The sequence below is a fragment of the Buchnera aphidicola (Thelaxes californica) genome (assembly GCF_005080825.1).
Classification (GTDB): domain Bacteria; phylum Pseudomonadota; class Gammaproteobacteria; order Enterobacterales; family Enterobacteriaceae; genus Buchnera_I; species Buchnera_I aphidicola_V.
The window spans coordinates 392,791-508,133 of sequence record NZ_CP034852.1 but is presented as its reverse complement, the minus strand read 5'-3'; the positions used below and the strand labels follow the sequence as shown (position 1 = coordinate 508,133).

The window sequence follows — 115,343 nt, the reverse complement described above, 5'->3', positions numbered from 1 at the left end:
GAATAATTTCTTTGATTCTTTTTTGTAATTTTAATCTTTTCATCCCTTCAGTTGATAAAATAATTGCATCATATTTTCCTTCATCTAATTTTTTTAGTCTCGTTTCTATATTTCCATAAATAGGTTTAATGATAAAATCATTACGGTAATTTAATAATTGACTTTTTCTTCTTAAACTTGAAGTACCTATTAAGGCATTTTTTGGAAGTTCACTTAATTTATTATAGACATTTGAAATTAAAGCGTCTAAAGGATTACCTCTTTTTAAAATAGCAGAAAGTTGCAAATTTTTAGACATATTGATAATAGGAATATCTTTTACTGAATGAATAGCTATATCTGCTTTATATTCTAATAAAGCAATTTCTAATGCTTTTATAAAAATTCCCTTACTAGAATAATGTTTCCATTTGTTGATTATTGTAGATGTTTCATGAGTTTGAATCGGTATTAGTTCAGTTCGTAGAAAGGGATATATAGAATAAAGTTTTTGTTGAACATATCTAGCTTGAATTAATGCTAAAGGACTGTTTCTTGTTGCAATTTTTAAAATTTGTTTAAACATTCTGTTTAAATACCATGGATAGTAAAAAATGTTCATGTAACAATATATTGTACATATTTTTTATTATATAAAAAAACATTTTGTATATAAAAAAAATTTTACTGAAGTAGTAAAATATATAAAAAATTATTTAATAAAACTTTTATATATCTATATCCCCTTTTAGGGCAATTCTTAATTCTTTATTTAAAATGTACCAAAATTCTACTTTATTACGTATGCATATCCAGATTCCTTTTATAAATGAAAAATGGTAACCTGTTTTAGTAGTTGCCATCCAAATTTGTTTTAAATTTTCTCTTTTATTAAGTACGATTATTTTTTTGTTTTCAATAAAAATTGAAAAAGTATCATAGTTATTGTCATAATCAAGATTTTTTTTTCCTATATAATTATCAAGTTGTAATTCTATTTTCAAAATTATTTTTGAATAGAGATTTAAAAAATCTTTTTGTTTAAATAATATTTTATAGCTCATTTTTTTAATTTATTTATTTTTTATTATATTTTTAGTATAATGGTGAATTTTTATTATTATAAAATTTTTTATTATTTTAATGTGAAATTAATTGTTATGAAATAAAATTATATATAAATAATAAAACTTTTTTTATAAAAAAGATATAAAAATATAAGGATGAATATGTTTAATACTAATAAAAAAAAAATATTTTTTACAAAAATGCATGGATTAAAAAATGATTTTGTGATAATTAATAATTATAACAAAAAATATTGTTTTTCTAAAAATTTAATTAAAAAAATATCTAATCGATATACTGGTATTGGTTGTGATCAAGTTTTAATTTTAGAACCACCTCTTAATACATTTTCTTCAGATTTTCATTATCGTATTTTTAATTCAAATGGAATAGAAGTATTTCAATGTGGAAATGGAGTAAGATGTTTATCACAATTTATTAAAAAAGAAAAATTAATTTCTAAAAAAAAAATAACTGTAAGTACAAACACTACAATCATGAAAGTAGAAAATATTGATGATAAAGTTGTTAAAGTTTGGATGCAGGAACCAGATTTTCATCCTAATGCTTCGCATTTTAATATACAATTGATTTCTGAGAAATACAGTATTTTAGTGAATCAAAACTTAATAGTAGATTTTGGAGTGGTTTTTTTAGGTAATCCGCATTGTGTAATAATTGTTCAAGATATTAACAATATTAATGTTAATTATATTGGAAAATTTTTAAATAATAAATCTTTTTTTTTAGAAGGAGTAAATGTAGAATTTATGGAAATTATTAATAAAAATATGATAAAAGTTAGAGTGTATGAACGAGGAGTAGGAGAAACACAAGCATGTGGTAGTGGAGCGTGTGCTGCAGCTTCGATAGGTATTTTAAATAATTTATTAAATGAAAAAGTAGTTGTTAAATTAAATGGAGGTAAAATTACTATTTTTTGGAATAGAAAAAAAAAAATATTTAATATGATAGGAGAAACAGAATATGTATATGAAGGTTATTTTTATATATAATTTTTTTTAAAAAATATTTAATCTTTAATTAAAGTAATAAATGTTATCATTTTTATTACAAATATTAATTTTTTTTCCTTATTATTATTTAACAATTTTTTATTTATTTAATTTTTATAAACGGATTGTAAAAAGGAGTATATTTTGATTGTTTTTACAAGAAATCAAGAAAAAATAAATATGCATACAGAAATACATAATAGAGATAATTTTTCTAAAAATAAATGTATGGATATTAAAAAAAAAAAAAAATTTATTAAACAGACTAGTAAAGATTTTTATAAAGTTATGGTGGCTTTATTTTTAGCTGGTTTTGCTACTTTTTCAATGTTATATTGTGTACAACCAATACTGCCTATTTTTTCTAAAAAATTTAATATTAGTCCAACAGTAAGTAGTTTATCTTTATCTTCTGCTACTTTAATGATGGCTGTAGGAATGTTGATAAGTGGTGCATTATCGGATACTATTGGAAGAAAATCAATTATGGGAACATCTTTATTATTATCTTCTTTATTAACTATGGGTTCAGCCTATACTGATAGTTGGTATGGTGTAATTTTAATACGTTCATTAATAGGTTTATCTTTAAGTGGTGTTGTAGGTGTTGCTATGTCTTATTTAAATGAGGAAATTCATCCAAAAATTTTAGGTTTATCAATGGGTTTATATATTAGTGGTAATACAGTAGGTGGTTTAGTTGGTCGTATAGTGTCTAGTAGTGTTACTCATTATCTATCTTGGAATGCAGCATTTTTTTCTGTTGGATTATGTGCTTTATGTTCATCAATTGTATTTATGTTATTATTACCTGTTTCTAAAAATTTTTCTGCAAGTAAAGTAACTCCTGTTTTTATTTTAAATAATATTATATGTCAATGTAAAAATAAGTATTTATCTACATTGTTTATTATTGGTTTTATTTTAATGGGTAGTTTTATTACTGTATTTAATTATATTACTTATAGACTTATGGTTTCCCCTTTTTACTTAAGTCAAGTAATGATTAGTTATATCTCTTTGGTATATTTAATAGGAGTATATACTTCTCCAAAAGCTGGAATATTAATTACTCAATATCATAGTAAAATAATTTTAATGTCATCATTATTTATGATGCTTATTGGTTTATTATTAACACAATTAGATATTATATATTTCATTATCATCGGTTTATTATTTTTTTCTGGTGGTTTTTTTGCTGCTCATTCAGTTTCTAGTAGTTGGATAGGTTTTCTTGCAACAAAATCAAAAGGACAAGCATCTTCTTTATATTTATTTTTTTATTATTTAGGTTCTAGTATATGTAGTATTTTCGGAGGTTGTTTTTGGTTTATAGGTCATTGGATAGGTATTTCTTTATTTGTTATGTTTATGTTAGTATTAGGAATACAATTAATTAATCAATTAAATGATGAATTTTAGATTTTATAGAATAAAAAAATTATATTTAATATTACATATATTGTATAAAATTTTTTTTTATATAATTAAATACTTTTGAATAAAAAATATTTTTTTTAATAAATTAATTAATTATATTAATATAATTATTAGTTAATTATATTTTATTTTGTTATATTTTTTTATAAAAAAATATATTAATATAAAAAATATGATATTATATATATAATATTTTTTTTTTAAAAAACAATCCAATTATTATAAATAATATGAAAAATATTTTGTTTTTGAAAAATATATATTTTTTATAAATATAGAAGTTTTTAAAAAATATTTAAAAAACAATTTTTTTCATTTTTTTATTTATTTTTATCGAAAATTAATTATTCATGAATAATTTTTTGATGTTGATTTTTAATTTAAAAATATAATGTTTTTGATTACAAAAATTAATATATTTTAAGACTATTTTTTTAAAATTATTAAATATTTTTTTTTTAAAAAAAATACTTTTACACAAAGTAAATATCAAATCTATTTTTTTTTGTTTTAATAAAATTTTTTGTTTTTATATTATTTAAAAATGTGCAATTTAATGGTCTTTTTACCACCACTCTTTTAGTAGCAAATTGTATTGCAATTGAAAATATTTTATAAGCATCTTGATCAGCATTTTTTATCAGTTTTTTTAAAAAATGTATCTCTCTTTTAGGTGAAGACTTAATTTTTAATGTATATAACATAGGATCTAAATATATAACTTCAGGTTTGGTTATTTCAGGAATATCTATCATTTGTAAACTAGATTGTTTAAATAATTTAATATTATCAGATATAAATTGTCCGATAATTGTGTTTTTTTTTGCTTTTTTTAAAGCTTCTTGCAAACAAAAAGCAATTATAGGATTTCTTTCAAACATAGTTACTTGACAACCTAATGCAGCAAGTAAAACACTATCTTTTCCTAATCCTGCTGTAGTATCGATAATATTAGGAAAATATGTATTTTTTATACCTACTGCTTTTGGTAAAGCTTCTTTTGTATGAATATTTTTAATGCGATTTAAAAATTTTTTTGTTGTAAAATCAATAGAAAAAGAATTAATTCGATTATTGGTATAATCACATAATTCTATTTTTTTAGATTTTATAATTATGTACATATATAATTTTTTTTCCTATTAAAACAAAAGAGAGAAAAATAATGATATTTTTTATTTATTTTTATTTATATTCACAATATTTAATATTAAAAATATATTTTTTATAAAAATGTATTTTGTGATTATTTCTTTTTTTAAAATAAATAAAGAGTATACAATAAAAATATAATTTATGCATATATAACTTCTTTTTAAGAAGAATTATTATAATATTAATAATAATTTATATATAATAAATATATCAATTTTTTTAAAATGTAAAAAAATTTTTTAACTTTTATCAAAAATATGATAAAAAGAATGGAAAAAAAATGAGGATTTAATATGACATCATTCACTTCATTACCAAATGATATTTCAAAATTAGATTTTAGTAATATTGAAAAAACATATTACGATTTTGAAATAATTAAAAATGAATTTAAAGATTCTCTAATTCCTCCAGATAATGCTGTATCAAATAATATTCATGATACTGCTAAAAATAGCACAGTAATAGCATTATTTCCGAAAGAAAAATCTGTTGTGTATTCTAAAAGAATACCTAAAATTAATCATAATATAGATTTAAATAAAATAGAAATTCAATCTAACAATCAATATTGTGAAAAAGAAAATGATAAATTAAAAAATATAGTTCCAATAAATTCTGTAGATCCTTCTTATCCTCTTAAAATTAGAGCTTTAGAACATTCTAGACATAATGCATGGACATTATCAGATATCGTAGAATCTTATCATAAAAATAAAAATCCAAGAAAAAAATATGATACTACTCCATTAGTAAATTCTTTACAAAGTAAATCTTTTCTTTCTTTTGATATTATCCATTTAAAGAAAAATAATGTTTTTCCAAATTTGCATAAGAGAAAAGATTCTTCTATTACTAATTCCAATAATTTGAAAAGAATAAAAGTTGTTCAAAAAAATGTTAATAAAAATACAGTAGACACAAATATATTTACTAATATTACAAATTCAATTAATAATCTTTTTATAGATTTTATACAGAAAAATACTAATGCTGATAGTTTTTTTTCATCAATGTCTTTAATAAATAACAATTCTGCTCCTATAAAAGCTTTATCTTTATTACAACATTCCTTTGATGATCTTGGTAAAGAGTATCATAATAGTGATTATTCACATCTTCAAGTTCCTCAAAAAAAATATTCAAATGTTCAATTTGATTCTAGAAGAGATTTTATTAAAAATATAATTTCTAATTTGAATAAGTACAATGATAATGAAATTGCATCGGATCATCCTCATAATGTAATTATATGGCATTCTTTAAATCATCTGCAATCTGATCATAGTGTTCATGATTTAAAACGAGCATATCAAGATACTTATGAAATTTTGAATAAAACTATGCAAGTACATGATACTTTTTTAAGTAATTTTGAAAATGAATATTTTCAAATTAATGGAAAAGATATGAATTCTTCTAAAATTCAAAATTTTACTAAAGATTTTATGCAAACAGTTCCAGATTTAGAATTACAACAATTGATTTCTGTATATGCTAATCAAAATTTATTTAATCATGCTTATTTAAGTATTTTCTTAGATAATCCTGAGTTGTTAGACTTTTTACCCAAGCATCCTGTTTTTCATTATAAAATTGATATAATAGATCCTCAAACAATAAAAATTGTGGGTGTAAACACAGGAATTTTAGAAAAAAAATATTCTAATAATCAATTAAAGACAGTATTATTTGGTGTGAAAACAAATGTTATCGTTTCTAAAAATGATGCACCAAAAATAGAATATTCATATTTTATTAAATAAATTATATAATATTACAATCTATTAATTAATAATTGAAAATATTTATTTAATCATTTTTACCAAATGATTAAATAAAATAATATGTATAATTTTTTAAAAAAAGATTTTTTTTCAAAAAAGTGTTGACAACACTTTTTTGACACAATTTTTTTAAATAATATTATTAAAATATAGTTGTTATAGTTATTTATAGATATTCATTTCATTATATATATATTTAATATATAAACAATTTTTTTACCAATAGTGTTCTATTGTAATTTGACCAGCATTTCTTTGAGTGTGTATATTAAGATTATATATTGAATTTAAGATTTTTGTTGTTTCTTTAACCATGTTAGGATTTCCACATAACATTATATGAGAATCTTTTTTATTAATTTTTAAATCTACTTTTTTTTCTATTTTTTTTTCTGTTAATAATTTTGGTATTCTTCCAAATAATGATCCGTCTTTTTTTTCTCTACTTAGAATGGTAATAATTTGTAATTTGTTGTTATATTTTTTTTGTAATTTCAACATAAGTTTTAAATAATTTAAATCTTTTTCAAATTTGACTGCATGAATTAATATTATTTTATTAAATTGATTAATTTTTTTTTCACCTTGTAAAATAGATAAATAAGGGCCTATCGCTGTTCCTGTAGCAAACATCCAAAGATGTTTACAAATTGGAATATTTTTTAATGTAAAAAAACCAAAAGATTGTTGATATATATTTATTTTTTGTTGAGGTAATAAAGAAAATAAATGTGGTGTTATAATTCCATTTGGAATTAAAGCTACATAAAATTCAATAATTTTTTCTTTTGGTGAATTAACATAAGAATAAGCTCTTTGTATTTTTTCTGAATTTTGATTTATAAAAATAATTCTATTATATTGTCCAGGAATAAAATTTTCAATTTTAGCTGAAAAAAAAACACTAAATAAATTATTGGAAAAAAATTTTTTTTTAATTAATGTAGCTTCAATTAAATTATTCATTATATTAATTTTCAAATTTGTGTATTAAACAAGTATAGTAAGATTTGATAAGTACCCTATCTCAGATACAATCCTGAGAAGGAGACTTATTGTGTGTATATAATTATGTTTTTTATAGAATGAAACGACTGAGATCTTCATTTGATATCAGTTCATCTAAATGTTGAGCTACATAACATGCATTTACTTCAACAACAGCGCCGTTTTGATCGCTTGCATTAAATGATATTTCTTCCATTAGTTTTTCTAATACTGTATATAGTCTTCTTGCGCCAATATTTTCCATAGATTGATTAACTTTCCATGCGACTTCTGCAATACGTCGAATTCCTTCATTTGTAAAATGAATTTTTACTCCTTCAGTTTGCATTAAAGCTTGATATTGAACTGTAATAGATGATTTTGGTTCTGTTAAAATACGTTCAAAATCGTTTACGGTCAATGCATTCAATTCTACTCTGATTGGTAGTCTTCCTTGTAGTTCTGGTATTAAATCAGATGGTTTAGATAATTGAAATGCTCCAGATGCAATGAATAATATATGGTCAGTTTTTACCATTCCATGTTTTGTAGAAACTGTACATCCTTCAACCAAAGGTAATAAGTCTCGTTGTACACCTTCACGAGAAATTTCTGACCCGGAAGAAGTTTGTCCACTTCTTTTACATATTTTATCAATTTCATCAATAAATACTATTCCATTTTGTTCTACAGCATGTATAGCTTCTTTTTTTATTGATTCTGGATTTAGTATTTTTGCAGACTCTTCCTCTATGAGGATTTTTAAAGCATCTTTTATTTTTAATTTTCTACTATTTTTTTTTCCTCCTCTTAAATTTTGAAATAATGATTGTAGTTGATTAGTTAATTCCTCCATACCTGGAGGGGCCATGATTTCCACACCCATAGGAGTAGAAGCTATATTAATTTCTATTTCTTTATCATCTAGTTGTCCTTCTCTGAGTTTTTTTCGAAATATTTGAATAGTAGATGATGGTCTATTGAGATTATTTTCTTGTTTTTTCCAATCTTTTTCAGAAATAGGAATCAATACTTGCAAAATTCTTTCTTCTGCCATTTCTTCTGCTCGTGTTTGATTTTTTTTTATTGCTTGCATACGAACTATTTTTACAGCTGCATCAGTTAAATCTCTAATTATAGAATCAACTTCTTTTCCTACATATCCTACTTCAGTAAATTTTGTCGCTTCTATTTTAATAAATGGAGCATTGGCTAATTTTGCTAATCTTTTTGCAATTTCAGTTTTACCTACTCCTGTAGGTCCTATCATTAATATATTTTTAGGTGTTACTTCACTACGCAATTCTTTTTCTAATTGCATTCTTCTCCATCTATTTCTTAAAGCAATGGCTACTGCTTTTTTTGCTTTTTCTTGGCCAATAATAAATCTGTTAAGCTCTCTCACAATCTCTCGAGGAGTCATATTAGACATCAGATTAATCCTTAACTGTTGGAAGAAATTTCTTTAATAGTAAAATTATGATTTGTATAAATACAAATATTTGCAGCGATTTTTAAAGATTTTTTAACAATTTCAGTAGCACTTAAAACAGTATTATCTATTAAAGCTTTTGCTGCTGCTTGAGCAAATGATCCACCAGATCCAATTGCAATTAAATCGTTTTCTGGTTGTATTACATCACCAGTTCCTGTAATAATTAATGAGTTGTGAATATCAGCTACGGCTAATAAAGCCTCTAATTTTCTTAATATTCGATCTGACCTCCAATCTTTAGCTAATTCAATAGCTGAACGTTGTAATTGACCTTGATGTAATTCTAATTTTCTTTCGAAAAGTTCAAATAAAGTAAATGCATCTGCTGTACCACCTGCAAATCCAGCTATTACTTTATTATTATAAATAGATCTTACTTTTTTTACATTACTTTTGATTACAGTATTACCTAATGTAGCTTGTCCATCACCACCGATTACTACAGTATTATTTAACCTCACGCTTAATATTGTTGTCACTACATGATTCTCTTTTTAAAATAAAATGTTATTTTGGAAGTATAGCAATAAAATTGCTATGTTAAGTGGTTTAACAATATATATTTATGTATTTTTTTTGAATTCAAGTGATTAATGTATAATATAAACCATTTGTATATTATTTTGATAAGTTATATTTTTGTTTTCGAGAAGGGTAGAGTGATTTCATATATATTTATAATTAAATTTATTAAATAATAATTGAAATTTAAATTTAATAATTATATTAACTGTAAATATAATAAAAAATTATAATTTTTTTATCTGATCATTATTTTTAATTTATATTATATAATTATTTTTTTTTAAATAAGTTTTTTATTTTATTTCTTATTATTAATAATATTTTATTTTTAATTGTTATTGAACTTAATTTTATTTTTATATAGTATTAATAGCACAATTTATTTTTATTTAATAAATATTTTTAAATTTAATTAAATTTTTTAAATTTACTATTAAATGATAACATATTAGGAATTATTATGAAAAAAAATATTCATCCACAATATAATAAAGTGCAAGCTATATGTTCTTGCGGTAACATAATTAATTTTTTTTCTACAATAGAAAAAAACATTCATTTAGATGTATGTTCTCAATGTCATCCTTTTTATACAGGAAAACAAAGAAGCACTGATGTAGGAGGTAGAATAGAAAAATTTAATAAAAAATTTAATCATAATTTTAATATAAAAAATTCTCAATAATATTTTTTTTATAAAATGTGTATTTCTTTATTATTTTAATAAATAAAAAATATTTTTTAATTGAATAATGTATTGATGAATATTTTTTTGAGCGGGAAACGAGATTCGAACTCGCGACCTCAACCTTGGCAAGGTTGTGCTCTACCAACTGAGCTATTCCCGCAATATAAAAATATTTCTTAATTAGAATAACTTTAACATATTATTTTATTAATTTAAATTAAAAAAAAATTTTTTTTTTAATTTTTTATAAAAAATTTTTTATAAAATAATAATTCTTCTATTGAATCATATATATCTGATAAAGCAGAGTGTGTTTTTTTTTTTTTTATATTATGAGTTATTTCGAGTTTCCATCTTTTTGCTAATTCTTTTAATGTACTGACATCGATATTACGATAATGAAAGTATGATTCTAATTTAGGCATATATTTTTTTAAAAAGTTTCTGTCTTGATTTATAGTATTTCCACATAAAGGAGAACATTGTGGTTTTACCCATTTTGTTAAAAACTCAATCGTTTTTTTTTCGGCTTGATATTCATTAATAGTACTATTTTTTACTTTTTTTATTAATCCTGTTTGAGTATGTGTAGTAATATTCCATGGATCCATTTTATTTAATATAGTATGGTTTTGATAAATAGCCATGATTGGACCTATATCTAGAATGTTTAGTTGATGATCAGTAATGACTGTTGCAATTTCTATTATTTTATTTATGTTCGGATCTAATCCGGTCATTTCTAAATCTAGCCAAATCAAATTTTTTTGATTCATTTTAAGTTATCTTATTTATAATGTTGTGAAGTGTTTATTTCATTTTTTGAAAAAGATTTAATGTTTTTTAATTAAATAAAATTAACATACTTTTTTTATAAAAATAGTAGTAAGTTATATGTATAATCAATAATTTTTATTATTTTTATTTCATAATTTTAACATTATTTTTAAAAAAAATTTAACAAACTATAACGAGTTTACTAAAAAATATGAAAAATATTAACCCAATTAATACAGATGCGTGGAAAAAACTTCAACAACATTTTATTGAAATCAAAAACATACATATAAAAAATTTTTTTGATAAATTTCCAAATAGATACAAGACGATGTTTCGAAACTTTCAAGATGCGATTTTTATTGATTTTTCTAAGAATCGATTAAATGAAGAAACTTTGAATCTTTTATTTCAATTATGTGAAGAAACTCATTTAAGAAGTGCCATTAATGCAATGTTTGAAGGAAAAAAAATCAATGTTACTGAAAATCGATCTGTATTACATACTGCATTACGTAATCGAACAATTCATCCTATATTTTCTGGTAATTTAAATGTTATGCCTTTAATTCATGATGAACTGAATCGCATTAAAAATTTTTCTGATACAGTCATTCAAGGAATATGGAAAGGATATACTGAAAAAAATATAACTGATATTGTTAATATAGGTATTGGAGGTTCAGATTTAGGACCTAAGATGGTAGTAGAATCTTTAAAAGATTATCAAAATCATTTAAAAATACATTTTGTTTCTAATATTGACGGATCTCATATAAAAAGTGTACTTGATCAAGTGAACCCCGAAACAACTTTATTTATAGTTGTATCTAAAACTTTTAATACAGAAGAAACATTATTTAATGCTCATTATGCAAAGGAATGGTTTTTTAAAAGAACAAAATTAAAAAATATAAAAATTCTTGCTAAACATTTTATTGCTGTTTCAGAAAATATAACTAAAACTATAAGTTTTGGAATTCCACGAGAAAATATTTTTCAATTTTGGGATTGGGTAGGGGGAAGATATTCTTTATGGTCTGCAGTTGGTTTATCTATTGTTTTATCTTTAGGATTTGACAATTTTTTAAGTTTATTAGATGGTGCTTATAATATGGATCAACATTTTTTTCATAATGAATTTTATAATAATATTCCAGTAATTTTAGCTTTAATTAGTATTTGGTACATGAATTTTTTTAATACTGAAACAGAAGCTATTTTTCCATATGATCAAAATATGATAAATTTCCCCTTTTATTTACAACAAGCAGTTATGGAATCGAATGGTAAATCAATCAATAGATTAGGTAAACGAGTACAATGGAAGACATGTCCGGTCATTTGGGGTTCTCCTGGAACAAATGGACAACATGCATTTTATCAAATGTTGCATCAAGGAACTACATTAATTCCGTGTGATTTTATTATTTCTATAACACCTAATCATACATTATTAGAACATCATAATCGATTAACTGCACACTTTATTGCACAAACTCGAGCATTAGCTTTTGGAAGTAATGATAATTTTTTGAAATGTAAATATCATAATCAAGATAAAGATTTTTTACATATTTTTCAGTCATTACAAGGAAATCATCCTAGTAATTCAATTTTATTAAATCATTTAAATCCATTTTCTTTGGGATCATTAATTGCTCTATATGAACATAAAATTTTTGTGCAAGGTGTAATTTTAAATATTTTTAGTTTTGATCAATGGGGAGTAGAATTAGGTAAACAACTTGCAAGTGAAATTTATGCTGATATAACAAGTAGTTGTTCGACAATTAAATACGATACTTCAACTAATAATATAATAAATTTATGTAAAAAAAGAAAAAAAAATTAAAATTAGTTAATAATTTTTATTAACTTTTTTGTTTATTTTAACGAAGATATTAAATATTTAAGGAATATTCGATGCTTAAAAAAATAGTATATTTTTTAAGTAGCATAATTATGCCAAATATGACAGTTTTTATAATATATGGTTTTTTACATTCTTTTTTTTCTACTTTAGGCTGGTTTCCCAATGAAAATATAGAAAAAATTAGTAATTTTATTATTTTGTATTTAATACCTATTTTACTTGCATATACCGGAGGGGCATCAATTGCAAAACACAAAGGTGGAGTTATTGCAAGTATTGTTGTTTTAGGAGTGGTATTATTTTCTTTTTCAAACATGTTTTTACCTGCAATATTAATTGGTCCTTTGGTAGGATGGTTAATTAAAAAAAATGATATTTATTTTAAAAATAATGTAAAAAGTGGTTTTGAAATGATAATAATTAGTTTTTCTAATAGTATTATAACTATTTTATTGTTATTTGTTTCTTTATATATTATAACTCCATTGTTTGAATATGTATCTTATATGATATTTTTTGTTACTCAAACAATAATAGATTTTCATTATTTTCCATTAATTTCAATATTTGTTGAACCGTCTAAAGTATATTTTTTAAATAATTTTATAAATTATACTTTTTGTATTCCATTGGGAATGCAAGAAATACATGATTCGAATAGATCTATTTTTTTTTTAATAGAGTCTAATCCTGGTCCTGGTGCTGGAATACTATTTGCATTTTCTGTTTTAGGAAAAAATAGAAATGTTAAAAAATTTGCTTTAAATGGAGCATTAATTCATTTATTTGGAGGAGTACACGAAATATATTTTCCGTATGTTCTTAAAAATTTAAAATTATTTGTTCCGTTAATATGTGGAGGTATAGCTGGTACATTTCTTTTAGTAACTTTTAAAGGAGGTATATATTCTATAGTATCTCCAGGTTCTATTTTATCTATATTAGCTATGACTCCTCCTGGATCATATGTTGTGAATATATTAGTAATGTTTATTTCTTTTTTGGTATCATTTTTTATATCTTTATTTTTGATATACATAGATAATCTTACATTAAATAAATATAATAAAAAAAAATATGCAACTAATGTTATTAAAAGTACACTATATGATAGTGAAGAATTAAAAAATAATCATTTAGATTTTAATGTTAAAAAAAAATCTACTGTACAAAATAATATAATAAAACAAGTTATTGTTGCTTGTGATGCAGGTTTAGGATCGAGTGCTTTAGCATCTAATATATTTAGTCGAGAATTAAAAAAAATGAATGTTGCGAATATTTTAGTTTCAAATTCTGCCATTAATTTATTACCAAATGATCCTAATATTTTAGTAATTACTCATAAATTTTTAACTGAAAGAGCAAAGAAAAAAGCTCCCAGTTCTCTTCATTATTCTATTACTAATTTTCTTGATGTAGAGATGTATAAAAAAATTATTAATGAAGTATTTGTATATCAAAAAAATAATATACAAACAACTATATCTGAAAATAAAAATAATATAAAATTGCAAACAGAAAAAATGTTTATTTTATCAAAAGAAAATATTTTTTTAAATTGCACAATGAAAAATAAAGAAACAGTAATTCAATTTGTAGGAGAACATTTATATAAATTGGGTTATGTGCAAAAAGAATATATTGATTCGATGTTGGAAAGAGAAAAATTATCTACCACTTATTTAGGGGAATGTATTGCAATTCCACATGGAACATTAGAAGGAAAAAAATTTGTAAAAAAAACAGGTATAGTATTTGTACAAATTCCTGAAGGTGTGATGTTTGGTGATCATAAAGATGATATTGCTAAATTAGTGATTGGTATTGCTGCAAATAATAATGAACATTTACATGTTGTAAGTAAAATTACTAATGCATTAGATGATCCTATAATTTTAAATAATTTAATGACTACTAATGATAAAAAAAAAATTATAAAAGTTTTTTTATAAATATTTTTTCCAACTTTTTTATACAATTTCATAAATTTTTTATCAAATTATATTAAATTTTCTTCAAAAATGTTGATAAAGACATGAGGTTTTTTATGAAAGCTTTACATTTTGGTTCAGGAAATATTGGAAGAGGTTTAGTTGTTCCTATATTACAAAAATCAGATTATGAAGTATATTTAGCTGATGTTGATACAAACTTAATTCAATTAATTAATAAATTTAATAAATATAGAATTAATATAATTGGAAATAAAAATCGTTATTTTCAAGATATTTTTAATGTAAAATGTATTGATGTTAATTCTCATTATTTCAGTGATTATTTGTTTTGTGTAGATTTAGTGACTATTTCTGTAGGAGTAAATAATTTATATACAGTTGCTATTAAAATTGTTAATAACATTATCATAAGATTTAAAAAAAACCATAAAAAAGTATTAAATATAATTGTATGTGAAAATATAGTTTTAGGAGGGACTAAATTTAAAAAAATCGTATTAAAAATGCTTCCATTACATATACATCAATATTGTCATAATTATATTGGTTTTATTGATTCTTGTGTAGATAGAATAATTCCTTTAACTAATCATAATAATGATTATAATCATCCCTCTTGTTTAGATGTATCAGTTGAACCATTTTATGAATGGGTGATTGATCAAAAACAATATAAAGGATGTTATAAGCATATTGTTGGTATAGTTAAAACTAAGAATTTATCTTTTTTTTTAGATAGAAAATTTTTTATTCTGAATACTGGACATGCAATTTTAGCATATTTTGGTTTACTTCATGGATATGAAACGACATATCAGGCTATTAATGATATGAATGTTAAAAATATTGTTCAGCAATCAATGAAAGAAAGTATGAATGTATTAAATAGTAAATATAATCAAATCATTGATAAAAATGATATATATATTTCTAGTGTATTTGATCGTTTTAATAATAAAAATATTACAGATTATTTATTAAGGATTGGAAGAAATCCAATAAATAAATTAAAAAAACAAGATCGATTAATAAAACCCATTATTCAAGCAATACAATTTAATTTATCTTATAAATATTTATTATACGGAGTTGCAAGTGCATTAATGTATAAAAATATACATGATAATGAAGCAATAAAGTTACAAAATTTAATAAAAGAGTATGGTATATCATTAGTATTATATAAAGTTTCTGAAATTGATGTACATCATTATTTAAATAATGAAATAGTATATTTATATAATAAAATAAAAAAAAATATATAAATTAATATAATATTCATAATCATTGTAAAAATATTATTTTATTTTTAATAAATAAAATTATTTATTAAAAAATATTTATTTATTAACATATAATAAATACGTATTTCTATAAAATGAAATATAATTTATATAGTTTAATATAATCATATTTAATTTAATTTTTTTTTCAAGAAAAATACATTATTAATATAAATCAATTTTATTTTTTATTAAATTTTTATTTAATATTTAATAAGTTTTATTTATGTAATCAAAATATATACTGGTTATTAAAATATATTTTATATTAATAATAATTTTTTTATTTAACTTATTTAATAATGGTTTATTATGATATGTATACAAAAACCTATTGTTATATTTTTAATGGGACCGACAACTTCTGGAAAAACTGATTTTGCAATTTTATTGAATAATTATTTACCAATTAATATTATTAGTGTTGATTCAGGGTTGATATATAAATATATGAATATTGGTACTGCTAAACCTAGTGTTGAACAATTAAAAATGGTACCTCATTATTTAGTTAATATTGTTGATCCTGTGGAAATTTATTCAATTTTTAGATTTAAAAAAGATGTGTTGCAAGCTATTAAAGATAGTATCAATTCTCATAGAATTCCGGTATTAGTTGGAGGAACTATGTTATATTATCATGTTTTATTACATGGTTGGCATCCTACTCCTCCAAAAAATATTTATTTTCAAAATAAAATGTTGAGTTGTATTCACAAACCAGAAAAATTAAAATATTTATATACATACTTAAAAAAAATAGATCCTCTTTCTGCAAAATTGATTCATAAAAATGATTCAAGAAGAATTATTAGAGCGTTAAATATATATTTTTCTACTGGTTTAACAACAAGTTTTTTTAAAAAACAAGATGGTGTACGTTTTCCTTATAAAGTTATACAGTTTTCTATGGTTGTTTCCAATCGATTTATTGCACATGAAAGAATTAAAACACGTTTTTTTCATATGTTAGAATTAGGTTTTCAAAAAGAAGTTGAAGAATTATTTAATCGAGGTGATTTAAATGCTAATTTACCTTCTATAAGATGTGTAGGTTATCGTCAAATGTGGAGTTATTTAAATAATGAAATTAGTTATCAGGATATGCAAAAAAAATCAATTTATGCTACATGTCAGTTATATAAAAAACAGATTACTTGGTTAAAAAAATGGAAAAATATTTATTTTTTAAATATTGAAAATAAACAATTATCATTAGATATGATGTTAATAATTTTAAAAAAAAATATGAATTTGAATTTATAGTTATAAATAAAATTTTTTTTAAAAATAAGTATTTTGAATGAAATGTTTTAAAATCGTATGTAAAAATTATCTAATAATAATTATAAAAATAATTTCATCATTATTTTTTACATTTTTAAAAATGTAGTATTATATTTTTTTAAAAATATTATTTTGTAAATAGATGTAAATATAATTGATGTATAATATTAACATTTAAAGAATAATCACTATATATTAAGGTTTATTTTTTAATTAAATTTTCATTAATAAATATAATTTGATTTATTTTTATCACATTTTTTTAAATGTAATATCACTAATTTTAATATAAATTATTAAAAATATATATTTTTGTTAAAAATTTTTTTTATTTATTTTGTAATATTTTTAAAAATATAAAATTATTTATTTTAAAATAAATATTATATGTTTTCTTAAATATTTTTTATATATATCTATATATTTATTTTTCCTTTTTTGTTTTTTTCAAACATGTTTTTATTTATATTATCATATATAATAATTATAATTACTTGATGTAAAAATATGAAATAAATGTTTATAAATTGACATCATTTAATATTAATATTAATTAAGTTTTTTAATTTTTATTTGTTGATATATAATATTATTTTTATATTAATTTTATTAACAACTTTTTATTGATATTAAATAAAAATTTATTAACTTATCATTTTTTATTTAAATTTTATAATATTATTATATTGTTTCTTAATTTAAATTATATTCATAAGTACTTTTTTCTTTAAAAGAATTTAAAATTTTTTTTAAAAACAATATTATGTAAAATTATATATATGTAATTTTTAAAAAAATTGTAGTGTTGTTTTTGAATTATTTTGTAAAAATTGCATTATTTTAAAAAATAATATGTTAAGAACATAATAATATAATTATATAAGATAGCTTATATAAGATATATTTTTTATTTTTTTTATTTTTTATTAAAATATATTTTATACAATATAGAAATTTACTTTCAATATATTTATAAATCAAATTATGAAAATAATTTAATTATATAAATAAATAAAACATTTTTTTTTATGCAAAGAATTATATGTTTCTATATAACATAAAATGTTTAAACGGTTTATAAAAATTATAATATATAATTTTTTTTCATTTTATCAATCAGTTATTATTAATATATATTGAATATTTTTACATATAAAAATGATAAAAAAGTATTTCATATACTTTTTTATGAATAAAATGGAATTAATGTTATGAAATCGCAAATTGTAATTGTAGGTACTCAATGGGGTGATGAAGGAAAAGGAAAAATAGTAGATTATTTAACTCAATATGCTGAAATAGTTGTAAGATATCAAGGAGGAAATAATGCTGGTCATACCATTTTTTTAAATAATAAAAAAACGGTATTACATTTAATTCCTTCTGGTATTTTATATCAAAACAAAATTTGTGTTATTGGAAATGGTGTTGTTATTTCTCCTATTGCATTATTTCAAGAAATTAGTCATTTAGAACAATCTGGATTAATAGTAAAAAATAGATTGTTTATTTCAAAAAATTGTTCATTAATTTTACCTTATCATATTGCTATAGATATTGCTCGAGATAAAAAAAGAGGTTCCAATGCTATTGGAACTACTGGAAAAGGTATTGGTCCTACATATGAAGATAAAGTAGCTAGACGTAGTTTAAGAATCTCAGATTTAGAAGATGAACATAGATTAGAAATGATTTTGAAAGATATTTCAGAATATTACAATTATCAATTAACTTATTTTTCTGAAAAGTCTATTTCATATGAAAAAGTGTTAAAAGAAATTAACACATATAAAACTAAACTGTTAAAATTAACTAAAGATGTTACTTTATTATTAAATCAATCAATATTATTAAACAAAAAAATAATTTTTGAAGGAGCACAAGGAAGTTTATTAGATATTGATCATGGAATGTATCCTTATGTGACTTCTTCTAATACTACTTCTTCAGGAATATTTTCAGGTACTGGAATTGGTCCTCGTAATTTAGGTTATGTATTAGGAGTATGTAAAGCTTATGCAACTCGTGTAGGTTTTGGTCCTTTTCCAACTGAATTATCAGAAGATATAAATGATTATTTGTTTTATAAAGGTAAAGAACGTGGTGCTACTACTGGGCGTAGAAGACGTACTGGTTGGTTAGATTTAGTATTGTTAAAACAATCTATATCTGTAAATTCAATAACAGGATTATGTTTAACAAAATTAGATGTTCTAGATGGTTTATCTGAAATTAAAATATGTATTGGATATAAAAATCAACATGAAGAAATAATTGCAAATATTCCATATTCTATGCAAGGTTGGGAAAATATTATTCCGGTTTATAAAGTTTTTAATGGTTGGAAAAAAAATACTTCAGGTATACGATGTTTTGATAATTTTCCGACAGAATTAAAAGAATATATTAATTTTATTGAAACTTTTTTAGATATTCCAATACATATAATTTCTAATGGACCTGATAGAAATAATACTATTATGTTAAAAAATCCGTTTTGTTTATAAACAATATTTATTGTAAATAAATTGTAATGTTTTATTTATTATATAAATATATTTATTCAATATTTTTTATGATTATTATAGAAATAATTATGTAAATTTTTTATTTTAAAAAAATATTTTTTGAAAAAAAATACAAATATTTATATATAGAAAAAAATTTTTATTTATGTTGTATTTTTATATAAAATTTTTTTAAGATTACTATTTTATGCAATTATATAATTTTTTTATATACTATAATATTGCAACATATTTTATAAATAGCATTTATTATATTATTTTCAATTAGTTATATTATAATAAATTAATATATCTATATTAGATAATTTTCTATAATAATTTGTATATTGTTATTAATAAAAATATAATAAAATAAAGAAATGTATATTATATTTTAAATATATTTTTAATAATTTAATTATTTCACATAAAGATTATATAACAAGGACTATTTTAATGAGACATTATGAAATTGTACTCATGATTCATCCTGATCATAGTGATCAAGTAACAACATTAACTAAATTATATATTGATTTAATACAACAAAATCAAGGTATTGTACATCGAATGGAAGATTGGGGAAAAAGACAATTGGCATATTCGATAAATAATTTACATAAATCTCATTATATTTTATTAAATATTGAAATACCTATAAAAATTATTAATGAGTTAGAACAAAAATTTCGTTTTAATGATATTATTATTCGTAGTATTATTATTTCTAAAAAAGAAGCAATAACTGTTCCATCTCCTATGTTACAAAATAAAGAAGATAATAAAAATATTTCAATTAATTAAATATATTAAATTAAGTATTTTGATACTTATTTTTTCATATTTTTCATATATATAATTTTTATAAGGTCATTATTAATATGGTTCGATATTTTAGAAGAAGAAAATTTTGTCGATTTACTGCAGAGGGTATACGAGAAATTGATTATAAAGATATAAATATTTTAAAAAATTATATTACTGAAAGTGGTAAAATTGTTCCTAGTCGTATTACAGGTACTAAATCCAAATATCAAAGACAATTGTCTACAGCTATTAAAAGATCACGTTATTTAGCTTTATTACCTTATACTGATCATCATAAATAGTTTTTTTGTTTGTAAAAAATAACAGGGGTATGTTATATATGAAAGTAATTCTTATATCCAAAGTTTATAATATTGGATTAATAGGAGATGAAGTAGAAGTTAATGCAGGCTATGCGCGAAATTTTTTAATTCCATCAGGAAAAGCGGTTATTGCAAATAAAAAAAATTTAGATATTTTACATGAACAAAGAAAGCAAAAAGCACAAGAATCATACAACAAATTTGTATTATCCAAAGCAAAGGCAGAAAAAATTAAATCTTTACAACCAATTATAATTTTTTCTAAGTCTGGAGAAGGTGGAAAATTATTTGGTTCGATAGGTATTAGGGATATTATAAAATCTATAAGAATATTAGGAATAAAATTAAATAAAAGCGATTTTAAACTTCCTAGTGGAACTTTACGAACAATTGGGGAACATGTAGTATTATTTAATCCTCATAAAGATGTATGTGAAAATATTACACTTAAAATTGTTTCTGAAAGATAAATTTTTTTAATATAACAATAAAAAGAGATATATTTTAATTCTTTAACAAACAAAAAAACAAAAACAATAGAATTTGTTACATTAATCTATGAAAAAAGGTATATATGATTAATGAAATATTAGCAATATCAAAAGAAGCTGGAAATATTATTATGGATGTCTATAATAAAATTAGTTTTTTTGATGATAATGTTATTACTTTTAAAGAAAAAGATCATTCTCCTTTAACTATTGCTGATAAAGATTCTCATGAAATAATAGTAAAAGGATTATGTAAATTAGATAAAAATATTCCAGTATTATCAGAAGAATCACATTTTTTTTTTGATAGTAATTGGAAAAATCAAAAATTATATTGGTTAATTGATCCTTTAGATGGAACTAAAGAATTTATTAAGAAAATTCCTGAATTTACTGTAAATATTGCTTTAATATATAATAATAATCCAATATTAGGCGTTATATACGTTCCTTTTTTAGATACATTTTATTATTTTTTTTTAGAAAAGTCTTGGAAAAAAGTCAGTAATTTTAAACCTAAACAAATTTTTGTCAAAAAAAAAAAAACACACACTGTATTATTAAGTCGTTCTCATGTTGATCAAAATACTTATGAGTATGTTGATAAAAATATAAACAAAAAATATAAAATAAAAAAAATGGGTTCATCCTTAAAATTTTGTTTAATTGCAGAAGGAAAAGCTCAACTTTATCCTCGATGTAATCCAGTTTATAAATGGGATATAGCTGCTGGTCATGCTATTATTATAGGAGCTGGTGGACATATACAAACATTTTCTGGGAGTGTAATTAATTATCAGTTAAAAAATCATAATTCAATTTTATTAAATTCTGGTTTTATAGTTTCTTCATATGTTTTATGATTTTAAATATAAAAAATTAGATTAATTATTTTTTATTAAAAATATTATTAAAATATAATAATTTGTATATATACATATCTTTTACAATATATAATTTTACTATGAAAAAAAATGAATTTAAATATTGATATAAAAATTGTTGATTCTAGAATTGGAACTATTTTTTCTTTACCTGATTATAGTACTCCATTTTCTTCTGGAATTGATTTAAGAGCATGTTGTAATAAAAAGATTTTATTGTATCCAAACAAAACAATTTTAATATCTTCTGGTATTGCTATTAATATTAATAATAGTATGGTGACTGGAATGATTTTTCCTCGATCTGGATTAGGGCATAAATGTGGAATAGTTTTGGGAAATTTAGTGGGAATTATTGATTCTGATTTTCAAGGAGAAATTATGTTATCTATTTGGAATAGACAGACTGAATGTTCTTTTTGTATTGAACCCGGAATGCGTATAGCTCAACTAGTATTTGTTCCCATAATAAAACCAAAGTTTCATTTTGTTGAAAAATTTAACAATGTTACTAAAAGAGGAAAATTAGGTTTTGGTCATACTGGAAAATTTTAAAAATGTTGTAATTTTTTTATGGCCCCTGCTGGATTTGAACCAGCGACCTAGCGATTATGAGTCGCGTGCTCTAACCACTGAGCTAAGGGGCCTTATAAAATTATTATTATAATAAATTATAAAACAATTTTATTATATAATCTACTAATTATTTTATTTTTTATAATTTTAATTTTATTTTTTGTAAATATTATTTATTTAATTTTTTAAAATAATTTTTGACAATTTTTATTTTTATAGGTATAATTAATTTAACTTTCCTCTGTAGTTCAGTTGGTAGAACGGCGGACTGTTAATCCGTATGTCACTGGTTCGAGCCCAGTCGGAGGAGTAAATATATAATTTACATTATTTTACCTCATTTTTTAAAAAAAATAATATTGTGAAAAAAAAATTTTCTTTTTTATTTTATGATTATGAAACTTTTGGTTTACATACTAGATTAGATAAGATTGCTCAATTTGCTTGTATCAGAACTGATGTTAATTTTAATATTATTTCCAAACCTATTTTAATATATTGTACTCCTCCTTTAGATTATCTTCCTGACCCTCTTTCCATATTTATTACTAAAATTATTCCTCAATGTACCCTGAAAAAGGGTATGAATGAGTTTTTTTTTTCTAAAAAAATATATGAAGAATTTATTAAACATAATACTTGTATTTTAGGTTTTAATAATATTAATTTTGATGATGAATTTACTAGGAATATTTTTTATAGAAATTTATTAGATCCATATGGATGGAGTTATAAAAACAATAATTCTAGATGGGATTTGATTAATGTTTTAAGGGCATGTTATGTATTTCGTCCAAATGGTATTATTTGGCCTAAAAAAAAATCTGGATTAATTAGTTTTAAATTGGAAGATATAGCAAAATGTAATAAGATACAACATCTTCATGCACATAATGCATTATCAGACGTTTATGCAACTATTGAAATAGCAAAATTAATTAAAAATGCTCAACCGAATTTATTTAATTTTTTTTTTAATCATCGTACAAAAAAACAATTAATAAATTTATTTTATAAATATAAATATGATCCTATTTTTTATGTTTCTAATATTTTTGGTAGTTGTAATCATAATGTCAGTATGATTAAAATGATTTTATGTAGTACAAAAAATGCAACATTTTTAATTTGTTTTGATTTAAAATATGATTTTTCAATTTTTTTAAAGGTTTTTCTTAGAGTTAAAAATTTTAAATTGGAAATCAAAAAATTGTTTGAAACAGGTTTAATAGTTATTTATTTAAATAAGTGTCCAATTTTTGCTCCTTTAAACGTTTTAGATAATACATCGATTAAAAAATTAAATATAAATTTACAGAAATGTATTAAAAATTTTGTATTGATTGATCAATATATTTATGTTTTTAAAGAAATTAATAATTTTTTAATTCAAAAAAAAAATTGGAATTTTATCAATAATGTTGATTTAAAATTGTATGAAAATTTTTTTAATGTATCAGATCAAAAAAAAATGGAAAAAATACATAACATATATTCTCAAAAATGTTTTATAAAAAATGTGTATTTTCAAGATTATCGATTAAATGATTTATTTTTTCGAATGAAAGCAAGAAATTTTTTTACACATTTAACATATAGTGAAAAGAAAAAGTGGTATGTTTATTGTAAACATGTATTTAGTATAAAATATATACGTATATATAAAAAAAAATTGAATGATATTTTTTGTAAAAATATTATGAATAATATTGATAAAAAGATATATTATAAAATATATGATTATTTTTTAAATTTAATTAAAAAATTTTATTAATAAAAATTTATTGTTTAAATAAAAAATATTGCATTTCTTTTTCTATAATTTTTCTATCTTGTTTATTAAACATATTTAATTTTTTTTCATTTATTAAAATGGTTTGTTTTTTTATCCATTGATTCCAAGCTTTTTCAGATATTTCATTATATATACGTTTTCCTATTTTTCCTTGATATGGATTATGATTTAATCCTTTTTCATTTTTTTTAAAAAATGAACAAAATATAATTCTATTATTCATTTATTTTCCTTATTTTTTTTATTATTTTTAAAACAAGTTGCGGTAATCCTATTTCTTGTTTTGAATTACAATTGAACCATATAGCATTATTTTCTGGTTCGAAAATAGATTTCATATGGATGATAAATGGAAAAATTTCAATATTAAAATTAGTATATTTATATTTAATCTTATTTAATTTTTCAGAACGTTTTTTTTTAATATTTTTACTTTTTATCCAATTATATACAAGTGTTTTTTTTTTAAAAAATGGAAAACAAAATAAGTTGTTCCATATTTTTGTTTGATTTCTTTTTTCCAAAAAAATATAATTTTTAAATATTAAAATAACACAAAAATATTTTTTTAAAATATTTTTTTTTTTCTTTTTTTTTAATAGTAAATATACATCTTTTTGATGATTTTTTTTATATTGAAGACAATATAAATTTAAAGGACATATTATACATTTTGGATATTTGGGTGTGCATATAAGTGATGCAATATCCATAATACTTTGATTAAATTGTTTTGTATTATGAAATGGTGTAATTATATTAATGATATTCCATAAAATAGTTTCAAATTTTTTACTTGAATTTGCATTAATTAAATAGTAATATCTGACTAATATTCTTTTGACATTACTATCTAATATAGAAAAACTAAAATTTCTTGAAAAAGATAGTATTGCTCCTGCAGTTGTTTTGCCTATTCCTGGTAATTGTATTATTTCAAAAAAATTTTCTGGAAAAATACCTTTTTTGTTTTTAAAAATAATTTGAATAGTACGATAGATATTTTTTGCACGAGTATAGTATCCTAAACCACTCCAGTAATGTAAGATTTCATCTAATGAAGCTTGATATAAACTTTTCATAGAAGGAAATCTTGTAATAAATTTTTTATAAAATGGTATTACTGTGTTCACTTGTGTTTGTTGTAACATAATTTCAGAAATCCAAATATAATAAATATTTTGATTTTTTTTCCATGGTAAATATTTTCTTCCGTAAAAATGAAACCAATTAATAATTAATTGAGTAATAGGAGTTTTGATTATCACTTGATTAATACTCTTATTTTTAATAAAAAATGTAATTAAAATAAAAAAATTTTTATATGAAAAATATAATTGTTCCTAAATATACTGATTCTGGTATGTTTATAAAAGAAATTAGAAGTTTTGTTATTAGAAAAAAAAAAATTAAAAATTTAAATATTGTTAAATTTAATCAATATTGGAATCTTTATGGAATTGATTTTACTACAAATAAATATTTAAAAAATATTTTTTTTAAAAAAAATAATCCAATTATATTAGAAATTGGATTTGGAAATGGTATTGATTTAATTAAAGAATCTATAATGCATGAAAATATTAATTATTTAGGAATTGAAGTATATTTTTCTGGTTTATTTAGTTGTTTAAAAAACATTTTTCAAAAAAAAATTCAAAATTTAAAAGTTATTTATCATGATGCTAAAGAAGTATTAGAGTATATGGTTGTTAAAAGAACTTTAAATAAAGTACGAATTTTTTTTCCTGATCCATGGAATAAAAAAAAACATCGAAAAAGACGTTTAATTAATAAAAGTTTTTTATTATTACTTTATATTAAATTAGTGGATAAAGGAAAAATACATATTCTTACAGATAGTGAAAATTATATACAAGAAATAATTAATAATATTATATTAATTAATAAAGTGAATTGTATATTTTTTTTTAAATTAAAAAAATTATTTTTTTCTAAAAATATAGAAACTACATTTTTAAAAAAATGTGTTTCTAAGAAAAACAGTTTTTTTAGTTTAAAAATATTTAAAATATAATTTTTCATTTTTATACTACAAAAATTTCTAATAATGAATTTAAAAATTGATATCCTTTTTTTGTAATTTCCCAATATTTATAATCATTTTTTATATAGCCTTCTTGTATACATTTTTTAATTTGATTATTAATCTCTTGTTGTTTTAATCCTGTTTTTTTATATAAATCTTTTTTATTAATTTTTTTTTTTAATCTACATATGTTCATAAAAAATTCTAATGCTATATCTTTATGTGATATTTGATATTTTTTTTTTAAAAAATTATATTTAATATAATCATGAATATTTTTAAATTTTACTGTTCTTATAATTTTTTTATTTTTTTGTGTTATTTTTCCGTGAGCTCCACATCCTATACCTATATAATCACCAAATTTCCAATAATTTAAATTATGTTTACATTGATATCCTGCTTTACAATATGAAGAAATTTCATATTGTATATAACCATATTTTTCTAATATTTTGTTTCCTTGTTTAATAATTTTTTCTGTTTCTAAATCTTTTGTTAAATTTAGTTTTTGATAGAAAAATAATGTATTAGGTTCAATAGTTAGTTGATACCATGAAATATGATTAGGATTATATGAAATAGCTTTATTTAAATCTTCTATTGCTTCAAAATATGATTGATTATGAAGACTATGCATAATATCGATATTAAAGTTAATATTTTTTTGATTTGATTTCATATTATGTATGACATTCTTTATATCTTGTTCTGTATATAATCTTCCTAAATTTTTTAAATGAACATTATTAAAAGTTTGTACACCTAAAGAAATGCGATTAATGCCAATTTTGTTATATTCTATAATTTTTTTATATTCAATATTAGTTGGATTAGCTTCTATAGTAATTTCAGTTGATTTTGATAAGTGCACTTTTTTTTTAATTTTTTGTATTAAATAATGAATTGATTCAATATTAAATAAACTTGGAGTACCTCCTCCTATAAATATATTTTGAATTTTTCTATGATTAATAAGATGTAAATCTTGTTCTAAATCTTGTATTAAAAAATTTATATATTCTATTTCATCTATTTTTGTTTTAGTAGTATAAGAATTAAAATCACAATAAGGACATTTTTTAATGCACCAAGGAATATGAATGTATAAGCTAATTGGAATCATATAAATTACAAACTCATTTTTTTTTAAATAGAATATAATTTTTTAAAAATATTTTTATTTAAATTAGTATTTTTATTTTTATTATGTTTAATAATAAAAAATTAATTTTCAAATAATCCCTTTCCAATTCTTAACAATGTACTTCCTGATGCAATGGAAGCCTCCATATCTTGAGTTGTTCCTAAAGACAAAGTATTTATGGACGGAAAGTTTTTTTTCAGTTTATTAAAAATTAAATTGATTTTTTTATATATAACAATTTGATCTTTTATGTTGTTTCTAATGTAAGGAAATACCATAATACCTCTTAATTTTATTTTTTTAAATTTTGTAAGACAATGAGCTATATTAAATATGTTTTTTATTAATATTCCATTTTTGTTAACTTCTGCATCCATATTAATTTGTATTAATATATTTAATGGTTTTTCTAAATTTGAACGATATTTATTTAGTAAATAAGCATGTCGTTCTGTTGTTACAGAATGGCACCATGAAAATTTTTTTGAAATAATATGTATTTTATTACTTTGAATTTTACCAATAAAATGCCACTGTATATTTAATGAAATATTATGTATTTTTTTTATTGCTTCTTGTATATAATTTTCTCCAAAACATGTTTGTCCTAAATAAAAAGCTTTTTCTATCTCTTGTATATTTCTGTTTTTAGAAACTGCTAATATTTTAATATTTTGAATATTTCTATTGTATTTTTGAGTATATTTTATAATTTTTTTTTTGATTTTAATTATATTTTTTTCAATTATATTCATATTTTATTAACTGGATATAGTAATATTTGTTTTAAATGTATAAATTTGTTTGATAAAACCAACTTTCTAGTATTAAAACAGCGCATAATGAATCAACATTATTTTTTTTTAGTTTTTTAAAACCTCCTTCTTGAAATAAATTACATTTAATTGATGTTGTAGTAAATCGTTCATCATGTAAATAAATAGGAATATGAAATTTTTTTTTCATAATTATAGAGAACATTTGTGTTTTTTTGGTAATTTTTTGTATTTCACCTTGATTATCTAAAGGTAATCCAATGACTATACATTTTGGTTTCCATTGTATTAATATTTTTTGAATAAATTCCCAATTGGGAAAACCTTGTATAGCTGGAATGGAAGGTAATATTCTAGCAGTTTTTGTAATATTTTGTCCTACTGCTACACCAATTTTTTTAGTTCCAAAATCAAAAGCAATAACAAGACTCATTAATATATTTTTCCATTTGATATAAAAAATCTAAATTTCATTATTTTTTATTTTTAACTGATTTATTTTTTTTTCAATACAATCTACGATAATTTTAGGTATTGAAATATGGTATTCTTTTTGAATTTCTTGTATGCATGTCGGGCTAGTTATATTAATTTCAGTAAGATATTTTCCAATAATATCTATTCCAACGAATAATAAACCATTTTTTTTTAATATTGGAGATATTTTTTTTATAATTTTTTGATCATGTTCATTTAATTTTTCTATTTTTCCTTTTCCTCCTCTTGCGAGATTGCCTCTAATTTCATTATTTTTTGGTATTCTAGCTAAGCAAATAGGAATTGGTATACCATCAATTACTAATATTCTTTTGTCTCCATCTTTGATTTCTGGTATAAATTTTTGAATCATACAACTTTTACTTTCATTGTGTGTCATGTTTTCTAATATTGCTATTGTATTTACATCTTTTTCACAAATTTTAAATACTGACGCACCTCCCATTTCATTTAATGGTTTGATAATAATATTTTTATGTTCTTGTAGAAAATTTAAAATATTTTTTATTTTTTTTGTAATCATTGTTTCTGGAATAAGATTTTTAAAATTACAAGTAAAGATTTTTTCATTACAATTACGTAAACTACTAGGTTTATTAAAAATAAATACACCTTTTTTTTCTGCAAATTCTAGCAAATAAGTTGCATATATAAATTCTAAATTTATCGGTGGATCTTTTCTCATGAAGATTACATTTAAATCGGATAATTTAATTTCTTTTTTTTCTATAAATTTAAACCATTTGTTTTTGTTATTATATACATGTAAAATTTTTGATTCAGAATATGTTTCTCCTTTTTTCCAGTATAAATCTTTTATTTCCATATAAAAAATTATATATTTTCTTTTTTGCATTTCCAATAATATTGGAAAAGTGGAATCTTTTTTTATATTAATAGACTGAATAGGATCCATGATTACGCCGATTTTTATATGCATATTATTTTTTTTTATTTAAGTAATGGAAAGATATTTTTATGGCATTTTTTTTTGAAAAATAAATGTTTTATTTTTCAAAAAAAAATATTTTAATTGTTTTGAAATATTTTTATTGATTAAAGTATGAATTGTATATATTTTTTGAAAAAATATTATTTTTGTATTTTTATGAATAATGAGGTTCTGCATAATTGTCAAATCTTGACCATGTTCCATTAAAAGTTAGTTTAATTGTTCCTATTGGACCATTTCTTTGTTTACCGATAATAATTTCTGCTATTCCTTTTACTTCTGTATTTTCATTATAAACTTCATCTCGATAAATAAACATAATCAGATCAGCATCTTGTTCTAAAGATCCAGATTCTCTTAAATCAGAATTTAAAGGTCTTTTATCTGATCTTTGTTCTAATGAACGATTTAATTGCGATAAAGCTACTACAGGGACTTTTAATTCCTTTGCTAAAGATTTTAAAGTACGAGATATTTCTGCAATTTCTAAAGTTCTATTTTCAGTAAAAGAAGGTGCTCTCATAAGTTGTAAATAATCAATCATAATTAAACTTAATCCATTATGCTCTCGATAAACGCGTCTCGCTCTAGATCGTACTTCACTTGGAGTTAAAGCAGAAGAATCATCTATATATACATTTTTCTTTTTTAATAAAATATTAATTGTACTAGATATTCTAGACCAATCTTCATCATTAAGTTGTCCTGTTCTAATATTTGATTGATTGACTCTAGATAATGATGCTAACATTCTTATCATAATTTGTTCTACAGGCATTTCTAAACTAAATATTAAAACAGGTTTTTCATAAGTCATTGCTGCATTTTCACATAAATTCATAGCAAAAGTGGTTTTACCCATAGAGGGTCTTGCTGCAATAATAATTAATTCAGATGGTTGAAGTCCTGATGTTTTTCTATTTAAATCGTGATATCCTGTATTTATTCCTGTTACTTCATTTATTGGAGTATCAAATAATTTTTCAATTTTAGTAATAGTATTATCTAAAATTTGAACGATATTTTTTGGTCCAGAATTTTGTTTAAATCTTTTTTCAGCAATTTTAAAAACACTAGATTCTGCAAAATCGAGTAGTTCTGCACTTTTTCTACCTTTAGGATCATATCCTGCATTTGCTATTTTATTAGCTACTAAAATCATTTCTCTTACTATCGCACGTTCTCTTACAATATCAGCGTAAGCAGATATATTTTCAGTACTAGGAGTATTTTTTGATAACTCTGCTAAATAAGAAAATCTTCCTACAAGTTCTAATTCACCTTTTTGTTCGAGAGATTCAGCTAAAGTAATAAGATCAATAGGATTACCTAATTCTAAGAGATGTTGCATTTCTTTAAATATTAACTGGTGAGGTTTGCTAAAAAAATCATCTATAACTACACGTTCTGATACAATATCCCATTGTTCATTATCTAACATTAATCCTCCCAAAATAGATTGTTCGGCTTCTATAGAATGTGGAGGTATTTTTAACTTATGTATAAGATGATTATTATATATTTTTTTAAATTTTTTTTTTTTTTCCATTTTTGATATAGAGCCAAAATTTAGATATAACATTAAAAAGATAAGATAAATACATTATATTTTGTATATATATTTGATATCTTTTTATATTTATTAGTGTAATATTATAAAAAGATAGGTAAATGTGTTGTAATAAAATATTGATAATTGATGTAAATAAACATTTTTAAAATATAAATTCATTGTATAAGATTTTAAACTTAATTCATACTGTTTGCTGTATCTAAAATTTCGTTTACTTGATGCATATTTATTTTTTTTTTGATAATAAAATTATGTAATGTTTTTTTCCAAATATTAGCATTTTTAGAAGAATAAAATACATTAAATAAAGGACGAACAATTTTTTTAATTGTATATTTTTGATTGATATAATAATGGATATATTGATTTATTATTTTTTGTATATTATTTTTTTTTTCATTATATTGGAAGATTTTTTTATCGATTTGTAATAAAATTAAAGGATTTTGATAAATTTTTCTACCTAACATAACTCCGTCTATTTTTTTTAAATGTTCTAGAGATTCTTTAATAGAATGAATACCTCCATTGATAATAATGTTTAATTGTGGAAAATCTTTTTTTAATTGATATACATATTCATATTTCAGTGGTGGAATATTTTGATTTTGTTTAGGAGAAAAATTTTTTAAAATAGCTGTTCTTGCATGAATAAAAAAAGTTTTACAATGTGTATTCTTCGAAATTAAATTAGTAAAATTTTGTAAAAATTGATATGTATTATTATTATCAATTCCGGTTCTGATTTTTATACTGATTGGATTTTGAATAACATCTTCAATTGATTTAATGGAGTCAATTACTTTTATTGGATCATTCATCAAGCAAGCTCCAAATTGTCCTTTTTGAGCTGATATGGAAGGACAACCTAAGTTTAAATTAATATTTTTATAGTTGTTTAAAATTATTATTTTACTAGATTGAGCGAGTTTTTGTGTATTAGAACCTGCAATTTGTACAACAATTTTATCATTTTTTGGATTGTTTATTTTTAATATTGGGTATGGAGAATAAATAATTTTATTAGCTGGAATCATTTCAGTAAATAGTATTGTTTTTTTAGTTAATAATCGAAAAAAATATCTACAACATTCATCAGTATAATGTAACATTGGAGCAACACAAAATCGATAATTTAAATCTTTTTTGAGAATATTAATTTTATTATTTGTTTTCATTTTTTATTTTTCATAATATTGGATTTATAGCATTGATAAAAAATTTAATTTTAATATTAAATTGGTATCATTATCTATATTAAAATAATGAAATTATTAATAATAATGTTAATATATAAAATTTTTTTATATATATTTTGCATTATATTTTTACAATTTATGTTTAATTTATATATTATACATATAAAATTAATATATTTTTAAAAAATTATTATTTTCAACATTAATCAAAATAAATATGAATATGTAAATATTACAAATTAAGGAAAAACTTATGGCTAGTAGGGGTATTAATAAAGTTCTTTTAATAGGTCATTTAGGTCAAGATCCTGAAATTAGATATATGCCAAATGGAAGCGCAGTCACAAATATTAATGTAGCTACTTCAGATGTTTGGAAAGATAAAAATACAGGAGAAATGAAAGAAAAAACAGAATGGCATCGAGTAGTATTATTTGGAAAATTAGCGGAAGTAGCAGGAGAATATTTAAAAAAAGGTTCACAAGTATATATTGAAGGATCTTTACAAACTAGAAAATGGCAAGATCAAAATGGTGTGGATCGTTATACAACTGAAGTAATAGTAAACATTGGTGGAACTATGCAAATGTTAGGTAATCGTAATACAAATACTAATCATAATGCTTCTAATGTTTATCAAAAAAGTAATAATGTTACCAATCAAAAAGTTAGAAAAGATATAGAAAAAAATATTACAAAGAATAAAAATAATTATTTTGAAAAAAATAATAGTAATGTAAATGATCATGTAGAAGATATTGATTTTGATGAAGATATTCCTTTTTAGTGTTAAAAAAATGAAAAGTTTTCTGTAAAGCCCAGGTTAGGGTTTTACAATTTATTAAAGTAATAATTCATGTAATATATATTATATTGAATGTTTATTTATTTTTTAAAATTTTTATCGTTAAATATTTTTGTTAAATTTTTTTGTAACAATTTTATTAGTTTATAAGATTTATTATGGTGTATATATTTAATATTTTTTTATATGATTTCATAATTTTTTTTATGGTATTAAAAATCATTTTTTAATTTTTTTTAATTATATTAACTTTATTTTATTTTATTTTGAAAATTTAATAAAAATAAAAATATTGTATATATCATTTTATATATATATATTATTGACAATATATTTGTACTTATATATTGGTAATTTCATAATAGATTTTTTTTTTAAAAATCAAATGTAATATTTTTTTTAATTAATATTAAATATATTTTAATGTTAATATAGTATTAAAATAGAATATTTATTCCCAAGATAATTTTTTTAATATTATGTTTTGTTTATTTAATTTTTTTAAGATTTGAAATAATAACATTATTTTATATTTAAAAAATGTATGTATTAAATATACAATAATATTTATTAATTAAAAAATAATATATTATATTTTGATTCCATTTATGTATATAAATTTATATTTTATATATAAATTAATTAGATTCTTGTACTTATTATAATAATGTCGTACTATTAATTTAAAAAAAATTCACATAAAAAATGATTTCATAATGATAACAATATCAGAAAAAGCAAAAAAATATTTTGTCAAGTTACTTTTAAATCAAAAAAAAAATACACATTTAAGAATTTTTATTATGTATCCTGGAACTGTTCATGCTGAATGTGGAATTGCATATTGTGACATAAAAGAGATAAATGATAAAGAAGATGAAATTTTTGATTATAAAAATTTTTTTTGTGTTATCAAAAAAGAAGAAACACCTTTTTTTCGGGACGCAAAAATTGATATTTCTCATTGTAATAATAATTTAGATATAAAATTAATATTAAATGCTCCTTATGCAAAAAACAAACAAACAAATTTTATAAAAAATTCTTTAGAAAAAAAAATAGAAGATTATTTAAATTGTTTTATTAATCCAGAATTAATGATGCATAAAGGAAAAATAGAATTAATAAAAATCACAAAAGAAAAATATGCTTTAGTAAAATTTAGCGGTGGATGCAATGGATGTTCTATGATAAATACTACATTAAAACAAGGAGTAGAAAAAAAAATTATTAAACAATATCCTCAAATAAAAGGTTTAATTGATGTTACACAACATGAACGAGGAGATCATTCTTATTCTTGATAATATTATATTAAACTAAATTATCAACTATTTTAAAAAAATATTTTTTATTTTTTTTTAAAATTTTTTAATGAAAAGTGATATATGAATTTTTTAATTAATGTGAATGAAATAACTTCAGAAATAAAAAAAAGGTGTACTTTTGCTATCATTTCACATCCTGACGCTGGAAAAACAACAATTACTGAAAAGTTATTATATTTAGGAGATGTTATTCGTACTGTTGGTGTAGTTAAACCGAAAAAAAATAAAAAACATACACAATCAGATTGGATGGACATTGAAAAAAAAAGAGGAATATCTGTTTCTACTTCAGTTTTAAGTTTTTCTTATAAAAATAAATTAATTAATTTATTAGATACTCCTGGACATTCTGATTTTTCTGAAGATACTTATAGAATTCTTTCTGCTGTTGATTTTTGTTTAATGGTTATTGATGCTAGTAAAGGTGTTGAATCATGTACACAAAAACTGTTACAAGTTGCTAAAAAAAAAGGTATTCCTATAATTACATTTATTAATAAAATAGATAAAGATTTTAAAAATGTATTTTTGTTATTAGATGAACTGGAAAAAGAGTTAAATATGCTTCTTAGTCCTATTACATATCCTATAGAATATGATAATAATATAATAGGATTATATCATTTTCAAAATCAAAAGGCATATTGGTATCACAATACCAAATCTTTAATTTACAAAAAAAAACAGTTTTTGTTGAATACATTTGAAAAAAATAATTTAATATTTACACAAGAAGACAATATTAAAACACAATTTTTTTGGAAAAAAAAAATTAATCATATTCAAAAAAGTTATATTAATTTTCAATACAAAGATTTTCTATTATTAGATGTTAATCCAGTTTTTTTTGGTTCTGCATTAGATAATTTTGGAATTGTTTTTTTATTAAATTTTTTAGTAAAATTTGGTCCGATTCCTCAACCAAAAATGGCTTACACGAGAAAAATTTTTCCTAATGAGTTAAAATTTTCAGGTTTTGTTTTTAAAATTCAAGCAAATATGAATTTAAAACATCGTGATAGAATTGCTTTTATTAGAGTAGTTTCAGGTAAATATTTTAAAGGAATTAAATTATTTCATGTACGTACAAAAAAAAAATTTAGCATTAATAATGCTATTTCTTTATTAGCAAATAATAGAACTGTATTAGAAACAGCATATCCTGGAGATATTATTGGTATTTATAATCATGGAAATATTCGTATTGGTGATTCTTTTACGGAAAGTGAAGATATACAATTTTCAGGAATAAATAATATTATCCCTGAAATATTTAAAAGTGTGCATTTAATAAATCCTTTACATCAAAAAAGATTACTAAAAGGAATTTTCCAACTGGAAGAAGAAGGTGCAATTCAAGTTTTTAAAAAATTAAATACTAATGAAGTGATTATTGGTGCTTTAGGTATTTTACAATTTGATGTTGTATCAGAAAGATTAAAAGTTGAATATCAAATAGAATTAATATATAAAAATGTTGAAATTCATACTATTAGATGGATTTTTTCAAAGAATAAAATTCGTTATAATGATTTTATTAATGATAATAAAGATTTTATTGGAATAGATAATGAAAAAAATGCAGTTTATTTTGTTCCTAATATAATACATTTAAATATTATATCTGAACAAAATTTAGATATTTTTTTCTTAAAAAAAAAGAAGATTTAACACATTTATAAATAATTTTTATATTTTTATTAATTATTTAAAATAGTATTTTAAAAATAATAGATATATATTGTTTATATCAAAATTAGATTAGTGATAATTACATGAAACGAGTATTTATTTTGGTATTAGATTCTCTTGGAATAGGATCTACGAAAGACGCTATTTTTTTCGATGATGTTGGATCTAATACATTGGGTCACATTGCTTCTTTTTGTTATTTTAATAGAAAAATTGGTTTAAAAAAACAAAAACTATATATTCCAAATTTACTTTCCTTAGGATTAGGTCATGCATATCAAAAATTACATCATGTTTTTCCATTGGGTTTAGAATATAATTCAAAAAATTTAATTGGAAGTTATGGTTATGCAGAAGAACAATCTTCTGGAAAAGATACAACTTCTGGTCATTGGGAAATTGCTGGTGTTCCGGTATTATTTAAATGGGATTATTTTAAAAATAAAAAAGAAAGTTTTCCAAAAAATTTATTAAAAACTATACTGCTAAAAACAGATATTAAAGGATTTTTAGGGAATTGTCATGCTTCAGGAACTGATATATTAAACGATTTTGGTATTCAACATATACAATCACTTTATCCTATTTTTTATACTTCCGGGGATTCTGTGTTTCAAGTTGCTTGTCATGAAAAAGTGTTTGGTTTAAATAAATTGTATACTTTATGTAAAATAATTCGAGATATTTTAAATAAATCACAATATATGGTTGCAAGAGTAATAGCACGTCCATTTTCTGGATTTCAGAAAAATAATTTTTTTCGTACTAATTATAGAAAAGATTTTTCTATACCACCTATACAATCTACAGTTATGAATAAGCTCATAGAGGAAAAAAAAGGTATAGTAACAGCTATAGGGAAAACTTTTGATATTTTTTCAGGTTGTGGAATTACCAACAAGATTGAAGCATATGGGTTATTAAATTTAATTAATGCAACTATTACAGAAATACATAATGCAAAAAATAATTCAATTATTTTTACTAATTTTGTTGATTTCGATTCAGTATGGGGGCATAGAAGAGATATTTTAGGATATGCTGATGGTTTAGAATATTTTGATAGACATCTTACTAGAATTTTAAAAATTTTAAAGAAAAATGATTTGTTAATTATAACAGCAGATCATGGTTGTGATCCCTCTTGGAAAGGTACAGATCATACTCGAGAACATATTCCTATATTATTATATCAAAAAAATATGAATGTTAATTTTTTAGGTTTTCGAAGAACTTTTTCAGATATTGCTCAAACTATTTCCAATTATTTTGTTTTAAGCAAAATGACTTTTGGACAATCAATGTTATAAAAAATAATAATGTATTTATATTATATTCATTTTTACTATTTATATTTGAGAACAATATATGTCAACACTTCATATTAGTGCAAAAAAAAATGATATTGCTGAAACTGTGATTATGTCTGGAGATCCAATTAGAGTAAAATTTATTACTGAAAATTATTTAGTTAAGTATAAATTAATTAATAATATACGTGGTATGTTAGGATATACAGGTTTTTTTAAAGAGAAAAAAATATCTATCATGAGTCATGGAATGGGTATTCCATCTGCATCTATTTATATTCAGGAATTAATTTCTAATTATAACGTAAAAAAAATTATTAGATTAGGAACGTGTGGGACTGTATTAAATACTATTAATCTAAAAGATATTATTGTTAGTGTTTCAGCTTGCACAGATTCTTTTGCAAACCGGTTACGTTTTAATAATTTTGACTTTTCTGCAACCGCAAATTTTGATTTATTATTGAAAACTTATAAAGTTGCTAACAAATTAGGTATTAAAGTTCATTTTGGATCATTATTCACAACAGATCTTTTTTATTCTAATTTTAAAAAAATTAATAGTATAATGAAGATTCATAATATTTTAGGTATAGATATGGAAACTGCTGGAATATATTTTTTAGCGTCTAAGTTTGGTATACAAGCTATTTCTCTTTGTATAGTTTCTGATAATATAAATACAGGCGAAAAATTGCTTTCAGAAGAAAGAGTTTCTTATTTTAATAATATTATTAATATTGCATTAGAATTATAAATATGTAAATTATTTGAATAATTTTTTTTGTTGTATATTTTGAACAAATTATATATGCGTATGGTGAGAAAGGGATTCGAACCCTTGATACGATATTTTCGTATACACGCTTTCCAAGCGTGCTCTTTCATCCTCTCAGACACCTCACCCTATTTATTATATTGCAAACGTTTTTTTATTCATATTTATTATTAATCAATTATTAATTATAAATTAATGATTAATAATTGATAGTTAAGATTATCATTTTTTTATATAGTATGCAAATTAAGAAATAAAATTTTATAAAAAAATTTTATAAATTTGTATTTTTTAAAATTACTTTTTTTTAAAAAAATATGACATTTTATAATTTATTTAATAATTTTTTTTTAAAAAAAATACTTTAAACTAATATTAAAGTACATAATATGGCAAAAAAAAATATTTTTTTAATAGGACCTATGGGGGCAGGAAAAAGTACTGTGGGTCGTTATTTATCTAGTCAATTAGATATGGATTTTTATGATTCTGATATAGAAATTGAAAAACAAACTGGAGCAGATATTAATTGGGTTTTTGATATTGAAGGAGAAGATAAATTTCGTAAAAGAGAAGAGCTAATTATTAGTCAATTAACAACAAGAAAAGGAATTATTTTATCTACAGGAGGGGGGGTAATTTTATCAAAACAAAATAGAAATCAATTATCTGCTCGAGGATTAGTGATTTATTTAACTATTAATATTGAAAATCAAATTATTCGTACTAAAAAAGAAAAAAATAGACCTTTGTTAAATTCTCATATTGAGTTAGAAAAAGTTTTACAGTCTTTATCAACAATAAGAACTCCTTTATATGAAGAAATTGCTGATATAACAGTTAGCACGGACTTTGTAAATCCAAAAATTATAGTACAAAATATTATTAATATGATAAAAAAATATATTTAAATGTAAAGTTAAACCATTTTTATCATAAAAAAAGGAAATGAAAATATTATGCATAAATTAAAAATGAATTTAACTAATTGTAGTTATCCTATTTTGGTTGGTTCTTCTATTTTTAAAAAAAATCATATTTTAAATATTATTAAAAATAAAAGTACAATTGTATTAATTACCAATGTTACTATTGCAACTTTATGGAAAAAATATATATTTAATTTTTCAAAAAAAATTAATATTCAATATTATGAATTTATAATATCCGATGGTGAAGAATATAAAAGTATGTTAACTGTAGAAAAATGTATTACTTTTTTATTAAAAAAACAATGCAACAGGGATACAATTTTGATTGCATTAGGAGGTGGGGTTATAGGAGACTTAACAGGTTTTATTGCTGGTATTTATCAACGAGGAATTGAATATATTCAAGTACCTACCACTTTGTTAGCTCAAGTAGATGCATCTATTGGAGGAAAAACAGGAGTTAATCATGTATTAGGAAAAAATATGTTAGGTGTATTTTGGCATCCTTCTTCTGTAATTATTGATACCAACTTTTTAAATACTTTGTCTAAACAAGAGTTTTTATCTGGTATGGCTGAAGTTATTAAATATGCGATTATTTTTGATAAAGATTTTTTTCATTGGTTAGAAAAAAAATATATTGATTTAATAAATTTAAATACAGAATCTATTTTATATTGTGTGAAAAAATGTTGTGAACTAAAAATTAGTATCGTTGAAAAAGATGAACGTGAAAAGAATATTCGAGCTTTTTTAAATTTAGGACATACTTTTGGACATGCTATTGAGGCATATTTTAAATATGAAAAATGGTTACATGGAGAAGCAGTATCTATGGGGATAGTAATTGCTACAAAAATAGCATATTTATTAAAATTAATTAGTCAGACAGAATTATTACAAATTATAGATTTATTAAAAAATTTAGGGTTACCTATAACAGCTCCAAAAAATATGAAAAGTAGTGAATATATATCTTATATGCATAATGATAAAAAATCTTTTAGTAATGGAAAAATTAGATTAATTCTTCCAAAAAAAATTGGAGAAGTTTTCATTTGCGAAAATATAGATAACAATATAATATTGCAAGCTATTGATGCATCAAAATAATTTTATGTATAATATAGATCATTAATTTTTCTATATTTTTTTATAATATTTTATGGTATAAGCTTATTAAAAATATAATTATTTTTTACTATTTGTATAGTAATTAAATTTTTATAATTAATTACTATACATTTTTATTTAAAATATACTAAATTCTTCATTTTAATGGTTATATATGAAAAAATTTTTAATTGCTCCATCAATTTTATCTGCCAATTTTGCATGTTTAGGAGAAGATGTACAAAATGTAATAAAATCTGGGGGTGATATGATTCACTTTGATGTTATGGATAATTATTATGTTCCGAATCTTACAATTGGTCCTAAAGTATTAGAATCTTTACGTAATTATAATATTACAGTTCCTATTGATGTACATTTAATGGCTAAATCTACAGATCGTTTAATATTAGATTTTATTCGTTCCGGTGCTGATTATATTACTATTCATCCAGAATCTACTGAACATTTAGATCATACTATAAATTTGATAAAAGATAATGATTGTCAAGTAGGAGTTGCTTTTAACCCAGCTACCCCATTATGTTATTTGGATTATATTATAGACAAAATAGATTTAATTTTATTAATGTCGGTTAATCCTGGATTTAGTGGTCAAAATTTTATCAAAAATTCATTAAAAAAAATTCGTAAAGTACGAAAATTGTTAGAAAGAAAAAACATTAATATTCCATTACAAGTTGATGGAGGTATTAAAGTAAAAAATATATTAGATATTGCAAGATCTGGAGCAGATATTTTTGTTATAGGTTCTGCTATTTTTAATAGTTCGAATTATGCTCAAACAATTATGAATTTTAGAAAAGAATTAATAAAGTTTCATAATATCAAATAATTTTTATTACAACTTTTAATTAAAAATACTATTTTTTGTAGTATAAAATATTGGAAAAAAAATGTGTTATAAAAAAAATATAGTTTTTAGTGCTGTACAACCATCTGGTCAATTAACTTTAGCTAATTATATTGGTACAATGCGTTATTGGGAATCCATGCAACAAAAAAATCAATGTATTTATTGTATTGCAGATTTACATTCAATTACTGGTTTTAAACATTCATCTTTTTCTATAATAGAAAATGTATTAAATACTATAGCACTATATTTAGCAGTAGGAGTTGATCCAAATCAAAGTATTATTTTTGTACAATCACATGTGTATGAGCATTGTCAGTTTTATTGGTTATTAAATTGTCATACTTATTATGGTGAATTATTACGCATGACTCAATTTAAGCAAAAGTATCAAAGTTCTTGTAATAATCAAATTAATACTGGTTTATTAAATTATCCAATATTAATGGCATCAGACATTTTATTATATCAATCTAATATAGTTTTAATTGGGAATGATCAAAAACAACATTTAGAATTAGCTCAAAAAATAGCTAAAAGAATTAATTTTTTTTACTCCACCGACGTTGTAACTTCTCCGAAACCATATATACCTGAATATGGATCAAAGATAATGTCGTTATCTAATCCTATAATAAAAATGTCGAAATCAGATTCAAATAAAGATAGTACAATTTTTTTATTTGATTCATATAAAGATATTATTAGAAAAGTGAATAAAGCAATTACAGATTCAGAAAATCCTCCTAGAATTTATTATGATATAGAGAAAAAACCAGGAATTTCTAATTTATTGGAAATTTTTTCATCAATAAATGATATTTCTATTAATTCTTTAATTAATTATTTTTATGGAAAAACATACCAAGATTTCAAACATTGTGTATCTGAATCTATTTTTCAAAAATTGTGTGTTTTACAAAAAAAATATTGGAAATGGAGACAAGATGAAAAATTTTTAATCAAAATTGCACAAATAGGTGCAAAAAAAGCTCAACATATTGCCAATACAACTTTAACAAAAATGTATAAAATTTTAACTTTATGCAAATAAAGTTTTTAATATATACTATTGATTTTTAATAATTCATTTTATGTTTGCTAGTATAACCTATAATAATATTAATTATAAATACCATAGTATACAGAATATTTCCTGTAATTAATGCTCCTTTTATTCCATATATAAAAATAATAGGTTGAGTGAATATAAAAGTACATACAGTACCACATGTTCCAGATATCAATATAATATTTATTAATTTTAAAGAGGGGAGTTTTGTTTGCAGAGAAGCTAGAGTAATCAATATAGTGTATATTGCACTAGAAAAAAATCCTAATAATGATATGTTTATATATAATGAATAAATATTTTTAAATTGTATAAAAGTAAATATTAAAATTGATGATATGCCACTTAATGTAACTAAAATTTTTTGTAAATCAAAAAATTTTAGTATAAAACTAAAAAACCACATTCCAATCATATAAAACATCCAAAATATACTAATAATTTTTCCGGTTTGTACTATATTTATGTTTAATGTTTGCATTAAATATTCTGGAATCCATGAAATTAAAGTTAGTTGTCCTAAAATATATAAAAATGCAGAAATAGAGATTAAAAATATATTAATCCATACTTTACAAGTTATTAACTTTTGTTTTTTTTTTTCATTTTGATTAATTATTTTTTTTATTTCAAAATTTGTATTTAATGCAATAATTATAATACAACAGTCAATGATTCCGATAATTATGTAAATCCATTGCCATTGATATTGATGAGATATAATCTTAGTAGTAATTATTGGTATGATCATGCCAGCTAAACTAAAACAAGAATCTGTTAATAAAAGTTTTTTTCCTCTTTGAGTTCCTTGATATAAATTAGTAATTATATAAGTTCCAATTGACATTGTAACGCCACTAACAATTCCAAATATAAACATACTAACAGAAAATAATTGTATTTTTGTGCAAAAAAATAAATTCATGATAGAGAATATTGTTAATAAAAAACTAATAATTAGTTGTGTTTTTATAGATATTTTTTCTATAGTTAATATACTCATAAGCATTGAAATTAATATTCCGATATTTAAAAAAGTAAAAGTAGTACTGATTTTTGCAATAGGAACATTAAAATATTTAGATAAATTGCCTAATATTGTTCCTGTTATTGTTATTAGTGATCCAGTTAAAAAATATGAGATTAAGCTAATTAATGTAAGATTTCGTTTATTTTTTTTTTTCATGGAAGTTTATGCCTCATTTTTTTAAAACAATATTTATATCTATAATAAATTTCATTAAATTTTAAATTGTTTATGTTTATATTTAAATATACATTTAATTTATTAAATTTATGTATATTTAAATATTTATAAAATCTTAATATAAAATGTGATATGGAGTTTTATATGTCTTTGCAATCTATTTTATGTAATATTAACACTTTCAATAAAGTAATGATTCCATTTTATCAACCTAGGTCTTTTATTCCAGTTAAAGGTAAAGGTTGTTATCTTTGGGATCAACAGGGAAAAAAATATATTGATTTTTCAGGAGGTATTGCTGTATTACCTTTTGGACATGCTCATCCTAAATTAAATAAAATATTACATATTCAAAGTAAAAAATTATGGCATATAAGTAATATTTTTACTAATGAACCTGCTTTAATGTTAGCAAAGAAGTTAGTAGATCATAGTTTTGCTGATTGTGTTTTTTTTTCAAATTCTGGAGCAGAAGCAAATGAAGCTGCGTTAAAAATTGCTTTATATTATGCTTCTCATTATTATGATAATACTAAAAATAATATTGTTTCTTTTAACAATTCTTTTCATGGAAGGACTATTTTTACTGTTTCAGTAGGTGGACAATCAAAATATTCTTCTGTATTTAATTCCAATATATATAATAAAAATATTAAACATATTTCTTTTAATAATATTCAACATATTGAAAAAATGATTAATATTAAAACATGTGCTGTAATTATTGAATTGATACAAGGAGAAGGAGGAGTTATTTCAGCGGATAAATCTTTTATTAAAAAGTTACGTGAATTATGTAATATATATGATGTTTTATTAATTTTTGATGAAGTACAAACTGGAATAGGGCGTACAGGAACTTTATTTGCTTATGAGCAATATGAAGTTATACCAGATATTTTGACTACAGCAAAATCTTTAGGAGGTGGTTTTCCAATTAGTGCAGTATTAACTACAAACAAAATTTCTAAAATTTTATATCCAGGATTACATGGATCTACTTATGGAGGTAATCCATTAGCATGTTCTATTGCAATTGTTATTTTAGATATGATTAATAATCGAAAATTATTAAATTTAATTAAAAAAAAATTTTTATTTTTTTCTAAAAAAATTAATAAAATTAATAAATTGTATAATTTTTGTGAAGAAATAAGAGGTAAAGGATTGTTATTAGGTATTTTATTAAAAAAAAATTGTTATTTTAGTATTACAGAAATTATGTATTATGCTGAAAAAGAAGGCTTAATTTTATTAAGTGCTGGTTCTAATGTAATTCGTTTAGCTCCTCCTTTAAATATTAGTTATAAAGATATAAATTTTGGTTTATATCTTTTTGAAAAGTCATTACAAAAATTATTTTTCAAAAAATTGTTACAAAATATTTATTTGTATACATTAATAATGTTGTTATATTAAATTATATTTTGGTTACATATATCAATTATGTACATAAAATTTGTGTTTTTATACAAATAATAAATATTAATAATGTAATATTATTATAAATAGTATTGTAATGGTATAATTTAATGATTTTTGTAAAAAATAATTTTTTATATATAAAATAGTCAATATGTTACAATATATTGAATTATAGTTTTTTATTATTTAAATGTACATAACAAACAGTTTTTAAATGAAGGTATACATGAATTATGTTATTTTAGTCAGTGATTTTTCTAATCATTCTGAAAATTCGATTAGTGCTTTTTTATTTTCTCAAGCATTATTATCTGCAGGACATATTTTAAAAAATGTTTTTTTTTTTTATAATGGAGTTTTTGATGCTAATAAAATGTTGATTCTTCCTTCTGATCGATTTAATGCAAGTTTAGAATGGGAAAACTTATCAAATATTCATAATATTCCGTTATATGTATGTAGTAGTGCTAGTTTAGAGAGAGGTATTTTTTCACACAACGAGTTAAAAAATATAGATCATGTGAAATTTGTAAATTTAAGTTCTTCTTTTAAGTTTATTGGTTATACTGAATGGTTACTTGATGTTGTACAATGTGATCGATTAATACAATTTTAATTTTTTATAAAGTGATATGTATGAATACATACTGTAATAATGTTTCTTTTTCTATTCTTTTTTCAAGCGCTCCTTATGGAAATAATTTTTCTCGTGAAGGTTTATATACATCTTTAATTTTAACTTCTTTAGATAAATTTATTAATTTGTTTTTTGTTGGAGATGGAATTTTTCAATTATTAAAAAATCAACAACCTCAAACTATTCGAATTTATAATCATACTTCTTCATTTAAAATATTTAAAATGTATAAAAATATACATTTTTATATTTGTTCACAATCTTTACAAGAACGAGGAAATTTTTCTTTATCTAATTTTATAGTTACTCCTAAATTATGTACTCCTTCTATTCTTGCAAATAAAATAAAAAAATGTAATTTTATTTTAAAATTTTAAGGTATGTTTAAGTTATGTTACATATATTAATGAGTTCTCCTTTTAAAACTAATATAGATTATATTGTAAAATTTTTAAATGATTTTGATGATTTTTTAGCTTTGCAAAATGGGGTATTAATTGCTTTAAAAAATAATGTTTTTTTGAGACATTTTAAAAAAAAAAAAGTGACTTTATTTGTTCTTCAAGAAGATATTATTGCTCGAGGATTAGAATATCAAGTTTCTAAAATCTTTCATATTATTAATTATACACAATTTGTTACTTTAACAGTAAAAAATAAACATCAAATGAAATGGTAATGATAAAAAAGTTTTTAATTTTTAATTAAATTTTAAAATGTTATAATCAATCTTATTTTTATTTTTTAAGGTGTCATTATGTCTACGGTAAATCAATTAGTTCGAAAATCTAGAATACGTAAAATTTTAAAAAGTAATGTTCCCGCTTTAGGAAAATCTCCTCAAAAAAGAGGAGTATGTACAAGAGTATATACAACAACTCCAAAAAAACCTAATTCCGCATTGAGAAAAGTGTGTCGAGTACGTTTAACTAATGGTTTTGAAGTCACTGCTTATATTGGTGGAGAAGGTCATAATTTACAAGAACACTCTGTAATTTTAATAAGAGGAGGAAGAGTTAAAGATTTACCTGGTGTAAGATATCATGTTGTAAGAGGTTCTTTAGATTGTTCTGGAGTAAAAAATAGAAAAAAATCTCGATCAAAATATGGAGTGAAAAAAGTTAAAACATAAATTTTTTAATATATTAATATTATACATATTTTTTTTGGAGATTAATTATGCCAAGACGTCATGTGATTGGAGAAAGAAAAATTTTACCTGATCCTAAATTTGTGTCAATAGTACTTGCAAAATTTATCAATATTTTAATGGTTGATGGTAAAAAGTCTCTTGCTGAACATATTGTATATTCAGCATTAGAATTATTATCAAAAAAAATTGGTAAAAAAGAATTAGATGTGTTGGAGGCTGCATTAGAAAATGTACGTCCAATAGTAGAAGTTAAATCTAGAAGAGTAGGAGGATCTACTTATCAAGTTCCTGTAGAAGTACGTGCTATTCGGAGAAATGCATTAGCTATGCGTTGGATTATAGATGCAGCTAGAAAAAGACATGATAAATCAATGTCTTTACGTTTATTTAATGAATTAAAAGATGCTATAGAAAATAAAGGATCTGCAGTAAAAAAAAAAGAAGAAGTTCATAAAATGGCAGAAGCAAATAAAGCATTTGCGCATTATCGTTGGTAATATGATTTATTTAAAATAATTTATTTAAAATATGATGTATGCAATATTGACAAAAACAAATAAAAAATTTTACTTTACTGAAAGTATATAAAAATAGAGAAAATTATGGTTCGTACAACACCTATTATACAATATAGAAATATTGGAATTAGTGCACATATTGATGCTGGAAAAACTACTACAACAGAACGTATTTTATTTTATACTGGTGTTAATCATAAAATTGGGGAAGTCCATGATGGTGCAGCTACAATGGATTGGATGGAGCAGGAACAAGAAAGAGGTATTACAATAACATCTGCTGCTACTACTACTTTTTGGTCTGGTATGGCAAAACAATTTGCTCCACATCGAATTAATATCATTGATACTCCAGGTCATGTTGATTTTACTATAGAAGTGGAACGTTCTATGCGGGTGTTAGATGGTGTTGTTATGGTATATTGTGCAGTAGGAGGTGTACAACCGCAATCGGAAACAGTATGGAGACAAGCACAAAAATATCGTATTCCTAGAATTGCATTTGTTAACAAAATGGATAGAATGGGGGCAGATTTTTTAAAGATTGTACAACAAATACATGATCGTTTAGGAATACAATGTATACCTATTCAAATACCTATAGGTTGCGAAGAAAATTTTCAAGGGGTTGTTGATCTTGTAAAAATGAAGGCAATATATTGGAATGATGAACAAGGTTTAACTTTTAGTTATCAAGATATTCCTGACAATTTAATAGATCTTGCTCAACTTTGGAGAAATAAACTTATAGAATGTATTGCAGATGAAAATGATGAATTAATGGAAAAATATCTTCTAGAAGAAGTTATTTCAGAAAAAGAAATTAAATATGTTTTAAGAAAAAAAGTGTTAAAAAATGATGTATTATTAATGACATGTGGTACAGCATTTAAAAATAAAGGAGTTCAAACACTATTAGATGCTATTATTGATTATTTACCAGCTCCAAATGATGTACCACCTATTAGTGGAATTAAAAACAGTATCGAAAATACACCTGATCAAATCAGAAAAGCATGTGATAAAGCCCCTTTTTCAGCTTTAGCATTTAAAATTGCTAATGATTCTTTTGTCGGTAATTTAACTTTTTTTCGCGTATATTCCGGAATTGTTCGTTCTGGTGATATTATAATGAATTCAGTAAAAGGACATAAAGAACGTTTAGGAAGAATTGTGCAAATGCATGCTAATAAACGTGAAGAAGTAAAAGAAGTGGTTTCAGGAGATATAGCGGCGGCTATTGGTTTAAAAGATGTAACTACTGGTGATACTTTATGTGATCCACATTATCCGATTATTTTAGAAAAGATGGAATTTCCAGAACCAGTTATTGCTATTGCAGTAGAACCAAAAACAAAATCTGATCAAGAAAAAATGGGTTTATCTTTAGCTCGATTAGCAAAAGAAGATCCTTCATTTAAAGTACGAGTAGATGAAGAATCTAATCAAACAATTATTTCTGGTATGGGAGAATTACATTTAGAAATTATTGTAGATCGTATGAAACGAGAATTTAATATTGATGCTAATATTGGACAACCTCAAGTTGCATATAGAGAAACTATTAAAGAAAGAATTAATGATATTGAAGGAAAATATATTAAGCAATCTGGAGGAAGAGGACAATATGGTCATGTGGTTATTGATTTATTTCCATTAAAAGATAATAGTGATAATACATATACTTTTTTAAATGAAATAAAAGGAGGAGTAATTCCTAATGAATATATTTCTGCAATTGATAAAGGTATTCAAGAACAATTAAAATCTGGCCCCTTAGCTGGATATCCTGTAGTAAATATTGGTGTACGTTTGCATTTTGGTTCTTATCATGATGTAGATTCTTCTGAAATTGCATTTAAATTAGCTGCATCTTCTGCGTTTAAAATAGCTTTTAAAAAAGCTAAACCTATTTTACTTGAACCTATTATGAAAGTAGAAGTAGAGACTCCAGAAGAATATATGGGAGAAGTAATAGGTGATTTAAATCGAAGAAGAGGAGTTATTGAAGGAATGAATGAGATATTACATGTTCGAACTATAAATGCTCAAGTACCTCTATCAGAGATGTTTGGATATTCAACAGATCTACGTTCTCAAACTCAAGGTAGAGCATCTTATTCAATGGAATTTTTAAAATATCAAGATGCTCCAAAACATGTTTCTGATTTAGTGATAGAAAAAAAAATATAAACATTATTTTTTTTTTAAATTTACTATTTTTTAAAAATAAAAATATAAATAAGGAGTATAAATTGTGTCTAAGAAAATTTTTGAACGATCTAAACCACATATTAATGTTGGAACAATTGGACATGTAGATCATGGAAAAACTACTTTAACAGCAGCGATTACAACTGTTCTTGCAAAGAAATATGGTGGTTCTGCTCGTGCTTTTGAACAAATTGATAATGCCCCAGAAGAAAAAGCAAGGGGTATTACTATAAATACTTCACATGTAGAATATGATACAAAAAATAGACATTATGCTCATGTTGATTGTCCTGGTCATGCAGATTATATAAAAAATATGATTACTGGTGCAGCACAAATGGATGGAGCTATACTAGTAGTAGCAGCGACTGATGGACCAATGCCTCAAACTCGCGAACATATATTGTTAGGACGTCAAGTGGGTGTTCCTTATATTATAGTTTTTTTAAATAAATGTGATATGGTAGATGACGAAGAATTGCTTGAATTAGTAGAGATGGAAGTGCGGGATTTATTAACTCAATATGATTTTCCTGGTGAAGAAACTCCAATCATTAGAGGTTCAGCGTTAAAAGCATTGGAAGGAGATTCAGTTTGGGAAGAAAAAATTATTGATTTATCTAATTTGTTAGATTCATATATTCCAGAACCAAAAAGAGCAATAAATAAACCTTTTCTTCTACCTATAGAAGATGTTTTTTCTATTTCAGGTAGAGGGACTGTAGTTACTGGTCGTGTAGAACGTGGAATTATTAAAGTTGGAGAAGAAGTTGAAATTGTAGGAATTAAACCTACAGTAAAAACTACATGTACTGGTGTTGAAATGTTTAGAAAATTGTTAGATGAAGGTCGAGCTGGGGAAAATGTTGGAGTTTTATTAAGAGGTACTAAAAGAGATGAAATAGAAAGAGGACAAGTTTTATCGAAACCGGGAAGTATACATCCTCATACTAAATTTCAATCTAAAGTATATGTTTTATCTAAAGAGGAAGGTGGTAGACATACACCTTTTTTTAAAGGTTATAGGCCTCAATTTTATTTTCGTACAACTGATGTTACTGGTTCTATTGAATTTCCAGAAAATGTTGAAATGGTGATGCCTGGAGATAATATTGAAATGTTAGTTACTTTAATAAATCCTATTGCAATGGAAGAAGGATTACGGTTTGCAATTCGAGAAGGAGGTAGAACTGTAGGCGCTGGTGTAGTTGCTAAGATTATGGATTAAAAGAATTAATTTGTATTTTTTTTTAATAAAAACTATAATAAAAATAGTTATTTTTTTAAAAAAATCAAGGAAAGGGGAAAGATTTAAGCTCTTTTCTTGATATAAAATTGTTATATTGACAATAATCGTTTAATTATAAAATAATAATGAAAGTTATCATATAATCACATTAATCTATAATAAATATTTTTTTGGAATATAAAAATAACAAAATTATTTCATATATTAATTACTTAATTATATTATTTTTCATTATTATTTAAATAAAAAATTGGAGTTTTGGCTTATGCCGAACCAAAGAATTCGTATACGTCTTAAAGCGTTTGATCATAGATTAATTGATCAGTCTACTATTGAGATAGTGGAAACTGCTAAGAGAACTGGAGCTCAAGTACGAGGTCCAATACCTCTTCCTACTCGTAAAGAACGTTTTACAATTTTGATTTCTCCTCATGTAAATAAAGATGCGCGAGATCAATATGAAATTCGTACTCATAAAAGATTAATTGATATTGTTGAACCAACAGAAAAAACAGTTGATGCATTAATGAGACTAGATTTAGCTGCTGGTGTTGACGTACAAATTAGTTTAGGATGATATTTTTTATTGGAATAGTAATTTATGAAGGTAAAATTATGATGGGTTTAGTTGGAAAAAAAATTGGAATGACACGTATATTTAATACAGATGGAATATCTACTCCTGTTAGCGTGATTAAAATTGATGATCATTATGTTACACAAATTAAAATAGATAAAATGAGTCGAGATTTTTATATTCAAGTTACTACTGGTATCAAAAAATTTAATAAAATTACTAAGCCAGAATTAGGACATTTTAAAAAATCAGGGGTAACTCCAGGTATTGGTTTGTGGGAATTTTGTATAGGAAAAATTTCAAATTATAATTTAGGAGATTTGATCAAAATTAATTTTTTTGAAACAATTAACAAAGTTGATATAACAGGATTTTCTAAAGGTAAAGGTTTTTCTGGTACTGTTAAAAGATGGAATTTTAGAACTCAAGATGCTTCTCATGGAAATTCTCTTTCTCATCGTGCTCCTGGTTCTATTGGACAAAATCAGACACCTGGAAGAGTATTTAAAGGTAAAAAAATGGCTGGTCATTTAGGAGCACATCGAGTTACGATACAAAATATAAAAGTAATTCGTATAGATGTTGATGATAAAATTTTATTAGTTAAAGGAGGAATACCAGGATTTATTAACGGTAAACTTATTATAAAACCAGCTATTAAGGTTTAATAGGAGAGGTATGAGTATTATAGAATTAATTTCAAAAGATACAAAAGATATCTTAAAAGTAAACACCTCCGTTTTTGGTCGTAATTTTAATGAATCATTAATTCATCAAGTAATTGTAGCATATGCTTCTGGTAAGCGTAGTGGTAGTCGTGCTAATAAAAGTAGGGCAGAAGTTTCTGGTTCTGGAAAAAAACCTTGGAGACAAAAAGGAACAGGAAGAGCAAGAGTTGGTTCTATCAGAAGTCCAATTTGGCGTTCAGGTGGAGTTACTTTTGCAGTAAAACCAAAAAGTTATATACATAAAGTAAATAAAAAAATGTATAAAGAATCGATGAGAAGTATTTTTTCTGAATTAATTAGACAAAAAAGATTACATTTATTAAGCAGTTTTTCTCTTGAATTACCTAAAACTCAATTATTAATTAAAAAATTACATTCAATGTACTTAAAAGAAGGTTTAATTATTGTTGATAAATGTGATAAAAATTTAAGTTTAGCAGTAAGAAATTTACATAAATTTGATGTAAAAGAATATTTTAAAATAGATCCAATTAGTTTAATTTCATTTAAAAAAGTAATTATTACAGTAAAAGCCATAAAAAAAATAGAGGAGAATTTATCATGATTCTTAAATCTAGGTTATTAAAAATTTTATATGCACCAAAAGTGTCAGAAAAATCTTCTATTTTTTTAGAAAAAACAAATACTATTATATTAAAAGTGTTAAAGGATGCGAATAAAATAGAAATTAAAGAAGCTGTGCAAAAAATTTTATTTGTAAAAGTCAAAAGTGTTAATACTTTAGTTGTAAAAGGAAAACGAAAAAAACATAAAGGTAAACTTAGTGCATTAAAAAAATGGAAAAAAGCATTTGTTACGTTACAAAAAGGACAAAAATTAGATCTTATAAGTGGTAAGCAGTAGTAAAAAGGATAATAAATATGTCAATTATTAAGTGTAAACCAACTTCTCCTGGTCGTAGACATTTAGTTAAAATAGTGAATAAAGATTTATATACTGGTAAACCATTTAAAGCATTATTAAATAAAAAAAATCGTAGTGGAGGAAGAAATAATAGAGGAAGAATTACTACACGACATATTGGTAAAGGTCACAAGCAATTATATCGTAGTATTGATTTTAAAAGAAATAAAGATAATATTTATGCACATATTGAAAGGTTAGAATATGATCCGAATCGTTCTGCAAATATTGCTTTAATTTTATATCAAGATGGATTTAGAAGTTATATTTTAGCCCCTAAAAATATTAAAGTAGGAGATAAAATTATTTCAGGAGAAAATGCTGAAATTAAATTAGGAAATACTCTTCCTATGTTTAAAATTCCTATTGGTTCTATTATTCATAATATAGAAATAAGACCTGGTAAAGGTGGGCAAATGGTACGTTCAGCCGGTAGTTATGCTCAATTAATTGCTCGTGAATCTCATTATGTTTCTGTAAGATTACGTTCAGGAGAAATGCGACGTATTTTATCCTCTTGTCGAGCAACTATAGGAGAAGTAGGTAATTCAGAACATATGTTACAAGTATATGGAAAAGCAGGGGCTTCTAGATGGAGAGGTATTCGACCAACAGTACGTGGTACTGCAATGAATCCTGTTGATCATCCTCATGGTGGTGGAGAAGGTAGAAATTTTGGTAAACATCCAGTAACTCCATGGGGTATTCAAACAAAAGGAAAAAAAACTAGAAAAAATAAAAGAACAAATAAGTTTATTATTCGTAGACGTACACGATAAATTGTATAAGGAGTATTAAATGCCTCGTTCGCTTAAAAAAGGACCATTTATTGATCATCAATTATTAAAAAAAATTGAAAAAGTAATGCATAACAAAGATAAAAAACCTATTCGTACATGGTCTAGAAGATCTACTATTTTTCCCAATATGATTGGTATGACATTTTCTGTTCATAATGGTCGTCAACATATTCCTGTTTTTATTACAGAAGAAATGGTAGGACATAAATTAGGAGAATTTTCTATTACGAGAACATATAGAGGACATACAGCTGATAAAAAGGTAAAAAAACGTTAAATTAAAAGAAATATTTAATACATATTTTTTACTTAAAGGTACTTTAATATGGATATTGTGGCAAAATGTAAACAAGTTAGATCATCAGCGCAAAAAGTGCGTTTAGTTTCGAATTTGATTAGAGGAAAACGTGTATCTAATGCTTTAAATATATTGAATTTTACACAAAAAAAAGCGGCAAAATTAGTAGAAAAAGTTTTAAATACTGCGATTGCCAATGCAGACCATAATTATGGATTAGATGTAGATGATTTGTTTATATTAAAAATTTTTATTGATGAAGGACCAAGTATGAAAAGAATGATGCCTAGAGCTAAAGGAAGAGCTGATCGTATTTTAAAACGTACTAGCCATATTACAATTATATTATCTAGTATTAATCATAAAAAATAAATAAAATAAAGGTATAAATAATGGGTCAAAAAGTACATCCTCATGGTATGCGTTTAGGTATAGTACAAACATGGAATTCGGTTTGGTTTTCTAATTCAAAAAATTTTTCTCAAAATTTGTATAGTGATTATCAGATAAGACAATTTTTAAAAAAAAAATTGGTGAAAGCTTCAATTTCTAAAATTTTAATTGAAAGAGCGGCAAAAAATATTAAAGTTACTGTATATACATCGAGACCAGGAATTGTAATTGGTAAAAAAGGTGAAGATGTTGAAAAATTAAGACATTCAATTAGTAAAATAACTGCGTTACCTACTCAAATTAATATTTTTGAAGTGAAAAAACCAGAGTTAGATGCACAATTAGTTGCAGATGCAATAGCAGCTCAATTAGAAAGAAGAATTATGTTTCGTCGAGCAATGAAAAGAGCTGTACAAAATGCAATGCGACAAGGTGCTAAAGGAATTAAGGTTGAAGTAAGTGGAAGATTAGGTGGGGCTGAAATTGCTCGAAGAGAATGGTATAAAGAAGGAAGAGTTCCATTACATACTTTACGTGCAGATATAGAGTATAATACTTCACAAGCTCATACTACTTATGGTGTTATAGGTGTTAAAGTATGGATTTTTAAAGGTGAAATTTTGGGTGGAATGGAAGAAATATATCATCGTAATACTGATGTTGTATTTAAGAAGAAAAAAATATATCGTAAATCTGTTATGAAAAACAGGAAGTAAAAGAATGTTACAGCCAAAAAAAACGAAATTTAAAAAAATGCATAAAGGTAGAAATCGTGGTGTTGTAATGAATAGTAATGTTGTTTTTGGAACATTTGGAATGAAAGCAATGACAAGAGGTCGTTTAACCGCTCGTCAAATTGAATCTGCTCGTAGAACTATTACTCGTTATATTAAAAGACAAGGAAAAATTTGGATTAGAATTTTTCCAGATAAACCAATTACTCAAAAACCATTAGAAGTTCGTATGGGAAAAGGAAAGGGAAGTGTGGAATATTGGGTAGCCTTAATACAACCTGGAAAAATAATTTATGAAATTAAAGGTATTTCTGAAGAATTATCAAGAGAAGCTTTTAAATTAGCTGCATCTAAACTACCTATTAAAACTGTTTTTGTATATAAAGAGATTTATTAAATATGAATTTGATTAAGGAAAATATAAATATTGCAGAATTAAAAAAAAATTTATCTGATTATTTAAGAGAACAATTTAATTTAAAAATGCAATTATCTTCTGGAAAATTAAAACAAACTCATTTAATAAAAAAAGTGAGAAAAAAGATTGCTTTTATACACACTATGATTACAAAAACAAGGAAAAATAATCATAATGAATAATGTAAGAACATTACAAGGAATTGTTTTTAGCAATAAAATGCAGAAATCATTAGTTGTTCATGTTGAAAAAATTATAAAACATCGATTATATAAAAAGTTTATTAAAAAAACTACGAAATTACATGTACATGATGAAAAAAATGAGTGTTCTATTGGGGATGTTGTAGAAATTAAGGAATGTCGTCCTATTTCTAAAACAAAATCTTGGACTTTAGTAAGAATAGTTAAAAAAATTCAAATTACTGAATCATATTAATTTTTATTTATATAAATAATATTATTAAAATGACATTATTTAAACAAGGTAGGTGTATTTTGATACAAGAACAAACGCTTTTAAATGTTGCGGATAATTCTGGTGCTAAAATTGCTATGTGTATTAAAGTTTTAGGAGGATCTCGTCGTCGTTATGCAAATATTGGAGATGTTATTAAGATTGCAATAAAAGAAGCTATTCCAAGGGGTAAAGTAAAAAAAGGAGAAGTTTTAAAAGCAGTTGTTGTTCGAACTAAAAAAGGAATTAGAAGAAATGATGGTTCTATTATTCGATTTGATAGTAATTCATGTGTGTTATTAAATAACACAACTGAACAACCAGTGGGTACTCGTATTTTTGGACCAATTACTAGAGAATTAAGAAATGATAAATTTATGAAAATAATTTCATTAGCTCCAGAAGTATTATAAAAAGGATGATGATATATGGCATCTAAAATACGAAAAAATGATAAAGTAATGATATTATCAGGAAAAGATAAAGGAAAAATTGGCATTGTATTACGTATTATAAATAATTCTAAGATTCTTGTAGAAGGGATTAATATGGTTAATAAACATAAAAAATCTATTCCTGAAAAAAATCAAATTGGAAGTATTATAAGAATGGAATCTCCAATACATGTATCTAATGTAGGTTTATTTAATGAAAAAATTAATAAATTTGATCGAATTGGATTTCGTTTTGTGAATGGAAAAAAAGTTCGATTTTTTAAATCCAATAAAGAAATTGTACAATAATTGGGAATTAAAATAAATATGGAAAATATGTATGAATATTATAAAAAAAATATTGTATTGCAGTTAAAAAAAATTTTTAAATATACTTCAATAATGCAAGTTCCGAAAATTAGTAAAATTACTTTAAATATAGGAGTCGGAAATGCTTCAGTTGTAAAAAAAGTGTTAGATCATGCATTAATGGATTTAAAATTAATTTCTGGTCAAAAACCTATTATTACTAAATCAAGAAAATCTATTGCTGCTTTTAAAATTAGAAAAGGGTATCCTTTGGGTTGTAAAGTTACTTTAAGAGGAAGTAGAAAATGGGATTTTTTTGAAAAACTTATTTCCATAGCAATACCCAGAGTTCGTGATTTTAGAGGTTTTTCTAGAAAATCTTTTGATGGAAGAGGAAATTATAATTTAGGAATTAAAGAGCAAATAATTTTTCCAGAAATAAATTATGATAAGATTGATATTATTCGAGGTATGAATATAACAATTACAACGACAGCACAATCAGATGAAGAAGCTTATATTTTATTAAAAATGTTTAATTTTCCTTTTAAAAAAAAACTTTAGGATTATTTTATGGCTAAACAATCCATGATTGCAAGAGAAGTAAAACGAGTAAAATTAGCAAGAAAATTTTTTAAAAAGCGATTATTATTAAAATCAATTATTAAAGATACAAAAATTTCTGATATAAAACGTTGGAATGCTATGTTACAATTACAACGTTTTCCACGTGACGCTTGTCCAATAAGACAACGAAATAGATGTAAACAAACAGGACGACCGCATGCTTTTTTAAGAAAGTTTGGATTAAGTAGAATAAAATTAAGAGAAGCTGCTATGAGAGGAGAAGTACCTGGTTTAAAAAAAGCAAGTTGGTAAAAATTTTGTTTATTTATATTTTTTAAAAGGATGTAAAATAAATGAGTATGCAAGATCCTATAGCTGATATGTTAACAAGAATTAGAAATGCTCAAAAAGCAAGTAAAGTTTCTGTTTCTATGCCTTCATCTAATTTAAAATTATCTATATCTCATGTTTTAAAAGAAGAAGGGTATATTGATACTTTTGAAGTAAAAATAAAAAAAATTAAAATATTAGAAATATATTTAAAATATTTTCATGGTAAACCGGTAGTAGAATTTATTCAAAGAGTTAGTACTCCTGGTCTTCGAATATATAGAAAAAAAAATAATATTCCTAAAATTTTAGAAGGATTAGGAATTTCTATTATATCAACTTCTAAAGGAGTAATGACAGATCAAAAAGCAAGAAAAATAGGAATAGGTGGTGAAATACTTTGTTATGTTTCATAATATTTGGAGAAAAAAATGTCACGTATTGCTAAACTTCCTATTACAGTACCAGTAAATACTGATGTTGTTGTAAAAAAACAATTTATTACAATTACTGGAACAAAGGGAAGATTAAAATATAATATACATAATTTAGTAAAAGTAATTCTGACTAATTATCATAAATTAATTTTTTCAGTTCATCAAGAAACAGCAAATGCATGGGCACAAGCTGGAACAACACGTTCATTATTATTTTCTATGATTATAGGAGTAACTCAAGGATATCAAAAAAAATTGTTATTATCAGGAGTAGGTTATAGAGTTACTCTTGTAAAAAATGTATTACATTTATCTTTAGGTTATTCACATATAATTAAATATATTGTTCCAAATGGAATATCTGTTGTAGTTCCATCTCAAAATGAGATTGTATTAAAAAGCATTGATAAACGCTTAATTGGTCAAGTAGCTGCTAATTTGAGAAAATATAGAATACCAGAACCTTATAAAGGTAAAGGAATTCGTTACGAAAACGAAATTATTCGAATTAAAGAGGCAAAAAAGAAGTAATATGAAACGTATTAAAAACAAAAAAATTATTATGCGTAAACGTAGGTCTCTTAAATTAAGATCTAAAATTAGAGCTTTAAACATTGTAAGGTTAGTGGTACATCGTACTTCTAAACATATTTATGCTCAAATTATTGCTCCTAATTCAGATATAGTTTTAACTTCTGCATCAACTTTAGAAAAAATTATTAAGAATAATTTAAAATATACTGGTAATACAATAGCAGCAAAAATGATTGGTAATTTAATTGCAGAACGGGCAATAAAAAAAGGTATAAAAAAAATTGCATTTGATAGATCTGGTTTTAAATATCATGGAAGAGTAAAAAAATTAGCAGAAGCTGCACGTAAAACTGGACTAATATTTTAAATTAATTTTAAATAAAAGGTGTTAAATATAATAATGGCAAAGTTTGATAAAACTTCAGTTAATAATAATAATGATTTAAAAGAAAAATTAATTGCAGTAAACCGTGTATCTAAAACAGTAAAAGGGGGTAGAATTTTTTCTTTTACTGCTTTAACAGTAGTTGGAAATGGTAAAGGAAAAATTGGATATGGGTATGGAAAAGCAAGAGAAGTGCCATCTGCAATTCAAAAAGCTATGGAAAAAGCTAGAAGGAATATGATTAATATTCCATTAAAAAATAATACTTTACAACATACTGTTACAAGTTCGTATACTAGTTCCAATATTTTTATGAAACCAGCTTCTGAAGGTACTGGAATTATTGCAGGGGGAGCTATGCGAGCAGTATTAGAAGTAGCTGGCATTCATAATGTTTTAGCAAAAACATATGGTTCTACTAATCCCATTAATGTGGTGAGAGCAACTATCAATGGATTAGAAAAAATGAAATCTCCATTTATGATTGCTGCAAAAAGAAATAAAAAAGTGTCGGAAATATTGGAGTAAAATTATGATATCATTTATTAAAATAACACAAAAAAAAAGTGCAATTGGTTGTATTAAAAAACATAGAGCAACTTTAACTGGATTAGGTTTACACCATATAGGTGATTCTGTCATTAGAGAAAAAAATATTTCTATATTAGGTATGATTAATAAAATTTCTTATATGTTAACGGTAGAAGAGGTAACATAATTGTTATGTACTTAAATAATATTTCTCCACATAAAAGATCTAAAAAAAAATCTAAAAGAGTTGGAAGAGGCATAGGAAGTGGTTTTGGTAAAACAGCAGGAAGAGGACATAAAGGACAAAAATCTAGAACTGGATGCAATATTCGTAGAGGTTTTGAAGGGGGGCAAACACCATTATACCGTCGTTTACCAAAGTTTGGTTTTATTTCTTTAAAAAAGAAATATATAACAGAAGTGCGTTTATCTGATTTAAAAAAATTTTCTGGTATAAAGATTACTATTAATACTTTAAAAGAACATAATTTAATTAATAAAAACATAGAATCAGTAAAAATTATTCGTTGTGGAAGAATTAATGTTCCTTTAATTATAGAAGGATTATTAGTAACTAAAGGAGCATTAATTAATATTCAACAAGCAGGTGGTATTGTTAAAAAAATAAGTCATATAAAAAAATAAAACAAATGAAAAAAAAAATAAATATAAAAAATAATAAAAGTAAATTTAGTGAACTTATTAATAGAATTTTTTTTGTAATTGGGGCATTAATAATTTTTAGAATTGGATCATTTATTCCAATACCAGGAATAAACACTGCAATTTTATCTCAATTATTAAAAAGTAAAACCGGAACAATTATTGAAATTTTTAATGTATTTTCTGGAGGTGCTTTAAGTCGTGCTTCTATTTTTGCATTAGGAATTATGCCATATATTTCAGCTTCTATAATCGTACAATTATTGACTTTTATTTATCCTTATTTTTCTGATTTAAAAAAAATGGGATCAATTGGAAATAATAAAATTAATCAATATATTCGTTATATAACATTATTATTATCATTATTACAATCTATTGGTCTATCTTTTGGTTTACCCAATATTCCAGGGATACAGGGATTAATTATTAAAGTAGATTTTAATTTTTATTTCACTTCTATTTTAAGTTTAACTGCTGGTACAATGTTTTTAATGTGGTTAGGTGAAATGATTACTGAAAAGGGAATAGGAAATGGAACATCTTTAATTATTTTTTCAGGTATTGTATCAGGTTTACCTAATGCTGTTATGAATACTATTAATACAATTAAAATAGGTGTATTAGATAATTTTTTTTTATTTCTCATTTGTATATCAATTGTTTCAATAATTTATTTGGTTGTATTTATAGAAAAAAGTCAACGAAAAATTCTTGTACAATATCCTAGAAGACATCAAGGTCGAAAATTGTATGCTGCTCAAGAAACTTATTTACCGATGAAAATTAATATTTCTGGAGTTATGCCTGCAATATTTACATCTAGTATTATGTTATTTCCTTCTACTTTTATTTCTTTTTTTAATGGAATAAAAAATTGGAAATATTTGGTAATTGTTTCTCAGTTTTTTTTTCCTGGTAATGCTTTATATACATTTGTATATGTTTTTTCAATAGTTTTTTTTTGTTTTTTTTATACAGATTTATTATTCAATCCGATGGAAACAGCAAATAATTTAAAAAAATCTGGAGCATTTATCCCTGGTATTCGTCCTGGAGTAAAAACAGCAGAAAAAATTAATATGATTACGTCAAAATTGACTTGCATTGGTTCAATGTATATTACTTTTATTTGTTTACTACCAGAAATGTTAAGAATAATATTAAAAGTTCCTTTTTATTTTGGTGGTACTTCATTATTAATTGTTGTAGTGGTTATTATCGAGTTTATTTCTCAGGTACAAACTTTAATTATGTCTACACAATATGCTTCAATCATGAAAAAATCTAATTTATATTTTGGTAAAAATATATAAACAATATGGTATAAAAAAATGAAAGTAAAAACTTCTATTAGAAAATTATGTAGAAATTGTATTATTGTGAAACGTAGAAATGTCGTAAGAGTAATTTGTACTCATGAACCAAAACATAAACAAAGACAAGGTTAACGTTTATATTTAAATTTATTACAGTTTTATGTATTTTATTTATAGGGATAAAATTATGGCACGTATTGCAGGAATTAATATTCCTGATAATAAACATACGAGTATTGCTTTAAGATATATATATGGAATTGGAAAAACAAGAGCAAAACAAATTTGTTTATCATCAGGAATATCTGAAAGTATTAAAATTAATCAATTAACAGATATTCAAATTGATTCTTTAAGGGAATGTATTACAAAAATGGTTGTTGAAGGAGATTTAAGAAGACAAAAAACTTTAAGTATTAAAAGATTGATGGATTTAGGATGTTACAGGGGTGTAAGACATCGTAAAAGTCTTCCAGTTAGAGGACAAAGAACTAAAACAAATGCAAGAACAAGAAAAGGCCCTAGAAAGGTTTTAAAAAAATAATTCGTTTTAGTTAAAGAATACTAATAGGATAAAAAATTTTTATGCCAAAAACTACTACTATACGTACAAAGAAAAATGTAAAAAAACAAGTATTAGATGGAATAGCACATATACATGCTTCGTTTAACAATACTATTGTTACAATTACAGATCGTCAAGGAAATACATTAGGTTGGGCTACTTCTGGAGGTTCAGGATTTCGAGGATCTAGAAAATCAACTCCTTTTGCTGCTCAAGTAGCTGCTGAACGATGCGCTGAAAATGTCAAAGAATATGGAATCAAAACTTTAGAAGTGATGGTAAAAGGTCCTGGACCTGGACGTGAATCTACTATTCGAGCATTAAATGCTGCAGGTTTTCGTATTACAAACATTACAGATGTTACTCCTATTCCTCATAATGGTTGTAGACCTCCTAAAAAAAGAAGAGTTTAATACAAATTATTTTTTTATTTAATTGTTTATTAGAGATATTAAAATGGCAAAGTATTTAGGACCTAAATTAAAGTTGTGTCGACGAGAAGGAACAGATTTATTTTTGAAGTCTGGTTTTAGATCTATTGATACTAAATGTAAAATAGATAAATTACCAGGATTTCATGGTGCTCGTAAAACACGTTTATCAGATTATGGTTTACAATTACGTGAAAAACAAAAAGTTCGTCGATTATATGGTATTTTAGAAAAACAATTTCATAATTATTATAAAAAAGCTGCTCGAATTAAAGGAAATACAGGAGAAAATTTATTACGTCTTTTAGAATATCGTTTAGATAATGTTGTATATAGGATGGGATTTGGTAGTACACGTTTAGAATCGAGACAATTAATTAGTCATAAATCTATTATGGTCAATGAAAAAATAGTGAATATAGCATCTTATAATGTGAATGTTACAGATTGTATTTCGATTCATATTAATTCAAAAAGACAACATCGTATTAAAGCATCTTTAGAATTATCAGAACAAAGAGAAAAAGTTGAATGGATGAAAATTAATAAAATAAAAATGGAAGGGGTAGTAATAAGAAATCCGGAGCGTTCTGATTTTTCTTCAGAAATTAATGAACATTTAATTATCGAATTATATTCGAAATAAAACATATTTTTAGAGATAAAGAAATGACAGAAATTGCTTTAAGTTTTTTAAAACCTAGGTTAGTGGATATTATTCAAATTACTCCTTTTCATGCTAAAGTAACTTTAGAACCTTTAGAAAGAGGTTTTGGTTATACTCTTGGTAATGCATTAAGACGTATTTTGTTGTCTTCTATTCCTGGTTCTGCTATTACGGAAGTAGAAATTGATGGTGTATTACATGAATATAGTTCTAAAGAAGGTGTTAGAGAAGATATTATTGAAATATTATTAAATTTAAAAAATTTGTCTATAAAAATGCATAAAAAAAACGAATCAATATTAACATTATGTAAATCTGGTATTACAACAGTTACTGCTGCAGATTTTGAATATAATGCAGATGTTGAAATTATGAATTTAAATCATATTATTTGTCATTTAACTTCTTCTGAAGTTACAATAAATATGCGTATTAAAGTGGAAAAAGGTAGAGGTTATGTTTCTGCTGTATCTAGAATGAATAAATTAGATCTTTCAGATAGACCAATTGGAAGATTATTGTTAGATGCTAGTTATAGTCCAATTAATAGAATTTCTTATCTTGTTGAATCGGCTAGAGTAGCACAACGTACTGATTTAGATAAACTAATTTTAGAAATGGAAACTAATGGAACTATTGATCCAGAAAAAGCTATTAGAATTGCTGCAACTATTTTGTCTGAACAATTAACTGCTTTTGTTGATTTAAGAAATGTTCCTATTCCAGAAGTAAAAGAAGAAAAACCAGAATTTGAACCTATTTTATTGCGTCCAGTTGATGATTTAGAACTTACTGTACGTTCAGCTAATTGTTTAAAAGCTGAATCGATTCAATATATTGGAGATTTAGTACAAAGAACAGAAGTAGAATTATTACGTACACCAAATTTAGGTAAAAAATCTTTAACTGAAATTAAAGATGTGTTGTCTTCAAGGAATTTATCGTTAGGTATGAGAATTGAAAATTGGCCCCCATTAAATCTTCAAGATCGAGTAAAATAATAATATGGGTAATATATTTTTAGGAGAATTTTAATATGCGTCATAGGAAAATAGGGCGTAAATTTAATAGAAATAGTAGTCATGTACGATTGATGTTGCGAAATATGATGTGTTCTTTAATTCAATATGAAATGATTAAAACAACGTTAGCTAAAGCAAAAGAATTGCGTAGATTTATTGAACCAATAATTACACGATCTAAATGTAATTCTGTTGCTAATCGTCGTATTGTTTTTTCTCGAATTAGAAATAAGAATATGGTATATAAACTTTTTAAAGATATTGGTCCTTATTTTTTGCATAGATTAGGTGGATATACAAGAATTTTAAAATGTGGTTTTCGAAAAGGTGATAACGCTATTTTAGCATATATTCAATTAGTAGATAGAAAAAAAGAAAATGGTACAGGTATTTTAAAAAAATAGATTTTGAAAATAAATTTGTAGTTATGGAGTTCATAAAATTTTTTAAAAAAAAATTTTAAAATTTATTTTTTTCAAAAAAAACTGTAAAAATAATAAATAATTTTTTTATATTATTCATTATTTTTACAGTTTTATTTTGAAAAAAAATTACTATTTTTAAAATTATATACTTTAATTAGTGTGATCTCCTTCTACAAAAAAATTTTTATTAGCATTTAAAAAATCTAAAAATGTTACTATTTTTTTTCCTGGTATTTGTAATTTTTTTATTTGTAGAATATTTTCCAATGTAGTAATTTGTAAACCATTTTGATTTATTTTGTAAATTATACCATTATTTGTATTTTTTAATTTTTTTTTTATAATATTTACTTTCCATACCTTGATATTTTTTTTTTTATATAAAAAATATGGTATTGGCCAAGGATTAAATGCTCTTGTCATTTTTTCAATATAATTTGCTGTATTATTCCAATTAATTAAACTATTTTTTTTAAAAATTTTTTTAGAATAAGTAGCTTTTTTTTCATTTTGAGGAATTAATGTTACTGTATTATTTATAATTTTTTGCAAAGTTATATTCAGACATTCTATACCTATTAATGATAATTTATTAAATATATCTATATAATTATCTTTTTTAAAAATTGGACAAGAAATTGAATGAATAATAGGACCTGTATCTACTGTTTTTTCCATATATATTGTTGTGACTCCTGTTATTTTATCACCAGATAAAATAGACCATTGTATAGGAGCTGGTCCTCTCCATTTTGGTAATAATGACGCGTGAACATTGATAGCTCCTAAAGAAAATTTTTTTAAGAAAAAATTAGGTAAAATTACTCCATAAGACACTACTACCAGTATATCTGCATATATTTGAAATATTTTTTTTTCTTGTTCAATATCATAAATGTTTTGAGCAGTAAATATAATAATATTGTTTTCTTTGGCGATTTGTTGTATTTCCGACAATTGAATTTTTTGTCCTCTTCCTGAGGGTTTATTTGGTTGTGTTAAAATAGCAACAATATTATATTTAAGTTTTATTAAACTTTTTAAGTGAACCATTGCAAATTTTCCTGATCCTGCAAAAAAAATTTTTTTTTTATAATTTCTAAATATTATTTTCATTTTTTTTATTTTTTTTTATTTTTTTTTCGATAATTTGTCTTTTTAGAAAAGATAATCTATCAATAAATAAAATACCATTTAAATGATCTATCTCATGTTGTATACATACTGAGAGCGTTCCTTTTGCTGTTATAATTTTTTTTTCTCCTTTTTCATTTAACCCTTTTACAATAATATTTTGAAATCTATTTACAAACGCACGTTCTTGAGGAATAGATAAACATCCTTCTCTAGTTTTTATGTTTCCATTTTTTTTTATTATTATTGGATTAATTAAAACTATTTTTTTTTCATCATGATCAATATCAATCATAATAATAATTTGAAGAGGTATTCCTACTTGAGTTGCGGCAAGTCCAATTCCATTTTTTTCATACATCGTTTCAAACATATCTTTAATTATTGTTTGAATTTTTTGATTAAGTGCTGTTACTAATTGAGCTTTCTCTCTGAGTTTTTTGTTAGGATATTGTAGTATTTTTAATACTGTCATTTTTTTTCTTTAATAAAAATTTTATAAGAGTATTTGAAAAAAATTATTTTTCTTGTTTCATATCTATATTGATAGATATAAAAACTAAATTAATATATAAAAATATTACACTATAAACGTTTTTAATAAAATATCAATATATTATGAAGAAGATTTAATAATTTTCATATTAAATATTTTTAAAAAAGTGAAAAAATTAATTTTTTATATATTTTGTTATATCAAAAATAATTATTTTGATATTTATGATTTTTAATAATTAAATATACAAAATTATATTAATTTTTCAACAAATTTAACAATGAACTTTTATATATATTATTACATTATTTACATAATTTTTGAACAGCAGATACTTTTATTTTAAAATTTTTTATTTTAATCATGAATTATTAATATTAAATTTTTATTTATTGTAAACAATAAAAGAAAAAATAATTTTTTTATATGTCTTTAGTATTTTTTTTAAGTAATATATATTTCTATATTTTTAAAAAAATGTGATTAAAATAAAAAAATTGATTTAGTGGTATTATGTTAAATTTTTTTGATAAAAAAGTATTAATTTTTTTATGACTGATAAGTAATATAAATGAGTATTTTAGTTTAAGATTATGTATATATTGACTTATAAAATTAAGTTTATATAAAAATATATTTTATATTTTGATAATAATAAATATTATATTAATCAAATAACATTATTTAATCATGGCAATATAATTTGAAATTTTTTAAAAACATATTTTTCTATATATGTTAGATATAGATAAAAACCATTTTATTACAAATTTTTTACTAGAGAAATTGTATATTATGATTATAAATAAAAATGTATTGTATTCTGTTTTTGGTAATCCTATTAATCATAGTTTATCTCCATTGATTCATAATTTTTTTTCTGAATATAGTGGAATACATTATGATTACAATGCTAAACTTATTGAAATTGATTCTTTTGAAAAATGTATATCTATTTTTTTTCAAAATAAATATGCAAAAGGAGCGAATATTACTGCACCTTTTAAAAATAAAGCTTATTTTTTATCAGATCATTTAACTGATAGAGCGTTTATTGCTGGTTCTGTTAATACATTTAAAAAAAATAAAAATAATATTATTATTGGTGATAATACTGATGGTGTAGGAATTTTATATGATTTAAAACGTTTAAATTATTTAGAGAAAAAAAAAATATCAAAAATATTGATTTTAGGAGCTGGAGGAGCAGCAAAAGGCATTATTCCAGTTTTATTACAAGATGGTCATAATGTATTTGTATATAATCGTACAATCAAAAAGACAAAAGAAATATATAAAAATTTAAATATGTTAGGAAATTTATGTATTTTAAATAATTTTGATGATAAAAAATTGTTGTTTGATTGTATTATTAATACTACTTCTTGTATATTTGACCCAATTTTTGAATATTTTCCTTATAATTTATTTTCTATAAATACAGTTTTTTATGATATATGTTACAATCTTAATTGTGATACTTCTTTTTTAGTTTGGTGTAAAAAAAGAGGGGCATTAAATTGTAGTGATGGTTTAGGAATGTTAATTAGTCAAGCTGCTTATTCATTTTTATTGTGGTTTAATTGTTTAATACACATTGATGATTTAATTAATTATGTTTTTAAAAAAATTTTACAAAAAAATTATAATTTTTAATAATTTATTTATTTAATAATTTATTTATTTAATATATAAATAAATAACAACTTGACTAATAAATCAGAATATGAAAAAATGAATTTTTAGTATTAAAATATTTTAAAATTATATGTCCCCTTCGTCTAGAGGACTAGGACACCGCCCTTTCACGGCGGCAACAGGGGTTCAAATCCCCTAGGGGACAAAATTTTTTTCATAAAATGAAAATTAATTCTGTACTGTTTGAAAATAATGTGTTATTGTTATTTAAATTAAAAAATATTTTGATTAAAAATTGCTCTTTAAAAAATCGGAACAAGCTAAATTTAAAAATTTTAACTAATTCTTGAGACATCTGTGGTGTTGCAGGATTAAGTAAATAAGCGTATATGGTGGATGCCTTGGCAGTCAGAGGCGATGAAGGACGTACTAATCTGCGAAAAGTATCGGGTAGCTGATAAGAAGCGATTAATCCGGTAATATCCGAATGGGGAAACCCGATATATTAAAAATATATCATTTCTATTTGAATCTATAGAGTAGAAAAGCAAACCAAGAGAACTGAAACATCTAAGTATCTTGAGGAAAAGAAATCAACCGAGATTCCCTAAGTAGTGGCGAGCGAAAGGGGAAAAGCCTAGAGAACTAATCTTTAAATAAATTTTAGTAGAATGATTTGGAAAAATCAGCTATAAAAAGTGATAGCCTTGTATACAAAAAAAAATATTTAAAGATCTCAAAAAGTAGAGCGAGACACGAGAAATCTTGTTTGAAGATGGGGGGACCATCCTCCAAGGCTAAATACTCCTGACTGACCGATAGTGAACTAGTACCGTAAGGGAAAGGCGAAAAGAACCCCGGTTAGGGGAGTGAAATAGATCCTGAAACCGTATACGTACAAGCAGTAGGAGCTTTTTTTAGAAAAGTGACTGCGTACCTTTTGTATAATGGGTCAGCGACTTGTATTCTGTAGCAAGGTTAACCAATTAGGGGAGCCGAAGGGAAACCGAGTCTTAAAAGGGCATACAAAAAATCTAATTTTTATTTAGTTGCAGGATACAGACCCGAAACCCGGTGATCTAGCCATGGACAGGTTGAAGGTTAGGTAAAACTAACTGGAGGACCGAACCGACTAATGTTGAAAAATTAGCGGATGATTTGTGGCTAGGGGTGAAAGGCCAATCAAACCGGGATATAGCTGGTTCTCCCCGAAAGCTATTTAGGTAGCGCCTCGTGAATTCCTCTACGGGGGTAGAGCACTGTTTTGGCTAGGGGGTCATCCCGACCTACCAAACCAATGCAAACTCCGAATACCGTAGAATGTTATCACGGGAGACACACAGCGGGTGCTAACGTTCGTTGTGGAAAGGGAAACAACCCAGATCGCCAGCTAAGGTCCCTAAATCATAATTAAGTGGCAAACGATGTGGAAAGGCATAAACAGCCAGGATGTTGGCTTAGAAGCAGCCATCATTTAAAGAAAGCGTAATAGCTCACTGGTCGAGTCGGTCTGCGCGGAAGATTTAACGGGGCTAAATTATGTACCGAAGCTGCGACAATATAAAATATAACAATTTTAAGCTTTCTCAGAAAATTTTAAAATATGTTGATTTAAAACGCAAAATTTATATTGGGTAGGGGAGCGTTCTGTAAGCCGTAGAAGGTATATTGTAAAATATATTGGAGGTATCAGAAGTGCGAATGCTGACATGAGTAACGATAAAGCAGGTAAAAAACCTGCTCGCCGAAAAACCAAGGTTTCCTGTCCAACGTTAATCGGGGCAGGGTAAGCCGACACCTAAGGTGAGGCCGAAAGGCGTAATCGATGGACAACAGGTTAATATTCCTGTGCTTAGTATTATTGTGATGGGGGGACGAAGAAGGTTAGGTCATCCAGGCGATGGTAGTCCTGGTTTAAACGTGTAGGCATGAAAATTAGGCAAATCCGATTTTCTTTAAACTGAGGCGTGATGACGATTCTCTATAATAATTATAGAGAAGAAGTGATTAATACCATACTTCCAAGAAAAGCCTCTAAGCATTATAAAATAATTCTAAATCGTACCCCAAACCGACACAGGTGGTTAGGTAGAGTATACCAAGGCGCTTGAGAGAACCCAGATGAAGGAACTAGGCAAAATAGTGCCGTAACTTCGGGAGAAGGCACGCTAACATGTAAGTGAAAAGATTTACTCTTGAAGCTGAAGTTAGTCGAAGATACCAGCTGGCTGCAACTGTTTATTAAAAACACAGCACTGTGCAAACACGTAAGTGGAAGTATACGGTGTGACGCCTGCCCGGTGCCGGAAGGTTAATCGAAGGAGTCAAAATTGATTTAATTTGATTTGAAGCTCTAGACTGAAGCCCCGGTAAACGGCGGCCGTAACTATAACGGTCCTAAGGTAGCGAAATTCCTTGTCGGGTAAGTTCCGACCTGCACGAATGGCGTAATGATGGCCAGGCTGTCTCCATCTGGGACTCAGTGAAATTGAAATCGCTGTGAAGATGCAGTGTACCCGCGGCAAGACGGAAAGACCCCGTGAACCTTTACTATAGCTTGACACTGAATTCTGAAATTAAATGTGTAGGATAGGTGGGAGACTATGAAATTATTGCGCAAGTGATAAGGGAGTCAACCTTGAAATACCACCCTTTTAATATTAGTATTCTAACCTAGTACCGTTAACCGGTACAGAGACAGTGTCTGGTGGGTAGTTTGACTGGGGCGGTCTCCTCCCAAAAAGTAACGGAGGAGTACAAAGATTGGCTAATTACGGTTGGAAATCGTAAGGTTAGTATAAAGATATAAGCCAGTTTAACTGTAAGCGTGATAACGCGAACAGATGCGAAAGCAGGTCTTAGTGATCCGGTGGTTCTGTATGGAAGGGCCATCGCTCAACAAATAAAAGGTACTCCGGGGATAACAGGCTGATACCGCCCAAGAGTTCATATCGACGGCGGTGTTTGGCACCTCGATGTCGGCTCATCACATCCTGGGGCTGAAGCAGGTCCCAAGGGTATGGCTGTTCGCCATTTAAAGTGGTACGCGAGCTGGGTTTAGAACGTCGTGAGACAGTTCGGTCCCTATCTGCCGTGGGCGAAGGAAAATTGAGGGGGGCTATTTCTAGTACGAGAGGACCGAAGTGGACGCATCACTGGTGTTCGGGTTGTCATGCCAATGGCATTGCCCGGTAGCTACATGCGGAAAAGATAAGTGTTGAAAGCATCTAAACACGAAACTTGCCCCAAGATTAATTTTCCCTGTGTTTGTTTATAACAAACACTGAAGGGACGTTGAAGACTACGACGTAGATAGGCTGGGTGTGTAAGAGTAGTAACACTTTTAGCTAACCAGTACTAATGACCCAATCGTCTTAATCCTGCAACACCAGAGATGTTTTAATTTTTAAAATATTTTTATATAAAAATGTTTAGCTTGTTATACCGAAATTTATATATTATTATAAATAATAATAAAAAATTATTTATAATAATTTAAGTTTTTTTTAAAACCTGGTAACAATAGTGTAGTGGAACCACCTGAAACCATACCGAACTCAGAAGTGAAACGCTATAACGCCGATGGTATTACGGGGTCTCCCCGTGTGAGAGTAGGAAATTGCCAGGTTTTAAAATAAATTTTTTGTTTTTATTAAAACATAATAAAATGATAATTATTTTTAATATTTTTATTATTTTTTTAGTATTTTTTATTTTTTTTTGAATCAAAAATATTAATTTTTTTATTAATTAATATTTAATGTATATTTTTCTAGTTAAAGGTAATATAGATGTCCAAGATTAAAGGTAATGTTAAGTGGTTTAATGAATCTAAAGGTTTTGGTTTTATTACTCCTGAAGATGGTAGTAAAGATGTTTTTGTACATTTTTCAGCAATTCAAAGTAATGGATTTAAAACATTAGCAGAAGGTCAAAGTGTTGAATTTGAAATTACTGAAGGAGTAAAAGGACCATCCGCTACTAACGTTATCAGTTTATAAAAATATCAAAAAAAAGTTAGATTCAGAGAAGTAGCATATTTTATTTCATTTGAAATAGACCTGTATAAAGTCTTTTTCAAATGAAAAATTTCTTATAATACTATTTTTACCATATTAATTTTACTTAACTCTAAATATAAATTTTCTATTTCATAAAAGTTTTTTGCAAACACTGTCACTGCAATAGAAATATAATTTCCCTTATTACTAGATTTGATTACAGGTGTATAATCTCCTGGAATATATATTTGAATTCTTTTAATTACATTATTAATTAATTCAGGATGTGCAAGACCAATCACTTTATAAGTAAATGAACAGGGAAATTGTAATAAATTTTCTAATTTATTTTTCATTATTTTTTCTTCCTTTTTTTATAAAAATTTATTTTTTATTATATCAATAATAATCAAAAATCACTATTTTAATTTCTATTTATTTTAATTATCATTAATAAATTTAAAAAAGTTTTATTTTTAAGATTAAAAATATCGAGATAGTGTATGTTGAAAATATTTAATTCTTTAAATAATCAAGAAGAAGTATTCTTAAGTAATAATAAAAAAATTAATTTGTATGTATGTGGAATTACTGCATATGATCATTGTCATATTGGACATGGTAGAACATTTATATTTTTTGATGTTGTGGTGCGATATTTAAAATTTATTGGTTATAAAGTGAATTATATTCGTAATATTACCGATATTGATGATAAAATAATAAATAAATCTTTAAAAGAAAAAATTAATTACAAAAAAATAGTTGAAAAAACTATTCATAGTATGAATCAAGATTTTAAACTTTTAAATATGTTGAAACCAGACAAAGAACCTTTAGTGACTCATCATATTAATGAAATTATATGTATGATTAATAGTTTATTAAAAAAAAATTTTGCTTATATATCAAAAAATGGTGATGTAAATTTTTCTATTAATCGTTGTGAACATTATGGTAATTTATCAAATCAAATTTTATCAAAAATAAAATCATTCAAAAAAAATAATAGAGTTTTGTATAAAAACAATGAATTAGATTTTGTGTTATGGAAAAAATCTAAATTGAATGAACCTTTTTGGTTATCTCCATGGGGAAAAGGAAGACCTGGATGGCATATCGAATGTTCTGCTATTAGTTCAATATATTTAAAAAAAAATTGTGATATACATGGAGGAGGAATAGATTTATTATTTCCTCATCATGAAAATGAAAAAGCACAATCTGATTGTTTTTATGGGAAAAAATATGTTAATTATTGGATGCATGTAGGTTCTGTTTTGATAAATAATCAAAAAATGTCTAAATCTTTAAATAATACAATTCGATTAAATACTTTATTGCAAAAGTATGATCCAGAAATTATTCGATTTTATATTTTATCTCAACATTATAGAAAACCTTTAAATTATGTGGAATCAAAGTTAAATCAAGCAACAAGTGCTATGTACCGTTTATATACGGTACTGTCAGATATCAATTTTTATGAAACATTAAATGTGTGTAATAAAGATCTTCAAAATAATGATTATACATTATTTAAAAAAATCATGGATTCAGATTTTAATACTCCTCATGTATTATCTATGATGTTTAAAATAGTTAAACAAATAAATATTTTAAAAAGTACTAATAAATTTAAAGTATATCAATTAGCTTTAAAATTAAAAACTATAGGAAATATTTTAGGAATTTTATTTTATAATCCTCATATATTTTTAAAAAAGAAATATTTATATTTACCAATAAGTATACAAAAAATTGAATTATTAATTACAATTAGACAACACGCTCGTCTATATAAAAAATGGAAAAAAGCTGATGTAATTAGAAAAAAACTCAAATTTTTAGGAATTAATCTAAAAGATAATAATAATTGCACTTCATGGTATTATTTATAGATTTTTTAAATCACATTTGATTCATAAGATTCTATTGTATTTAATAACAAAGCTGTAATTGTCATTGGTCCAACTCCTCCTGGAACAGGAGTAATCAATGAACATTTTTCAAGAGCAGAATTAAAATCTACATCTCCTGTAATTGTTCCATCTTGTAATTGATTAATTCCTGCATCAATAACAATTACTCCTTTTTTTAACCATTCCCCTTTTACAAAATTTGATTGACCAATTGCTACAACTAATATATCTGCTTGATTAATATGATGTGAAATATTTTTAGTAAAACGATGAGTAACTGTTGTAGTACAACCAGCTAATAATAATTCCATACACATTGGTCTTCCAACTATATTTGATGCTCCTAAAATTACTGCATGCATTCCATGCATGTGAATATTAAAATATTGTAGTAACAACATAATACCTTTTGGGGTACAAGGTCTTAATTTTGGTGTTTTTTGGAATAAACATCCAATATTATAAGGATGAAAACCATCTACATCTTTTTTAGGATGAATACTACTAAAAATATTTTGAGGATTAATACTTTTAGGAAAAGGTAATTGTACTAATATTCCATCTATAGAAGTATCTGTATTTAATTGTTTAATTAAATTAAGTAGTTCTGTTTCTGAAGTATTTTCTGGTAAGAACCAATTTTTTGACAAAATTCCAATTTGTTGACAAGCTTTTGTTTTATTTTCAATATATATTTTTGAAGAAGTATTATTTCCAATTAATATTACTGCTAGACCAGGTGGACGATGTCCTTCTCTTATTTTTTGTTTTACTTTTATTTTTATTTTATTTCTTATTTCTAAAGAAATGATATTTCCATTAATGATTTTTTTTAACATTTTATTTTTTATTTTTTTAGTTATGGTTAATTTATAATTGATTATTTTGGTATAACAAATTGTTTTTTATATAAAAAATATAGTATAATAAATATAAATATTTTTATTGACGCACTCTTAGCTCAGCTGGATAGAGCAACGGCCTTCTAAGCCGTAGGTCACAAGTTCGAATCTTGTAGAGTGCAAAAAATTTTAATTAAATTAATTAAATTATTTATTATTCAAATAAATTGAATATTTTTTTATTAATATTGTGTATTGGTAATTCTCCATTAATTTTATATATTTTTTTTTTCTTTTCATAATATTTAATTAATGGTACAGTTGTTTTTTCATATTCTTGAATCCTTTTTTCTATAACATCTAATGTATCATCTATTCTTTTATTTAGCGGTTCTCCAGTTATATCATCTTTATTTTTTTGTAATGGAGGAGAAAATATATCATGATATATTCTTCCAGATTTAAGGTGAATTTTTCTTCCTAACAATCTCTTTATCAGATTTTTTTTTTGAATTTGTAATAAAATAACTATATCTATAGATATAGAAGCAGATTCTATAGAATCTGCTTGTTCCACTGTTCTTGGAAATCCATCTAATATAAAACCATTTTTACAATCTTTTTCTTTTAATCTTTTTTTTATTAATTTAATTACAATTTGATTTGAAACTAACAATCCATTTTTTATACTATGAGAAATAGTTTTACTATTTTTTGAATTTTTGTATACTTCTATTTTTAATAATTTGCTTGTAGAAATAATTGGTAAATTTAATTTATTACTAATAAAATTTGATTGTGTTCCTTTTCCACTACCTGGAGCTCCAAGTATAATAATGTGCATATGATTTTCTTTTCTCTTTCTTATTATTAATAATTATATAATTAGAAGTTTAATATGTGATTAATGCGTGCAATAAAAGCATTTGGATTATCTACACTTCCTTTTTCAATTAATACTGTTTGATCAAATAACATTTGAATCCATAATGTTATTTCTTTTTCATCAGTCATTTTTGACATTTTTTTTATTAAAAAATGTTTTGGATTAATTTCTAATATATATTTGATCGGAGGTACTTTTTGACCAACAGCTATAAATAATTTAGCCATCTGAGTAGACATTTCATTAGTATCTGGTACTAATACTGCTGGAGTATCTGTTAGTTTATATGTTGGTTGAACATCTTTGATTTCATTTTTTAATATGTTTTTAATTTTTTCAATCAGTTGTTTTATTTCTATTGGAATTTCTTCTTTATTATCATGATTTTTAAATAGTAGATTTAAATTTTGATCATGTTTTGTAACAGATTGAAATTTTATTCCTTCAAAATCGATTAAATAATTTACCATCCATTCATCTACTTTATCTGACAAAATTAATACATCAATGTTATTTTTTTTAAATATTTCTAAATGTGGACTATTACTTGCTGATATATAATTATCTCCTGTTATAAAATATATATTTTTTTGTTCTGGTACCATATTTTTTTTATAATTTTCTAAAGAAATATATTGCTCTTCATTATGATGTTGTATTGAATGAAATCTTAATAGTTTTAGAATGGTTATTCGATTATTGATATCTTCTGCTGGACCTTCTTTAAAAATAGTTCCAAAATTTTTCCAAAAAGTTGTATATTTTTTTTGATCAGTTACGGAAATTTTTTCTAATACATTTAATATTTTTTTCGTAATAGATTTTTTTAATATTTCGATAATTTTATTATTTTGCAGTATTTCTCTAGATATATTTAAAGGTAAATCATTACAATCAACAATACCTTTAATAAATCTTAAGTAATTTGGTAATAATGTTTCTAAACCGTCCATAATAAAAATTTTTTGTATATATAATTTTATTCCATTTTTTTTATCTTGATTCCATGGAAGAGATGATAATTTTGATGGTATATACAATAAAAGTATATATGTTTGATTACCTTCAACGTGATTATGTATCCATAATAAAGGATCTTCTGACGTTTTAGTAAAATTTTTGTAAAATTCTATATATTGTTTTTCTTTGATTTCTGTTCTTTTATGTGTCCATAATGCTTGTGTTTTATTTATTTGTTCTAGTTCATTTTTTTCATTTTTTATATTAATTGAAAAATTAATATATTCAGAATATTTTTGAATAATATTTTTTAGACGCCAATGATCTAAAAATTCTTGGTTTTGTTCTTTTAATTTTAGAATGACTGAAGTACCTACTTCTTTTTTTTCTTTATATTCTATGGAATATTCTCCAGTTCCATGAGATTGCCATAAAATTCCCTCTTTAGGAGAATTATGTACTGATCTTGTATGTACTGTTACATGATCTGCAACGATGAATGAAGAATAAAAACCTACTCCAAATTGTCCAATTAGATTTGTTTTATTATCATTATTTTTATTTAAAGATGATAAAAAATTTTTAGTTCCAGATTTAGCAATAGTTCCTAAATTTTCTATTACTTCTTTTTTATTCATTCCAATTCCATTATCACTGATAATTATTGTTTTTTCTTTTTTATTACATTCAATAGTAATGGACAAGTTTGTATTATATATATTTAAATTAGAATTAGTAATAGATAAAAATCTGATTTTATCTAAAGCATCTGAAGCATTAGCAATTAATTCTCTTAAAAAAATTTCTTTATTGGAATATAAAGAATGAATCATTAATTTTAATATTTCTTTTGTCTCTGATTGAAAATTATATATTTCTTTTGTTTTTGTATTCATGTTTGTTCTTTAGTATATCCTTTTATTATTTTTTGAAATATTTTTTTAATTTTATAAATTTAAACTAAATTCTGGAGGAACTCCAAATTTATTAGATGTTTCATTTATTTTTTGATTTTTTTCTTCTGTTACTCTTCTATTAGCATCATTAAACGCTGCAGTAATTAAATCTTCTAAAATTTCAACTTCTTCTTTAATTAATAAAGAATTATCAATTTCTATTTTTTTACATTTATAATTTCCAAATAATGTTACTTTTACTAAACCTGCTCCAGATTCTCCAGTAATTTCTAAAGATTCTATATCTTTTTGAATTTTTTTTAATTTATCTTGCATATTTTGTGCTTGTTGAATAAAATTATTTAAATTATTTGAATTTAACATTTTTTTCCTATTTATAAAAATAGTATATTGAATACATAATTATTTTTTATGTTGTTTTAATATACAACTAAAAAGTTGTAATGATATTTTTATTTTTTTTTATTTATATTTTTGAATAATTTTTTTTATGATTATTAATGCTTGAATCAAATAAATTTTTTGTATAACACTGAATAGTGTCGTAAAATATAGTATTTTTTATATTTAATATTCTTAGTAATGTCATTTCTGCTCCTATTTTTTGTGTAGGTGCCAATTCTATTTCTTTTAAACCTACAATAAGTATTCTATAATATAGGTGAAGTTGATTCATATGACAACTATTAGCTAAATTGAATATAGTTTTTTTTTTATGATATTTATCATAATCATTTTTTTTTTCTTGATGATTAATATGTTTTATAAGAATTATCTGATGTATTGTTTTCATAATATTAATCAACAAATCTTTCCAATTAATTTCAAAATCTTTTGTTTTTTGGATAAAATTTAGTATATATTTAAAGTCTCTTAATAGTAAAGATTGAGTAATCAAAAAAATTATTTTATTTTCAATTATTCCAAACATTTGAAATATTTGAATTGAATTCACTTTTCCATTTCCTATTGCTATTGCTTGTTCTAATATATTTAATGCATCTCGAATACTACCTTTAGATTGTTCTGCTATAATTTTAATTCCTTTTTCTTCATATTCAATATTTTCTTGTTTTAAAATATTTTTAATATGACAAAATATTTCTGTTTCGTTAAGCGTTTTTAAACTAAAACTTAAACAACGAGAAATAATAGTTTCTGGAACTTTTTTAATATCTGTAGTTGCTAATATAAATTTCACATGTTTTGGAGGTTCTTCTAAAGTTTTTAATAAAGCATGAAAACTATGTTTAGATAACATATGCACTTCGTCAATTAAATATATTTTATATAATCCTTGTATAGGAGAATATTGAATATTTTCCAGTATTTCTTTTATATCTTCTACTTTTGTTTTAGATGCCCCATCAATTTCTATTAAATCTATAAAATTTCCTTTTTCTATTGCTTTACAATGTGAACATTTTTTACATGGTTCTCCTTGTGATAATTTTATACAATTTAAAGATTTAGCAAGGATTCTTGCTAAAGAAGTCTTTCCTATGCCTCTAGTGCCATAAAATATCCATGCTTGGTGAATTTTATTTAATATTAAGCTATTTTTTAAAGCTTTTACAACAAAATGTTGTCCTGTAATTTCATGAAAAGATTGAGGTCTCCATTTTTTAGAAAGTATTTTATGTGTCATATATTTAAATATTACTCTTCGTTATTTTTTATTTTATATATTTATATAAAAATAAAAATAAAACAAAATTATTTGTTTACATTTGATCAATAATTTTATATTATATCACTAATATGTTTTTACGTTCATTAAATTGATTAAAAAATATATATATTACTCTGTTAGAACTGTAATACTATTCTGTTGAAATACCCCGGTCAGGTTCGGAAGAAAGCAGCCAAATTCAATGTGTATAGGTATTATTATGTCGCTAGCAGAGTAATAAAATTCAATACTAAGTTAATATATTTGTATTAATTTAATATATCTTTTAATAAAGATTTTTTTTTATTGTGAAAACAATACATTTTCCAATATTTTCCCTTTTTTTGAAGTAATTCTTTGTGCGTTCCTATTTCTTCTATTTTTCCTTTATCAAAACAAATAATTTTATTTGCTTGTATTATGGTGGAGAATCTATGTGCAATACTAATAATTGTAGTTGTTTTATGTATAATAGCAATTGATTTTTGAATATGATTTTCTGTTTCAGAATCAATATTAGAAGTTGCTTCATCCAATATTAATATTTTTGGTTTAATTACTAAAATACGTGCTAAAGATATAAGTTGTTTTTGTCCTAAAGACAAATTGTTTCCCTGTTCTGTTAATATAGACTGTACCCCCTTTGGCATTGATTGAACTAGATTGACTAATCCGACTTTTTTTAATATTTGCCACATTTTTTTTTCTGAAATATTTTCTCCTAAAGTAATATTATTATAAATAGTATCTGCAAAAATTACTGGGTCTTGTTGTACGATTGATATGTTATTTCTTAAATTTGATTTACTAAAAGTATTTAATAATTGATTATTAATAAATATATTTCCTGTATAATTGGGATAATAACCCATCAATAAATTTACAAAAGTAGTTTTTCCACTACCAGTATGTCCAACTAAAGCGACAAATTCTTTATCAAAAATTTTACAGTTAATATTATTTAATACATAATTTTTATCGTTCTTATAAGAAAAACAAACATTTTCTACTATGATTTCTCCTTTTAATATTTTACAATTTTTATTGCCATATTTTTGTTTTTTAGAATTTATTAATTCAAAAATTCTCTCTCCAGAGACAATAGCTTGTTGTAAAACAGATTGTTGGCTTGTAATAGCAAGTAATGGTTCGTTCAACCTTCCTAAATAATTAATAAAAGCATATAAAACACTTACTTCAAAAAAATTAGTTGGGAAAATACTTAAAAGAGTCATTATTCCAGATAATACTAAAGAAGTTAATAAACTTAAAAATGGTCTTAATAAAAATCCATCTAATTTTAATATTCTCATTTTTATGTGATAATGTTGTAAACATGAATACAGAATTTTTTTTTTATATTCGTTTTCTTGATTAAATTGTTGCAATATTAACATTCCGCTAATACATTCATTAAATTGATTATTAATGTTAGCAAAATAGTTTCTAGACATCCTTAATAAAGGAATACTATAATGTTGATAAATAAGAATAATCATTATTAATATTGGGAAAATAGTAAATGCAATTAATGCCATTTTCCAATTTAATGTAAATATTGCTATAATCATAATTATAATTAAAATGAAACTACGGATGAAAATAGGAATTACAGAATCATATAATTCTTTAATTATTTCAGTATCATTAGTAACTTTTGAAATAATTTGTCCTATAGGTTGTTGATCAAATATAGATATTGGTTGATTTAAAGCAGCTTTCATCACTAATTTTCTTAAAAAATAAACAATTTTCATAGAAATTTTATTAATCAATACACTTTCTAAAAAATTTAACATCGTAGAAAAAATTTGCAATGTAACAAAACTTAATACTAATATAATTGTAAATTTAATGTTTTTATTTTTTGATAAAATAGTATGTTTAATAAACAAACTAATTAAAAAAGGGCATAATATTTCAAATAAAGATGCAGATATTAATAAAAATACTGCGTATAGTAATGATTTTTTATATGTTATTCCATATTTTAATAATTTTTTTAATGTTGTGAACAATTTTAAATTTTTATTTTTTTTTTTTTTTTTCATTATTTTAATTTTATTCTTGATTAAATTTAAGTTTCATTTGTTGATATAAGTATGTGGTCTGATACCAATTTTTTTCTGTTATTAATTTTTTATGTGTTCCTTTTTGAAGGATAGTACCATTTTTTATAACAATAATTTTATCTGCATTTTTAATCGTAGATAATCGGTGAGAAATAATTATTACAGTGTTTTCTTGTGTTTTCCATATATTAATATTATTTAAAATTATGTTTTCAGTAATTCCGTCTACTGCAGATAATGCGTTATCTAAAATCAATATTCTTGTATTAAGAATTAATGCTCTAGCTATAGCAATTCTTTGTTTTTGTCCTCCAGATAACATGGTTCCTTTTTCTCCTACTTGCGTAAAATAACCATGTGGTAATTGAATAATATCATTATGTATATGTGCAATTTTAGATACTTTTTCTACTTCTTTCATAGAAGTTATCTTTTTTCCTAATGCAATGTTGTTATAAATGGTATCTGAAAATAAAAATGTACTTTGATTGACTATAGATAAATGTGATCTCCATGTTGATATTGGTATTGTATTTATTGATAGTGTATTATATGTGATTTTACCTATATATTTTTCAAAGTTTCTTTGTATTAATTGTATAATTGAAGTTTTTCCTGATCCGGTAGGACCGCATATTCCTATAACATTTCCTTTATAAATATTGAATTGGATATTTTTTAAACATTCATAATTTTGTTCTGGATATTTAAAACTTTTGATATAAATATTTATTGTTTTAAATGGTAAAATTGGATTTATTTTTGAGAAACAAAAATGTTGTTTTTTCTTTTTTTTTTGATAAAAAATAATTTTATTAATTCTATCCCAAGCAGCACTACCTCTTTCTACGATATTAAACATCCATGCTAAAGCTAACATTGGCCAAACCATTAATCCTAAGTACATGATAAATGTAGTTAATTGTCCAACAGATATCATATTTATTGAGATAAACCATCCTCCAATAATAACAGCTATTAAATTAGAACAAGCAATAGTAATATGAATTATAGGATCAAATTTTGCATCTATGTTTGCTGCAGCTAAATTTTTTTCTCCGCTATGTTTTGCTAATTTTTTAAATTCTAAAAATTTTTTTTTTTCTAAATTAAATGCACGAATCATTCTAATATTTGTTAAACTTTCTTGTACTTGATTATTAAGCTTTGAAAAAGCTATTTGAGATTGTTGAAATTCAAAGTGTAATTTTTTTCCATAATTGTTAATTATAATAGCCATTATTGGCATAGGAATTAGCGTTATTAACGTTAATAAATAATTAATTTGTTGGCACATAATAAAAAATACTGACGTACCCATAAAAAATGAGTCAACTAATGTAAGTACTCCTTCTCCAGCTGCAAATGCAACTTTGTCAATATCATTAGTTGCTTTTACCATTAAATCTCCAGTTCTATTTTTGAGATAAAACTCAGATTTTTGATGACTTAAAGATTCATAAAATTTAATTCGTAGATAAATAGATAATTTATAAGCAGCTCCAAATAATAAAATTCTCCATATACATCTAAATATGTAAATACTTGTTGCGATCAATATTAAAATGAAAATATAAAAAATTGCTTTATTATTACTATATATATCTTTTTTTATGATTATATCAACTAATTTTCCTACAATTTTTGGAGGAATTAATTGTAGTAACGCAATCATAATTAATAAAAAAGTTGCACTTAAATATCTTTTCCATTCTTTTTTAAAATACCAACCCAATTTTATAAATAATTTCACATTTTTCCTTATTTTTAAACGAAAATATTATTAATTGTGTTTAATTTATGATATATAAATTTTTTTTAAATATTAAAAAAAATTTTTTAGATGGATAGATTTTGAATAATGTTTGCAATAAATATTTACTTCATGTATAAATATATAAAATTATATAACTATTATATAACACATGAAGTAAAAGATATTTATATTATTTGTATGAATGAAATATATTAAATTTTAATTATAAAAACAATTATTTATATTCTATATAATCAGATTTATATAAATTTTTGAATAATAAAGTAAACATTTTGGTTGTATTGTTAAATAATAGATTTTCATAAATTTTGAATTTTTCTTGAGGTGTTATTACTGGAGTAAATATTTTGTGTAATATGATAATTGTAACTTTTCCTTGTTTATTTTTTGCAATTGAATAAACAATTTTATTATTATTAGGATGTGGTAATTGAAACACTATATTTGTTAATTCATCTTTGTCTAATGGTGTTACTATTTTTTTTTGACTAAAATGTATTAGTGTATTTAAATTTTTGTTATCATTTTTTTGAAGTTGTTTAACTATATTTTTAGCTTTTTCAGTTGCTTTTTCTATTGCGTATTTTTTTTCTAAGATTTGTATGATTTCTTTTTGAACTTCTTTTAATGTTTTTTGCATTTTAGGATAAATATTTTTTAATGAAAAAACAAAAATTTGGTCATCTTTGTTAATAATAGAAGCATTATTATAATTATAATTTTGATTATAATGTACAGTATTACTTTTTATTTTATGTATAATATTTTTAATATAAAAATCGTTTGTATTAGTATTTTTGTTTATCCAATTACTTGTTACAATTGGTACTTGTATTTTTTTTGCAGTTTTTTGAAGATTATACTTTGTGTTTTTGAGTATTTTTTGAATTTGTTTTTTGATTTTATTAAATTGTTTATTTTGTTGATATTCATAAAATTTTTTTTTAATTAATCCAAAATTTTTATTTTCATCATTTTTTTCACTTTGAAAAATATCATTGAGTTGAAATATATAAAAACTTAACTTGGATTGGATAATATCTGAAATTTCATGTTTTTTTTGTAAATTTGCTATTTGAATAGTATCAGGAAATGTATCGGTTATAAACCAACCTAGATTCCCACCTTGACTAGCAGAAATAGTATCTACAGAATATTTTTTTGCTAAATTAGAAAAATTTTCTCCGTTTTTTAATCGTTTTAAAATATTTTTAGCAATTTTTTTATCATTTACTTGAATAACACTAAAATTTTTTTGTTCTGGAGCTAATCTATCAGATGTATATTTTTTATACCATGTTAAAATTTCTTGATCAGAATAATTTTTAACTGTGATATTTTTTTTATTAATTTGAAAAAAATTAATTTTATATTTTTCCGGAAAAGATAATCCTTGACAATTATTATAATAATAGTCGTTAATTTGAGTTTGTGGTATTTTCGTATTATGTAAAAATGGTTTTATGTCGATATCTGCAGTTTGTATTACTCTATTTTGAAAATGTGCATCAATAGCATTATTTACTTCGTAAGGTAAAATAAAATTACTTTCAAACAATGTTGTTAAAAATTTTTCATGAAGAATTTGTTGTTTTAAGAAGTTTTTGTATTCTTTGAAAGGAATATGATATTTTTTTAAAAAAATTTTAAATTTTTTTTGATTAAATTGTTCATTAGTTTGAAAATTAGGATTAGATTGAATATTTTCTATAATTTGTTTTTCTTCAATTTGAAAACTATATTTTCTTAATAAGTTATTTAATAATAATTCATTAATTATTTGTGATATAATTTGTTGATAAATCTGATGAACATAGTGAATATTATTAGAAATACTATTTTTAGTATATATTTTTTTAATAGAATCAGCTTGACTATTTTGTAAATGATATAGTTTTTGTACTGATAAATCTGTTACTTTAATTCCGTTTACTCTAGCAATATAATTATGAAAAATATATTTGACATAATTATGTATTCCACTAAATATGATTGAAATAATTATCGTAATTAAGAGAAACTTAATCACAGTGTTTTTAAAAATATTTTTTTTTAAATTCATATTTTTTGATTCCATGAATTTTCAATTGATAAAGTATGTTATATAAATTAAATTATTGTTTATATGAATAATATTAACAATAATTTATTTATAAATATTATAAATATTATATTCATCTGTTATAGAGCTGGCAGAATATTTTGCCAGCAATTATTAATAATAATTATGAATTAAATATTTACTTACTTTTTGTAAGGAGCTTGTTCTAAAGCTATTTTTAACACTTCCGAAATTTTTTTTACTGGTTTTATATCTAATTTTTTTATAATATTATTAGGAATTTCTTCTAAATCACGTTTATTTTCATAAGGAATTAATACAGTTTTTATTCCTCCTCTATGTGCAGCCAATAGTTTTTCTTTTAATCCTCCAATAATTAAAACATTACCTCTTAATGTAATTTCACCAGTCATAGCAATATTAGAACGAACAGGGATGTTAGTTAAAGATGAAACTAAAGCTGTACACATCGCTATACCAGCACTTGGTCCATCTTTCGGAGTGGCACCTTCTGGAACATGAACATGAATATCTAATTTTTCATGAAAATTTGGTTGAATTCCTAATTTTTTTGAATTTGATTTGACTACTGTTAATGCAGTTTGAATAGATTCTTCCATAACTTTACCTAAAGAACCTGTAAGAATTAATTTTCCTTTTCCTGGAATAAAAGTAGTTTCTATATTTAATAAATCTCCTCCTACTTCTGTCCACGCTAATCCGATTACTTGACCTATATGGTTTGTATGATCTGTTTTACCATAATCAAATTGAGGAATACCTAAATATTCTTTTAAATTGTTTTTATCAATAATAATATTTTTTATCTTAGTATGAATAATAATTTTTTTTAACACTTTTCTACATATTTTTGCTATTGATCGATCTAAATGACGAACACCAGATTCTCTAGTATAATATCTAATAATATCAATTATTGCGTGTTTTTTAATTTCTATTTCATTTTTTTCTAAAGCATTACGATTAATTTGTTTTTTTATTAGATATTTTTGTGCAATATTTATTTTTTCCTCTTCTGTATAACCAGAAATTTTTATTATTTCCATGCGATCTAAAAGAGGTGCAGGAATATTCATAGAATTAGCTGTAGCAATAAACATAATTTCAGATAAATTAAAATCGATTTCTAAATAATGATCATTAAATGTAGTATTTTGTTCAGGATCTAATACTTCTAAAAGTGCAGATGCTGAGTCTATTCTTCCATCACATGGTAGTTTATCTATTTCATCTAATAAAAAAAGTGGGTTTTTCACTTTTATCTTGGCTAAATTTTGAATAATTTTTCCTGGCATAGAACCTATATATGTTCTTCTATGACCACGTATTTCTGCTTCATCTCTTATCCCTCCTAATGCAATTCTAACATATTTTCTTCCTGTTGCATTTGCAATTGATTTTCCTAAAGAGGTTTTTCCTACCCCAGGAGGTCCAACTAAACATAATATTGGTCCTTTTACTGTTTTTATACGATTATGTACTGCTAAATATTCTATAATTCTTTCTTTAATTTTTTCAAGTCCAAAATGGTCTGAATCTAAATTTTCTTGAGCTTGTTGTAAATTTTTTTTTATTTTGCTACGTTTATTCCATGGCATAAGCAATAACCATTCGATGTATCCTCGTATTACAGATGCTTCTGCTGAGATACAAGACATCATTTTTAATTTATATAATTCAGATTCAGCTTTAATTTTTGCTTCTTTAGGCATCCTTATTGTATTTATTTTGTCTTTTAAAATATCATGATCATCATAAGGTTCTTCAATTTCACCCATTTCTCTTTGTAATGCTTTCATTTGTTCATTTAAATAATATTCTTTTTGACTTTTCTCCATTTGTTTTTTAACTCGAGATCTAATTTTTTTTTCTATTTCTAACAAATGAATATCAGATTCTATGAGTGACATTAAATGCTCTAAACGAATATTCCCATTTGTAATTTCTAAAATACTTTGTTTATCTAAAGTTTTCATAGGAATATGAGCAGCAATTACATCTGAAAGATGAGAAGTATTTTGTATATTTTTAATTATATCTAATGTTTCAAAAGGTATTTTTTTGTTAATAGTGATATATTCTTTAAATTTATCTGAAGCTATACGTACTAATACATCATTTTCTTTTTCATTAGGTGATTCTGTAGAATTTATTAATTCAATTGTTGCTATAAAATATTCTTTGTTATTATCTAATGAAAGTATATTCGCTCTTTGTATTCCTTCTACTAATACTTTTATTGTTCCATCGGGAAGTTGTAAAATTTGAATAATAGAAGAAATAGTACCGATAGAAAATAGATCATCAGGTGTAGGATTTTCATTTGATGCTTCTTTTTGTGTTATTAACATGACTTTTTTATCATGTTTCATAGCTTTTTCAATACATTGAATAGATTTTTTACGTCCTATAAATAAAGGAAGTACCATATGAGGATAAATTACGACGTCACGTAATGGTAACATAGGTAATGTTATTGTATTCTGTTTTTCAGACTTATGTTTCATGTACCATTCTCTCTTATTGGATGTTCTGTAATACATATTCTTTTTTGTTAAATAATTTTTTATTAATATTATATGTATAAATAATAGTTATATTAAAATATTTATAAATACTGAAAGTATTAAATATAAATAATATATATATATGAATAAAATATATGATATATACTCATAAATATATTTTTATACAACAATTTTTGTTATGATTCTTTTTTTTTAAAAATAAATTGAGGGTCAATATTTTTTTTAATTACCAATTCATTAATGATTACTTCAGTAACATCAATAAGGGAAGGTAAATCATACATAATGTTTAGTAAAATTTTTTCTATAATTGCTCTTAATCCTCTAGCTCCAGATTTTTTTTTAATTGCTTTTTTGGCAATTGCATATAAACTTTGCTCGTCAAATGTTAATTTGACTCCATCTAATTGAAATAATTTTTGGTATTGCTTGATAATAGAATTTTTTGGTTGGCATAGAATTTTTATTAGAGAATTTATATTTAAATCTTCTAAAATAGTTAATATTGGTAATCGACCAATAAATTCTGGTATAAATCCAAATTTAATTAAATCTTCGGATTTGATATATTTTAAAATATTATAGTCAAGATTTTGAATTTCTTTCTTTTTTATAGTCGTATTAAATCCTATTCCTGTACTAACATTTTTTCTTTTTTTAATAATTTTTTCTATTCCATAAAAAGAACCACCACATATAAATAAAATATTGGAGGTGTTTAATTGTATATATTCTTGATGTGGGTGTTTTCTGCCTCCTTGTGGAGGAACAGAAGCAATTGTTCCTTCAATAATTTTTAATAATGCTTGTTGAACTCCTTCTCCTGAAACATCTCTGGTAATTGATACATTATTTGTTTTTTTAGCAATTTTATCAATTTCATCAATATATATTATTCCTTTTTCAGCTTTTTGAACATTATAATCACAATTATGTAGTAATCTTTGCAGAATATTTTCTACATCTTCTCCTACATATCCTGCTTCTGTTAAAGATGTAGCATCAGTAATGACAAATGGAACATTGAGTAATTTAGATAGTGTTTTTGCAATTAAAGTTTTACCACTTCCTGTTGGTCCAATCATTAAAATATTACTTTTTTCTATTTCAACATCACTATTATCGTTATCGTAGTTATTTATTTTTTTATAGTGATTATAGACTGCTACTGATAATATTTTTTTTGCTATTTTTTGTTCAATAATATATTTATCTAAATATTTTTTTATTATATGTGGAGTTAGATTATTTTTTTTGTCGGAGTGATTTATTGTATTTTTTTTATCATACATTATCATTTCATAACATAATATTATACATTCATTACATATACACATTTGAGAACTAATGAATAATTTTTCAACTTCTTTTTGATTATTGTTGCAAAAAGCACAATTATAATTTTTTTTTTTTTGATGCATGTCATATTTAGTCATTATTATACCTTCATAAAAAAGAATAAATAGTATGTAAAATAATTATAAAATTATTTTTTTTTGTTTAAGATTATATCTACTAAACCATATTCAATAGCTTTTTCAGCTGAGAAAAAACAGTCTCTTTCTGTGTCTTGTTCTATTTTTTTTATAGACTGGTTAGTATGAAATGCTATTAATGTGTTAATTTTTTTTTTAATTGTAATAATTTCATTAGCATGAATTGCAATATCAGAAGCTTGACCTTGAAATCCTCCTAAAGGTTGATGTATCATAATTCGAGCATTAGGTAGAATAAATCTTTTTCCTTTCTTTCCTGAACATAATAATACTGCAGCCATAGAACAAGCTTGTCCCATACAAATAGTACTCACTGTTGGTGTTATAAACTGTATCGTATCATAAATACACATTCCAGAACTTACTACACCACCTGGAGAATTAATATATAAATAAATTTCTTTATTTGGATGTTCTGATTCTAAAAACAATAATTGAGCTACAATAGTATTCGCCATCGTATCTTCTATTTGACCAGTGATAAATATAATTCGTTCTTTTAATAATCGCGAAAAAATATCATATGATCTTTCACCACGTTCTGTGTGTTCAATTACCATTGGGATTAAATTTGATTGAATTTTATTTTGTATTTTTTTTTTTAACATTATATCAATCCTATTTTAAAAAAAAATGTATTTTTATATAAAAAATGATTGTAATTTATATATTGATGTATTTTTTTTATTTTTTTTTATTTTTTTATTTTATATTATTTAATAAGGTATTTTGAAATATATCTGTAATAGATTTTTCTGTTTTTTGTATATTAAATACACTATACAATATATCAAAAATTTTTTTTTCTAAAAGAACATTATTTAAATAATTTATTATTTTTTTATCATTTTTGTTATTTGCTATTTTTTTCTTATCTTTTATATATTTTTCTTTAAAGTGTTGTAATAATTGTTTTGTCTTTTCTAAATCTATTTCTAATTTGTTTAATTTAATTATTTTATTGAATAAAATTTTAATTTTTGCATTTCTCACAGCTTCTAATTTTAGAAGAGTATTAGAATAATGACTTAATAAATTTTTAATTTTATTATGATATAAATAATATAAATTATGTATTAAATTTTTATATTCGTGTTCAATAAATTTTGTTGGTATAGCAATAGGATTACTAAATAAGAGATTGTGTAAAATTTGATATTTTAAATATTTTTCTATTTTTAATGTAGTATATTTTTTTATTTTTTTTTGAATAAATGTTATTTTTTGTTTTTGTTCTAATGTTATAAACATTGACTGTTCTTCTTTATTATAAAACAAAAAATCTAACATATAAGTATTTTTTTCAATAGATTTAATAAATATTTTAATTTTAGAGTATTGATTTTGTAGTTTTTTTTCTGGATGTATTTTAGAAAATAAAAAATTGACTGTTACTTCATTATTTTTTTTTTTTCCAAGTAATTTTTTTTCTATTTTATAATCTAATATATTATTTCCAAATATAAAAGAAAAATTTTGTATTGTATAACATTCTTTTTTTTCATTATTTAAAAAAATGGAATAATCAATTGTTACTATACTATTAAAATCGATAATTGTTTGATATGTTTTTTTTTTTGAATTTAAACAATTTATTTTTTTTATTATATTTTTATAATAGTTGTTATTATTTTTATATGTGATTTTTTGAATTTTTTTTAATTTATTTAATTTTAAATCAAATTTAGGTTGAATTTCGAATTTGATATAATAATTTAAATAATTGTTTTTAACATTATGTTTATAAAACATATCATCATAGCTAAATAATTTTATTTTTTTTTCGCTAATCATGTTAAAAAATTTTTTAGTAACTATTTTTTGAATTAATTTTTGTTTTGTTTGATTATAATATTTGTTTTTAATAATTTCTATAGGAACTTTTCCTATTCTAAATCCATTAATTGTACTGTTTTTTTGAATTTTTAATATTTTTTTATTAATTAATTTTTCAATTTTTGGAACATATAAAGTTATATAAAATTGATATTTTAAAGCACTAATTTTTTCTATTTTTGCTGACATATATATACTTCCTTAATACTATATACTTTATAGTATAAAATTTAAAAAAAAATGATAATAATAAATTTATTTTTTAAAAATTTCATAATTATATTTAATTAACATATATATATTAAGATATATATTAGTTAAATATAATTATGAAATTAAATATTTAGATAAATTGTGATATTTAACATAATATTTTATTACATAAAAAATGATAATTAAATCAATATTTATTACATTAATACAATTAATATTAATATATTAATTCTCATTAATATTATATAAAATATCAGTTTTTATTTTTTTTTATTTTTTACACATAACACTTTTTTTATTGTTTTATTTTTTTGTTTCCATTCAAGAGATGTATAAGTATGTAAGTTTAATGCATATATATTTTTTGAAAATTGAGTAAATAATATTTTATAAATAATTTTATGTCTATCAATTAAAGACATGTTTATAAAGTCATTTGTAACTATAATGATTTTACAATGTATTCCATTTAAATTATTTTTATGAAGAGAACTTTCGTTAATAATAGATAAATATAATGGTTTTATTTTTTTTTGAATGGTTTCTTTTATTTTTTTGATCATAAGTATCTTAATATAATTTTTTTTAGTACTATATATATAGTTTTTTTTGTTTTTTTTTGTTTTATCTGTATAAAATGTTGTGATATTTTTACAGCATAAATGTATATATTTATACAATATTCAATTCAAAAAAGAAAGTTTTTAATTAAAAAATTAATTTTTTGAATCATGTATTGTAAAAAATTTATTATTTTTAATAATAATTTATGTAATACGATTTTTCATAGCGATAAATTGTTTGATTTTTAAAAAAATAGTTGTATATAAGGTGGATTAGAAAAGATGCAAATATATAAAAATATTAAAATATTGTTTTTTTTTAGTTTTATGTTTCTTTTCACTGGTTATCGTGCAGTTATATTAAATCCTTCAGGAGAAATTGGAATTAAAATAAAAAGTTTAATATTAATTTCTTTTTTTGTAATGTTAATTGTAGTAATTCCTTCTATATTTTTATCTATTTTTTTTGCTATTAAATATAGCTCAAAAAATTGTAATGTAAAATATAGCCCCCATTGGTCTGATTCAAAAAAAATAGAAACAACTGTTTGGTTAATTCCTTTTTTAATTATCTTTTTTTTAGGTATTCTTTCATGGAAGGCTACTCATGAATTAGATCAAAGAAAATTAATATCATCTAATGTATCTCCAATAGTTATTGATGTCATTTCTTTAGATTGGAGATGGTTATTTATTTATGAAAAAGAAAAAATTGCTACTATTAATAAAATAGTTATTCCAGTAAATACTCCTATCATTTTTAAAATAACTTCAAACTCTGTCATGAATTCTTTTTTTATTCCATCTTTAGGTAGTCAAATTTATGCTATGTCTGGCATGGAAAGCAAATTAAATTTAATAGCTAATAAAGTGGGAATATATCAAGGAATTTCTTCAAATTATAGCGGTAGCGGTTTTTCTGACATGAAATTTTCTATTATAGTTACTAAAAATAATAATTTGTTTCAAGATTGGGTTACTGTTATTAAAAAATTTAAACGTCATTTAAATACTTATCAACAATTTGTAAAGATTTCTTGTCCTAATCATTCAAAAAAAACAATTTATTTTTCTTGTGGAAATCCTCAATTATTTTATTTTATTATTAATAAAGTACATCATGAAAAAATATAAATTATTGTATTTTTAATAAACTTCAAAAAAAAATTGTCAAATATATATTGTAACTATTTATTAAAAGGAATAATTATGTTTGGAAAATTAACTTTAAATGCCATTCCATGGCATGAACCTATAATTATGTTGACTTATTCTACTATTTTTTTTGTAACTTTTTTAATTAGTATTGTTATTACATATTTTAAAATGTGGAATAATATTTGGAATCAATGGATAACGTCTGTTGATCATAAAAATATAGGTATAATGTATTTATTTTTAGGTTTTATCATGTTATTTCGAGGTTTTGTTGATGCTCTAATGATGAGAATTCAACAATTTATGGCTTCATCAGGTTCAGGAGAAGGGTTTTTACCTCCTAGTCATTATGATCAAATTTTTACTGCTCATGGTGTTATTATGATTTTTTTTGTAGCTATGCCTTTAATAATAGGATTAATGAATTTTGTAATTCCTTTACAAATTGGAGCAAGAGATGTTGCTTTTCCTTTTTTAAATAATTTAAGTTTTTGGTTAACTGCAGCTGGAGCAATTTTAATTAATATTTCTTTAGGAATTGGAGAATTTGCAAAAACTGGTTGGTTAGGATATCCCCCTTTGTCTGGTATTGAATATAGTCCAGGAGTTGGTGTTGATTATTGGATTTGGAGTTTACAAATTTCTGGTTTAGGGACTACTTTAACTGCAATAAATTTTTTAGTCACTATAGTAAAAATGAGAACAATAGGTATGGATTTATTTAAAATGCCTGTTTTTGTTTGGACATCCTTTTGTTCAAATGTTTTAATATTATCTTCATTTCCTGTTTTAACTATAACTCTTTTTTTATTATCTTTAGATAGGTATTTTGGTTTTCATTTTTTTACTAATGAAATGGGAGGAAATCCTATGATGTATATTAATTTAATTTGGATATGGGGACATCCAGAAGTATATATTCTAGTTCTTCCTGCATTTGGTATTTTTTCAGAAGTAGTATCTACTTTTTCTAAAAAATCTTTGTTTGGATATGTTTCTTTAGTATGGGCAACCATTGTGATTACAATATTGTCTTTTATAGTATGGATGCATCATTTTTTTACAATGGGATCAGGTGCAAATGTAAATGCATTTTTTGGAATCGCAACAATGATTATAGCTATTCCTACTGGAGTGAAAATATTTAATTGGATTTTTACAATGTATGAAGGAAAAATTACCTTACATTCATGTATGTTATGGACTATAGGATTTATAGTAACTTTTTCTATTGGAGGTATGACTGGGGTACTTCTTTCATTACCTCCAGCTGATTTTGTTTTACATAATAGTGTATTTCTCGTCGCTCATTTTCATAATGTTATTATAGGGGGTGTAGTATTTGGTTGTTTTGCAGGTATTACTTATTGGTTTCCTAAAATGTTTGGATTTAAATTAAATGAAAAATATGGAAAAATTGCCTTCTTTTTTTGGATTACTGGATTTTTTTTCGCTTTTATTCCTTTATATATTTTAGGATTAATGGGTATGACACGTCGTGTTGGACAACATATTGATCCTAAATTTCATGATATGTTATCTATTTCAATTTTTGGAGCTATTTTAATTACATGTGGAATTATTTTTCAAATTGTACAATTAATAATCTCAATTAAAAATCGTGGTTTTAACAAAGATATTTCTGGAGATCCTTGGGATGGTAGAACATTAGAATGGTCTATACCCTCTCCAGCTCCATTTTTTAATTTTTTAATTCTTCCTCATGTATTATATCGAGATGATTTTTGGTATAAAAAGAATGATGATAAAAAAATCAATTCTGTATATTCCAGTTTTAAAATGCCTAAAAATACTTCACATGGTTTTTTTATTGGTTTATTAAGTATTATTTTTGGATTTTCTGCTGTATGGCATATTTTTTGGTTAAATATTATTTCTATAATAGGTATTATAATAATTTTGTTCTATTTTAATGTTAGTAATAATCATAAATATACTATTTCAGTAGAAAAAATAAAAAATTTTGAAAAAAAAATTTATAAAATATAAATTAAAAGGATAATAATGAAAAACAAAGTATTTTCTATTTTAGATCAAAAACATTTAATAAATATTAACAATACTGTAAATGATAAAAAATTACTTGGTTTTTGGTTGTATCTCATGAGTGATTGTATAATATTTGCTTCTATTTTTGCAGTATATTTTGTAATGAGAAGTCATTCATTTATTAATTTTAATATTTATCAACAAAAATTTAATTACAATTTTATTTTAACAGAAACAATTTTGTTATTATGTAGTTCTTTTACTTGTGGAATAGCTACATCATCTGTATATTTTAAAAAAATTTATATGACTTATATTTGGTTATTAATTACATTTATTTTTGGTATTTCTTTTGTGTGTATGGAATTATTTGAAATTCATAATTTTTTTCAAAAAGATTTTAGTCCTCAAAAAGATGGATTATTTTCTAGTATTTTTACTTTATTAAGTATGCATGTTATACATGTATTTGTAGGTTTAATTTGGATATTTTTTATTATTATTCAAATGTATTATTTTAATATAAATAAAAATGTTTATACTAATTTATTGTGTTTAAGTTTGTTTTGGCATTTTTTAGATATTATATGGATATTTTTATATACTTTTATTTATTTTATAAGGTAGTGATTATGATTACATTTTTAAAAAAAAAAGTTTTTTTTTCTACAATAATTAATAATTATTTTATTGGTTTTTTTTATTCGTGTTTAATTAGTGTTTTGTCTTTTATAATTATACAAAATAACAAAATATTTAATGAGAATACATTTTTTATTTTAATTACGTTAAGTATATTACAATTAATGATTCAAATTATTTATTTTTTTGACATTAAAAAATTTGTTGATTGGTATTGGAGTATATGTATACTAATTTTTTCTTTATTAGTTATTCTAATTATTTTAAGTGGTTCAATTTGGATTATGCACAATGTTTATTGTGGTAAAATAAGTGAATGAATTTGATAAATATAATTAAAAAATATATTAATATTATTAAACCAGGTATTCTTTTAGGAAATTTAATTTCGTTTTTAGGAGGTATTTTTTTTGCATTTCATGGGCACATTTTTTTTACGAAATTATATTTATCTAGTATTGGAACTATTTTAGTAATAGCTTCAGGTTGTATTTTTAATAATATTATTGATCGAGATATTGATAAAACAGTACAGCGTACTAAAAATAGAGTTTTAGCAAAAAAATTAATAAAATTAAAGTATGTTTATTTTTTTGCTTTTTTTTGTGGAATAATAGGTTTTTTAATTTTATTTTTGTATACTAATTTTTTAGTATTTTTCAATGGTATGTGTGGTTTTTTGATATATGTGATAGTATACACATTATGTATGAAACGTTTTGTTCCATATGCTACTTTAATAGGTAGTATATCTGGAGCAATGCCTATATTAATGGGTTATTGTACTATAAATAGTCAAATTGATTTAATTTGTATAATTTTATTTTTAATATTAATTTTTTGGCAAATTGCTCATTTTTATTCTATTTCAATATTTCGAATAAAAGATTATCAAAAAAACAATATTCCTATTTTTTCTGTAATAAGAGGAATTTTTTTAACTCAAATATTGATTATAATTAATATTTTTTTGTTTATTATATTCACAATTTCTTTATATTTTTTAGAATATACTGGAATAATATATTTTAGTATAATTATATTTTTTAATGTAATTTGGTTGTTCATTACTATATTGAGTATATTTCACACAAAGATATTTTTGTTTTCTCGTATATCATTTATTTTTTCTATAATTATTATTTTTTTATTTAATATTATGATTGGAATAGATTATATACATTAATTTATTTTTATATACAACGATGTGGTTTAGGTATACCTGCTATTTTAATTCCTTGAGATTCTAAACCTTTTGGAAATAATTTTAATAAACATAAGCTTGTGATATGTATATTATTTGTTTTTTGTAGGTATGTATATAATATTCGAACAGAAGGTGTAGAATTATATTCTATATAAAATTTTCTAATAAAATATATAATATTCCAGTGTTTTTTTGTAAGTATAATTGATTCTGTTTTTGCTATTTCGATAGCAATAGATTTATTCCAATCTTTATAATTAATTAAGTAGCCTTGTGAATCTTTCAAAATTGAATTAAGTTTTTTTGTTTTCATATTTATGATACATAGATAAATGTTTATTTAAAAAATATATTTTATATTATATAAAATAATATTTGTTTTTTTATTTAAATTTAAATTGATGTTATTTATGTGCTATTTTCATAGCAGCTTTATCTAATACTCCGTTAATAAATTTATGACTTTCAGAAGATCCAAAAGATTTAGCCAGTTCAATACCTTCATTAATAGAAACTTTATAAGGAATGTCATTTCTTTTAAACAATTCATAAAAAGCTATTCTTAATATAGCTTTTTCTATTTGTCCTAATGTATTTATAGTACGAGATAAATATGGTTGAATTAATTTATCAAGTATTAAATAATTATTAATAATTCCAGTAATTAACTCATGAAAATATGTAATATCAGCATTGTTTTTTGTTATTTTTTTAGAAAAGTATTGTATAATTTCTTGAATTGAATTATTAGAAATTTGCCAAGAATATAACGCTTGTAAAACATATTCTCTTGCTTTTCGACGTGATTGCGATTTCAAATTATATACCTTTATAGAAAAATAATATGAAAGTTTTATAAAAATTTTTTTATTTTTTAGGTTTCATAATAATACGAATATCAGAATTAATCATATCAATTTTTATAATAGAAAATTTTAACGATTCAGATAATGTTGTAATATTATTAAGTATACACATTGGTTTAGCATTTTCTCCTAATAATATAGGAGCAATATATATTATCAATTCATCAATTAAATAATTACTTAACAATATTCCTGAAAGAGTACCTCCTGTTTCCACCCAAACGTTATTAATATTTTTTTTTCCTAAATAATAAAAAATACTTTTTATATCTATTTTATCTTTATATATAGTACTTTTTGGAAATATCACTTGTTCAACATTTTTTGGCCAAATTTGATTATCATTTTTAATCCTAGCTAATATTATTTTTCCTGTATTTATAATACAATTATGATGTTTTTGTACTAAATTTCTAGAATCTATTATTATTTTTAATGGTTGTGAATTTTTTAAAATATCTTTTTTATTTTTTTTTTTAATATTTTTGTTTCTGACTGTTAAATATGGATTATCTGAAATAATAGTATTACTTGAAGAAAGTATTGCACAACTTTGAGCACGGAAAAGTTGTACATCATTTCTTGAATTTTCTGATGTAATCCATTTACTTTCTCCTGTTTGTGTTGCTATTCTTCCATCTAATGATATTCCTAGTTTTAATTTTATATATGGAATACCTGTTTTCATTCTTTTAAAAAATCCTTTATTTATTGATTCTATTTTATTATTCAAAATTCCTATCTTAACTTGTATTCCATGTTTTTTGAGTATTGTTACTCCTTTTCCTGATACAATTGGATTGGGATCTAAAGAACCTATTATTACTTGAGAAATTTTACTTTTTATGATTTCTTTACAACAAGGAGGAGTTAAACCAAAATGTATACAAGGTTCTAAAGTAACATACATAATTGCACCCTTAGCTTCTTGACCAGCTTCTTTTAATGCTATAATTTCTGCATGTTCACATCCTGCATATTGATGCCATCCAACACCGATTATTTTTTTATTTTTAATAATAATACATCCCACATTTGGGTTAGGTGGAGTGGTATATTTTCCTTTCTTTGATAAATTAATAGCTTGTTGCATATAATATATGTCTTGATTCATTATGTTCTCTTATATTGATGTTTTACATATATTTCTATTATGAATAATTTATGTATTATTTTTTTATATATTCAAATAATTTGTTTAATATATACGCATATTTAAAAAAAATTATGTGTTACTTTATTTTCTATATTTTTTATTAAATTTAACATTTCTAAAGCACATAAAGCTGCTTCACTTCCTGTATTTCCTTTCTTTACTCCAGATCTTTCAATAGCTTGATTAATATCTTGTGTTGTAAGAATACCCAATGCAATTGGTATAGTATATTGAATACTAATTTCCATTAATATATTACTAACAGAAAATGATAAATTTTTAAAGTGAATAGTATCTCCTTGAATAATACTTCCTAATACAATTATAGCGTGATGTTTTTTTAAAATAGATATTTTTTTTGCAATTAAAGGTATTTCATATGTTCCAGGTACATAAATAATATGAATATTTTTTTTGTTTACATTTCCTATTCTGATTAATGTATCTAGAGATCCAGATAATAGATTTTTATTAACAAAATTGTTAGTCCTGGAAATAATAATACTGATTATAGCTTCTTGAGCTTGTATATCTGATTCGATTATGTTCATTTTTTTATGACTTTAATAATGGATGGATTATATAATAAGTTTTTATAAATTATTTATTTATGATAATATATCATGTTTTTTTTTAAAAAAAATTGTATTTATAGAAAAAATTTTATTTTTATAATATAAGTTATTAAAATAAATTTTAAATTTAATAAATTAGTTGATTTTTTATATTAAAAAGAGTATGATAAAAAAATCAAAGTACATCTAAAAAATCGCGGGATGGAGCAGTATGGTAGCTCGTCGGGCTCATAACCCGAAGGTCGTTGGTTCAAATCCAACTCCCGCAACCACAAGTTTTTTCAAAACTCTTCCTTATTACATATAATTTTTACCTTTATTGCAAACAATTTTCTTAAATTAAGAATAATTATTCTATTGAATATTTTTTTTAATTTGAAATTATGAGGAAAGTTTGATATGTATAAAAATGGAACGAATTTAGTACAAAGTTTTCGTCACAGTGTTCCTTATATTAATATGCATAGAAATAAAAAATTTGTTATATTTTTAACTGGTGAAGCAATTTATCATTCTAATTTTTCTAATATTATTAATGATATTGGTTTATTACATAGTTTAGGTATTCGTATTGTAATTGTTTTTAGTATTATCCCTCAAATAGATGTTTTCTTAGAAAAAATGAATTTGAAATGTATTTTTTATAATAATATAAGAATTACTACTCCAAAAATATTAAATTATATAAAAAAAATCTCTGGTCAATTGCAATTAGAAATTACGGCTCGACTTTCTTTAAGTATTTCTAATACACCATTACAAGGTGCTAATATTAATGTAGTTAGTGGAAATTTTATTATTGCACAACCATTTGGAATAGTAAAAGGTATCGATTATTTCCATACTGGAAAAGTGCGTAGAATTAATTATCAATCGATTAATCAACAATTATTAAATAATAATGCTGTTGTTTTAGTAAGTCCTGTTGCTAGTTCTGTTACAGGGGAATGTTTTAATTTAAATTCAGAAGAAATTGCTAATAATATAGCAGTGAAGATTCAAGCAGAAAAGTTAATAAGTTTTTCTCAACATTCAGGTATTATTGATTATAAAAATCAACGTATTTATTCAGAAATAATATCTGAAAAATTAGAAAAATATATTGAAAATAAAAAATTTATTCGATATTTTTCTAATCAATATTTAAGATTTTTAAAATGTGCAGTAAATTCATGTAAAAAAGGAGTATCAAGAATTCATATAATTAGTTATCAAAAAAAAGGAGCATTACTTGAAGAGTTATTTTCAAGTAAAGGAATAGGAACACAAATTTTAATAGAATCATCTGAAAGTATTATTCCAGCTTCTATTAATGATATTGGAGGAATATTAAATGTGATTAAACCGTTAGAAATAAAAGGAATTTTAGTAAGAAGGTCCAGAGAACAATTAGAAATAGAAATTCATAATTTTATTGTTATTAAAAAAGATAATCTTGTGATCGCATGTGTTGCATTATATCCTTTTTTAAAAGAGAAAATAGGTGAATTAGCTTGTTTAGCTGTACACCCTGATTATCAAAGTGTTTCTCGAGGTGAATTATTATTAAATGCAATAATTATAAAAGCAAAAAAAATATGTTTACAAAAAATTTTTGTTTTAACTACACATAGTATACATTGGTTTCAGGAAAGAGGGTTTGTTCCAGTTAATATTAATGTTTTGCCAGATAGCAAAAAAAAAATGTATAATTATAAAAGAGGATCTAAAGTATTAATAATTAATATATAGTATTAGTGTTTTTTATATTACATATGTTGCTTGTTCTTATTGTATTATTTTGAACCATTTTTTTTAAGATTGTTTTATTTCCAAAAATTATTATTTTTTTTTTAGCTCTGGTTACTGCTGTATACATTAATTCAGTACTTAAGGTGTCAAAAAAAATATTTGGAATAACAAAACAAACTTTTGAAAATTCTGATCCTTGAGATTTATGTACTGTGATACACCACGCAGTTTTATAATTTTGAATAATATCTGGACAGAATATTCGTTGTTTCCCGTATAAAGGAGAAAAATGTATTTTTATTTCTTCATTTTTATCTTTTAAAGCGATCCCAATTTCTCCATTAAATATATTTAATATTTTTTGATTTTTAGTAATAATAATAGGACGTCCTATATACCATTCTTTATTTAAAAACAAATATTGAAATTTATTTTTTTGTTTATAAATTGTTTTTTCAATAATTTTATTAATTGTATTAACTCCAAAAATTCCTTCATTTACTGCACATAATATTTTAAATTTATTAAATTTCGTTAATATTTTTTTATAGTTTAAGTTTTCATATACATATTTTAAATATTTTTTACAAAAATTAATAATTTTGTAAATCATTTGATTATATTGTTGTTGATTAGTTACTTGGAAATATTCAATTTCTTGCACTGTATTATCTAATAAATGTATTAATTCATTAATTTTTCTTTTATGAATTAAATTTGCAAGTTGATGAATATTAGAAGATTTAGAAAATCTATAATTTTTTTTTAGAATATAAATATTATTGTATATTTGAGGATGTATATTTTTTGATTGTTTTACTTTTTTTTTTGTAATTTCATAAATTTTATTACATGTATCTAAATTATAAGTATTGTTTGCTTTTTTACATATATCTTTTAATATTGATCCTGGTTGCACTGAAGGTAGTTGGTTTATATCTCCTATAAATATAATTCTTGTTGATTTTGTGATATTTTTAATTAATTCGTAAAAAATATAAATATCTATCATTGAAGCTTCATCGATTATTAATATATTTTCAATATTATTTGAAGTATAATCTTTTTTCTTCATTACATTAATTAATTCATGTATAGTAGAAGCAAAAGTTGGAATTTGTTTTTTTTCTTCATTAGTTATTAAAAATATACTCTTAATAGATTCTTGAATAGATTCAACTAATCTAGTTGCAGCTTTTCCAGTAGGTGCACATAATTTTATTCGATTTTTTTTATTGTATAATCTTATTAAGCATAAAATTAATTTTGTTACGATTGTTGTTTTTCCTGTTCCAGGACTTCCAATTATAAAAACGATTCTTTTGAGTAATGCAAGAGTAATAGCAATAATTTGATTATTATCAATATTTTCTTTGGATAAAACACTGATAATTTTTTTTGTTTTTTCAATTTTTATTTTTTTTTCTAAATTTTTATGAAAAAAAAAGTGTGACAGATATAATTCCATTACCCACATTTTTCTTGTATATAAATAATTATTTGATAGAAATAAAGGGAAATTGGATTGTTGATTTAAAAAAAATATTTTTTTTAAATGTTTTTTCCAATTTTTTATATGTTTAGTATATGTCCATATTTTTTGTGTTAAACTTTGAAATTTTTTAGGAAAAATATTTTTTTTCTGAATTTTATTAATATTTAAGCAAATATTTCCCATACGATTATTGTAGCATACACATAATGCAGCTAATATAATTTCTGGTTGATTAGTATGAAATAAGGTAGTTGAAAAATAAAATTCAAAATTATTTATCATTTTTTTTTTTAATGCAATATGTAATATTTTTTGTATATTCATTTTATTTAAAATAATTTATTTAATTTTTTCATTAATTTTATATTCGGAGGTATATAAAATATACTTTGATTATTATGATTAATGTCCATACCTCTTAAAAAGAGGTAAAATATTCCTCCAAAATTTTTTTTAATAGAATATTTTGTTATACGTTGTTTTAAGTACTTATGTAATACAATTCCATATAAATGATATTGTACATCATATCTATGATTAATCATCGTTTTTTCTATATTTTTATTATTATAGTCAGCATAGTTATCTCCTAACCAATTAGTTTTGTAATCAACAATAAAAAATTTATTGTTTAATTCAAAAATTAAATCAATGAAACCTGTGACAATACCTTTAAAAGAATTAAATTCTAAATTAGAAGAAAGAGAAGAAATTTTGTCTTTTTTTTTAATACATTGATTAAATTGATAATTATGTAAAGTTTTATTAACTGACATATAAAATTCGAATTCTTTAAGTATTTTATGTTTTTTAAGTTCTTTTAATTTAATATTTAATGGCAATAATGTCGTGTTTACAATTTTTTCTAACCAAATTTTCAACTCTTTTTTCCAACATTGTGGAAAATAAAAATTTTTTAATTGTTGAGATAATAAAATTATATCAATTGTTTTATTAAAATTTATATTTTTAAGTATATGGTGTATAAAAGTTCCAAATTCTTGTCCTTTTTCAAAAAAAAAAGGAGTTTTTATTTTTTTTTTTTTATAATATATATTATTTTTTTCTTTTTTTTTATTAAATATTGGTAAGTAAAAACTTTCTTTTGTTTTTTCTGATAATAAATTTGTGTAACTAGTAATTTTAAATTGTTTTTTTATTGTTTTTTTTAAATAAATATGTTTTTTTTTTTGAATATTTTTATTTTGATTATTATTTTTTTTTATATAATTTTTTAAAAAAGAAAAATAATAAAATATTTCAATGTTATTTTGTGAAGAAAATGTTTGTTGAACTATTTTTTTTAAATCATATATATTAGTACATTTTTTTGAAGTAATTAGATAACCTAAACCACTGTTAGTAATATCAGTATACGTATTATTTTTTTTATTACATATATTAATTGGAGCTATTGTGAAACTGCAATGTATTGATGGTCGAGTAATAGCAACATAAAACAATCTTATTTCTTCAGATAGTTTTTTTTTATGTAATATACTTTTTTTTATAAATTTAGTTTTTAAAACACTATTTAAGTCTTGATTTTTTTTACTAAAAAATGAATTATGATGATGTAAAAATGCACTAGAAAAAGGAAACCACACTATAGGAAATTCGAGTCCTTTTGATTGATGTATACTAATTATAGTAATGTATTCATAATTAGATTGATTAATTGGATTAAGTTCATTTTTTTTATAATTTTTTTCGATAATTTTTTTTTTTATCCAATTTAAAACTAGTTCTAAATTTTTTAATTGATAATATTTTTGTTCTAATATTTCTCCTAATGTTAAAAAATTTATGTATTTTTTTTCATCATTTTTATTTTTTCTAAAATATTTTTTTTTATTTATTATTAAATATTTAATTAAATTTAGAATACCTTGTGTTTTTAATATATTTAAATATTTTTGAAATATAATAAGTATATTTTCATTAAAGTTCGATTTAGATATTTTAAATAATGTGTTTAATTTAATATTTAAAATATTTATTGAAAGTGCTTTAAAAATATTTTTTTCTTCATGTATATTTAATAATGCTTCTAATATCCACGATATTTCTTCTGCTTCTTGTGTATGAAAAAGATTTTTTTGTTTAGAGAAATATTTTGAAACTATTTTTTTTCTTTTTAATGCAGATTGAATTATTTCAGATTCTTGTTGGTTACGAACTAAAATTGTAATATCTTTTATTGATAATATTTTTACTTTATTTTTAATAAAAATTTTTGCTTTTTTATTTTCAATATTGTTTATTAGAAAATTGATATCTTCAGCACATTGTTCACTGCTCCATTGATAATATTGATGTATATTTAAATTTTTATCAATATTATTAAAAAAAATTCTAAAAGAAGGTTGTACAATATTATTGATTTTAAATATCATTTTTTTATTTTTTTCAGGTGTAATAATTTTTTTATATAAGATATTTTTTGTAATGAAAGGATATTTTTTAATAGAAAAAATGTGATTAATATTATCTACAAGATTGCTAGAAGATCTCCAATTTATATCTAAATAATATTGATGTATAATGTTTTTTTTATAATTAAAGTATGAATTAATACTTGCCCCTCTAAATTCATATATTGTTTGTTTTGGATCTCCGATTAACAACATGATTTTTCTTGGTTGTTTTTTATATATTTTATTAAATATTTTGTTTGATTTAATATCAATATCTTGATATTCGTCTATGATTATAATGGGAAAATTTTTTCTTATAAAATATATAAATATAGGGTTTTCTTTTATAACTACATTTAAATAAACAATTTCTATTAAATCTTCAAATTCTAATTTATTTTCTTGAAGTTTAATTTTTTTGATATTTTTTTTTATAAAATTTATAGCTTGATGTAAAAAAATTTCTTTAATTGAAAATTTTATTTTAGAGAAATTAATAATTGTTTGTATTATTTTTTTTTTTTCTTTTTTAATATTACATATATTTTTTTTCAATATTTTTAAATAAATAATGTTCATTTCTTTTGGAATGTAATAATCTTTTGTTGTTATTTTTGTCCATGTTAATAATATTTCTAATATTTTAACATTTTTTTGACACATTTCATTTTTTTTATTTTGTAATATTTTTTCTATAAATATTTTATTTAGAAATAAAAATTTTTTAAAAGAGTGAATTTTTTTAATTAACGAAAGATGTTGTATATTAATGGATATATTTTTTTTTTTATGTTTTAAAAAAAAATTATTAAAATTTTGTAAAAAAGGATAAATGTCAGAGAATAGTTGTTCAGGAGTATTCCAATAAGAATAAATGATTTTCATAATGTCATAAGATAATGTATAACAATATTGTCTCCAAAAGTCATAACATGATTGAATATATATTTTTTTTTGATTATTAAATATTGTAAAATTGTTTACATTTTTTAAAAAATATTTATTTTCTTGAATAATATGTGAAAAAAAAGAATGAACAGTATAACAGGAGATATAATCAATATTATTTTCTACATATTCTAACAAAGAAGTGGTATATTCAAAATCATGAATATACTTAAAAAAAGGTTTTATATACGAGATAGTAGTATGTTTTAAAAAACATGATTGTTTTAATTCAGATAAAAGTATTATAATTCTTTTTTTTAATTCTTCTAATGATTTATTAGTATATGAAATTAATACAATTTGATTAATATTTTTAATATTAAATGTTTTTGAATTATTGATATTTATTTTTAAAATCATTCTTATATATAATAAAGCAATATTAAAAGTTTTCCCAGTTCCAGCTGATGCTTCAATTAATATTTGATTATCAAGTGGTATATTTAAAATATCTAATTTTTTTAAAATTATATTTTTCATATAAAGTACATTATGTATATAGTTTTTTGAATTTAATGACTTAATTAAATGGATTTTTCCAAATTTTATATTTAAGAATAGGTAGTAACCATTTTTTTGTTTCTGTATATATTTTTTTTTCTTTTGTGATGTTTAATTTATTAATTATTTTTTTTATATAAAAAAAATTTTTTTCTCCCTTAGAAAATATATTTCCATTCCATTTTTGAATAAATTTTTTATAGCCTAAGTATATATTTTTTTTAATAATTTTTTTTTCTTTTTTATCATAGCATGATAATATCCATATACATCCTGATTGAGTAAAATAAATAGGTTTTTCCATTCCATCATGATAACCTTGAATATAATTTATAAGATATTTTTGAGCTTGTACTTTTTTTATCTTATAAAATCCACAAAAAGTGTTTTGTATTCCTAATATAAAACTATTATTTTTACCTCCTAAATAACAATATATTAAGTGATGTATCCATAAAGAAATTTGATCAGACATTCTGATAATAGAAGGTTTCCATTGAAATATTCCTACTTTTGTTCCAATAGTATATGTTCCATAAATTTTAAATTGATGTATTTTAAAATCATACTCTTTTTTTATTAATTTTGTATTAATATTAAAAAAATTTTGAAATAGTATTTGTGTTATTTTAAGTTGTTCTTTAAATAAAATTTGTCCTAATTGTCCTTGTGGTAAAATTCCAGATTTTTTGTAATATAAAAATAATTCTTGAGTATTTTTTTTTAATATTAAGTAATTAAAAATTTTTTTTTTTATTTTATATTGATAAAGATTGTTAATTAAAAAAGGTTCTGAAGATATTGTTTCAATATTATTATATGAAGAAATATTAATTTTCATTTTATTAATATAATGAAATTTTATTGGATCTTTCCAAAAATTAATTAAAATTTTTGTATTAATATTTTTGTTTTTTGTAACAAAATTATTGTTTTTCTTAGAAATTTTTGTGATTTTTTTGCTAATTTTTTCTATACTTTTTAGTAATTTTTTTGTTTTAGGGTGTATTATGAGGAATTTTGTATGATAATTAAAAGTACATAAATAAGTAATAATTTTATTTTTTTTAAAAAAAATATTATGATCATTTTTTTGTTTAATTTTAATTGTTATTAATAAATAATTTATAATTTTTTTAATGAAAATTGAGGAATTTATTATGTTATTTTTTTGAATGTTGTTATCAACATAACTTAAATATAATTTTTTATGAGTAGATAAAATAATATTTAAAAATATACATATTTCTTTTGAAAATAATTGATTATTTAACGGATAAGAATCAATATGTGTTAAATCTAAATTATTTTTCATAATTGTTTTTGGAAAATTTTTATTTAATCCTAAAATTCCAATTATTTTAAATGGTATATTTTCAAAACAATCAAAATCAGAAAAAATAATTGATTCTAAAAATAAGTTAAAACAATTATTTTTTTTGAAAAAATTTTTAAATTCTTCGATGAGTATTTTAATACTAATTTTTTTGAGATATTTGTTTTCTATTCCTTCAGATATAATATCCATCCATTTTTTTTTTATGAAATTAAGTGTATCAATAATTTTTTTGTTATTAACATCAAAAAAATTTTGGACAATTAAAAATCCTATTTTTTTCCAATTTTTTAGTAATTTTTTACTCCTAAATTTTTTTCTCCATGTATCTAAAAGAATTATAAATGACATAACTATACTTATTATTTTGTTGATATTCACATTATTAAAAGTATTTATTGGAAGTATATCATTCCATATACCATCTTCTATATACATTGAAGTTCCTAACAGTATTCTTTTAATTCCATATTCCCATGTATTTTCAATATCACATGAAGACATGTTAAGATGTTTTAGGTGAGCATTATTAATTCCCCATTTAATATTTGCTTGATTTAAGCAAGTATATGCAATATGTAATTCTTCTTTTTTTAAAGCAAAATTTTGATGAATAAAAGGAAAACGTAATAAATCAAAAATTTTATCTACTTCAAAACGTTGTTTATATAAACATAATATTGTTTCAAAAAATTGTATAACATTATTGTTATAATATTGATTTTTTTTAAAAATAGTAAAAGGTAAGGTATCACTTTTTGGAAAAGATTGAAAAATTGAATGTATGTAAGGTATATATATTTCAATATTAGGAGCTAGTATTAATATATTTTTAGGACTAATATTTTTATTATTGTTTATTTGATTAATGATGGTTTTTACAAGTATTTCAATTTCTTGTTGAATATTTGAGCAAACTTGAATATCAATGGATTTATCATCTTTTAATAAGCAAAATTTTTTATGTTTTTTTATTATATGTGAAACATTTTTTAAAGATATATAATTTTTTAAAAAATTTAGTACATTATTTTCGGTATATTGATGAATATAACATTTTTTTTTATAATATATACTGATGTTATTTTGATATGAATAAAATAAATTTTTATTATTTTTTATTTTTAAAAATTTATGTTTATGAAAATTATGTTGTTCTTTCATTGGAAAGATATTTTTATTATCATTAAGATTATAAAAATAGTTATTATTATTATTGATATTAAAAACAAATATTTGACAATAAGAACTGAATATTTTTAATATTTTCCAATAAAAAATTGGAAGTGTATGAGAATTATATATAAATATTCGATTTGGAATAAACAACATTTTTTTTATATGTAAAATTTTAATTTTTTTTTTCAAAATTGTAAAAACATTTTTTTTTTTTATTTTTTTAGTTACAATATTCCAAATACTTTTTTTCCATATCAAAATTTTTTTTTCATAAATATTATGACAATTTATTTTCCAAAATTTTTTCCAATTATTACATTGCATCAAATTTTTTTTAAAAATGTTTGATAGTTTTTTTGCAATTTGATATTTTTTTAATTCAGAATTGTTTTTATTAAATATTTCTGTAAATAGTTGATTATTTGGTATATTTAAAATATTCCAAAAGAATGTAGAAGAAGATTTAATAATTTTATAATAAACTTCAGGAAGAGTAATTTTAAATATTTTTAAAAAAAAATATTCAAAATCTTCTATAGAATTATTAGCACAAATATTATTATTTTTCGCTAAGTTAATTTTTAACCATTTAGATAATGTAGGATGTTGATAAATTAAAAAAAATTCAGGAATGAATGGTGTATTATTTATATTTTTTTTTTAATAATATTGCAATTTATTTCTAAAAGTTTTTTTAATTGATTTGATTCATATAGATATAGCATATATTTTCCAATTTTTTTATATAAAAAATATTTTTTTAATGTATTTTTTATGTATGGTATTAGATATAAAAAGAATTATTGTTATTCATGTTTTTTTTTAAATATTTTATATATTTATTATAAGAATTCAAAAAAAAAGATTCATGAAAAATAAATTTTATTGACTAATTTGAACAATATTATATCAAGATATAAATATTTTTTTTTGACAAAAATAATTTTTTTTTATAACTATAATAATAATTATAGAGTAATTTAATTATATTTCTTGAAGTATAAATTACTTTATTTTTTTAAAAAAATATTTTTTATATAGTTCTCAAAAAGATTTTGTTATATTGTTTTATATACACAGATAAAAAGTTTAATAATATTATTTTTTTTATATCATATTTTTTTCACATTATAAAATATTAAAATTTAAAAAATTATTGTGTACTGTTTTTTAGAATTTTTTTTAAATTAATTTAAAACTGTTTAATAATATTTATAAAATACATTTTATATTTTAATTTAGTTTAATAATAAAGTAATCATAACAAATGTAAAAAAATCGGTTTAAATTTATAAATATAATTTATAATTCAATTTTATTCAAAAAAATAAGATAAAAATTTATTTTAAAATAAATATAAAAAAAATTTTTTAAAAACAATAATTAAAAATCGTTTTTTTTCAAAATAAAAAATATTTTATATTTAATAATTTAATTTTTTGATAAAATTTAGTAATTTTTTATATTGTTTTGTATTTTACTTTATTACATTTTAATTTTTTATAAAAAAACTATTATTTAATATGATTTTTTGATTTAATTTATAATTGGTTACATGAGTTAAAATCTTGAAACGATTGTATTAATCTTTTTTTTATATTTTTTTGAGATTCATGAATCCATACTCTAGGATCATAATATTTTTTGTTTGGATATTCAATTCCTTTATCATTTCCTAATTGACTATGTAAACCATGTTTATTTATATAGTAATATTTTAATATTCCTTCCCATGTAGCCCATTGTATATCAGTATCGATATTTATTTTAACTACTCCATAAGAAATAGCTTTTTTAATATCATGTATATTTGTTCCGGAACTACCATGAAAAACAAAATTAATTGGATTAATGTTTAATAATTTATGTTTATTTCTAATATAAGATTGTGATTTTTTTAAAATTTTTGGTTTTAATTGAATGCTACCTGGTGAATATACTCCATGAACATTTCCAAATGATGCTGCAATAGTAAATTGATCACTAATAGTATTTAGTTGTTCATAAGCATAATTTACTTCTTCAGGAGAAGTATAAAGAGATTCTTTTTTAAGAGATGAATTATCAATACCATCTTCTTCTCCACCAGTACAACCTAGTTCTATTTCTAAAATCATATTGATTTTTGACATTCTTTGAAGATATTTTTTACATGTTGATATATTTTTTTCTATTTTTTCTTTAGATAAATCAATCATATGTGATGAAAATAAAGGTATCCCAGTTTTTTGAAAGTTTTTTTCTCCCTCTTCAATTAATGCATTTATCCAAGGTAATATTTCTTGATAACAATGATCAGTATGTAAAATTACTGGTATTTGATAATATTTTGATAATTTATGGATATAATGAGCAATAGATATTGCTCCTATTATAGATTGTTTATATGGACATTGGTATTTTACTGTATTAATTTTTGCTCCTGCTATAAAACTAGCCCCGCTGTAAGATAGTTGTATAATAACCGGAGATTGTGCTTCATATGCAGCTGATAATACAGCATTAATAGAATCAGTTCCAATGCAATTTACTGCTGGAATTGCAAATTTGTTTTTTTTTGCTATTGTAAAAATTGTTTTTATATCTTTTCCAAAAATTATTCCTGGTTTAATAATTTTAGATATTTTATGCATAACAATATACCTTTCATTTATTTTATTATTTATGTATTTTATTTTTTAATAAAAATATTTATTAATAATTTATTTTAAAATATCAATACAAGGAAGTGTACTTTTTTCTAAAAAAGTTAAAAATGAACCTCCTCCTGTAGAAATATAGGATATTTTATTTTTAATTTGAAATTTTTCGATTGCATTAATAGTATCCCCTCCACCAGCAACTGAAAAACCATTACTTTCAGCAATAGCCATAGCTAAATTTTTTGTTCCAGAAGAAAAATTAGGAAATTCAAAAACTCCTACAGGTCCATTCCATAATATTGTTTTTGCATTTAAAATAATTTTTTTTATTATTTTTTCTGTTTTAGTTCCAATATCCATTATTTCTTCATTGATATGAATATTATTAGTACTTTTGATGTATGCAACAGCTTCTTTATTGAAAGAAGTACTAACTCTAGAATCAATTGGAGCAATAATTTTTTTTCTTTCTAAAATTTTTTTGGCTTCTTCAATATATTCTGGTTCATGTAAAGATTTTCCTACTGAATTATTTACAGCAATAAAAGTATTTGCTATACCTCCTCCGACAATGATTATATCTGCAATTTTTTCTAAAGCATATAAAATATTAAATTTAGTAGAAATTTTTGCACCTCCTACTATAGCAACCATAGGTCTTTTTGGTTGATTTAATACTTTTTCTAAAGCACAAATTTCTTTTAGAAGTAAAGGTCCAGCACATTTTATCGATGAATATTTTGCTACTCCATAAGTAGATGCATGTATTCTATGAGCACTTCCAAAAGCGTCCATAATAAAAATATCACATATTTCAGAATATTTTTTTGATAATGTTTTGCAATTATTTGTTTCACCAATATTAAAACGAACATTTTCTAAAAGAATAATTTCTCCAGAATTAATTTTGTTGATATCTTCAATATTTTTTTTGAAAAATAATGAAACATTAGGTAATCTTTTAACTAATTCTTTAAAAATAGGTTTTAAAGAAAAATTTTTTTCAAATATTCCTTCTTTAGGTTGTCCTAAATGAGACATTAAAATAACTTTTGCGTGTGCTTTTACTGCCATTTTAATTGTTGGTAACGCTGCATCAATTCGAGCATAAGATTGAATTTTTCCATTATGTATAGGAACATTTAAATCTAATCTAATTAATACCCTTTTATTTTTTAAATTTATTTCATTCATGTTAAGCATATGATTATTAACTCAATATCTTTAGTTTTTATGAAGTTACTTTATCATATAAATTATTTATAAAAAATATTTTTTTTATAAAAAAAATGAATATTAAATATTATTTTAAAATAAAATACATATTTTAATAAAAATAGTACAAAATAAATGTTTTTATCTTATTTTTAATATTTTTATTTAAAAATTAAACCAATTTTGAATTCCATCTAAAAACATTTGAGTTGATATCATAATTAAAATTAATCCCATTAATCTTTCTAGTGCAATTACTCCTTTTTTTCCTAATAATTTTAAAAATAATTCTGATGATAATAAAACAAACATTGTAATGGTCCAAGCTAGCAATAAAGCACCAATTAAATAAGGAGTTTGATGAGGGTATTTATGAGAAAGTAACATTAAAGTTGCTAATAAAGAAGGACCTGCAACTAATGGAATAGCTAGTGGTACCAGAAATGGTTCTTCTTTAAAAGAATTATTATTTTGATTTGTTTCAGATGGAAATATCATTTTAATTGCAATTAAAAATAAAATTATTCCTCCAGATATAGAAACTGTTTCTGTTTTTACATTCAAAATACTTAGTATTTTTTCTCCAGCAAACAAAAACAAAAACATAATCATTAATGCTAATAACATCTCTCTAATTAATACAAATCGTTGTCTATGTGGTTTAAAATTTTTTAAAGTAGACATAAAAATTGGTAAATTACCTAAAGGATCCATTATTAATATTAATAATATAGTATTAGAAATCATGTTATTCATTATATTTTCCTATTATAATTTTTTTTCAAAAAATGTATTAATGGTATTATTTAATAATAATATATATTTATATATATTATTTTTTTATTAAAATTATTAAAATAAAATATAACTCATTTATTTCTTTTTATAAATTTTTTATTGTAAAATACAATGTTTAAGAGAGTTTTAATATATATATATATGATTTTATAAAAAAAAACATTAATATAATTAATAAATTTAATTAAATATTAATTAGTTATATTTATAAATATCAATATAAACTATTATAATTGAATTTTAAAAAAAAATATAAGTTCTTAAAAAAATATTTCTGTATATCAAATATTTTTTTAAGTTAAGTTATTAAAATTGAATAAAAAGGTATAAGTGATGAAAAAAAATGTTGGTTTTATTGGTTGGAGAGGAATGGTAGGTTCTGTTTTAATAGATCGTATGTTAGAAGAAAAAGATTTTCAAAATATAAATTCTGTTTTCTTTTCTACTTCTCAATTTGAAGAATATCATTATATATTAAATAATCAACAGAAAGAAAGATTAAGAAATGCATATGATATAGAACAATTAAAAGAAATGGATATAATTATCAGTTGTCAAGGTAGTGACTATACTGAAAAAATGTATTTTAAAATTAGAAATATAGGGTGGCAGGGTTATTGGATTGATGCGGCTTCTTCCTTAAGGATGAATACTGATACTTTAATCGTTTTAGATCCTATCAACAAACAAAATATTATTCAAGCAATTGATAAAGGAATAAAAACATTTGTTGGTGGAAATTGTACTGTTAGTTTAATGTTGTTAGCATTAGGTGGGTTATTTCAAAATAATTTAATTGATTGGTTAAATGTTTCTACTTATCAAGCAGCTTCTGGAGCAGGTTCTGCTTATATGTTAGAAATGATTCAACAAATGAACTTTATTTGTCAATCGATACAAAAAGATTTGTTTACAAAAACACCTTCAATACTAGATATTGAAAAAAAAATTACTCGTATTTTTAATGAAAAAAATTTTCCAAAAAAAAATTTTGGGGTTGCTTTAACAGGAAGTTTAATCCCTTGGATTGATGCACCTTTAAATAATCAACAAACTCGAGAAGAGTGGAAAATAGAAGCAGAAACAAATAAAATTTTAAATTCTAAAAAAAATATAAATATCGATGGAATTTGTGTAAGAGTCGCGACATTAAGATGTCATAGTCAATCTTTTACAATAAAATTAAAAAAAGATATTTCTATAAGAAATATAGAAGAATTATTATTAGAAAATAATCAATGGGTCACTATTATTCCTAATGAAGAACAATTA

113 protein-coding genes, 7 tRNA genes, 2 rRNA genes and 1 other RNA gene (2 of these 123 only partly in view) are annotated in these 115,343 nt (G+C 22.6%); 78 read left to right on the top strand and 45 right to left on the bottom strand.

Going from position 1 to position 115,343, the window contains the following annotated elements:
- Together hemC and cyaY are read right to left on the bottom strand one after the other, a co-directional pair.
- A protein-coding gene (gene hemC, locus D9V80_RS02365) for a hydroxymethylbilane synthase (protein ID WP_158353858.1) crosses the window boundary here: on the bottom strand, positions 1-565 show its 5' portion. It extends 359 nt beyond the left edge of the window; only the first 565 of its 924 coding nucleotides appear in the window; its start codon is at positions 563-565; its stop codon lies beyond the left edge, outside the window.
- A gap of 142 nt (positions 566-707) precedes the next feature.
- On the bottom strand, positions 708-1,043 hold the full coding sequence (gene cyaY, locus D9V80_RS02360; protein ID WP_158353856.1) for an iron donor protein CyaY: 336 nt from the start codon (positions 1,041-1,043) through the stop codon (positions 708-710).
- 165 nt (positions 1,044-1,208) lie between these two features.
- Between cyaY and dapF the strand changes: the two genes are divergently transcribed.
- Positions 1,209-2,063, top strand: coding sequence for a diaminopimelate epimerase (dapF, locus tag D9V80_RS02355; RefSeq protein ID WP_261978563.1), 855 nt, complete (start codon positions 1,209-1,211; stop codon positions 2,061-2,063).
- A 144-nt stretch (positions 2,064-2,207) separates the two neighbouring features.
- Positions 2,208-3,488 carry an MFS transporter gene (locus D9V80_RS02350; protein WP_261978562.1) on the top strand — a complete coding sequence of 427 codons (1,281 nt, stop codon included), beginning with the start codon at positions 2,208-2,210 and terminating at the stop codon, positions 3,486-3,488.
- A gap of 491 nt (positions 3,489-3,979) precedes the next feature.
- Here the strand turns inward: D9V80_RS02350 and D9V80_RS02345 are convergent, their stop codons facing one another.
- Complete coding sequence (locus D9V80_RS02345; RefSeq protein WP_158353852.1) at positions 3,980-4,630, bottom strand: class I SAM-dependent methyltransferase; 651 nt, start codon at positions 4,628-4,630, stop codon at positions 3,980-3,982.
- 324 nt (positions 4,631-4,954) lie between these two features.
- Here D9V80_RS02345 and D9V80_RS02340 point away from each other — a divergent pair, with 324 nt between their 5' ends.
- Positions 4,955-6,427: a hypothetical protein gene (locus D9V80_RS02340; RefSeq protein ID WP_158353850.1), complete on the top strand. Its 1,473-nt coding sequence runs from the start codon at positions 4,955-4,957 to the stop codon at positions 6,425-6,427.
- A gap of 237 nt (positions 6,428-6,664) precedes the next feature.
- Here the strand turns inward: D9V80_RS02340 and D9V80_RS02335 are convergent, their stop codons facing one another.
- From D9V80_RS02335 to hslV, 3 genes are all read right to left on the bottom strand, one after another.
- Positions 6,665-7,414 carry an FAD-binding oxidoreductase gene (locus D9V80_RS02335; RefSeq protein ID WP_158353848.1) on the bottom strand — a complete coding sequence of 250 codons (750 nt, stop codon included), beginning with the start codon at positions 7,412-7,414 and terminating at the stop codon, positions 6,665-6,667.
- Between the two features lie 112 nt (positions 7,415-7,526).
- Entirely contained in the window at positions 7,527-8,867 is a 1,341-nt protein-coding gene (gene hslU / locus D9V80_RS02330; RefSeq protein ID WP_158353846.1) for an HslU--HslV peptidase ATPase subunit, read from the bottom strand.
- Positions 8,868-8,878: 11 nt separating this feature from the next.
- On the bottom strand, positions 8,879-9,409 hold the full coding sequence (gene hslV, locus D9V80_RS02325) for an ATP-dependent protease subunit HslV (RefSeq protein ID WP_158353844.1): 531 nt from the start codon (positions 9,407-9,409) through the stop codon (positions 8,879-8,881).
- Between the two features lie 506 nt (positions 9,410-9,915).
- Between hslV and rpmE the strand changes: the two genes are divergently transcribed.
- Positions 9,916-10,140: a 50S ribosomal protein L31 gene (gene rpmE / locus D9V80_RS02320; protein ID WP_158353842.1), complete on the top strand. Its 225-nt coding sequence runs from the start codon at positions 9,916-9,918 to the stop codon at positions 10,138-10,140.
- A 90-nt stretch (positions 10,141-10,230) separates the two neighbouring features.
- On the opposite strand, the gene D9V80_RS02315 is transcribed toward rpmE, so the two are convergent.
- Together D9V80_RS02315 and orn are read right to left on the bottom strand one after the other, a co-directional pair.
- Positions 10,231-10,303 (bottom strand) — tRNA-Gly (locus D9V80_RS02315).
- Between the two features lie 76 nt (positions 10,304-10,379).
- A complete protein-coding gene (gene orn / locus D9V80_RS02310) occupies positions 10,380-10,919 on the bottom strand; it encodes an oligoribonuclease (protein WP_158353840.1) in 540 nt (179 codons plus the stop codon).
- Positions 10,920-11,131: 212 nt separating this feature from the next.
- On the opposite strand from orn, the gene pgi reads away from it, so the two are divergent.
- From pgi to dut, 10 genes are all read left to right on the top strand, one after another.
- Complete coding sequence (gene pgi, locus D9V80_RS02305) at positions 11,132-12,775, top strand: glucose-6-phosphate isomerase (RefSeq protein WP_158353838.1); 1,644 nt, start codon at positions 11,132-11,134, stop codon at positions 12,773-12,775.
- A 71-nt stretch (positions 12,776-12,846) separates the two neighbouring features.
- Positions 12,847-14,751 (top strand): PTS mannitol transporter subunit IICBA, encoded by a 1,905-nt coding sequence (locus D9V80_RS02300; protein WP_158353836.1) that lies wholly within the window; start codon positions 12,847-12,849, stop codon positions 14,749-14,751.
- 95 nt (positions 14,752-14,846) lie between these two features.
- Positions 14,847-16,019 carry a mannitol-1-phosphate 5-dehydrogenase gene (locus D9V80_RS02295; RefSeq protein WP_187306491.1) on the top strand — a complete coding sequence of 391 codons (1,173 nt, stop codon included), beginning with the start codon at positions 14,847-14,849 and terminating at the stop codon, positions 16,017-16,019.
- A gap of 330 nt (positions 16,020-16,349) precedes the next feature.
- Complete coding sequence (gene miaA, locus D9V80_RS02290; RefSeq protein ID WP_158353831.1) at positions 16,350-17,303, top strand: tRNA (adenosine(37)-N6)-dimethylallyltransferase MiaA; 954 nt, start codon at positions 16,350-16,352, stop codon at positions 17,301-17,303.
- Positions 17,304-18,535: 1,232 nt separating this feature from the next.
- Positions 18,536-19,831 carry an adenylosuccinate synthase gene (locus D9V80_RS02285; RefSeq protein WP_158353830.1) on the top strand — a complete coding sequence of 432 codons (1,296 nt, stop codon included), beginning with the start codon at positions 18,536-18,538 and terminating at the stop codon, positions 19,829-19,831.
- A gap of 456 nt (positions 19,832-20,287) precedes the next feature.
- Positions 20,288-20,635 carry a 30S ribosomal protein S6 gene (gene rpsF, locus D9V80_RS02280; RefSeq protein WP_158353828.1) on the top strand — a complete coding sequence of 116 codons (348 nt, stop codon included), beginning with the start codon at positions 20,288-20,290 and terminating at the stop codon, positions 20,633-20,635.
- A gap of 77 nt (positions 20,636-20,712) precedes the next feature.
- Positions 20,713-20,940 (top strand): 30S ribosomal protein S18, encoded by a 228-nt coding sequence (gene rpsR / locus D9V80_RS02275; protein WP_158353826.1) that lies wholly within the window; start codon positions 20,713-20,715, stop codon positions 20,938-20,940.
- A 38-nt stretch (positions 20,941-20,978) separates the two neighbouring features.
- Positions 20,979-21,431, top strand: coding sequence for a 50S ribosomal protein L9 (gene rplI / locus D9V80_RS02270; RefSeq protein ID WP_158353824.1), 453 nt, complete (start codon positions 20,979-20,981; stop codon positions 21,429-21,431).
- Positions 21,432-21,535: 104 nt separating this feature from the next.
- Positions 21,536-22,315: a 3'(2'),5'-bisphosphate nucleotidase CysQ gene (locus D9V80_RS02265; protein WP_158353821.1), complete on the top strand. Its 780-nt coding sequence runs from the start codon at positions 21,536-21,538 to the stop codon at positions 22,313-22,315.
- A 111-nt stretch (positions 22,316-22,426) separates the two neighbouring features.
- Positions 22,427-22,891, top strand: a complete 465-nt coding sequence (gene dut / locus D9V80_RS02260) for a dUTP diphosphatase (RefSeq protein ID WP_158353819.1) — start codon at positions 22,427-22,429, stop codon at positions 22,889-22,891.
- A gap of 19 nt (positions 22,892-22,910) precedes the next feature.
- Here the strand turns inward: dut and D9V80_RS02255 are convergent.
- Positions 22,911-22,983 (bottom strand) — tRNA-Ile (locus D9V80_RS02255).
- Positions 22,984-23,149: 166 nt separating this feature from the next.
- On the opposite strand from D9V80_RS02255, the gene D9V80_RS02250 reads away from it, so the two are divergent.
- Positions 23,150-23,222: transfer RNA gene (locus tag D9V80_RS02250), tRNA-Asn, on the top strand.
- 51 nt (positions 23,223-23,273) lie between these two features.
- A complete protein-coding gene (gene sbcB / locus D9V80_RS02245) occupies positions 23,274-24,686 on the top strand; it encodes an exodeoxyribonuclease I (RefSeq protein WP_187306490.1) in 1,413 nt (470 codons plus the stop codon).
- A 7-nt stretch (positions 24,687-24,693) separates the two neighbouring features.
- On the opposite strand, the gene D9V80_RS02240 is transcribed toward sbcB, so the two are convergent.
- On the bottom strand, positions 24,694-24,930 hold the full coding sequence (locus tag D9V80_RS02240) for an oxidative damage protection protein (RefSeq protein ID WP_158353814.1): 237 nt from the start codon (positions 24,928-24,930) through the stop codon (positions 24,694-24,696).
- Positions 24,923-25,975 (bottom strand): A/G-specific adenine glycosylase, encoded by a 1,053-nt coding sequence (gene mutY / locus D9V80_RS02235; RefSeq protein WP_261978560.1) that lies wholly within the window; start codon positions 25,973-25,975, stop codon positions 24,923-24,925. The genes D9V80_RS02240 and mutY overlap by 8 nt, the downstream gene beginning before the upstream one ends.
- 56 nt (positions 25,976-26,031) lie before the next feature.
- On the opposite strand from mutY, the gene trmB reads away from it, so the two are divergent.
- Entirely contained in the window at positions 26,032-26,745 is a 714-nt protein-coding gene (trmB, locus tag D9V80_RS02230) for a tRNA (guanosine(46)-N7)-methyltransferase TrmB (protein ID WP_158353812.1), read from the top strand.
- A 10-nt stretch (positions 26,746-26,755) separates the two neighbouring features.
- On the opposite strand, the gene hemW is transcribed toward trmB, so the two are convergent.
- The 6 genes from hemW to dusA all read right to left on the bottom strand — a co-directional run bounded on the left by hemW (position 26,756) and on the right by dusA (position 32,881).
- Complete coding sequence (gene hemW, locus D9V80_RS02225; RefSeq protein ID WP_158353809.1) at positions 26,756-27,883, bottom strand: radical SAM family heme chaperone HemW; 1,128 nt, start codon at positions 27,881-27,883, stop codon at positions 26,756-26,758.
- Between the two features lie 101 nt (positions 27,884-27,984).
- Positions 27,985-28,659 (bottom strand): YggS family pyridoxal phosphate-dependent enzyme, encoded by a 675-nt coding sequence (locus D9V80_RS02220; RefSeq protein ID WP_158353807.1) that lies wholly within the window; start codon positions 28,657-28,659, stop codon positions 27,985-27,987.
- A 31-nt stretch (positions 28,660-28,690) separates the two neighbouring features.
- Complete coding sequence (gene ruvX / locus D9V80_RS02215; RefSeq protein WP_158353805.1) at positions 28,691-29,113, bottom strand: Holliday junction resolvase RuvX; 423 nt, start codon at positions 29,111-29,113, stop codon at positions 28,691-28,693.
- A 30-nt stretch (positions 29,114-29,143) separates the two neighbouring features.
- Positions 29,144-30,118: a glutathione synthase gene (gene gshB / locus D9V80_RS02210; protein ID WP_158353803.1), complete on the bottom strand. Its 975-nt coding sequence runs from the start codon at positions 30,116-30,118 to the stop codon at positions 29,144-29,146.
- Positions 30,119-30,284: 166 nt separating this feature from the next.
- On the bottom strand, positions 30,285-31,679 hold the full coding sequence (gene dnaB, locus D9V80_RS02205) for a replicative DNA helicase (RefSeq protein WP_158353801.1): 1,395 nt from the start codon (positions 31,677-31,679) through the stop codon (positions 30,285-30,287).
- 200 nt (positions 31,680-31,879) lie between these two features.
- Positions 31,880-32,881, bottom strand: coding sequence for a tRNA dihydrouridine(20/20a) synthase DusA (gene dusA, locus D9V80_RS02200; protein WP_158353799.1), 1,002 nt, complete (start codon positions 32,879-32,881; stop codon positions 31,880-31,882).
- Between the two features lie 274 nt (positions 32,882-33,155).
- On the opposite strand from dusA, the gene D9V80_RS02195 reads away from it, so the two are divergent.
- The 5 genes from D9V80_RS02195 to deoD all read left to right on the top strand — a co-directional run bounded on the left by D9V80_RS02195 (position 33,156) and on the right by deoD (position 38,794).
- Positions 33,156-33,689, top strand: coding sequence for a single-stranded DNA-binding protein (locus D9V80_RS02195; RefSeq protein WP_158353797.1), 534 nt, complete (start codon positions 33,156-33,158; stop codon positions 33,687-33,689).
- 734 nt (positions 33,690-34,423) lie between these two features.
- Positions 34,424-35,011, top strand: coding sequence for a NifU family protein (locus D9V80_RS02190; protein ID WP_158353794.1), 588 nt, complete (start codon positions 34,424-34,426; stop codon positions 35,009-35,011).
- An 84-nt stretch (positions 35,012-35,095) separates the two neighbouring features.
- Positions 35,096-36,706, top strand: coding sequence for a peptide chain release factor 3 (locus tag D9V80_RS02185; RefSeq protein WP_158353792.1), 1,611 nt, complete (start codon positions 35,096-35,098; stop codon positions 36,704-36,706).
- Between the two features lie 104 nt (positions 36,707-36,810).
- Positions 36,811-38,037: a phosphopentomutase gene (locus tag D9V80_RS02180; RefSeq protein WP_158353789.1), complete on the top strand. Its 1,227-nt coding sequence runs from the start codon at positions 36,811-36,813 to the stop codon at positions 38,035-38,037.
- A 58-nt stretch (positions 38,038-38,095) separates the two neighbouring features.
- Positions 38,096-38,794: a purine-nucleoside phosphorylase gene (gene deoD / locus D9V80_RS02175; RefSeq protein WP_158353787.1), complete on the top strand. Its 699-nt coding sequence runs from the start codon at positions 38,096-38,098 to the stop codon at positions 38,792-38,794.
- Between the two features lie 61 nt (positions 38,795-38,855).
- Here deoD and D9V80_RS02170 read toward each other — a convergent pair.
- A tRNA-Ser gene (locus tag D9V80_RS02170) sits at positions 38,856-38,943 on the bottom strand.
- Positions 38,944-39,204: 261 nt separating this feature from the next.
- Between D9V80_RS02170 and aroK the strand changes: the two genes are divergently transcribed.
- The 4 genes from aroK (at position 39,205) to trpS (ending at position 42,791) form a co-directional block, all read left to right on the top strand.
- Positions 39,205-39,726: a shikimate kinase AroK gene (gene aroK, locus D9V80_RS02165; RefSeq protein ID WP_158353785.1), complete on the top strand. Its 522-nt coding sequence runs from the start codon at positions 39,205-39,207 to the stop codon at positions 39,724-39,726.
- A 48-nt stretch (positions 39,727-39,774) separates the two neighbouring features.
- The gene (gene aroB, locus D9V80_RS02160) at positions 39,775-40,860 is read left to right on the top strand and encodes a 3-dehydroquinate synthase (protein ID WP_158353782.1); all 1,086 of its coding nucleotides are present in this window, start codon (positions 39,775-39,777) and stop codon (positions 40,858-40,860) included.
- A gap of 175 nt (positions 40,861-41,035) precedes the next feature.
- Positions 41,036-41,716 carry a ribulose-phosphate 3-epimerase gene (gene rpe / locus D9V80_RS02155; protein ID WP_158353780.1) on the top strand — a complete coding sequence of 227 codons (681 nt, stop codon included), beginning with the start codon at positions 41,036-41,038 and terminating at the stop codon, positions 41,714-41,716.
- 61 nt (positions 41,717-41,777) lie between these two features.
- The gene (gene trpS / locus D9V80_RS02150) at positions 41,778-42,791 is read left to right on the top strand and encodes a tryptophan--tRNA ligase (protein ID WP_158353777.1); all 1,014 of its coding nucleotides are present in this window, start codon (positions 41,778-41,780) and stop codon (positions 42,789-42,791) included.
- Between the two features lie 25 nt (positions 42,792-42,816).
- On the opposite strand, the gene tsgA is transcribed toward trpS, so the two are convergent.
- Positions 42,817-43,995 carry an MFS transporter TsgA gene (tsgA, locus tag D9V80_RS02145; protein WP_158353775.1) on the bottom strand — a complete coding sequence of 393 codons (1,179 nt, stop codon included), beginning with the start codon at positions 43,993-43,995 and terminating at the stop codon, positions 42,817-42,819.
- A gap of 165 nt (positions 43,996-44,160) precedes the next feature.
- On the opposite strand from tsgA, the gene D9V80_RS02140 reads away from it, so the two are divergent.
- The 36 genes from D9V80_RS02140 (at position 44,161) to rplQ (ending at position 65,138) form a co-directional block, all read left to right on the top strand.
- Positions 44,161-45,435 (top strand): acetylornithine/succinyldiaminopimelate transaminase, encoded by a 1,275-nt coding sequence (locus tag D9V80_RS02140; protein WP_158353773.1) that lies wholly within the window; start codon positions 44,161-44,163, stop codon positions 45,433-45,435.
- A gap of 232 nt (positions 45,436-45,667) precedes the next feature.
- Positions 45,668-46,057, top strand: a complete 390-nt coding sequence (gene tusD, locus D9V80_RS02135; protein WP_187306489.1) for a sulfurtransferase complex subunit TusD — start codon at positions 45,668-45,670, stop codon at positions 46,055-46,057.
- A gap of 20 nt (positions 46,058-46,077) precedes the next feature.
- The gene (gene tusC, locus D9V80_RS02130; protein WP_158353769.1) at positions 46,078-46,455 is read left to right on the top strand and encodes a sulfurtransferase complex subunit TusC; all 378 of its coding nucleotides are present in this window, start codon (positions 46,078-46,080) and stop codon (positions 46,453-46,455) included.
- Positions 46,456-46,469: 14 nt separating this feature from the next.
- Positions 46,470-46,757, top strand: a complete 288-nt coding sequence (gene tusB / locus D9V80_RS02125; protein ID WP_158353767.1) for a sulfurtransferase complex subunit TusB — start codon at positions 46,470-46,472, stop codon at positions 46,755-46,757.
- 78 nt (positions 46,758-46,835) lie between these two features.
- Positions 46,836-47,210: a 30S ribosomal protein S12 gene (rpsL, locus tag D9V80_RS02120; RefSeq protein ID WP_158353765.1), complete on the top strand. Its 375-nt coding sequence runs from the start codon at positions 46,836-46,838 to the stop codon at positions 47,208-47,210.
- Between the two features lie 47 nt (positions 47,211-47,257).
- Entirely contained in the window at positions 47,258-47,728 is a 471-nt protein-coding gene (rpsG, locus tag D9V80_RS02115; protein ID WP_158353762.1) for a 30S ribosomal protein S7, read from the top strand.
- Positions 47,729-47,833: 105 nt separating this feature from the next.
- Entirely contained in the window at positions 47,834-49,942 is a 2,109-nt protein-coding gene (fusA, locus tag D9V80_RS02110; protein ID WP_158353760.1) for an elongation factor G, read from the top strand.
- Positions 49,943-50,006: 64 nt separating this feature from the next.
- Positions 50,007-51,191: an elongation factor Tu gene (tuf, locus tag D9V80_RS02105; RefSeq protein ID WP_158353757.1), complete on the top strand. Its 1,185-nt coding sequence runs from the start codon at positions 50,007-50,009 to the stop codon at positions 51,189-51,191.
- Positions 51,192-51,477: 286 nt separating this feature from the next.
- A complete protein-coding gene (gene rpsJ, locus D9V80_RS02100; RefSeq protein ID WP_158353754.1) occupies positions 51,478-51,789 on the top strand; it encodes a 30S ribosomal protein S10 in 312 nt (103 codons plus the stop codon).
- A 38-nt stretch (positions 51,790-51,827) separates the two neighbouring features.
- Positions 51,828-52,457 carry a 50S ribosomal protein L3 gene (rplC, locus tag D9V80_RS02095; RefSeq protein ID WP_158353925.1) on the top strand — a complete coding sequence of 210 codons (630 nt, stop codon included), beginning with the start codon at positions 51,828-51,830 and terminating at the stop codon, positions 52,455-52,457.
- 19 nt (positions 52,458-52,476) lie between these two features.
- Positions 52,477-53,082, top strand: coding sequence for a 50S ribosomal protein L4 (gene rplD / locus D9V80_RS02090; protein ID WP_158353923.1), 606 nt, complete (start codon positions 52,477-52,479; stop codon positions 53,080-53,082).
- Positions 53,079-53,381 carry a 50S ribosomal protein L23 gene (rplW, locus tag D9V80_RS02085; RefSeq protein ID WP_158353752.1) on the top strand — a complete coding sequence of 101 codons (303 nt, stop codon included), beginning with the start codon at positions 53,079-53,081 and terminating at the stop codon, positions 53,379-53,381. Before rplD ends, rplW begins: the two co-directional genes overlap by 4 nt.
- Positions 53,382-53,398: 17 nt before the next feature.
- Positions 53,399-54,220, top strand: coding sequence for a 50S ribosomal protein L2 (rplB, locus tag D9V80_RS02080; RefSeq protein WP_158353750.1), 822 nt, complete (start codon positions 53,399-53,401; stop codon positions 54,218-54,220).
- A 19-nt stretch (positions 54,221-54,239) separates the two neighbouring features.
- A complete protein-coding gene (gene rpsS, locus D9V80_RS02075) occupies positions 54,240-54,518 on the top strand; it encodes a 30S ribosomal protein S19 (protein WP_158353748.1) in 279 nt (92 codons plus the stop codon).
- Between the two features lie 48 nt (positions 54,519-54,566).
- Positions 54,567-54,911: a 50S ribosomal protein L22 gene (gene rplV, locus D9V80_RS02070; RefSeq protein ID WP_158353746.1), complete on the top strand. Its 345-nt coding sequence runs from the start codon at positions 54,567-54,569 to the stop codon at positions 54,909-54,911.
- 20 nt (positions 54,912-54,931) lie between these two features.
- Positions 54,932-55,648, top strand: coding sequence for a 30S ribosomal protein S3 (gene rpsC, locus D9V80_RS02065; protein WP_158353744.1), 717 nt, complete (start codon positions 54,932-54,934; stop codon positions 55,646-55,648).
- 4 nt (positions 55,649-55,652) lie between these two features.
- Positions 55,653-56,063 carry a 50S ribosomal protein L16 gene (gene rplP, locus D9V80_RS02060; RefSeq protein WP_158353742.1) on the top strand — a complete coding sequence of 137 codons (411 nt, stop codon included), beginning with the start codon at positions 55,653-55,655 and terminating at the stop codon, positions 56,061-56,063.
- A gap of 2 nt (positions 56,064-56,065) precedes the next feature.
- The gene (rpmC, locus tag D9V80_RS02055; RefSeq protein ID WP_158353740.1) at positions 56,066-56,266 is read left to right on the top strand and encodes a 50S ribosomal protein L29; all 201 of its coding nucleotides are present in this window, start codon (positions 56,066-56,068) and stop codon (positions 56,264-56,266) included.
- Positions 56,259-56,522, top strand: coding sequence for a 30S ribosomal protein S17 (gene rpsQ / locus D9V80_RS02050; protein ID WP_410051794.1), 264 nt, complete (start codon positions 56,259-56,261; stop codon positions 56,520-56,522). Before rpmC ends, rpsQ begins: the two co-directional genes overlap by 8 nt.
- A gap of 59 nt (positions 56,523-56,581) precedes the next feature.
- Complete coding sequence (gene rplN, locus D9V80_RS02045) at positions 56,582-56,953, top strand: 50S ribosomal protein L14 (protein WP_158353921.1); 372 nt, start codon at positions 56,582-56,584, stop codon at positions 56,951-56,953.
- A gap of 15 nt (positions 56,954-56,968) precedes the next feature.
- Positions 56,969-57,283 (top strand): 50S ribosomal protein L24, encoded by a 315-nt coding sequence (gene rplX / locus D9V80_RS02040; RefSeq protein ID WP_158353736.1) that lies wholly within the window; start codon positions 56,969-56,971, stop codon positions 57,281-57,283.
- An 18-nt stretch (positions 57,284-57,301) separates the two neighbouring features.
- Positions 57,302-57,847: a 50S ribosomal protein L5 gene (rplE, locus tag D9V80_RS02035; RefSeq protein WP_158353734.1), complete on the top strand. Its 546-nt coding sequence runs from the start codon at positions 57,302-57,304 to the stop codon at positions 57,845-57,847.
- A 9-nt stretch (positions 57,848-57,856) separates the two neighbouring features.
- Positions 57,857-58,162: a 30S ribosomal protein S14 gene (gene rpsN / locus D9V80_RS02030; protein ID WP_158353732.1), complete on the top strand. Its 306-nt coding sequence runs from the start codon at positions 57,857-57,859 to the stop codon at positions 58,160-58,162.
- 41 nt (positions 58,163-58,203) lie between these two features.
- Positions 58,204-58,596, top strand: coding sequence for a 30S ribosomal protein S8 (rpsH, locus tag D9V80_RS02025; protein ID WP_158353729.1), 393 nt, complete (start codon positions 58,204-58,206; stop codon positions 58,594-58,596).
- 15 nt (positions 58,597-58,611) lie between these two features.
- Complete coding sequence (gene rplF / locus D9V80_RS02020) at positions 58,612-59,148, top strand: 50S ribosomal protein L6 (protein ID WP_158353727.1); 537 nt, start codon at positions 58,612-58,614, stop codon at positions 59,146-59,148.
- Position 59,149: 1 nt separating this feature from the next.
- Complete coding sequence (gene rplR / locus D9V80_RS02015) at positions 59,150-59,518, top strand: 50S ribosomal protein L18 (protein ID WP_158353725.1); 369 nt, start codon at positions 59,150-59,152, stop codon at positions 59,516-59,518.
- A 33-nt stretch (positions 59,519-59,551) separates the two neighbouring features.
- A complete protein-coding gene (rpsE, locus tag D9V80_RS02010; protein ID WP_158353723.1) occupies positions 59,552-60,064 on the top strand; it encodes a 30S ribosomal protein S5 in 513 nt (170 codons plus the stop codon).
- A 4-nt stretch (positions 60,065-60,068) separates the two neighbouring features.
- Entirely contained in the window at positions 60,069-60,254 is a 186-nt protein-coding gene (gene rpmD / locus D9V80_RS02005) for a 50S ribosomal protein L30 (protein ID WP_158353721.1), read from the top strand.
- A 5-nt stretch (positions 60,255-60,259) separates the two neighbouring features.
- Positions 60,260-60,712: a 50S ribosomal protein L15 gene (gene rplO / locus D9V80_RS02000; protein WP_158353719.1), complete on the top strand. Its 453-nt coding sequence runs from the start codon at positions 60,260-60,262 to the stop codon at positions 60,710-60,712.
- 5 nt (positions 60,713-60,717) lie between these two features.
- Positions 60,718-62,046: a preprotein translocase subunit SecY gene (gene secY, locus D9V80_RS01995; protein ID WP_158353717.1), complete on the top strand. Its 1,329-nt coding sequence runs from the start codon at positions 60,718-60,720 to the stop codon at positions 62,044-62,046.
- 18 nt (positions 62,047-62,064) lie between these two features.
- Positions 62,065-62,181 (top strand): 50S ribosomal protein L36, encoded by a 117-nt coding sequence (gene rpmJ / locus D9V80_RS01990; protein WP_158353715.1) that lies wholly within the window; start codon positions 62,065-62,067, stop codon positions 62,179-62,181.
- A 55-nt stretch (positions 62,182-62,236) separates the two neighbouring features.
- A complete protein-coding gene (gene rpsM / locus D9V80_RS01985) occupies positions 62,237-62,593 on the top strand; it encodes a 30S ribosomal protein S13 (RefSeq protein ID WP_158353713.1) in 357 nt (118 codons plus the stop codon).
- Positions 62,594-62,634: 41 nt separating this feature from the next.
- Positions 62,635-63,027 carry a 30S ribosomal protein S11 gene (gene rpsK / locus D9V80_RS01980; RefSeq protein WP_158353710.1) on the top strand — a complete coding sequence of 131 codons (393 nt, stop codon included), beginning with the start codon at positions 62,635-62,637 and terminating at the stop codon, positions 63,025-63,027.
- Between the two features lie 43 nt (positions 63,028-63,070).
- On the top strand, positions 63,071-63,691 hold the full coding sequence (gene rpsD, locus D9V80_RS01975; protein ID WP_158353708.1) for a 30S ribosomal protein S4: 621 nt from the start codon (positions 63,071-63,073) through the stop codon (positions 63,689-63,691).
- Between the two features lie 23 nt (positions 63,692-63,714).
- Positions 63,715-64,713: a DNA-directed RNA polymerase subunit alpha gene (locus D9V80_RS01970; RefSeq protein WP_158353706.1), complete on the top strand. Its 999-nt coding sequence runs from the start codon at positions 63,715-63,717 to the stop codon at positions 64,711-64,713.
- Positions 64,714-64,748: 35 nt separating this feature from the next.
- Positions 64,749-65,138 (top strand): 50S ribosomal protein L17, encoded by a 390-nt coding sequence (gene rplQ, locus D9V80_RS01965; protein ID WP_158353704.1) that lies wholly within the window; start codon positions 64,749-64,751, stop codon positions 65,136-65,138.
- Between the two features lie 171 nt (positions 65,139-65,309).
- On the opposite strand, the gene fmt is transcribed toward rplQ, so the two are convergent.
- Positions 65,310-66,275 carry a methionyl-tRNA formyltransferase gene (gene fmt, locus D9V80_RS01960; protein WP_158353702.1) on the bottom strand — a complete coding sequence of 322 codons (966 nt, stop codon included), beginning with the start codon at positions 66,273-66,275 and terminating at the stop codon, positions 65,310-65,312.
- Positions 66,259-66,768 (bottom strand): peptide deformylase, encoded by a 510-nt coding sequence (def, locus tag D9V80_RS01955; protein ID WP_158353700.1) that lies wholly within the window; start codon positions 66,766-66,768, stop codon positions 66,259-66,261. The genes fmt and def overlap by 17 nt, the downstream gene beginning before the upstream one ends.
- A gap of 816 nt (positions 66,769-67,584) precedes the next feature.
- Here def and aroE point away from each other — a divergent pair.
- The 5 genes from aroE to cspE all read left to right on the top strand — a co-directional run bounded on the left by aroE (position 67,585) and on the right by cspE (position 72,428).
- Complete coding sequence (gene aroE / locus D9V80_RS01950) at positions 67,585-68,445, top strand: shikimate dehydrogenase (RefSeq protein ID WP_187306488.1); 861 nt, start codon at positions 67,585-67,587, stop codon at positions 68,443-68,445.
- Positions 68,446-68,559: 114 nt separating this feature from the next.
- Positions 68,560-68,632, top strand: a tRNA-Glu gene (locus D9V80_RS01945).
- A gap of 164 nt (positions 68,633-68,796) precedes the next feature.
- Positions 68,797-71,809 (top strand): 23S ribosomal RNA (locus tag D9V80_RS01940).
- Positions 71,810-71,939: 130 nt separating this feature from the next.
- Positions 71,940-72,055, top strand: a 5S ribosomal RNA gene (gene rrf / locus D9V80_RS01935).
- Between the two features lie 163 nt (positions 72,056-72,218).
- On the top strand, positions 72,219-72,428 hold the full coding sequence (cspE, locus tag D9V80_RS01930; RefSeq protein ID WP_158353696.1) for a transcription antiterminator/RNA stability regulator CspE: 210 nt from the start codon (positions 72,219-72,221) through the stop codon (positions 72,426-72,428).
- A 92-nt stretch (positions 72,429-72,520) separates the two neighbouring features.
- Here the strand turns inward: cspE and ybeD are convergent, their stop codons facing one another.
- A complete protein-coding gene (gene ybeD / locus D9V80_RS01925) occupies positions 72,521-72,784 on the bottom strand; it encodes a DUF493 family protein YbeD (protein WP_158353694.1) in 264 nt (87 codons plus the stop codon).
- A gap of 147 nt (positions 72,785-72,931) precedes the next feature.
- Here ybeD and cysS point away from each other — a divergent pair, with 147 nt between their 5' ends.
- Entirely contained in the window at positions 72,932-74,329 is a 1,398-nt protein-coding gene (gene cysS, locus D9V80_RS01920) for a cysteine--tRNA ligase (protein WP_158353692.1), read from the top strand.
- A 5-nt stretch (positions 74,330-74,334) separates the two neighbouring features.
- Here the strand turns inward: cysS and folD are convergent, their stop codons facing one another.
- Positions 74,335-75,189, bottom strand: a complete 855-nt coding sequence (folD, locus tag D9V80_RS01915) for a bifunctional methylenetetrahydrofolate dehydrogenase/methenyltetrahydrofolate cyclohydrolase FolD (RefSeq protein WP_158353690.1) — start codon at positions 75,187-75,189, stop codon at positions 74,335-74,337.
- Between the two features lie 111 nt (positions 75,190-75,300).
- Between folD and D9V80_RS01910 the strand changes: the two genes are divergently transcribed.
- Positions 75,301-75,374: transfer RNA gene (locus D9V80_RS01910), tRNA-Arg, on the top strand.
- 32 nt (positions 75,375-75,406) lie between these two features.
- Here the strand turns inward: D9V80_RS01910 and D9V80_RS01905 are convergent.
- From D9V80_RS01905 to dnaX, 4 genes are all read right to left on the bottom strand, one after another.
- The gene (locus tag D9V80_RS01905; RefSeq protein WP_158353688.1) at positions 75,407-76,036 is read right to left on the bottom strand and encodes an adenylate kinase family protein; all 630 of its coding nucleotides are present in this window, start codon (positions 76,034-76,036) and stop codon (positions 75,407-75,409) included.
- 41 nt (positions 76,037-76,077) lie between these two features.
- A complete protein-coding gene (gene htpG, locus D9V80_RS01900) occupies positions 76,078-77,934 on the bottom strand; it encodes a molecular chaperone HtpG (protein ID WP_158353686.1) in 1,857 nt (618 codons plus the stop codon).
- Positions 77,935-77,985: 51 nt separating this feature from the next.
- Positions 77,986-78,318: a YbaB/EbfC family nucleoid-associated protein gene (locus D9V80_RS01895; RefSeq protein ID WP_158353684.1), complete on the bottom strand. Its 333-nt coding sequence runs from the start codon at positions 78,316-78,318 to the stop codon at positions 77,986-77,988.
- A gap of 103 nt (positions 78,319-78,421) precedes the next feature.
- Positions 78,422-79,603: a DNA polymerase III subunit gamma/tau gene (gene dnaX / locus D9V80_RS01890; RefSeq protein WP_158353682.1), complete on the bottom strand. Its 1,182-nt coding sequence runs from the start codon at positions 79,601-79,603 to the stop codon at positions 78,422-78,424.
- 159 nt (positions 79,604-79,762) lie between these two features.
- Between dnaX and ffs the strand changes: the two genes are divergently transcribed.
- An RNA gene (gene ffs / locus D9V80_RS01885) (signal recognition particle sRNA small type) lies at positions 79,763-79,862 on the top strand.
- 34 nt (positions 79,863-79,896) lie between these two features.
- On the opposite strand, the gene D9V80_RS01880 is transcribed toward ffs, so the two are convergent.
- The 8 genes from D9V80_RS01880 to D9V80_RS01845 all read right to left on the bottom strand — a co-directional run bounded on the left by D9V80_RS01880 (position 79,897) and on the right by D9V80_RS01845 (position 92,195).
- Entirely contained in the window at positions 79,897-81,678 is a 1,782-nt protein-coding gene (locus D9V80_RS01880; protein WP_158353680.1) for a SmdB family multidrug efflux ABC transporter permease/ATP-binding protein, read from the bottom strand.
- 10 nt (positions 81,679-81,688) lie between these two features.
- Positions 81,689-83,452, bottom strand: a complete 1,764-nt coding sequence (locus D9V80_RS01875) for an ABC transporter transmembrane domain-containing protein (protein WP_158353678.1) — start codon at positions 83,450-83,452, stop codon at positions 81,689-81,691.
- A 238-nt stretch (positions 83,453-83,690) separates the two neighbouring features.
- Complete coding sequence (locus tag D9V80_RS01870) at positions 83,691-85,538, bottom strand: SurA N-terminal domain-containing protein (protein WP_187306487.1); 1,848 nt, start codon at positions 85,536-85,538, stop codon at positions 83,691-83,693.
- 182 nt (positions 85,539-85,720) lie between these two features.
- Positions 85,721-88,066, bottom strand: coding sequence for an endopeptidase La (lon, locus tag D9V80_RS01865; RefSeq protein ID WP_158353674.1), 2,346 nt, complete (start codon positions 88,064-88,066; stop codon positions 85,721-85,723).
- Positions 88,067-88,263: 197 nt separating this feature from the next.
- Positions 88,264-89,523: an ATP-dependent Clp protease ATP-binding subunit ClpX gene (clpX, locus tag D9V80_RS01860; RefSeq protein WP_261978558.1), complete on the bottom strand. Its 1,260-nt coding sequence runs from the start codon at positions 89,521-89,523 to the stop codon at positions 88,264-88,266.
- A 50-nt stretch (positions 89,524-89,573) separates the two neighbouring features.
- Positions 89,574-90,191 carry an ATP-dependent Clp endopeptidase proteolytic subunit ClpP gene (clpP, locus tag D9V80_RS01855; protein ID WP_158353672.1) on the bottom strand — a complete coding sequence of 206 codons (618 nt, stop codon included), beginning with the start codon at positions 90,189-90,191 and terminating at the stop codon, positions 89,574-89,576.
- Between the two features lie 94 nt (positions 90,192-90,285).
- Positions 90,286-91,608: a trigger factor gene (locus D9V80_RS01850; protein WP_158353670.1), complete on the bottom strand. Its 1,323-nt coding sequence runs from the start codon at positions 91,606-91,608 to the stop codon at positions 90,286-90,288.
- A gap of 284 nt (positions 91,609-91,892) precedes the next feature.
- Positions 91,893-92,195 (bottom strand): BolA family protein, encoded by a 303-nt coding sequence (locus D9V80_RS01845; RefSeq protein WP_158353668.1) that lies wholly within the window; start codon positions 92,193-92,195, stop codon positions 91,893-91,895.
- 282 nt (positions 92,196-92,477) lie between these two features.
- On the opposite strand from D9V80_RS01845, the gene cyoA reads away from it, so the two are divergent.
- The 5 genes from cyoA (at position 92,478) to cyoE (ending at position 97,191) form a co-directional block, all read left to right on the top strand.
- Positions 92,478-93,329, top strand: coding sequence for a ubiquinol oxidase subunit II (gene cyoA / locus D9V80_RS01840; protein WP_158353666.1), 852 nt, complete (start codon positions 92,478-92,480; stop codon positions 93,327-93,329).
- A 75-nt stretch (positions 93,330-93,404) separates the two neighbouring features.
- Positions 93,405-95,363, top strand: coding sequence for a cytochrome o ubiquinol oxidase subunit I (gene cyoB, locus D9V80_RS01835; protein ID WP_158353664.1), 1,959 nt, complete (start codon positions 93,405-93,407; stop codon positions 95,361-95,363).
- Between the two features lie 15 nt (positions 95,364-95,378).
- Positions 95,379-95,990, top strand: a complete 612-nt coding sequence (locus tag D9V80_RS01830; RefSeq protein WP_158353662.1) for a cytochrome c oxidase subunit 3 — start codon at positions 95,379-95,381, stop codon at positions 95,988-95,990.
- 5 nt (positions 95,991-95,995) lie between these two features.
- The gene (locus D9V80_RS01825; RefSeq protein ID WP_158353660.1) at positions 95,996-96,325 is read left to right on the top strand and encodes a hypothetical protein; all 330 of its coding nucleotides are present in this window, start codon (positions 95,996-95,998) and stop codon (positions 96,323-96,325) included.
- Positions 96,322-97,191, top strand: a complete 870-nt coding sequence (cyoE, locus tag D9V80_RS01820) for a heme o synthase (protein WP_158353658.1) — start codon at positions 96,322-96,324, stop codon at positions 97,189-97,191. The genes D9V80_RS01825 and cyoE overlap by 4 nt, the downstream gene beginning before the upstream one ends.
- 7 nt (positions 97,192-97,198) lie before the next feature.
- Here the strand turns inward: cyoE and D9V80_RS01815 are convergent, their stop codons facing one another.
- From D9V80_RS01815 to ribE, 4 genes are all read right to left on the bottom strand, one after another.
- Positions 97,199-97,525 carry a TusE/DsrC/DsvC family sulfur relay protein gene (locus D9V80_RS01815; protein ID WP_158353656.1) on the bottom strand — a complete coding sequence of 109 codons (327 nt, stop codon included), beginning with the start codon at positions 97,523-97,525 and terminating at the stop codon, positions 97,199-97,201.
- Between the two features lie 91 nt (positions 97,526-97,616).
- On the bottom strand, positions 97,617-98,030 hold the full coding sequence (gene nusB, locus D9V80_RS01810; RefSeq protein WP_158353654.1) for a transcription antitermination factor NusB: 414 nt from the start codon (positions 98,028-98,030) through the stop codon (positions 97,617-97,619).
- A 49-nt stretch (positions 98,031-98,079) separates the two neighbouring features.
- Complete coding sequence (gene ribD / locus D9V80_RS01805) at positions 98,080-99,192, bottom strand: bifunctional diaminohydroxyphosphoribosylaminopyrimidine deaminase/5-amino-6-(5-phosphoribosylamino)uracil reductase RibD (protein WP_158353652.1); 1,113 nt, start codon at positions 99,190-99,192, stop codon at positions 98,080-98,082.
- 101 nt (positions 99,193-99,293) lie between these two features.
- Positions 99,294-99,785, bottom strand: a complete 492-nt coding sequence (ribE, locus tag D9V80_RS01800) for a 6,7-dimethyl-8-ribityllumazine synthase (protein WP_158353650.1) — start codon at positions 99,783-99,785, stop codon at positions 99,294-99,296.
- Between the two features lie 219 nt (positions 99,786-100,004).
- On the opposite strand from ribE, the gene D9V80_RS01795 reads away from it, so the two are divergent.
- Together D9V80_RS01795 and argA are read left to right on the top strand one after the other, a co-directional pair.
- Positions 100,005-100,081, top strand: a tRNA-Met gene (locus tag D9V80_RS01795).
- Positions 100,082-100,208: 127 nt separating this feature from the next.
- Positions 100,209-101,540 (top strand): amino-acid N-acetyltransferase, encoded by a 1,332-nt coding sequence (argA, locus tag D9V80_RS01790; RefSeq protein WP_158353648.1) that lies wholly within the window; start codon positions 100,209-100,211, stop codon positions 101,538-101,540.
- Here argA and recD read toward each other — a convergent pair.
- The 6 genes from recD to D9V80_RS01760 all read right to left on the bottom strand — a co-directional run bounded on the left by recD (position 101,530) and on the right by D9V80_RS01760 (position 114,029).
- On the bottom strand, positions 101,530-103,359 hold the full coding sequence (gene recD, locus D9V80_RS01785; RefSeq protein ID WP_158353646.1) for an exodeoxyribonuclease V subunit alpha: 1,830 nt from the start codon (positions 103,357-103,359) through the stop codon (positions 101,530-101,532). The two genes, argA and recD, sit on opposite strands and share 11 nt — an antisense overlap.
- A 5-nt stretch (positions 103,360-103,364) precedes the next feature.
- Positions 103,365-106,880 (bottom strand): exodeoxyribonuclease V subunit beta, encoded by a 3,516-nt coding sequence (gene recB, locus D9V80_RS01780; protein ID WP_158353644.1) that lies wholly within the window; start codon positions 106,878-106,880, stop codon positions 103,365-103,367.
- A gap of 40 nt (positions 106,881-106,920) precedes the next feature.
- A complete protein-coding gene (locus tag D9V80_RS01775) occupies positions 106,921-110,049 on the bottom strand; it encodes an exodeoxyribonuclease V subunit gamma (protein ID WP_261978574.1) in 3,129 nt (1,042 codons plus the stop codon).
- A gap of 908 nt (positions 110,050-110,957) precedes the next feature.
- The gene (gene fbaA, locus D9V80_RS01770; RefSeq protein ID WP_158353640.1) at positions 110,958-112,049 is read right to left on the bottom strand and encodes a class II fructose-bisphosphate aldolase; all 1,092 of its coding nucleotides are present in this window, start codon (positions 112,047-112,049) and stop codon (positions 110,958-110,960) included.
- A gap of 69 nt (positions 112,050-112,118) precedes the next feature.
- Positions 112,119-113,261: a phosphoglycerate kinase gene (locus D9V80_RS01765; RefSeq protein ID WP_158353638.1), complete on the bottom strand. Its 1,143-nt coding sequence runs from the start codon at positions 113,259-113,261 to the stop codon at positions 112,119-112,121.
- A gap of 177 nt (positions 113,262-113,438) precedes the next feature.
- Positions 113,439-114,029 carry a YhgN family NAAT transporter gene (locus tag D9V80_RS01760; protein WP_158353636.1) on the bottom strand — a complete coding sequence of 197 codons (591 nt, stop codon included), beginning with the start codon at positions 114,027-114,029 and terminating at the stop codon, positions 113,439-113,441.
- A gap of 375 nt (positions 114,030-114,404) precedes the next feature.
- Here D9V80_RS01760 and asd point away from each other — a divergent pair, with 375 nt between their 5' ends.
- Positions 114,405-115,343 carry the 5' portion of an aspartate-semialdehyde dehydrogenase gene (asd, locus tag D9V80_RS01755; RefSeq protein ID WP_158353634.1) on the top strand. The gene runs 171 nt beyond the window's last position, so 939 of the gene's 1,110 nt are visible here — the first part of the coding sequence; it begins with the start codon at positions 114,405-114,407; the stop codon falls past the right edge of the window.

Coding starts and splice junctions, on each gene's coding strand:
- cyaY (WP_158353856.1), bottom strand. CDS start 1,043: ATGAGCTATAAAATATTATTTAAACAAAAAGATTTTTTAAATCTCTAT.
- dapF (WP_261978563.1), top strand. CDS start 1,209: ATGTTTAATACTAATAAAAAAAAAATATTTTTTACAAAAATGCATGGA.
- D9V80_RS02345 (WP_158353852.1), bottom strand. CDS start 4,630: ATGTACATAATTATAAAATCTAAAAAAATAGAATTATGTGATTATACC.
- D9V80_RS02340 (WP_158353850.1), top strand. CDS start 4,955: ATGACATCATTCACTTCATTACCAAATGATATTTCAAAATTAGATTTT.
- D9V80_RS02335 (WP_158353848.1), bottom strand. CDS start 7,414: ATGAATAATTTAATTGAAGCTACATTAATTAAAAAAAAATTTTTTTCC.
- hslU (WP_158353846.1), bottom strand. CDS start 8,867: ATGTCTAATATGACTCCTCGAGAGATTGTGAGAGAGCTTAACAGATTT.
- rpmE (WP_158353842.1), top strand. CDS start 9,916: ATGAAAAAAAATATTCATCCACAATATAATAAAGTGCAAGCTATATGT.
- orn (WP_158353840.1), bottom strand. CDS start 10,919: ATGAATCAAAAAAATTTGATTTGGCTAGATTTAGAAATGACCGGATTA.
- pgi (WP_158353838.1), top strand. CDS start 11,132: ATGAAAAATATTAACCCAATTAATACAGATGCGTGGAAAAAACTTCAA.
- D9V80_RS02300 (WP_158353836.1), top strand. CDS start 12,847: ATGCTTAAAAAAATAGTATATTTTTTAAGTAGCATAATTATGCCAAAT.
- D9V80_RS02295 (WP_187306491.1), top strand. CDS start 14,847: ATGAAAGCTTTACATTTTGGTTCAGGAAATATTGGAAGAGGTTTAGTT.
- miaA (WP_158353831.1), top strand. CDS start 16,350: ATGATATGTATACAAAAACCTATTGTTATATTTTTAATGGGACCGACA.
- D9V80_RS02285 (WP_158353830.1), top strand. CDS start 18,536: ATGAAATCGCAAATTGTAATTGTAGGTACTCAATGGGGTGATGAAGGA.
- rpsF (WP_158353828.1), top strand. CDS start 20,288: ATGAGACATTATGAAATTGTACTCATGATTCATCCTGATCATAGTGAT.
- rpsR (WP_158353826.1), top strand. CDS start 20,713: ATGGTTCGATATTTTAGAAGAAGAAAATTTTGTCGATTTACTGCAGAG.
- rplI (WP_158353824.1), top strand. CDS start 20,979: ATGAAAGTAATTCTTATATCCAAAGTTTATAATATTGGATTAATAGGA.
- D9V80_RS02265 (WP_158353821.1), top strand. CDS start 21,536: ATGATTAATGAAATATTAGCAATATCAAAAGAAGCTGGAAATATTATT.
- dut (WP_158353819.1), top strand. CDS start 22,427: ATGAATTTAAATATTGATATAAAAATTGTTGATTCTAGAATTGGAACT.
- D9V80_RS02240 (WP_158353814.1), bottom strand. CDS start 24,930: ATGAATAATAGAATTATATTTTGTTCATTTTTTAAAAAAAATGAAAAA.
- trmB (WP_158353812.1), top strand. CDS start 26,032: ATGAAAAATATAATTGTTCCTAAATATACTGATTCTGGTATGTTTATA.
- hemW (WP_158353809.1), bottom strand. CDS start 27,883: ATGATTCCAATTAGCTTATACATTCATATTCCTTGGTGCATTAAAAAA.
- D9V80_RS02220 (WP_158353807.1), bottom strand. CDS start 28,659: ATGAATATAATTGAAAAAAATATAATTAAAATCAAAAAAAAAATTATA.
- ruvX (WP_158353805.1), bottom strand. CDS start 29,113: ATGAGTCTTGTTATTGCTTTTGATTTTGGAACTAAAAAAATTGGTGTA.
- gshB (WP_158353803.1), bottom strand. CDS start 30,118: ATGCATATAAAAATCGGCGTAATCATGGATCCTATTCAGTCTATTAAT.
- dnaB (WP_158353801.1), bottom strand. CDS start 31,679: ATGGAAAAAAAAAAAAAATTTAAAAAAATATATAATAATCATCTTATA.
- dusA (WP_158353799.1), bottom strand. CDS start 32,881: ATGAAAACAAATAATAAAATTAATATTCTCAAAAAAGATTTAAATTAT.
- D9V80_RS02195 (WP_158353797.1), top strand. CDS start 33,156: ATGGCTAGTAGGGGTATTAATAAAGTTCTTTTAATAGGTCATTTAGGT.
- D9V80_RS02190 (WP_158353794.1), top strand. CDS start 34,424: ATGATAACAATATCAGAAAAAGCAAAAAAATATTTTGTCAAGTTACTT.
- D9V80_RS02185 (WP_158353792.1), top strand. CDS start 35,096: ATGAATTTTTTAATTAATGTGAATGAAATAACTTCAGAAATAAAAAAA.
- D9V80_RS02180 (WP_158353789.1), top strand. CDS start 36,811: ATGAAACGAGTATTTATTTTGGTATTAGATTCTCTTGGAATAGGATCT.
- deoD (WP_158353787.1), top strand. CDS start 38,096: ATGTCAACACTTCATATTAGTGCAAAAAAAAATGATATTGCTGAAACT.
- aroK (WP_158353785.1), top strand. CDS start 39,205: ATGGCAAAAAAAAATATTTTTTTAATAGGACCTATGGGGGCAGGAAAA.
- aroB (WP_158353782.1), top strand. CDS start 39,775: ATGCATAAATTAAAAATGAATTTAACTAATTGTAGTTATCCTATTTTG.
- rpe (WP_158353780.1), top strand. CDS start 41,036: ATGAAAAAATTTTTAATTGCTCCATCAATTTTATCTGCCAATTTTGCA.
- trpS (WP_158353777.1), top strand. CDS start 41,778: ATGTGTTATAAAAAAAATATAGTTTTTAGTGCTGTACAACCATCTGGT.
- tsgA (WP_158353775.1), bottom strand. CDS start 43,995: ATGAAAAAAAAAAATAAACGAAATCTTACATTAATTAGCTTAATCTCA.
- D9V80_RS02140 (WP_158353773.1), top strand. CDS start 44,161: ATGTCTTTGCAATCTATTTTATGTAATATTAACACTTTCAATAAAGTA.
- tusD (WP_187306489.1), top strand. CDS start 45,668: ATGAATTATGTTATTTTAGTCAGTGATTTTTCTAATCATTCTGAAAAT.
- tusC (WP_158353769.1), top strand. CDS start 46,078: ATGAATACATACTGTAATAATGTTTCTTTTTCTATTCTTTTTTCAAGC.
- tusB (WP_158353767.1), top strand. CDS start 46,470: ATGTTACATATATTAATGAGTTCTCCTTTTAAAACTAATATAGATTAT.
- rpsL (WP_158353765.1), top strand. CDS start 46,836: ATGTCTACGGTAAATCAATTAGTTCGAAAATCTAGAATACGTAAAATT.
- rpsG (WP_158353762.1), top strand. CDS start 47,258: ATGCCAAGACGTCATGTGATTGGAGAAAGAAAAATTTTACCTGATCCT.
- fusA (WP_158353760.1), top strand. CDS start 47,834: ATGGTTCGTACAACACCTATTATACAATATAGAAATATTGGAATTAGT.
- rpsJ (WP_158353754.1), top strand. CDS start 51,478: ATGCCGAACCAAAGAATTCGTATACGTCTTAAAGCGTTTGATCATAGA.
- rplC (WP_158353925.1), top strand. CDS start 51,828: ATGATGGGTTTAGTTGGAAAAAAAATTGGAATGACACGTATATTTAAT.
- rplW (WP_158353752.1), top strand. CDS start 53,079: ATGATTCTTAAATCTAGGTTATTAAAAATTTTATATGCACCAAAAGTG.
- rplB (WP_158353750.1), top strand. CDS start 53,399: ATGTCAATTATTAAGTGTAAACCAACTTCTCCTGGTCGTAGACATTTA.
- rpsS (WP_158353748.1), top strand. CDS start 54,240: ATGCCTCGTTCGCTTAAAAAAGGACCATTTATTGATCATCAATTATTA.
- rplV (WP_158353746.1), top strand. CDS start 54,567: ATGGATATTGTGGCAAAATGTAAACAAGTTAGATCATCAGCGCAAAAA.
- rpsC (WP_158353744.1), top strand. CDS start 54,932: ATGGGTCAAAAAGTACATCCTCATGGTATGCGTTTAGGTATAGTACAA.
- rplP (WP_158353742.1), top strand. CDS start 55,653: ATGTTACAGCCAAAAAAAACGAAATTTAAAAAAATGCATAAAGGTAGA.
- rpmC (WP_158353740.1), top strand. CDS start 56,066: ATGAATTTGATTAAGGAAAATATAAATATTGCAGAATTAAAAAAAAAT.
- rpsQ (WP_410051794.1), top strand. CDS start 56,259: ATGAATAATGTAAGAACATTACAAGGAATTGTTTTTAGCAATAAAATG.
- rplX (WP_158353736.1), top strand. CDS start 56,969: ATGGCATCTAAAATACGAAAAAATGATAAAGTAATGATATTATCAGGA.
- rplE (WP_158353734.1), top strand. CDS start 57,302: ATGGAAAATATGTATGAATATTATAAAAAAAATATTGTATTGCAGTTA.
- rpsN (WP_158353732.1), top strand. CDS start 57,857: ATGGCTAAACAATCCATGATTGCAAGAGAAGTAAAACGAGTAAAATTA.
- rpsH (WP_158353729.1), top strand. CDS start 58,204: ATGAGTATGCAAGATCCTATAGCTGATATGTTAACAAGAATTAGAAAT.
- rplF (WP_158353727.1), top strand. CDS start 58,612: ATGTCACGTATTGCTAAACTTCCTATTACAGTACCAGTAAATACTGAT.
- rplR (WP_158353725.1), top strand. CDS start 59,150: ATGAAACGTATTAAAAACAAAAAAATTATTATGCGTAAACGTAGGTCT.
- rpsE (WP_158353723.1), top strand. CDS start 59,552: ATGGCAAAGTTTGATAAAACTTCAGTTAATAATAATAATGATTTAAAA.
- rpmD (WP_158353721.1), top strand. CDS start 60,069: ATGATATCATTTATTAAAATAACACAAAAAAAAAGTGCAATTGGTTGT.
- rplO (WP_158353719.1), top strand. CDS start 60,260: ATGTACTTAAATAATATTTCTCCACATAAAAGATCTAAAAAAAAATCT.
- secY (WP_158353717.1), top strand. CDS start 60,718: ATGAAAAAAAAAATAAATATAAAAAATAATAAAAGTAAATTTAGTGAA.
- rpmJ (WP_158353715.1), top strand. CDS start 62,065: ATGAAAGTAAAAACTTCTATTAGAAAATTATGTAGAAATTGTATTATT.
- rpsM (WP_158353713.1), top strand. CDS start 62,237: ATGGCACGTATTGCAGGAATTAATATTCCTGATAATAAACATACGAGT.
- rpsK (WP_158353710.1), top strand. CDS start 62,635: ATGCCAAAAACTACTACTATACGTACAAAGAAAAATGTAAAAAAACAA.
- rpsD (WP_158353708.1), top strand. CDS start 63,071: ATGGCAAAGTATTTAGGACCTAAATTAAAGTTGTGTCGACGAGAAGGA.
- D9V80_RS01970 (WP_158353706.1), top strand. CDS start 63,715: ATGACAGAAATTGCTTTAAGTTTTTTAAAACCTAGGTTAGTGGATATT.
- rplQ (WP_158353704.1), top strand. CDS start 64,749: ATGCGTCATAGGAAAATAGGGCGTAAATTTAATAGAAATAGTAGTCAT.
- fmt (WP_158353702.1), bottom strand. CDS start 66,275: ATGAAAATAATATTTAGAAATTATAAAAAAAAAATTTTTTTTGCAGGA.
- def (WP_158353700.1), bottom strand. CDS start 66,768: ATGACAGTATTAAAAATACTACAATATCCTAACAAAAAACTCAGAGAG.
- aroE (WP_187306488.1), top strand. CDS start 67,585: ATGATTATAAATAAAAATGTATTGTATTCTGTTTTTGGTAATCCTATT.
- cspE (WP_158353696.1), top strand. CDS start 72,219: ATGTCCAAGATTAAAGGTAATGTTAAGTGGTTTAATGAATCTAAAGGT.
- ybeD (WP_158353694.1), bottom strand. CDS start 72,784: ATGAAAAATAAATTAGAAAATTTATTACAATTTCCCTGTTCATTTACT.
- cysS (WP_158353692.1), top strand. CDS start 72,932: ATGTTGAAAATATTTAATTCTTTAAATAATCAAGAAGAAGTATTCTTA.
- folD (WP_158353690.1), bottom strand. CDS start 75,189: ATGTTAAAAAAAATCATTAATGGAAATATCATTTCTTTAGAAATAAGA.
- D9V80_RS01905 (WP_158353688.1), bottom strand. CDS start 76,036: ATGCACATTATTATACTTGGAGCTCCAGGTAGTGGAAAAGGAACACAA.
- htpG (WP_158353686.1), bottom strand. CDS start 77,934: ATGAATACAAAAACAAAAGAAATATATAATTTTCAATCAGAGACAAAA.
- D9V80_RS01895 (WP_158353684.1), bottom strand. CDS start 78,318: ATGTTAAATTCAAATAATTTAAATAATTTTATTCAACAAGCACAAAAT.
- dnaX (WP_158353682.1), bottom strand. CDS start 79,603: ATGACACATAAAATACTTTCTAAAAAATGGAGACCTCAATCTTTTCAT.
- D9V80_RS01880 (WP_158353680.1), bottom strand. CDS start 81,678: ATGAAAAAAAAAAAAAAAAATAAAAATTTAAAATTGTTCACAACATTA.
- D9V80_RS01870 (WP_187306487.1), bottom strand. CDS start 85,538: ATGAATTTAAAAAAAAATATTTTTAAAAACACTGTGATTAAGTTTCTC.
- lon (WP_158353674.1), bottom strand. CDS start 88,066: ATGAAACATAAGTCTGAAAAACAGAATACAATAACATTACCTATGTTA.
- clpX (WP_261978558.1), bottom strand. CDS start 89,523: ATGACTAAATATGACATGCATCAAAAAAAAAAAAATTATAATTGTGCT.
- clpP (WP_158353672.1), bottom strand. CDS start 90,191: ATGTTAAAAAAAAAAATACAAAATAAAATTCAATCAAATTTAATCCCA.
- D9V80_RS01850 (WP_158353670.1), bottom strand. CDS start 91,608: ATGTCAGCAAAAATAGAAAAAATTAGTGCTTTAAAATATCAATTTTAT.
- D9V80_RS01845 (WP_158353668.1), bottom strand. CDS start 92,195: ATGATCAAAAAAATAAAAGAAACCATTCAAAAAAAAATAAAACCATTA.
- cyoA (WP_158353666.1), top strand. CDS start 92,478: ATGCAAATATATAAAAATATTAAAATATTGTTTTTTTTTAGTTTTATG.
- cyoB (WP_158353664.1), top strand. CDS start 93,405: ATGTTTGGAAAATTAACTTTAAATGCCATTCCATGGCATGAACCTATA.
- D9V80_RS01830 (WP_158353662.1), top strand. CDS start 95,379: ATGAAAAACAAAGTATTTTCTATTTTAGATCAAAAACATTTAATAAAT.
- D9V80_RS01825 (WP_158353660.1), top strand. CDS start 95,996: ATGATTACATTTTTAAAAAAAAAAGTTTTTTTTTCTACAATAATTAAT.
- cyoE (WP_158353658.1), top strand. CDS start 96,322: ATGAATTTGATAAATATAATTAAAAAATATATTAATATTATTAAACCA.
- D9V80_RS01815 (WP_158353656.1), bottom strand. CDS start 97,525: ATGAAAACAAAAAAACTTAATTCAATTTTGAAAGATTCACAAGGCTAC.
- ribD (WP_158353652.1), bottom strand. CDS start 99,192: ATGAATCAAGACATATATTATATGCAACAAGCTATTAATTTATCAAAG.
- ribE (WP_158353650.1), bottom strand. CDS start 99,785: ATGAACATAATCGAATCAGATATACAAGCTCAAGAAGCTATAATCAGT.
- argA (WP_158353648.1), top strand. CDS start 100,209: ATGTATAAAAATGGAACGAATTTAGTACAAAGTTTTCGTCACAGTGTT.
- recD (WP_158353646.1), bottom strand. CDS start 103,359: ATGAATATACAAAAAATATTACATATTGCATTAAAAAAAAAAATGATA.
- recB (WP_158353644.1), bottom strand. CDS start 106,880: ATGAAAAATATAATTTTAAAAAAATTAGATATTTTAAATATACCACTT.
- fbaA (WP_158353640.1), bottom strand. CDS start 112,049: ATGCATAAAATATCTAAAATTATTAAACCAGGAATAATTTTTGGAAAA.
- D9V80_RS01765 (WP_158353638.1), bottom strand. CDS start 113,261: ATGCTTAACATGAATGAAATAAATTTAAAAAATAAAAGGGTATTAATT.
- D9V80_RS01760 (WP_158353636.1), bottom strand. CDS start 114,029: ATGAATAACATGATTTCTAATACTATATTATTAATATTAATAATGGAT.